The organism is Mycobacteriales bacterium, from assembly GCA_035995165.1.
Taxonomy (GTDB): domain Bacteria; phylum Actinomycetota; class Actinomycetes; order Mycobacteriales; family CADCTP01; genus CADCTP01.
On sequence record DASYKU010000098.1, the window covers coordinates 1 to 82,927 of the forward strand.

76 protein-coding genes are annotated in these 82,927 nt (G+C 73.2%); 46 read left to right on the plus strand and 30 right to left on the minus strand.

All coding sequences use genetic code 11. From position 1 onward, the window contains the following. On the minus strand, nucleotides 1-1,608 hold a 1,608-nt coding region (locus VGP36_16990), incomplete at its 3' end, for a thiamine pyrophosphate-dependent enzyme (GenBank protein ID HEV7656412.1). A 128-nt stretch (nucleotides 1,609-1,736) separates the two neighbouring features. Between VGP36_16990 and VGP36_16995 the strand changes: the two genes are divergently transcribed. Genes VGP36_16995 through VGP36_17020 form a run of 6 tightly spaced genes read left to right on the plus strand, consistent with a single transcriptional unit; the run spans nucleotide 1,737 to nucleotide 6,974 of the window. Continuing rightward, on the plus strand, nucleotides 1,737-2,237 hold the full coding sequence (locus VGP36_16995) for a VOC family protein (protein HEV7656413.1): 501 nt from the start codon (nucleotides 1,737-1,739) through the stop codon (nucleotides 2,235-2,237). Next, nucleotides 2,234-2,902 (plus strand): GntR family transcriptional regulator, encoded by a 669-nt coding sequence (locus tag VGP36_17000; GenBank protein ID HEV7656414.1) that lies wholly within the window; start codon nucleotides 2,234-2,236, stop codon nucleotides 2,900-2,902. Before VGP36_16995 ends, VGP36_17000 begins: the two co-directional genes overlap by 4 nt. Continuing rightward, a complete protein-coding gene (locus tag VGP36_17005) occupies nucleotides 2,899-3,387 on the plus strand; it encodes a (2Fe-2S)-binding protein (protein HEV7656415.1) in 489 nt (162 codons plus the stop codon). The genes VGP36_17000 and VGP36_17005 overlap by 4 nt, the downstream gene beginning before the upstream one ends. Next, nucleotides 3,380-5,470: a molybdopterin cofactor-binding domain-containing protein gene (locus tag VGP36_17010; GenBank protein HEV7656416.1), complete on the plus strand. Its 2,091-nt coding sequence runs from the start codon at nucleotides 3,380-3,382 to the stop codon at nucleotides 5,468-5,470. The genes VGP36_17005 and VGP36_17010 overlap by 8 nt, the downstream gene beginning before the upstream one ends. After that, on the plus strand, nucleotides 5,470-6,090 hold the full coding sequence (locus tag VGP36_17015; GenBank protein HEV7656417.1) for a carboxymuconolactone decarboxylase family protein: 621 nt from the start codon (nucleotides 5,470-5,472) through the stop codon (nucleotides 6,088-6,090). Before VGP36_17010 ends, VGP36_17015 begins: the two co-directional genes overlap by 1 nt. After that, on the plus strand, nucleotides 6,087-6,974 hold the full coding sequence (locus tag VGP36_17020; GenBank protein HEV7656418.1) for a hypothetical protein: 888 nt from the start codon (nucleotides 6,087-6,089) through the stop codon (nucleotides 6,972-6,974). Before VGP36_17015 ends, VGP36_17020 begins: the two co-directional genes overlap by 4 nt. 20 nt (nucleotides 6,975-6,994) lie before the next feature. Here VGP36_17020 and VGP36_17025 read toward each other — a convergent pair whose 3' ends face one another. Genes VGP36_17025 through VGP36_17035 form a run of 3 tightly spaced genes read right to left on the minus strand, consistent with a single transcriptional unit; the run spans nucleotide 6,995 to nucleotide 10,628 of the window. Then, on the minus strand, nucleotides 6,995-8,431 hold the full coding sequence (locus VGP36_17025; GenBank protein ID HEV7656419.1) for an NAD-dependent succinate-semialdehyde dehydrogenase: 1,437 nt from the start codon (nucleotides 8,429-8,431) through the stop codon (nucleotides 6,995-6,997). A gap of 8 nt (nucleotides 8,432-8,439) precedes the next feature. After that, on the minus strand, nucleotides 8,440-9,690 hold the full coding sequence (locus tag VGP36_17030; protein HEV7656420.1) for a Xaa-Pro peptidase family protein: 1,251 nt from the start codon (nucleotides 9,688-9,690) through the stop codon (nucleotides 8,440-8,442). Beyond that, nucleotides 9,687-10,628, minus strand: coding sequence for an NAD(P)-dependent oxidoreductase (locus tag VGP36_17035; GenBank protein ID HEV7656421.1), 942 nt, complete (start codon nucleotides 10,626-10,628; stop codon nucleotides 9,687-9,689). Before VGP36_17035 ends, VGP36_17030 begins: the two co-directional genes overlap by 4 nt. 172 nt (nucleotides 10,629-10,800) lie before the next feature. Between VGP36_17035 and VGP36_17040 the strand changes: the two genes are divergently transcribed. Then, entirely contained in the window at nucleotides 10,801-12,330 is a 1,530-nt protein-coding gene (locus VGP36_17040) for an NAD(P)/FAD-dependent oxidoreductase (GenBank protein HEV7656422.1), read from the plus strand. Between the two features lie 5 nt (nucleotides 12,331-12,335). Here the strand turns inward: VGP36_17040 and VGP36_17045 are convergent, their stop codons facing one another. Genes VGP36_17045 through VGP36_17060 form a run of 4 tightly spaced genes read right to left on the minus strand, consistent with a single transcriptional unit; the run spans nucleotide 12,336 to nucleotide 17,026 of the window. Next, nucleotides 12,336-13,070, minus strand: a complete 735-nt coding sequence (locus tag VGP36_17045; protein HEV7656423.1) for an ABC transporter ATP-binding protein — start codon at nucleotides 13,068-13,070, stop codon at nucleotides 12,336-12,338. Beyond that, on the minus strand, nucleotides 13,067-14,968 hold the full coding sequence (locus VGP36_17050) for a branched-chain amino acid ABC transporter ATP-binding protein/permease (protein HEV7656424.1): 1,902 nt from the start codon (nucleotides 14,966-14,968) through the stop codon (nucleotides 13,067-13,069). The genes VGP36_17045 and VGP36_17050 overlap by 4 nt, the downstream gene beginning before the upstream one ends. Continuing rightward, the gene (locus VGP36_17055) at nucleotides 14,965-15,849 is read right to left on the minus strand and encodes a branched-chain amino acid ABC transporter permease (protein ID HEV7656425.1); all 885 of its coding nucleotides are present in this window, start codon (nucleotides 15,847-15,849) and stop codon (nucleotides 14,965-14,967) included. Before VGP36_17055 ends, VGP36_17050 begins: the two co-directional genes overlap by 4 nt. Before the next feature lie 4 nt (nucleotides 15,850-15,853). Further along, nucleotides 15,854-17,026 carry an amino acid ABC transporter substrate-binding protein gene (locus tag VGP36_17060; protein HEV7656426.1) on the minus strand — a complete coding sequence of 391 codons (1,173 nt, stop codon included), beginning with the start codon at nucleotides 17,024-17,026 and terminating at the stop codon, nucleotides 15,854-15,856. A 287-nt stretch (nucleotides 17,027-17,313) separates the two neighbouring features. On the opposite strand from VGP36_17060, the gene VGP36_17065 reads away from it, so the two are divergent. Genes VGP36_17065 through VGP36_17075 form a run of 3 tightly spaced genes read left to right on the plus strand, consistent with a single transcriptional unit; the run spans nucleotide 17,314 to nucleotide 20,417 of the window. Then, the gene (locus VGP36_17065; protein HEV7656427.1) at nucleotides 17,314-18,204 is read left to right on the plus strand and encodes a hypothetical protein; all 891 of its coding nucleotides are present in this window, start codon (nucleotides 17,314-17,316) and stop codon (nucleotides 18,202-18,204) included. Further along, nucleotides 18,204-19,394 carry an MFS transporter gene (locus tag VGP36_17070; GenBank protein HEV7656428.1) on the plus strand — a complete coding sequence of 397 codons (1,191 nt, stop codon included), beginning with the start codon at nucleotides 18,204-18,206 and terminating at the stop codon, nucleotides 19,392-19,394. Before VGP36_17065 ends, VGP36_17070 begins: the two co-directional genes overlap by 1 nt. A 9-nt stretch (nucleotides 19,395-19,403) precedes the next feature. After that, nucleotides 19,404-20,417 (plus strand): LacI family DNA-binding transcriptional regulator, encoded by a 1,014-nt coding sequence (locus tag VGP36_17075; GenBank protein HEV7656429.1) that lies wholly within the window; start codon nucleotides 19,404-19,406, stop codon nucleotides 20,415-20,417. On the opposite strand, the gene VGP36_17080 is transcribed toward VGP36_17075, so the two are convergent. Beyond that, nucleotides 20,414-21,313, minus strand: coding sequence for an aldo/keto reductase (locus tag VGP36_17080; protein ID HEV7656430.1), 900 nt, complete (start codon nucleotides 21,311-21,313; stop codon nucleotides 20,414-20,416). The genes VGP36_17075 and VGP36_17080 overlap by 4 nt on opposite strands. Before the next feature lie 607 nt (nucleotides 21,314-21,920). Between VGP36_17080 and VGP36_17085 the strand changes: the two genes are divergently transcribed. Next, nucleotides 21,921-23,573 carry a phospholipase D-like domain-containing protein gene (locus VGP36_17085; protein ID HEV7656431.1) on the plus strand — a complete coding sequence of 551 codons (1,653 nt, stop codon included), beginning with the start codon at nucleotides 21,921-21,923 and terminating at the stop codon, nucleotides 23,571-23,573. A gap of 59 nt (nucleotides 23,574-23,632) precedes the next feature. Here the strand turns inward: VGP36_17085 and VGP36_17090 are convergent, their stop codons facing one another. The 3 genes from VGP36_17090 to dinB form a co-directional block, all read right to left on the minus strand. Continuing rightward, nucleotides 23,633-24,538 carry a cation diffusion facilitator family transporter gene (locus VGP36_17090; GenBank protein ID HEV7656432.1) on the minus strand — a complete coding sequence of 302 codons (906 nt, stop codon included), beginning with the start codon at nucleotides 24,536-24,538 and terminating at the stop codon, nucleotides 23,633-23,635. Between the two features lie 76 nt (nucleotides 24,539-24,614). Continuing rightward, nucleotides 24,615-25,199, minus strand: a complete 585-nt coding sequence (locus VGP36_17095; GenBank protein ID HEV7656433.1) for an XdhC family protein — start codon at nucleotides 25,197-25,199, stop codon at nucleotides 24,615-24,617. Between the two features lie 34 nt (nucleotides 25,200-25,233). Next, nucleotides 25,234-26,490 carry a DNA polymerase IV gene (gene dinB / locus VGP36_17100; protein ID HEV7656434.1) on the minus strand — a complete coding sequence of 419 codons (1,257 nt, stop codon included), beginning with the start codon at nucleotides 26,488-26,490 and terminating at the stop codon, nucleotides 25,234-25,236. A 145-nt stretch (nucleotides 26,491-26,635) separates the two neighbouring features. Here dinB and VGP36_17105 point away from each other — a divergent pair, with 145 nt between their 5' ends. The 3 genes from VGP36_17105 to VGP36_17115 all read left to right on the plus strand — a co-directional run bounded on the left by VGP36_17105 (nucleotide 26,636) and on the right by VGP36_17115 (nucleotide 29,079). Further along, nucleotides 26,636-27,322: a VOC family protein gene (locus VGP36_17105; protein ID HEV7656435.1), complete on the plus strand. Its 687-nt coding sequence runs from the start codon at nucleotides 26,636-26,638 to the stop codon at nucleotides 27,320-27,322. 201 nt (nucleotides 27,323-27,523) lie between these two features. Then, nucleotides 27,524-27,850, plus strand: a complete 327-nt coding sequence (locus VGP36_17110) for a YciI family protein (GenBank protein ID HEV7656436.1) — start codon at nucleotides 27,524-27,526, stop codon at nucleotides 27,848-27,850. After that, nucleotides 27,847-29,079 carry a DUF6596 domain-containing protein gene (locus tag VGP36_17115; protein ID HEV7656437.1) on the plus strand — a complete coding sequence of 411 codons (1,233 nt, stop codon included), beginning with the start codon at nucleotides 27,847-27,849 and terminating at the stop codon, nucleotides 29,077-29,079. Before VGP36_17110 ends, VGP36_17115 begins: the two co-directional genes overlap by 4 nt. A gap of 57 nt (nucleotides 29,080-29,136) precedes the next feature. On the opposite strand, the gene VGP36_17120 is transcribed toward VGP36_17115, so the two are convergent. Both VGP36_17120 and VGP36_17125 read right to left on the minus strand, forming a co-directional pair. Next, on the minus strand, nucleotides 29,137-29,598 hold the full coding sequence (locus VGP36_17120; GenBank protein HEV7656438.1) for an SRPBCC family protein: 462 nt from the start codon (nucleotides 29,596-29,598) through the stop codon (nucleotides 29,137-29,139). Continuing rightward, the gene (locus VGP36_17125) at nucleotides 29,595-30,620 is read right to left on the minus strand and encodes an aldo/keto reductase (GenBank protein HEV7656439.1); all 1,026 of its coding nucleotides are present in this window, start codon (nucleotides 30,618-30,620) and stop codon (nucleotides 29,595-29,597) included. Before VGP36_17125 ends, VGP36_17120 begins: the two co-directional genes overlap by 4 nt. A 125-nt stretch (nucleotides 30,621-30,745) precedes the next feature. On the opposite strand from VGP36_17125, the gene VGP36_17130 reads away from it, so the two are divergent. Beyond that, on the plus strand, nucleotides 30,746-31,501 hold the full coding sequence (locus tag VGP36_17130) for a GNAT family N-acetyltransferase (GenBank protein HEV7656440.1): 756 nt from the start codon (nucleotides 30,746-30,748) through the stop codon (nucleotides 31,499-31,501). Between the two features lie 66 nt (nucleotides 31,502-31,567). Beyond that, the gene (locus tag VGP36_17135) at nucleotides 31,568-31,750 is read left to right on the plus strand and encodes a hypothetical protein (protein ID HEV7656441.1); all 183 of its coding nucleotides are present in this window, start codon (nucleotides 31,568-31,570) and stop codon (nucleotides 31,748-31,750) included. Here the strand turns inward: VGP36_17135 and VGP36_17140 are convergent. Beyond that, entirely contained in the window at nucleotides 31,747-34,065 is a 2,319-nt protein-coding gene (locus VGP36_17140) for a pyruvate dehydrogenase (protein ID HEV7656442.1), read from the minus strand. The genes VGP36_17135 and VGP36_17140 overlap by 4 nt on opposite strands. Before the next feature lie 44 nt (nucleotides 34,066-34,109). After that, nucleotides 34,110-34,757 carry a methyltransferase domain-containing protein gene (locus VGP36_17145; protein HEV7656443.1) on the minus strand — a complete coding sequence of 216 codons (648 nt, stop codon included), beginning with the start codon at nucleotides 34,755-34,757 and terminating at the stop codon, nucleotides 34,110-34,112. A gap of 45 nt (nucleotides 34,758-34,802) precedes the next feature. Here VGP36_17145 and VGP36_17150 point away from each other — a divergent pair, with 45 nt between their 5' ends. Both VGP36_17150 and yidC read left to right on the plus strand, forming a co-directional pair. Continuing rightward, nucleotides 34,803-35,090, plus strand: coding sequence for a DUF6412 domain-containing protein (locus VGP36_17150; protein ID HEV7656444.1), 288 nt, complete (start codon nucleotides 34,803-34,805; stop codon nucleotides 35,088-35,090). A gap of 54 nt (nucleotides 35,091-35,144) precedes the next feature. Continuing rightward, complete coding sequence (gene yidC / locus VGP36_17155; GenBank protein ID HEV7656445.1) at nucleotides 35,145-35,957, plus strand: membrane protein insertase YidC; 813 nt, start codon at nucleotides 35,145-35,147, stop codon at nucleotides 35,955-35,957. On the opposite strand, the gene VGP36_17160 is transcribed toward yidC, so the two are convergent. From VGP36_17160 to VGP36_17180, 5 genes are all read right to left on the minus strand, one after another. Beyond that, nucleotides 35,954-37,627, minus strand: coding sequence for a DUF885 domain-containing protein (locus VGP36_17160; GenBank protein ID HEV7656446.1), 1,674 nt, complete (start codon nucleotides 37,625-37,627; stop codon nucleotides 35,954-35,956). The two genes, yidC and VGP36_17160, sit on opposite strands and share 4 nt — an antisense overlap. Before the next feature lie 47 nt (nucleotides 37,628-37,674). Next, nucleotides 37,675-39,096 carry an NAD(P)(+) transhydrogenase (Re/Si-specific) subunit beta gene (locus tag VGP36_17165; GenBank protein HEV7656447.1) on the minus strand — a complete coding sequence of 474 codons (1,422 nt, stop codon included), beginning with the start codon at nucleotides 39,094-39,096 and terminating at the stop codon, nucleotides 37,675-37,677. Beyond that, complete coding sequence (locus VGP36_17170; GenBank protein ID HEV7656448.1) at nucleotides 39,093-39,392, minus strand: NAD(P) transhydrogenase subunit alpha; 300 nt, start codon at nucleotides 39,390-39,392, stop codon at nucleotides 39,093-39,095. The genes VGP36_17165 and VGP36_17170 overlap by 4 nt, the downstream gene beginning before the upstream one ends. A gap of 88 nt (nucleotides 39,393-39,480) precedes the next feature. Further along, entirely contained in the window at nucleotides 39,481-40,620 is a 1,140-nt protein-coding gene (locus tag VGP36_17175; GenBank protein ID HEV7656449.1) for an NAD(P) transhydrogenase subunit alpha, read from the minus strand. Between the two features lie 142 nt (nucleotides 40,621-40,762). Further along, nucleotides 40,763-41,425, minus strand: coding sequence for a hypothetical protein (locus VGP36_17180; GenBank protein ID HEV7656450.1), 663 nt, complete (start codon nucleotides 41,423-41,425; stop codon nucleotides 40,763-40,765). Between the two features lie 160 nt (nucleotides 41,426-41,585). Between VGP36_17180 and VGP36_17185 the strand changes: the two genes are divergently transcribed. Beyond that, nucleotides 41,586-42,722, plus strand: coding sequence for a hypothetical protein (locus tag VGP36_17185; protein HEV7656451.1), 1,137 nt, complete (start codon nucleotides 41,586-41,588; stop codon nucleotides 42,720-42,722). On the opposite strand, the gene VGP36_17190 is transcribed toward VGP36_17185, so the two are convergent. Both VGP36_17190 and VGP36_17195 read right to left on the minus strand, forming a co-directional pair. Continuing rightward, nucleotides 42,667-43,512 (minus strand): alpha/beta hydrolase, encoded by an 846-nt coding sequence (locus VGP36_17190; protein ID HEV7656452.1) that lies wholly within the window; start codon nucleotides 43,510-43,512, stop codon nucleotides 42,667-42,669. The genes VGP36_17185 and VGP36_17190 overlap by 56 nt on opposite strands. Beyond that, complete coding sequence (locus VGP36_17195; GenBank protein ID HEV7656453.1) at nucleotides 43,509-43,853, minus strand: nuclear transport factor 2 family protein; 345 nt, start codon at nucleotides 43,851-43,853, stop codon at nucleotides 43,509-43,511. The genes VGP36_17190 and VGP36_17195 overlap by 4 nt, the downstream gene beginning before the upstream one ends. Before the next feature lie 342 nt (nucleotides 43,854-44,195). Here VGP36_17195 and VGP36_17200 point away from each other — a divergent pair, with 342 nt between their 5' ends. Both VGP36_17200 and VGP36_17205 read left to right on the plus strand, forming a co-directional pair. Then, nucleotides 44,196-45,560, plus strand: a complete 1,365-nt coding sequence (locus tag VGP36_17200) for a histidine kinase (protein HEV7656454.1) — start codon at nucleotides 44,196-44,198, stop codon at nucleotides 45,558-45,560. Further along, nucleotides 45,557-46,180 carry a response regulator transcription factor gene (locus VGP36_17205; GenBank protein ID HEV7656455.1) on the plus strand — a complete coding sequence of 208 codons (624 nt, stop codon included), beginning with the start codon at nucleotides 45,557-45,559 and terminating at the stop codon, nucleotides 46,178-46,180. The genes VGP36_17200 and VGP36_17205 overlap by 4 nt, the downstream gene beginning before the upstream one ends. A 587-nt stretch (nucleotides 46,181-46,767) precedes the next feature. Here VGP36_17205 and VGP36_17210 read toward each other — a convergent pair. The 3 genes from VGP36_17210 to VGP36_17220 form a co-directional block, all read right to left on the minus strand. Beyond that, nucleotides 46,768-48,525, minus strand: a complete 1,758-nt coding sequence (locus VGP36_17210) for an ABC transporter ATP-binding protein (GenBank protein ID HEV7656456.1) — start codon at nucleotides 48,523-48,525, stop codon at nucleotides 46,768-46,770. Next, nucleotides 48,522-49,613 (minus strand): hypothetical protein, encoded by a 1,092-nt coding sequence (locus VGP36_17215; GenBank protein HEV7656457.1) that lies wholly within the window; start codon nucleotides 49,611-49,613, stop codon nucleotides 48,522-48,524. Before VGP36_17215 ends, VGP36_17210 begins: the two co-directional genes overlap by 4 nt. Nucleotides 49,614-49,753: 140 nt before the next feature. Next, on the minus strand, nucleotides 49,754-50,467 hold the full coding sequence (locus VGP36_17220; protein ID HEV7656458.1) for a hypothetical protein: 714 nt from the start codon (nucleotides 50,465-50,467) through the stop codon (nucleotides 49,754-49,756). A gap of 230 nt (nucleotides 50,468-50,697) precedes the next feature. Between VGP36_17220 and VGP36_17225 the strand changes: the two genes are divergently transcribed. From VGP36_17225 to VGP36_17290, 14 genes are all read left to right on the plus strand, one after another. Then, nucleotides 50,698-51,684: an NAD-dependent epimerase/dehydratase family protein gene (locus VGP36_17225; protein HEV7656459.1), complete on the plus strand. Its 987-nt coding sequence runs from the start codon at nucleotides 50,698-50,700 to the stop codon at nucleotides 51,682-51,684. Then, nucleotides 51,681-52,982 (plus strand): nucleotide sugar dehydrogenase, encoded by a 1,302-nt coding sequence (locus VGP36_17230; GenBank protein HEV7656460.1) that lies wholly within the window; start codon nucleotides 51,681-51,683, stop codon nucleotides 52,980-52,982. Before VGP36_17225 ends, VGP36_17230 begins: the two co-directional genes overlap by 4 nt. After that, entirely contained in the window at nucleotides 52,966-54,057 is a 1,092-nt protein-coding gene (locus tag VGP36_17235) for a glycosyltransferase (protein ID HEV7656461.1), read from the plus strand. Before VGP36_17230 ends, VGP36_17235 begins: the two co-directional genes overlap by 17 nt. Further along, nucleotides 54,050-55,411, plus strand: coding sequence for a glycosyltransferase family 4 protein (locus tag VGP36_17240; protein HEV7656462.1), 1,362 nt, complete (start codon nucleotides 54,050-54,052; stop codon nucleotides 55,409-55,411). The genes VGP36_17235 and VGP36_17240 overlap by 8 nt, the downstream gene beginning before the upstream one ends. A gap of 83 nt (nucleotides 55,412-55,494) precedes the next feature. Further along, nucleotides 55,495-57,219 carry an alginate lyase family protein gene (locus tag VGP36_17245; protein HEV7656463.1) on the plus strand — a complete coding sequence of 575 codons (1,725 nt, stop codon included), beginning with the start codon at nucleotides 55,495-55,497 and terminating at the stop codon, nucleotides 57,217-57,219. Beyond that, nucleotides 57,213-58,460, plus strand: coding sequence for a phosphotransferase (locus VGP36_17250; protein HEV7656464.1), 1,248 nt, complete (start codon nucleotides 57,213-57,215; stop codon nucleotides 58,458-58,460). The genes VGP36_17245 and VGP36_17250 overlap by 7 nt, the downstream gene beginning before the upstream one ends. Continuing rightward, nucleotides 58,457-59,614: a glycosyltransferase gene (locus VGP36_17255; protein HEV7656465.1), complete on the plus strand. Its 1,158-nt coding sequence runs from the start codon at nucleotides 58,457-58,459 to the stop codon at nucleotides 59,612-59,614. The genes VGP36_17250 and VGP36_17255 overlap by 4 nt, the downstream gene beginning before the upstream one ends. Continuing rightward, nucleotides 59,611-60,339, plus strand: coding sequence for a DUF2334 domain-containing protein (locus tag VGP36_17260; protein ID HEV7656466.1), 729 nt, complete (start codon nucleotides 59,611-59,613; stop codon nucleotides 60,337-60,339). Before VGP36_17255 ends, VGP36_17260 begins: the two co-directional genes overlap by 4 nt. A 448-nt stretch (nucleotides 60,340-60,787) precedes the next feature. Next, the gene (locus tag VGP36_17265; protein HEV7656467.1) at nucleotides 60,788-61,840 is read left to right on the plus strand and encodes an extracellular solute-binding protein; all 1,053 of its coding nucleotides are present in this window, start codon (nucleotides 60,788-60,790) and stop codon (nucleotides 61,838-61,840) included. A gap of 76 nt (nucleotides 61,841-61,916) precedes the next feature. Continuing rightward, nucleotides 61,917-63,671 (plus strand): iron ABC transporter permease, encoded by a 1,755-nt coding sequence (locus tag VGP36_17270; GenBank protein ID HEV7656468.1) that lies wholly within the window; start codon nucleotides 61,917-61,919, stop codon nucleotides 63,669-63,671. A 4-nt stretch (nucleotides 63,672-63,675) separates the two neighbouring features. Continuing rightward, the gene (locus VGP36_17275; protein HEV7656469.1) at nucleotides 63,676-64,809 is read left to right on the plus strand and encodes an ABC transporter ATP-binding protein; all 1,134 of its coding nucleotides are present in this window, start codon (nucleotides 63,676-63,678) and stop codon (nucleotides 64,807-64,809) included. A gap of 23 nt (nucleotides 64,810-64,832) precedes the next feature. Next, nucleotides 64,833-66,296, plus strand: a complete 1,464-nt coding sequence (locus VGP36_17280) for a hypothetical protein (protein HEV7656470.1) — start codon at nucleotides 64,833-64,835, stop codon at nucleotides 66,294-66,296. Beyond that, complete coding sequence (locus VGP36_17285; GenBank protein HEV7656471.1) at nucleotides 66,289-67,092, plus strand: CbbQ/NirQ/NorQ/GpvN family protein; 804 nt, start codon at nucleotides 66,289-66,291, stop codon at nucleotides 67,090-67,092. Before VGP36_17280 ends, VGP36_17285 begins: the two co-directional genes overlap by 8 nt. Next, nucleotides 67,089-69,152 (plus strand): VWA domain-containing protein, encoded by a 2,064-nt coding sequence (locus VGP36_17290; protein ID HEV7656472.1) that lies wholly within the window; start codon nucleotides 67,089-67,091, stop codon nucleotides 69,150-69,152. Before VGP36_17285 ends, VGP36_17290 begins: the two co-directional genes overlap by 4 nt. Before the next feature lie 24 nt (nucleotides 69,153-69,176). Here the strand turns inward: VGP36_17290 and VGP36_17295 are convergent, their stop codons facing one another. Continuing rightward, nucleotides 69,177-70,184, minus strand: a complete 1,008-nt coding sequence (locus VGP36_17295; GenBank protein ID HEV7656473.1) for a cupin domain-containing protein — start codon at nucleotides 70,182-70,184, stop codon at nucleotides 69,177-69,179. A 121-nt stretch (nucleotides 70,185-70,305) separates the two neighbouring features. Here VGP36_17295 and VGP36_17300 point away from each other — a divergent pair, with 121 nt between their 5' ends. Next, nucleotides 70,306-71,304, plus strand: a complete 999-nt coding sequence (locus VGP36_17300; GenBank protein HEV7656474.1) for a hypothetical protein — start codon at nucleotides 70,306-70,308, stop codon at nucleotides 71,302-71,304. Nucleotides 71,305-71,326: 22 nt separating this feature from the next. On the opposite strand, the gene VGP36_17305 is transcribed toward VGP36_17300, so the two are convergent. Next, nucleotides 71,327-71,755 carry a MarR family winged helix-turn-helix transcriptional regulator gene (locus VGP36_17305; protein ID HEV7656475.1) on the minus strand — a complete coding sequence of 143 codons (429 nt, stop codon included), beginning with the start codon at nucleotides 71,753-71,755 and terminating at the stop codon, nucleotides 71,327-71,329. Nucleotides 71,756-71,848: 93 nt separating this feature from the next. On the opposite strand from VGP36_17305, the gene VGP36_17310 reads away from it, so the two are divergent. From VGP36_17310 to VGP36_17340, 7 genes are all read left to right on the plus strand, one after another. Further along, nucleotides 71,849-72,898: a substrate-binding domain-containing protein gene (locus VGP36_17310; GenBank protein HEV7656476.1), complete on the plus strand. Its 1,050-nt coding sequence runs from the start codon at nucleotides 71,849-71,851 to the stop codon at nucleotides 72,896-72,898. A gap of 72 nt (nucleotides 72,899-72,970) precedes the next feature. Continuing rightward, nucleotides 72,971-73,984, plus strand: a complete 1,014-nt coding sequence (locus VGP36_17315) for an acetamidase/formamidase family protein (GenBank protein ID HEV7656477.1) — start codon at nucleotides 72,971-72,973, stop codon at nucleotides 73,982-73,984. Between the two features lie 11 nt (nucleotides 73,985-73,995). Further along, the gene (locus tag VGP36_17320) at nucleotides 73,996-75,630 is read left to right on the plus strand and encodes an ABC transporter substrate-binding protein (GenBank protein ID HEV7656478.1); all 1,635 of its coding nucleotides are present in this window, start codon (nucleotides 73,996-73,998) and stop codon (nucleotides 75,628-75,630) included. 69 nt (nucleotides 75,631-75,699) lie between these two features. Further along, entirely contained in the window at nucleotides 75,700-76,656 is a 957-nt protein-coding gene (locus VGP36_17325; protein ID HEV7656479.1) for an ABC transporter permease, read from the plus strand. An 85-nt stretch (nucleotides 76,657-76,741) separates the two neighbouring features. Beyond that, nucleotides 76,742-77,632, plus strand: coding sequence for an ABC transporter permease (locus VGP36_17330; GenBank protein ID HEV7656480.1), 891 nt, complete (start codon nucleotides 76,742-76,744; stop codon nucleotides 77,630-77,632). Further along, nucleotides 77,629-78,660, plus strand: coding sequence for an ABC transporter ATP-binding protein (locus tag VGP36_17335; GenBank protein ID HEV7656481.1), 1,032 nt, complete (start codon nucleotides 77,629-77,631; stop codon nucleotides 78,658-78,660). Before VGP36_17330 ends, VGP36_17335 begins: the two co-directional genes overlap by 4 nt. Then, entirely contained in the window at nucleotides 78,657-79,634 is a 978-nt protein-coding gene (locus VGP36_17340; protein ID HEV7656482.1) for an ABC transporter ATP-binding protein, read from the plus strand. Before VGP36_17335 ends, VGP36_17340 begins: the two co-directional genes overlap by 4 nt. A 3-nt stretch (nucleotides 79,635-79,637) precedes the next feature. Here the strand turns inward: VGP36_17340 and VGP36_17345 are convergent, their stop codons facing one another. Together VGP36_17345 and VGP36_17350 are read right to left on the minus strand one after the other, a co-directional pair. Continuing rightward, on the minus strand, nucleotides 79,638-80,213 hold the full coding sequence (locus VGP36_17345; GenBank protein HEV7656483.1) for a cupin domain-containing protein: 576 nt from the start codon (nucleotides 80,211-80,213) through the stop codon (nucleotides 79,638-79,640). Nucleotides 80,214-80,267: 54 nt separating this feature from the next. Further along, nucleotides 80,268-80,999, minus strand: coding sequence for a class II aldolase/adducin family protein (locus VGP36_17350; protein HEV7656484.1), 732 nt, complete (start codon nucleotides 80,997-80,999; stop codon nucleotides 80,268-80,270). A 47-nt stretch (nucleotides 81,000-81,046) separates the two neighbouring features. Between VGP36_17350 and VGP36_17355 the strand changes: the two genes are divergently transcribed. The 3 genes from VGP36_17355 to VGP36_17365 form a co-directional block, all read left to right on the plus strand. Next, complete coding sequence (locus VGP36_17355) at nucleotides 81,047-82,036, plus strand: NAD(P)/FAD-dependent oxidoreductase (GenBank protein ID HEV7656485.1); 990 nt, start codon at nucleotides 81,047-81,049, stop codon at nucleotides 82,034-82,036. 22 nt (nucleotides 82,037-82,058) lie between these two features. Continuing rightward, entirely contained in the window at nucleotides 82,059-82,409 is a 351-nt protein-coding gene (gene fdxA / locus VGP36_17360) for a ferredoxin (GenBank protein HEV7656486.1), read from the plus strand. A 131-nt stretch (nucleotides 82,410-82,540) separates the two neighbouring features. Beyond that, nucleotides 82,541-82,927: GntR family transcriptional regulator (locus VGP36_17365; GenBank protein ID HEV7656487.1), on the plus strand; the 387-nt coding region annotated here is incomplete at its 3' end.

Below are 82,927 nucleotides of genomic sequence, written 5' to 3' on the forward strand. Positions count from 1 at the left end.
GAAGATCCCGGCCGGGTCCATCGAGTGCTGCGAGCCGTACCCGGTGCCGGTGGCGACCTTGCTGCGCAACACGTACGGCACCGGGCTGGTGCCGCCGAACATGTGCCGGGCCTTGCCGATCTGGTTGAACAGCTGGTCGGCCGCGACCCACATGAAGTCCGCGTACATCAACTCGACGACCGGGCGGTAGCGGCCGTCCAGCGCGATCCCGCCGGCCAGCCCGGTGAACCCGTTCTCGCTGATCGGCGTCCCCAGCACCCGGTCCGGGTAGGCGTCCTTGAGCCCGCGGGTGGCGCCGTTGGTGCCGCCGTTGAGCCGGTGCACGTCCTCGCCCAGCACGACGATCCGGTCGTCGGTCGCCATCCGCCGGTTCATCACCGCCGCGACCGCCTCGATGAACGAGGTGTCGGTGGTGGCTTTGCCGTCGTCACCGTCGTCGCCGTACCGGGCGGCGGCGAACTCGGACAGGTCGCCGCGCACGCCGACGTCCACGAAGGACGGGTCGGGCCACTCCGCCGGCCGGATCTGCTGCTGCCCCGGTTTCCCGCCCGGCAGCGGCTCCAGCAGCTCGGCGCCGACCTCGGTCAGCAGCCGCTCGGCCGCCGCGACCGCCGCGTCCACCCGCTCCCGGCTCAGCAGCCCGCGCCGGACCAGCTGGTCGCCGGTGCGCGCGACCGGGTCGCGGTCCCGCCAGGCGGCCTCCTCCTCCTTGCTGCGGTAGCGGAACGCGCTGCCGGGGAACGGCCCGTTCTGGTGGAAGAACCGGTACGTGTCCGCCTCGACGAGGGTCGGCCCGCGGCCGGCGCGCATGTGCTCGACCGCTTCCCGCATCGCCAGGTGCACGGCGAGCGGGTCCATCCCGTCCACCCGCCAGCTGGCGATGCCGAATCCGGGCCCGCGCGCCGACAGCCGCGGCTCACCGGTCGCCTCGGCCACGCTGGTGGACACCGCGTACTGGTTGTTCTCGACGAAGAAGCAGACCGGCAGGGTCCAGGCCGCGGCGAGGTTGAACGTCTCCAGCGTGGAGCCGATGTTCGCGGCGCCGTCCCCGAAGTACGTCACCGCGACCGCGTCGGTGCCGGCCTGCCGGGCCGACCACGCGTAGCCGGCGGCCTGCGGGACGCCGCCGCCCACGATGGCGTTGGTGCCCATCGCCCCGGCGTCCTTCCACTGCAGGTGCATCGAGCCGCCGCGGCCGTTGCCGTAGCCGCGGGCCAGGCCGCAGATCTCGGCCAGCGTGCGCACCAGCACCGTGCGCACCTCGTCCGGCACGCCCTCGACGAGGTCGAACCCCTTGGGCGCCACGTACGCCAGCGTCTTAGCAAGGAACTGGTGGTGGCCGCGGTGGGAGCCGTTGACCTTGTCCTCGGCGGTGAGCGCGAGCACCGAGCCGACCGCGCCGCCCTCCTGGCCGATGCTGGAGTGCGCGGGCCCGTGCACCAGGCCGGCCGCGGCCAGCGTCAGCACGTATTCCTCGAAGGCCCGGATGAGCACCAGCTGTCCGAACAGCTGCCCGAGCAGCTCGGGCTCCGCCGCGTCCCAGTCCGCGTCGGTCACGACCAGCTCGGTCCAGGGTGCGCCGGGCTCGGGTGTGCGGTGCTCCGTCATCCCGACCTCCTACCGACTCGCGCCGAGCGTCGCATGGATCGGATCCATTTTCCAGCCTGATCGGCGCTGGACATCGACTTCAGGTCTCGGGATAGTCCTCATTGGATCCATCTACCGAGGAGGACGGGGTGGGACTGCCGGGGCTGCGCCGCCTGGACCACATCGGGTTCACCGTGCCCGACCTGGAGGAGGCGACCCGGTTCCTGGTCGACGTGCTCGGCTGCGACTACCTCTACTCGCTCGGTCCGTTCGCCGACGACGGCGACTGGATGGCCGAGCACCTCAACGTGCACCCGCGCACGACGATGGTGGAGAACCGGTTCTTCCGCCTCGGCGGGCAGACGATCCTCGAGGTCTTCCACTACGACGCGCCGTCGCGGCGGGACGCGCCGCCGCGCAACAGCGACGTCGGGGGTCACCACATCGCCTTCTACGTCGACGATCTCGACGCGGCGGTCGCGCACCTGCAGGGGGCCGGGGTGACGGTCTGCGGACACCCGACCGCGAGCCGCAGCCACAACGAGGGTCAGCGCTGGGTCTACTTCCTGTCCCCGTGGGGCATGCAGTTCGAGCTGGTGTCCTACCCGAACGGCAAGGCCTACGACAACGCCCGCGCGGCGGGGACATGACCGCCGAGGCCGTCGTCGCGCCCGCCGCCAGCCGGCGGGTCGCGGACCACCTGCGGTCCGAGATCCTCGGCGGCGGCATCGGCCCGGGCGAGCGGGTCCGGCAGGAGGAGATCGCCCAGCGCCTGGGCGCCAGCCGGATCCCGGTCCGCGAGGCGCTGCGGATGCTGGAGGCCGAGGGCCTGGTCGAGCACGAGGCCAACAAGGGCGCCCGGGTGCCGCGGCTGGGGCAGCACGAGGTCGACGTGATGTACCGGATGCGCGAGCAGCTCGAGCCGCTCGCGCTGACCGAGAGCCTGCCGTACCTGGACGACGCCGAGATCGCCCGGCTGGGCCGGCTGCAGGACGAGATCGAGGCCGGTGTCGACATCGGACGGTTCCTGGAGCTGGACCGCGAGTTCCACCTCGGGACGTACGCGGGCTGCGTCATCGAGCAGCTGACCGCGACGGTGGTCCGGCTCTGGAACTCCACCCAGCACTACCGGCGCGCGTTCGTGCAGCTGTCCGGACCGGGCCGGATGTGGGTGGTCAACGCCGAGCACCGGCTGCTGCTGGACGCGGTCGAGCGCCGGGACGCCACCGACGCCGGCCGGGTCGTCGGCGGGCACATCCGCCGGACCCGGATCGAGCTCTCCCACCACCCGGCGGTCTTCGGGGGGCTGCCGTGAGCGAGCGCGAGGGCTCGCAGCGCGAGCGGACACAGTTCGCGCTGACCGTCAACGGCGAGCGGCGCGAGGTCGAGGCCGACCCGGACACCCCGCTGCTCTACGTGCTGCGCAACGACCTCGGGCTGATGGGCGCCCGGTTCGGTTGCGGGCTCGGGATCTGCGGCGCCTGCTTCGTGCACGTGGACGGCGCGGTGGTCGCCTCCTGCGACACTCCACTGTGGTCGGTCGAGGGCAGGACCGTCGTCACCGTCGAGGGTCTGGCCCCCGGCGACGCGCTGCACCCGGTGCAGCAGGCGGTGCTGGACGAGCAGGCGGCCCAGTGTGCGTACTGCGTGACCGGGGTGATCATGAGCGGGGCGGCGTTGCTGGCCCGCACGCCGAAGCCGGACGAGGCCGCGGTCGTCGGGGCGCTGGAGCGCAACCTCTGCCGCTGCGGCGCCCACGGGCGGATGGTCCGGGCGGTCCTGCGGGCCGGCGATGGCTGACCTGCCGAAGGACCTCGCGGCCAACCCGATCCTGTCCCGCTGGATCCGGGTCGGCCCGGACGGCACGGTCGACGTCCGGGTGGGCAAGGTCGAGATCGGGCAGGGCATCCTCACCGCACTGGCACAGCTGGCCGCGGACGAGCTGCGGGTCGACCTGGCCGACGTCCGGATGCGGCCGGCGGACACGGTCGAGGGACCGGACGAGGGCGTGACCGCGGGCAGCATGTCGATCTCGACCTGCGGGCCGGCGCTGCGGGTGGCCGCGGCCAACGTCCGGATGCTGTTCACGCTCGCGGCCGGCCGGGAATGGCGGGTCGACCCGAGCACGATCACCGTCGAGTCCGGACGGTTCGGCGGGTCGGAAGGACAGGAGACCTCGTACGGGAAGCTGGCCGGCGGGGTGGACCTGGACGTCGCCGCCGATCCAGCCGTGCCGCTGGGCATCGCGGGCAGGTTCACCGGCACCGACGTGGCCCGGCTGGACCTGCCGGACAAGGTCGCCGGCCGGCCCCGGTACGTGCACGACCTGCGGCTGCCGGGCCAGTGGTTCGCCCGGGTGCTGCGACCGCCCTCGCGCGGGGCGCGGCTGGTCGAGGTGGCGGAGCCGGCCGACGTGACCCTGGTCCGGGACGGCTCGTTCCTCGCGGTGGCCGGGCCGGACGAGGCGGTCGTGGTCCGCGCGGCCGAGCGGGTGTGGAGGACCACGGTCTGGTCCGAAGTGGACACCCTGCCGGACGAGGACGATCTGGACTCGTTCCTGCGGGCCGGACCGCACGAGACGATCCCGGTGGTCGAGGACGACGAGCCGGACCCGGCCGGCGGGCGGGAGATCCGGGCGAGCTACAGCCGGCCGTTCGTCGCGCACGCCTCGATGGCGCCCAGCTGCGCGGTCGCGATCTGGCACCCGGACGGTCCGGTCGAGGTCTGGTCGCACAGCCAGGGCATCGTCCCGCTGGGGCGGGCGATCGCCGCCGCGCTCGGCCTGGACCCGGGCACCGTCCACGTGCGACATGCCGAGGGCGCCGGATGCTACGGCCACAACGCGGCCGACGACGCCGCTTTCGACGCGGTGCTGGTGGCCCGGGCCGTACCGGGCACCCCGGTGCAGGTGCAGTGGACCCGGCAGGACGAGCTGGGTTGGGCGCCGTTCTCCTCGGCGATGGTCGCCGACGTCGCGGTCACCGTCGGCGCGGACGGCCGCATCGCCGCCTGGACGTACGACCTGTGGAGCCAGGGGCACAGCGCCCGCCCGGGGTACGCGGGCGTGCCGGGGCTGCTGGCCGCGACCACCCTGGCCGAACCCGCGGTGTACCCGGCCCCGACCGACCCGCCCGTGGCCCGCGGCGCCGGCAGCACCCGCAACGCGCTGCCCGGCTACGACCTGCGCCACCGCCGGATCACCGGGCACCGGCTCACCGAGACCCCCATCCGCAGCTCCGCGATGCGCTCGCTCGGCGGCTACTTCAACGTCTTCGCGATCGAGTCCGCGCTGGACGAGGCCGCGCTCGTGGCCGGCAGGGACCCGCTGGACTTCCGGCTGGCGCACCTGTCCGACGAGCGCGGCCGGCGGGTGCTGACGATGGCCGCCGAGGCCGCCGGCTGGGGCCGCCGGACGGCCGACGGCACCGCGCTCGGCCTCGGGTACGCCCGTTACAAGGGCACCGGCGCCTGGTGCGCGGTGGTGGCCGAGGTCGAGGCGGAGAACGACGTCCGGGTCCGTCGCCTGTGGACGGCCGTCGACGTCGGCCGGGTCGTCAACCCCGACGGGGTGCGGAACCAGATCGAGGGCGGGGCGGTCCAGGCCGCGAGCTGGACGCTGCGGGAGCGGGTCCGCTTCGACCGCCGCCGGGTGACCAGCACGACCTGGGAGTCGTACCCGATCCTGCCTTTCTCGCAGGTGCCCGCGGTGACGGTCGAGATCGCGCCCGCCGACGGGAACCCGTCCGTCGGCGCCGGCGAGGCCGCGCAGGGCCCGACCGCCGGCGCCATCGCCAACGCGCTGGCCGCCGCCGTCGGCGTCCGCGTCCGGGACCTGCCGCTGACCCCCGAAGCAGTCGTGAAGGCGATCGAAGGGACACCGTGATGGGCCGGATCAGCTACGTGCCGCTGGAGCAGATGGACGAGCGGATGCAGGAGGAGATGCACCGCTGCGCCCGGGAGGGGACGCCCCGGCCGGAGAGCTCGGCCGTCCGGGCCCACGCCCCCAACGCGTTCTGGGCCTTCGCCGACTCCTGGAAGGCGATCTTCCATTCCGGCGTGGTCGACCACTCGGTCAAGGAGCTCTGCCGGGTCTACGTGTCCCGGACGGTGAAGTGTGAGTTCTGCGGCAACCAGCGTTCGATCAAGGCGACCAGCGCGGGCCTGGTGGAGCAGCAGTACGACGAGCTGCTCAACTTCGAGTCCTCCGACCGGTACGACGACCGGCAGAAGGCCGCGCTGGCGTACGCGGAGGCGATCGCCTGGCGGCTGGACACCGACGACGCGTTCTGGACGCGGCTGCACGACCACTTCAGCGAGCCGGAGCTGGTCGAGCTCGGCTGCTTCATCGCGCTGACCTTCGGCCAGCAGAGCTGGATCCGCATGCTCGGCATCGACCACCACGAGTACCTGGCCGGCACCGACGCCTCGATGGCGCCGGGCTTCCGGACCGCCGAGGAGCTGGCCGAGAGCAAGGCGGGCACGGACTACTGGGCCAGGTCGTGACCCTGCTGGCCCAGCTGCCGGTGGCCGGCTCGGACCGCCCCGTGCAGTACCGGCTGGCGTCCACACTGGACGGTCTCTACACGCCGTACGCGCTGCGCAGGCCGGCCGGGGACGGCCCGTTCCCGTTCGTGTTCCTGGCCTACGGCAACGGTGGCGGCGGGCTGGAGTGGCTGCGGGAGCGGGTCGCGCACTACCCGTACGTCACCGAGCGGCTGCTCGCGGCCGGGTACGCCTGCGCCTGGGGCCGCTACCGGTCCGAGGTCGAGCTCGGCTACCACACCGGCGGGCCGCTGGTCCGCGACCGCCGGCAGGGCATGGACCTGTTCAACCGGGCGCCGCTGGAGTTCGAGGACGAGCTCGCGATCCTGGCGGACGTCCGCGGCCTGGAGGGCATCGACCCGGACCGGATCGGGCACGTCGGCGTCAGCCACGCCGGCGAGATGCTGTTCAAGCTGGCCTCGTCGTTCCCGGACGCGGTCACCGCGGGCGTCGCCTGCGAGCCGGCCAACCACGAGTTCCTGGACCTGAACACGGATGCGACCGTGACGGTCAACCCGGACACCGGGCTGCGGGACATCGAGGAGATGCAGATGCACTCGCCGGACTACGTCCGGCCGCGCATCGACGAGAAGCTCGTGGCCGAGCGGATCGCCCCGATCCGGACGCCGATTCTCGTCATGGGCCGGGACGACGACCACCTGCAGGGCATCTTCCGGGTCAGCTACGACGTGCTCGCCGAGGCCGGCAAGGACGCCGAGTGGGTGTCGTACGACCACCCGCTGCACGGCTACATCTTCCCGGTCGACGATGCCGTCGACGCGACCCAGGAGCGGGCGGTCGACGGCGTCGTCGAGTTCCTCGGGAAGAAGCTCACTGTGCTGTAACCGGCGGAACGACCAAGAACTCACCAGCTGACGGCGATGTACTTCGACTCCAGGTAGTCGAGCATCCCCTCGTGGCCGCCCTCGCGGCCGATCCCGCTCTGCTTGACCCCGCCGAACGGCGCGGCCGGGTCGCTGACCAGACCGCGGTTCAGCCCGACCATCCCGGCCTCCAGCGCCTCGCTGACCCGCAGCCCGCGGGCGAGGTCGCCGGTGTAGACGTAGGCGACCAGGCCGAACTCGGTGTCGTTGGCCATCCGGATCGCGTCGGCCTCGTCGGTGAACGTGACGATCGGCGCGACCGGGCCGAAGATCTCCTCGCGCAGGATGGCCGCGGCCGGCCGCACGCCGGTCAGCACGGTCGGCGGGTAGTACCAGCCGGTGCCGGACGGGCGGGTCCCGCCGGTCACCGCGGCGGCGCCCTCGGACACCGCCGCCGTCACCAGTTCGTCCACCTTGGACACCGAGTCCTCGTTGACGAGCGGACCGACCTGGGTCTTCTCGTCCGTGCCGGGACCGACCACGAGCGCGGCCATCCGCTCGGCCAGCCGCCGGGAGAACTCCTCGGCCACGCCGGCCTCGACGTAGAACCGGTTCGCGGCCGTGCAGGCCTCGCCCGCGTTGCGCATCTTCGCGACCATCGCGCCCTCCAGCGCGGCGTCGAGATCGGCGTCGGCGAAGACCACGAACGGCGCGTTGCCGCCGAGCTCCATCGAGGTGTTGATGACCTGGTCCGCGGCCTGGGCCAGCAGGACCCGGCCGACCTCGGTCGAGCCGGTGAAGGAGACCTTGCGGACCCGCGGGTCGTGCAGCATCGCCGACACGACCTTGCCGGAGCTGCGGGAGGGCAGCACGTTGACCACGCCGGCCGGGACGCCGGCCTCGGCCAGGATCGCGGCCATCGCCAGCGCGGTCAGCGGGGTGTCGCTGGCCGGCTTGAGGATGCAGGTGCAGCCGGCCGCGAGCGCCGGGCCGATCTTGCGGGTGGCCATCGCGGCCGGGAAGTTCCACGGCGTCACCAGCACCGCGATCCCCACCGGCTGCTGCACGACCACGATCCGGTTCGCCCCGGACGGCGCGGTCATCACCATGCCGGCGGCGCGGACGGCCTCCTCCGCGTACCAGCGGAAGAACTCGGCCGCGTACGCCACCTCGCCGCGGGCGTCGACCAGCGCCTTGCCGTTCTCCAGCGCGATCAGCCGGGCCAGGTCCTCGGCGCGGTCGGTCATCAGCTCGAACGCCCGGCGCAGGATCTCGGCCCGCTCCCGCGGCGCGGTCGCGGCCCAGCCGGCGGCCGCGGCGTCGGCGGCGTCGACCGCGGCCAGCGCGTCCTGCACCGAGCCGTCGGCGACGCTGGCGATCACGTCGCCGGTGGCCGGGTCGTACACGTCGAAACGGCCGCCGGTCGACGCCGGCACCCACTTCCCGCCGAGAAAGAGATCGGTCGGGGCGTCCGCCATGGTTCCTCCTAGAACGGGTTCGCGACCACGAGGTCCTGCGCGGGGAACAACGTGAGTATGCGCGGACCTTCCGGGGTGACCACGACTTCCTCCTCGATCCGGGCCGCGGAGAAGCCGTCACTGGCCGGACAGTACGTCTCCAGCGCGAAGACCATCCCGGTCTGCAGCTCCACCGGCTCGGTCATGCTGTTGAGCCGGGAGATGATCGGCCGCTCGTGCAGGCCGAGCCCGAGCCCGTGCCCGAACTGCAGCCCGAACGCGGCCATCTCGCTCTCGAAGCCGAACTCGGTCGCCTCCGGCCAGACCGCGGCGATCTCGTCGGTGCCGATGCCCGGTTTGACCGTCGCGATCGCCGCGTCCATCCACTCCCGCGCCTTGGTGTAGGCGTCGCGCTGGCTCGCCGTCGAACTGCCGACCGAGAACGTCCGGTAGTAGCAGGTCCGATATCCGTTGTACGAGTGGATGATGTCGAAGAACGCCTGGTCGCCCGGGCGGATCAGCCGGTCGGAGAAGTTGTGCGGGTGCGGGTTGCAGCGCTCGCCGGAGACCGCGTTGATCGCCTCGACCTGGTCCGAGCCCATCTCGTAGAGGCGCTTGTTGGCCAGCGCGACGATCTCGTTCTCCCGGATGCCGGGCTTGAGCACCTCGACGATGTCCTGGTAGACGCCGTCGACCATGGCCGCGGCCTGGGTCAGCAGCATGATCTCGTCGGCGGACTTGATCTGCCGGGCGTCGAGCAGGAACTGCTGCGCGTCCACCACGTGCAGGCCCTGCTTCTGCATCTCGAACAGGAACGGCGGCTCGACGATGTCCACGCCGATCGGCTGGTCGGCCACGCCGGCGTCGGTGAGCATGCCCTTGATCTCGCGGACCGCGCTCGCCATCAGCCCGGCGGTCGGCGCGATCGCGCCGCGCAGGCCGAGCATCCCGGCCCGGCAGTCGTCCGGGTCGAGCCAGGGCGAGTAGAGCTTGTGGTGCCGGGCGGCCGAGCCGAAGTCCCAGAGGGTCGGACCGCCGTCGCGGGTGAGCAACGCGTACCGCGTCATCTTGTCGCCGAGCGCGCCGCCGATCCACGTCTGCGTGGTGTAGCGGATGTTGTAGAAGTCGAAGAGCAGGAACGCGCCGCAGCCGCTGGCCTCCAGCGACGCCTTGGCCCGGGCCAGCCGGTGCTGGCGCAGCCGGTCGAAGTCCACCCGCGACTCGTAGTCGACGCCCATGTGCCCCGGCGCCGGCAGCGGCCGGGCGTCGGTGGTGGTCACCTCGGGCCTCCGCCGAGGCCGTCGTCGACCGGCGTCTCCTCGGCCTTCAGCTCCAGGCCGGACGCGCGGGCCTGCTGCTCCAGCAGGACCGCGAAGTCCTCGGTCACGTGGCCCTCGCTCACCAGCGCCTGCACCAGCTGCGCGGTCGCGGCCGCCACCGGCATCGGCACGTCCAGCTTCCGTGCGGCCGCGAGCCCGAGGTCGAAGTCCTTGCGCAGCAGCACCGGCGTGAACGTCGGCGTGTAGTCCAGGTGCACGTACGCCGGGGACTTGTAGCGGGTGAAGGCCGAGCCCAGCACGCTGTCGTTGAGGAATTCCAGGAACGCGGCCCGGGGCATGCCGCCCTTCTCGGCCAGCACGGTGATCTCGGCCATCGTCTGGGCCACCACGCCGAGCATGAGGTTGTGACAGATCTTCGCCAGCCGGGCGAGGTCGCCCTCCCCCACGTACGTCACGGACTTGCCGATGTGGTCCAGGAGAGGGGCGACCTTGTCGTACGTCGCCCTCGGACCGGAGACGACCAGGGTCAGGTTGCCGGAGGCGACGACCTTGGCGTTGCCGCTGACCGGGGCGGCCAGGAAGTCGACGCCGGCCGCGCTGCACGCCTCCCGGATCGCCTCGGAGGACTCGATCGAGACGGTCGAGCAGTCGACCACGGCGCCGGGCAGGTGCTGCGGATCGGTCAGCAGGCCGCCCTCGCCCAGCAGGACCTCCTCCAGGTCGGCCGGGGTCGAGACCATCGTGAAGACGACGTCGCGGTCGCGCAGGTCCGCGATGGTGTCGGCGACCCCGCAGCCCTCGGACGCGATCGCCTCGGCCTTGGACCGGGTGCGGTTCCACACCGTGGGCTTGACGCCCGCGCGGGCCAGCCGGACGGCCATCGCGGCGCCCATCCGCCCCGCGCCGATCCATCCGACCGAGAGGTCCGGATCGCTCATGTCGTCGCCCTCCTGCAATCGATTGCCAGGTCAGTGTTCGGGATCGTTCTGAAGAGTGTCAAGGATCCTGTCTTGTGATCCTGTCGGGCTGTCCGGCATCCTTCTGCAAACGAGTGCAGCCCAAGCCGCCGACCGGCGAAACGACCAGGAAACCTAAAATGTGGGAGGCATCATGGCGCCGCTGCCGGAGTCCGCCGACGTGGTCGTGATCGGGGCCGGGCACAACGGCCTCGTCTGCGCGGCGTACCTGGCCGCGGCCGGGCTCGAGGTCTGCGTGCTGGAGGCCAGGGAGATCGTCGGCGGCAACACCGTCACCGAGCAGCTGACCCTGCCGGGCTTCGCGCACGACTCCTGCTCCAGCGCGCACGTGCTCATCCAGAGCAACCCGCTGCTGGCCGACGACGAGCTCGGCCTGCTGTCGCAGTACGGGCTGCGGTACGAGACGACCGACCCGGCCGTCGTGCTGCCGCAGGAGGACGGCGACCTGCTGGTCATGTCGCGCGACCTGGCCGCCACCGCGGACGAGCTGGCCCGCTTCTCCGCCGCCGACGCGGCCGCGTTCACCGAGCTCATCACCGGGTGGAACGACGGCCTGGCCGCGGTGCACGGCCGCTGGAACTCCGGCCTGCCGCTGGGCGACCGGGGTGAGGAGTACCTGGCGATGCGGTCGGGCTCGGCCTGGGAGCTGATCCACCAGCGGTTCGCGCACCCGGTGGTGCGCTCGTTCGTGCTCTGGCTGGCGCTGGCGACGATCCAGGACCCGCGCCGGCCCGGCACCGGCGTGCTGCCGGCCTCGATCGCGGCCGGCCGGCTGCGGTTCGGCTGGGCCACCCCGATCGGCGGTTCCGGCGCGCTGCCCGCGGCGCTGGTCCGGCAGCTGGCGGCGCACGGCGGCAGCGTCGCGACCTCCGCGGCGGCGGCCGCCGTCGGCGTGCGGGACGGCCGGGCAGCCGAGGTGACCACAGTGGACGGTCGTCGCATCATCGCGCGCCGGGCCGTGGTGTCCGGCGCGCACCTGGCCACGCTGGCCGGCATGCTCGCATCGCCCAGCGAGGACCTGCTGCGGGCCCGGGACTCGTGGCGGCCGGGGCTGAGCGTGTTCGCCGTGCACGCCGCGCTGCGCGGCGACCTCCGCTACCGCGGCCGGACCGCCGTCGCGGCCGGGTACGGCAGCGTCGAGGGGATCGCCGGCCAGCTCGACGCGTTCCACCGGGGCGAACCGGACGCCCGCGACCCCTGGCTGCTGGTGGTCGACCAGACCGTGGTCGACCCGAGCCGGGCCCCGGACGGCGCCGCCACCGTCAAGCTCCTCACCATCGCCCCCTACGAGCGGGCCGACGGCCGATCCTGGGACGAGAGCAAGGACGAGTACGCGGAGGCGCTGGTGAAGCGGGTCGGGATGCACGCCGGCGGACTGTCCCCCGACGACATCCTGGCGTTGCGGGCGGAATCGCCGGTCGACGTCGCCGCGCACAACCCGGTCAACCTCGGCGGGTCCTGCCACGGCGGCGAGTTCGTCACCCCGGACGGAACCGTGATCCCCGGCTGGACCGACTACGGGACGGGCGTGCCGGGGCTGTTCCTGACCGGCGCGACCAGCCATCCCGGCGGGTCGGTGTCGGGGCGGCCGGGCCGCAACGCCGCCCGCGCCGTGCTGCGGGCACTCGACCTCGACCCGGCCGCGGTGATGGGCCCCCGCTGAGGGGCTCACGATGCGGCGGCCGCGGATCCGCCGAGGTACAGCGTCGCCATCTCCGGATGGTCCCGGACCTCGGCCGCCGTCCCGGTCAGGCGTACCTTGCCGCCCTCCATGACCACGCCGTGGGTGGCCAGACCCAGCCCCAACCGAACGTTCTGCTCGACCAGCAGCACGGTGGTGCCGGCCGCGTTGAGCTCCTGGATGAGGTCGGCCACCCCGGCCAGGCTGCGCGGGTCCAGGCCCAGCGAGGGTTCGTCGAGCAGGATCAGCCGCGGGTCGAGCATGAGGCAGCGGGCGATCTCGACCATCCGGCGCTGCCCGCCGGAGAGGTTGCCGGCGGTGTCGTGTCCGCGCTCCTTGAGGATCGGCATCCGCTCGGTCACCTGCTCCAGCCGCTCCTGCAAGACGCGCCGCTTGCGGCGCAGCAGGAACCCGCCCATGAGCACGTTCTCCCGGACGGTCATCGCGGGGAACAACGCCTGCGACTGCGGGACCTGGGTGATGCCGCGGCGGAGGATCTCGTCCGGCGCCAGCCCGTCGGTACGGTCACCGGCCATCGTGATCGTGCCCTCGCTGCACCGCAGCAGGCCGCTGATCACCCGCAGCACGGTCGACTTGCCCGCGCCGTTGGGCCCGACGATGCAGGTGACCGTGCCCTCGGCGCAGCCGAGATCCACGCCCTGCAGCACGTTTCCACCGCCGTAGCCGGCGGTCACCCCGGACAGCGACAGCAGCATGGTCATCCCCGCTCCGTCGTGGAGGTCCTGGAGGTCGTGGTCAGCTCCGGCTCCGACTCGGTGGCCGCGGGCGGCCGCCAGTCGTCGCCCAGGTAGGCGTCGAGCACGATCGGGTCGTTGCGGATCTCCTGCGGCTCGCCCTCGGCGATCGGACGGCCGCGGGAGAACACCACGACCGGGTCGCAGAGTTCCAGCACCATCGGGATGTTGTGCTCGACTACGAGGAAGGAGATGCCACGGGCGTTGAGCTCCCGGATGACCTCCGTCAGCCGGCCGAGCAGGCTCGGGTTCACGCCGCCGGCGGGCTCGTCGAGCAGGATCAGCTTCGGCTCCAGCATGAGCACCTGGGCCAGCTCGACCAGCTTCTGCTGGCCGTAGGACAGGTCTCCGGCGCGCTGGCCGGCGAGCCGGCGCAGGCCCACGACGTCGAGCAGCTCGCGGGCCCGGTCGGCCTCGTCGCCGCTGACCGCGTCGGCGAACATCGTCTTCCAGTGGCCGTCCGGCACCGGCGCGACGACGTTCTGCAGGACGGTCATCTCGTTGAACAGCCGGGTGGTCTGGAAGGTCCGGCCGAGCCCGAGATGGCCGCGCTTCCAGGGCGGCAGCCTGTCGATCCGGCGCCCCTCGAACCAGACCTCGCCCGCGTCGGCCTGCATGCCGCCGGTGACGAGGTTGAACAGCGTGGTCTTGCCGGAGCCGTTCGGCCCGATCAGCGCGGTGATCGTTCCTTTCCGGACGGTCAGGTCGGCGTTGTCCACCGCGATCAGGCCGCCGAACGCCTTGCTCACGCCCTTGAGCTCCAGCAGCGGCTCGCCCGCCACCAGCTGGTCGCCGGCCGCGGCGGTGGACAGCTCGGCCAGCGCGCGGTCGCGGGTGATGGCCCCGCCGGTGCGGCTCAGCGCCCCGGTCTGGTCGGTGAACTCGACGTCCTCGGGATGCCGCTTGCGCCAGGCCTTCTGCACGGTCGGCAGCAACCCGGCCGGCATGAACAGCACGACCGCCACCAGCACCAGGCCCATCAGCAGCACCCGGGTGCCGGAGCCGCCGCCGAAGACGGTGGCCTCCTCGTTGAGCAGCTGGACGATGAACGCGCCGACCACCGGTCCGTACAGGGTGCCGCGGCCGCCGACGAGCGCGGACAGCACGATCATCACCGAGCCGAGGATCGCGAACGCCCCGACCGGGTTGAGAAACGTGAGGAAGTACGCGTAGACGCCGCCGGCGACGCCGATGAAGAACGAGCTGGCCGCGTAGGCCACGATCTTGAAGCGGGTGGTGTCCACCCCGATCGCGGCCGCCTTGCCCTCGTCCTCGCGGATCGCGACCAGCCCGGTGCCGAACTTGGTCCGCCGGATCCAGGCGCTGAACAACACGGTGAGCACGAGCACCAGCAGGAACGCGTAGTAGAAGGGGATGTTCTGGAAGTCCTTGCCCCAGAAGGGCAGCTCCAGCGTGATCCCGTCCGAGCCCTTGGTCAGCCCGCGCAGGTTCACCGCGAGGATCTGGGCCGCGAGCAGCAGCGCGATCGTGATGATGACGAACGCGTGCCCGCGGGTCCGCAGCACCACCCAGCCGGCCACGATCGCGATCACGACCGCGGTCACCCCGCCCAGCGGGGCGATCCACAGTGGATTGACGCCGGTGTGCAACGCCACGATCGCGGTCGTGTACGAGCCCAGTCCCAGGAACATGCTGTGTCCCAGGGAGGTGTAGCCGGCGTACCCGGAGATGATGTTCCAGCTCGAGGCCTGGATGGCGAGCAGGAACATCATCAGCGCGACGCCCTGCGTGTACGGGCTCCACGGGTTGAGGACCGGGTAGAGCAGCGCGGCCAGCAGCACGATGCCGGCCGCGAGCCGGGAGCGCGGCATGCGGCCGAGGAATCCCGGCAGCCGCGGGCTCATGCCGCCACTCCGTCCTCACGCAGCCGGGCTCCGAACAGGCCCTGCGGCCGGGCCAGCAGCACCACCATGATCACCAGGTAGAAGACCAGCGTCGACCAGCGCAGCGACCCGTACGTGGCGGTGAGCGTCTCGGCCAGGCCGAGGATCAGCGCGCCCACCATCGCGCCGGGCAGGCTGCCCATCCCGCCCAGCACGACGATCCCGAGCAGCCGGGAGATCCAGTCGTAGTGCGACGCGGGGAAGAACGGGTACAGCACCGAGAGGATCGAGCCGCCGACCCCGGCGCTGGCGCTGCCGAGGGCGAACGCCAGCGCCGCCGTGCCGGCCGCGCTGACGCCGACCAGGGCCGCGGCCGAGGGGTTCTGCGAGACCGCCCGGATGGCCCGCCCGGTCCAGGTCCGGGTGAGGACGAGATAGAGCCCGGCCAGCACGACCAGCGCGGCCAGGAACCCGTACACCTGCGGCTTGGGCAGGTGGATCGAGCCGACGGTGAAGGACTCCTCGAAGTACGACGGGGTGGCCGACTTGAACTTGTTGCCGGCCACCACGTTCAGGACGCCCTCGATGACGAGGGCGATCCCGAACGTCAGCAGCACCGACATCGAGGGCGACTGGCCCTTGATGCGGGAGACCACGAGCCGGTAGAGCAGCCAACCCAGGCCGAACATCAGCGGCGTCGTGATGACCGAGGCGAGGATCGGGTCGATGCCGGTCTCCCGCCAGAGCCACCAGGTGAACGTCGCGACCAGGATGAGGAACGCGCCCTGGGCGATGTTGATGATCTGCATGACGCCGAAGATGAGGGTCAGTCCCGAGGCCATGAGGGCGTAGACGCCCCCGATGAGAAGGCCGAGGACCAGGGCCTGGATCAGCTGCGCCATGGGCTCACTTCCAGTCGGGCTTGGGGTTGACGACCGACTGGGTGGTCGCGGCCTCGCTCGGCGCCACCACCTGGACCTTGCCGGACTGCCACTGCGCCAGCAGGAACTGGCCCTGCGGCTCGCCGGTCTGGCTCCAGCTCAGCGGGCCGAGGATCGTCTGCACCGTGTTGGAGTGCAGCCAGTCCCGGATCTTGGCCTGGTCGATGGATCCGACCGCGGTGACCGCCGCCTGCAGCACCTGCGCCGCGGCGAAGGCGTCGGCGGCGTCCTCGGCCGGGTCGGCGTTCTTGTACGCGGTCTTGTAGTCCGCGACGAAGTCCGGGTTCTGCGGCGTCTTCGCGTCCTGGTTCCAGCTGACCGTGTAGAAGACGCCCTCGGTGTTGGCCGCCCCGATGCCGTCGCTGTACTGGCCGGCGTTGCTGGGGGCCGAGGTCTGGAACAGCATCTTCGGCGAGTAGTTGAGCTGCTTCAGCGACCGGACCAGGCCGACGCCGTCCTCGAACACCGCGCCCTGGGCGATGAGGTCGGGCTTCTTGCTGGCCAGCTGGCTGGCGATCGACTGGAAGTTCGTCGTGTCGGCCGGGTACGTCTGGGTGTAGAGCGTCTTGACCCCCAGCGCCTCCAGCTGCTTCTGCATCGAGGAGATCACCGGCGTCGCGAACGGGTCGTCCTGGGTCGGGTACGCCGCGGTCTTCGGCCGCTGGTCGGCCGGCAGCGTCTTGATGTAGTTGACGAACACGTCGGCCTGGTGGGGCGCCGTCGCGGGCTGGGCGAAGAACAGGTTCTTGAAGCCGCGGGCGAACATGTTCGGCGCACCGCCGGCGGGCTCGACGAAGACCATCTGGTTCTTCTCGGCCACCGCGGACGCCGGGTAGTTCAGCAGCGAGGAGAAGGTTCCCAGCAGCAGGTCCACCTTGTCCTGGGTGATGAGCTTCGTGTAGTCGGTGACCACGGTGTCCTGGTTGCTGGCGTCGTCCACGATCTTGAGCTGGATCTGCCGGCCGAGCAGGCCGCCCTTGGCGTTGACCTGCTTCTGCCAGACCTCGTAGCCGCGCCGGGCCTCGCCGCCCGGCTGGGAGAAGTCCCCGGTCAGCGGCAGCGAGATGCCGATGACCAGTGGTTCGGTCGAGGTCGTGGCCTGCTCGGACGGGCGGGAGCCGCAGGCGGACAAGCCCACGGCGGCCACCATCGCGAGCGCGACGGCGCCGAGCACGCGACGGCGCGAGCCGGGGACAGGGGACGGATGAGCGCGCATTCGGGCCCTCCACGCTGAGGCGTTATGGGGTCGCCACTTGACAGCAATCGTTTGCTGCCCCGGATCATGTGTTCGCCGCCACAGCGGTGTCAAGGGGCTGGATGCATCTAGTGAGCCACGGATATCGCATGGTCACACTCACTGCAAACGAGTGCGACAGTCGGTTACGATCGGCCGGACGGGGTCGGTCCCCGGCGGGAGGAGCGCGCGTGCCGGCCAGCATCACCCTCGGGACGTTCACGCCGTCGGTGCTGCTGCGGGTGGCCCGCCGGACCGGCCGGCTCGCCGACGCCGGGCTCGACGTCACCGAGTCCGCCGTGCCGTCCTCGCCGGGCCAGTTCGCCGCGCTGCTCGACGGCGCCCTGGACGCGGTGCTGACCAGTCCGGACAACGTGCTGGCCTACCGCTACAGCCCGACCAACGCGCTCGGCCGGACCGCGGACGCCCGGATCGTGTCCGCTGTGGACAGAGGCATGGGCCTCGGCCTGTACGGCCGCTCCGCCGACCTGCGCGGGGCGACGTTCGGCGTCGACGTACCGGGCTCGGGCTTCGCCTTCGCCCTGTACGCGCTGGCCGAGTCGATCGGCCTGACCCGCGAGGACTACGAGATCGTCGCGCTCGGCTCGACCCCGAAGCGGCTGCAGGCGCTGCTCGCGGGCGAGTGCGCCGCGACGATGCTCAACGCCGGCAACGAGCTGCACGCCGAGGCGGCCGGCTACCGTCCACTCGCGACGGTCAGCGCGACCCTCTCCCCCTACCTCGGTACGGTCCTGGCCGTGGTGGGCGACGCGACTTCCGCGGCGCACGCGCTGGCGGACGTGCTGACCGCCACCGCGGCCGAGATCGTGGCCGGCACGCTCGGCGCCGAGGTGGTGGCGGAGGCAGCCGACGCGCTCGGGCTGCCCGAGGAGCTGGGCCGGCGCTACCTGGACCGGCTGCGGGACCCGGCCGCGGGGCTGGTGCCCGACGGCGTCGTCGATCCCGGCTCGATCCGGACGCTGGTCGACCTGCGCCGGCGCTACCGGCCCGAGACCGCCGACGGGGCGGACGTGTTCGCGCCGGCGTTGCAGGCGGGATCGGGTCTGCTGGTCGCGCGCTGATGACCGGACCGGACCGGGCCTCGCTGCGGCTGCTGCAGCTGACGTCGTTCGCCAGCACGCTCGACCGGTTCGCGATGCCGCCGGTGCTGCTGGCGATCTCGCGGGACCTGGCGGTGCCGCTGCCGTCGGTGGTCACCGCGGCCGGCGTCTACTACATCGCGTACGGGGCGATGCAGCCGGTGTGGGGCATGGTCTCCGACCGGCTCGGCCGGGTCCGGACGCTGCGGATCACGCTGCTGCTGGCCGCGCTGGCGACGGCCGCGTCCACGACCGTCCAGGACGTGACCGAGCTGACGATCACCCGCGGGCTGGCCGGTGCGTTCTTCGGCGCGGCCATGCCGACCTGCCTGATCTACGTCGGCGACATGGTGCCGACCGCCCGCCGGCAGCAGGAGCTGACCCGGCTGCTGGTCGGGGTCGCGCTCGGCACGGCGCTGGCGGCCGTCGGGGCCGGGGCGCTGGCGCAGGCCGCGAGCTGGCGGATCGCGTTCGGACTGACCGGCGCCTGGGCGCTGGTGCTCTGCGTGCTGCTGCGCACGCTGCCCGAGCCGCCGCCGCGTCCCCGGCAGAGCCTGCTCGCGCCGCTTCGGCAGGTCGCCGCGACGCCGGCGGCGCTGCTGGTGCTGCTGCTGTCCTTCGTCGAGGGCGTCGTGCTGCTCGGCACGCTGACGCTGCTGCCGGCCGCGGTGGAGTCGGCCGGGACCGGGTCCGCGCTGGCCGGCGCCGTCACCGCCGCGTACGGGCTGGCCGTGCTGACGTTCGCGCCGCTGGTCGGGCGGCTCTCCCGGGGCTGGCCGGTCTGGCGGCTGATCGGGATCGGCGGGACCGCGGCCGTGCTGGGCTGCCTGACCGCCGCGCTCTCGCAGCGGGCGGCGGTCGCGGCGCTGGCGGCCGTCCTGCTGGGACTGGCCTGGGCCGCGATGCACTCGTCGCTGCAGACGTGGGCGACCCAGGTGCTGCCGGGCGGCCGGGCCACGATGGTCTCGCTGTTCGCCGGGTCGTTGTTCGCCGGCAGCGCGGTCGCCTCGGCGGTGCTGGCCGGGCCGGCCGGCGACGACCGGTACGCGCTGATCTTCGGCTCGCTCGCGCTGCTCGCGGTCCCGCTGGTGCTGGCCGGCGCGGCCGGCCGGTCCCGCTGGAAGCCACCACCGGACCCGGTTTCCGACGGCGTTCCCGTGGCCGGGATCTAGGATCCGATCGTGCCCGCGCCGACACTCCGCGACGTCGCCCAGGTGGCCGGCGTCCATCCGGCGACCGCCTCCCGGGCGCTGAACCCGCAGACCCGCCCGCTGGTCAACGCCGACACCGCCCGCAAGGTGCTGCGGGCGGCGGAGTCGCTGGGCTACCAGCCGAACCCGATCGCGCGCAGCCTGAAGACCGCGCGGACCACGACGGTCGGGATGGTCATCCCGGACCTGACCAACCCGTTGTTCCCGCCGATCGTGCGCGGGGCCGAGGACGTGCTCGCCTCGGCCGGCTACAACGCCTGGATCGCCAACACCGACAACGACCCGAAGCGGGAGGAGGCGCAGATCGAGTCGCTGCGCTCCCGCCAGGTCGAGGGGCTCATCATCGCGACGGCCCGGCGCGACCACCCGCTGCTGACCCGGCTGCACGAGCAGCGGGTGCCGATGGTGCTGGTGAACCGGCGCGTCGACAACCTCGAGCTGCCCCAGGTGAGCGCGGACGACGCGGTCGGCATCGAGCTCGCGGTCGCGCACCTGGCCGCGCTCGGGCACCGGCGGGTCGCGCACCTGGCCGGGCCGCAGGACACCTCGACCGGGGTCGCCCGGGCCCGGGCCTTCCGGCACTCGGTCCGCGACCACGGGCTCGCCGACGATCCCGCGCTGGTGGTCGAGTGCGCGTACTGGTCCGAAGAGGACGGTGCGGCCGGGGTACGCCGGCTGCTCGACGCCGGCGCCGAGTTCACCGCGATCGTCGGCGGCAACGACCTGCTCGCGCTCGGCTGCTACGACGTGTTCGCCGAGCGCGGGCTGCGCTGCCCCGAGGACGTCAGCCTGGTCGGCTTCAACGGGATGCCGTTCCTGGACAAGATGCGGCCGCCGCTGACGACCGTGAGCATCCCGCACTACGAGCTCGGCGTGGAGGCGGCCCGGCTCCTCCTCGACGCGATCGAGGAACCGGACCGCACGCCCCGCTCGGTCCTGCTGGCCCCGTCGTTGGTCGTCCGCAGCTCGACCGCGCCGCGTTAGGCCCAGGGGCGTTCGGAGCGGGTTCTCCAGTAGGCGTCGGGTTTCTCGACCAGTACGGACAGGTCGTCGCGGTCCTGGTCGTCGAGCTCGACCCGGCTCGCGTTGGCGGAGAGCTGGGCCGGGGTGACGGCACCGGAGAGGATGACGTCGCACCAGGGCTGGGCCGTCGCGGCGGACAGGGCGACCGCGTCCGGGGTGACGCCGTGCCTGGTCGCGACGGCGGCCAGCGGCGCCGGGACGTCGACGGCCAGGCGACCGTTGGCGACGCCCTCCTTGACCACGACGCGCCAGCCGGCGTCGTGCGCGGCGGCGAGCGCCGGGCCGGCCGAGACCTCCATGAGGTTCCAGGTCGACTGGACCGACGTGAACAGGCCGGGCCCGGCCACCCGCTCGATCGCCTCGGCCTGGTTCGGGCCGGAGGTGGAGACGCCGAGCTCGACGCCGCTGTCGCGCAGGGCCGTCAGCCGGTCCAGCAGCGGGCGGTCGGTCAGCAGCGGGCTGTCCGGGGTCACCGAATGGACCTGGTAGAGCCGCAGCCGGTCGCCGAGCAGGGCCCGGGTCTCGGCCAGCTGGCGCTCGAACGTGGCCAGGTCGTGGCTCTTCACCTCGTGCTGCGGGGCGTCCGTCCGCCACTCGCCCACGTACGAGTAGCCCCACTTGCTGGCCACGAACACGTCGTCCACGCCGCGGGCGTCGAGCCAGGAGCCGAGGAACTGCTCGGCGTCGCCGTAGGAGCGGGCGGCGTCGGCGTACCGGATGCCGATCGCGTACGCGTGGTCGAGCAGTTCGTGCGCGCGGGCCCGCAGTTCGTCCCGGCTGCGCGGGCCCGGCAGGTCCCGGTCCCGCCCGGACGTGATGTACGCCGGCCGCCCGATCGCCGCCAACCCCAACCCCATCTCCGCCACCCCCAGAACCTATCCACTCCCCGGCGGTGAGATGTCAGTACGCGATGGGTCCCCTTCTTCCCCACCCGCACCAGAGCGACGTCCGCGGCGGTCCGGGGCTGCGGGAATCGCGCCCGGGAGCCGGCCGGAGCCGGATGAGACCGTCGTACGGACGGGTCGACGACACTTTCGTGATCGTCGCCGTCGGCCCGGAGGCTCAGCTGGACCGGTGCGGGTCCGAGCGGGCGGTGCGGAACGCGGTACGGCGGCTGAGCGAGGTCGGCGAGTGAGGGGGTTGGTGGTGAAGGCGTCGGAGTTGACGACTCACGGTGCGGTCGTACGGGAGAACCTCGGCGATCCGGCCTTCCGTGCGGAGTGGGACCGGACCGCGCCGGCCCGGACCGTGGCCGAACGGATCGTCGCCCTCAGGGCTCGCGCCCGGGCGTGGAGTTCCACCTCGACATCACCGCCGACGGGATCGCGATCTGACCGCCCTGCCCCTTGAGGCATGATCCGGGGCCGGGCGCATCAGGGCCGGGGGTTGCCGCCTCTGACTGGGGAGGCGGGGAGTGGGGGCGGGATGAGGGCGTTCGGGAGTGCGGGTGGGGTGTCCGTGCGGGTGACCGCGGGGACGAACTCGGTGCTGCTCGGGTGGGACCAGGTCGATCCGGCCGGGTGTCTCGGGTTCGGGATCCACCGGACCGATCACACCGAGGACGAGGCGTACTGGCTGCGCGGGCTGAAGGTGTTCCCGAGCGTCGTGCCGCACCCGGGGCCCGGGATGGACTTCTCGCTGCGCACCCACCCGATCCAGGGCTACCAGTGGGGCGACTACACGGCCAAGCCCGAGCACGACTACACGTACCGGGTGGTCGCCTTCGGCGGGACGCCCGGCGCGCTGACCACGCTGGCCGACGTGAGCGTGGACGTCCGGACCGAGGCCGAGGACGACGGCGCGCACGGGGTCTGGTTCAACCGCGGGGTGGCCGGGTCGCAGGCGTTCGTGAAGCGGTTCGGGGCGTACACGCCGCCGGTCGGCGCGGCCGAGACCCACCCGGCCTTCGCCTGGCTGTCCCGCGGGCTCGGCGAGGCGTTCACCCGGTTCGTCGGGCGGGCGACCGGGCCGGAGTGGGGGCTGCGCGGCGCGTTCTACGAGTTCACCTGGGCGACCGGGCTCGACGCGCTGGCCGCGGCGAGGACGGCCGGCGCGGACGTCGCGCTGGTCGTGCACGGCCGGGACAAGGACGCGGCCGGCAAGGACGCGGACACCACCGCCGCGGACGCGCGCACCGCGGCGACCGCGGCCGGCCTCGACGACGTGATCACCTGGCGTACGGCGCCGAACAAGGGCGCGCTGCAGCACAACAAGTTCCTCGTGCTGACCCACCAGGGCGCGCCGGTCGCGGTCTGGACCGGCTCGACCAACCTGACCCAGGGCGCCGTCTTCGGCCACCTCAACGTCGGGCACCTGGTCAGCGACCCGGCGGTCGCGCAGCGCTTCCTGGACTACTGGACCCAGCTGACCGACCAGCAGCACACCACCGCGGTCATGCGGACCTGGGACGAGACCAACAACGCGACCGACACCGCCAACCCCGCGCCCGGCGGGATCACCACCGTGCTGTCGCCGCGCTCGACGCACAGCCCGCTGCTGGACTGGTACGCGTCGATCTTCGACACCGCGACCTCCAGCGCGCACATCACCGGCGCGTTCGGGCTGAACAAGGTCTTCCGGGCCAAGCTCGGGCTGGACCGGGACGTGGTCCGGACCGTGCTGCTGGACCAGAAGCCGGACCCGGGGCAGGAGATCCCGTCGACCGATCCGGACGTCCGGGTCTCCTGGGGCGACTACCTGCACAAGGTGACGTTCGAGCAGTGGGCCGCGGAGCACCTGACCGACTTCAACAGCTGGGTCAAGTTCATCCACACCAAGATCATCTTGGTCGACCCGATGACGGCCGCGCCGATCACGCTGACCGGGTCGGCCAACTACTCGGACAACTCGACGACCGACAACGAGGAGAACACGGTCATCGTCCGGTCGGACGGGACCGACGCCGGGGCGGCCGCGGCGCGACGGGTGGCGGACATCTACCTCACCGAGTACCAGCGGCTGTTCATGCACTTCGTCTTCCGCGACTGGGCGGCGAAGGACGGCGAGACCGGGACGTCCGGCGGGTTCCTCACCGAGAGCGACACCTGGACCAAGCGCTACTACGAACCGGGCAGCTGGCGAGCCCGCCAACGCACCACCTTCGCCGCGCCGGTCTGAGCCGCGGCCCGGGCGCCTCCGGCGGCGCCGGCCGAGTGGCGATCGTCGACGGCCGCGGGTCAGACGGGGTTGGAGTGTTCGGTGTGGTCGTCGGGCTCGCACTGGATGGTGGCGTGGGTGACGCCGTAGTCCTCGGCCAGCAGGCTGGTGACGCGGTCCAGTACGCCGTGGTAGTCCGCGCCCGGGTCGACCACGACGTGCCCGCTCGCGGTGTCCAACCCGGACGTGACCGTCCAGATGTGCAGGTCGTGCACGTCGGCGACCCCGTCGAGGCCGCGGATCCGGTCGCGGACGTCGTCCACGTCGACCCCGCGCGGCGCCGCCTCCATGAGGATCCGGACCGCCCGCCCCATCAGCTGCCAGGTCCGCGGCAGGATGAACAGCCCGATGCCGGCACCGACGATCGGGTCGACGTACGCCCAGCCTGTCGTCAGCAGCACCACGGCGGCCACGATCACGCCGATCGAGCCGAGCAGGTCGGCGAAGACCTCCAGATACGCGCCGCGGACGTTGAGGCTCTCCTTCGACCCGGCCATCAGCAGCCGGACGCTGACCAGGTTGACGACCAGGCCGAGCGTGGCCACGACCAGCAGCGGCGTGCCCGGGATCTCGGGCGGCCCGGTGAACCGCCGGTACGCCTCGAACAGCACGTACCCGGCCACGCCGAACAGCAGCAGCCCGTTGGCCAGCGCCGCCAGCACCTCCAGCCGGTACGCCCCCCAGGTCCGGTGCGACGGCGCCGGCCGGGACGCCAGCGTGATCGCGGCCAGCGCCATGCCCAGGCCGAGCACGTCCGTCCCCATGTGCGCGGCGTCGGACAGCAGCGCCAGCGATCCGGTCACGATGCCCGCGACCAGCTCGACGATCATGTACGCGAACGTCAGGCCGAAGGCAACGGCGAGCGGCCGGCGGTGTCGCCCGCCGGCGGATCCACGCGCGTGCGCATGCCCGTGCTCACCGCTCACACGTGCACGGTAGGTGATCCCGGCAGATCCCGGCAAAGCTGACGCCGGTATCGGTTTCCCTCTCCGACAAGGGAAATCAGCGCGGCCGGGACTCCGCCGACGGATCCGGGAAGTCGAACCCGCCGGGCCGCCCGTTGCGGTCCGCGAGCAGCCCCGCCAGCGTCGACAGCGCGATCTCCGGCGGCGTCCGGGAGCCGATGTTCAGCCCGATCGGGCGGTGCACCCGCGCGATGTCCGCAGCCGGGACGCCGAGCTCGGTCAGCATCTCCACGTGCGGGCCCCGGTGCCGGGCGTTGCCCATCACGCCGACCCAGCGGGGCGTCTCGGCCAGCACGTCGCGGAGCATCTCCCCCAGCTCGGGCCGGTGGTGGTCGGTGACGACGACGTCGGCGTCCGCGTGCAGCAGCGAGGCCTTCGCGCCGGTCACGACCTCGTCCGCGACCGTACGGTCCTGGTCGCCGACGCGGTCCGGCGACGGTTCCAGGAGCACGGTCCGGAAGCCGGTGTCACGCGCGAAGTGCAGCAGGCTGCGGGCGACCGGGCCGGCGAAGACCGCGACCAGGGTGCGGCCGTCGACCGGTGCCGGGGCGCTGCCGTGCGCGATCGCGTCGGCGTCGGTGCTGCCATGGGCGACCGCGCAGGCCGGGTCCTCGTCCTCCACGCCGCCCAGTCTGCCACCGAGCCCGCCCGCGGGCTCAGACCTCGTGCTCGGCGAGCTCCCGGAACTCGTCCGGCACCCCGCGCGAGCGGGCCCGGGCCGGCAGGTAGCCCACCGCGTCCCGCCCGAACCGGACCCGGACCGCGTCCATCGAGGTGTCCAGCGCCCACCGGGCCGACCCGATCGGCGAGCCGGGATGCCGCGGGTCGTCCGGTGGGATGTCCAGCTCCAGCTGGATCGAGTGCTGCACGGTCAGGTTCGACACCGAGATCGCCAGCAGGCTGATCTCGACCGCCTCCGCGGTCTGGTCCGAGATCGCCTGCCAGACCAGCTGCTCGGCCACCTCGGTCAGCGTGAGCGTGGCCGCGATCGGGCCGTCGAGGGTCAGCGAGCGGGTCACCGAGCGCATCCCGGCGAACCGGACCCGGACCGTCACCGTACGGCCGGCGCGGCTCTTGGCCCGCAGCCGCCCGGCGACCCGGTCGGCCAGGTGGCAGAGCACCTCCCGGACCAGCTCCCGGGTGGGCCGGCAGCGGCCGAGCGCGGACTGGGCGCCGACCGACTTGGCCCGCCCGGACGAGGCGATCCGGCGTGGGTCCTCGTTCACCGACAGCGCCGCCAGCTTGCTGCCGGCGGCCTCGCCCAGCAGCGACTCCAGCGCCCGCGACGGTGTCCGGGCCAGCTCGCCGATGGTGTAGATGCCGCGCTCGGCCAGCCGCCGCTGCGCGACCGGGCCGACGCCCCACATCAGCGTGACCGGCAGCGGGTCCAGGAACTCGCGCTCCCGGTCGGGCTCGACCACGACGAGGTTGTCCGGCTTGGCGACCTGGGAGGCGACCTTGGCCAGGTGCTTGGTCCGGGCCGCGCCGATCGAGATCGGCAGCCCGACCTCGTGCTTGACCCGGGCCCGCAGCCGGGCGCCGATCACGGCCGGCGACCCGAACAGGTGGGTCGAGCCGGAGACGTCCAGGAACGCCTCGTCGATCGAGATCCGCTCCACCACCGGCGTGACCCCGCGCAGGATGTCCATGACGTCGTCGGCCAGCCGCTGGTACTCGGTGAAGTGGCCGCGGACGAACAGCAGCCCCGGGCACAGCCCCTGGGCCTGCCGCCCGCCCATCCCGCCGTGCACCCCGAACGCCTTGGCCTCGTACGACGCGGCCAGCACCACGCCGCCGCGGGGCCCGCCGCCGACCGCGATCGGCCGCCCGCGCAGGGTCGGGTCGAGCAGTTGCTCGACCGACGCGTAGAACGCGTCCAGGTCCGCATGCAGGATGGTCGGCCCGCGCGGCATGCGCCGGACTGTATCGAACACACGTTCGAACGACCAGAGATGGCGTGCGTCAGACTTTCCGGCAGAGTCTTCGGGCTGAGCCGCGAGGTAGTTGCTCCTGACTAAGCCGGTAGCCAAGACCGCGAGGCCGTCCTAGAGTCCGGGCGTGTCGCTTCGACTGGAAGCGGTGACCTTCGACGTGGCCGACCCGGCCGCGGTCGCAGCCTTCTGGGCCGGGCTGCTCGACCGGGAGGTCGCCCCAGAGGCGCGCGGCGCTGTGGTACCGGGTGACAGGACGCAGGTCGGACTCCGCTTCGTCAGCTCCGACACCGAGCAGCTCGGCCCACGGCGGCTGCACCTGCACCTGACCAGCAGCAGCATCGAGCAGCAGCAGCGCACCGTCGAGACGGCGCTGCGCCTGGGTGGCCGTCAGATTGACGTGGGCCCTGAAGACCGCCACGTCGTACTGGCTGACCCGGGCGGCAACGAACTGTGCGTCATCGAGCCCGGCAACAAGTACCTGGCCGGCACCGGCTATCTCGGCGAGGTGACCTGTGACGGGACCCGGCCGGTCGGCCTGTTCTGGCGGGACGCGCTGGGCTGGCCGCTCGTGTGGGACCAGAACGAGCAGACGGCGGTCCAGTCGCCGCTCGGCGGCACCAAGATCTCCTGGGACGCCTGGGGCGGTCGCACGTACCAAAGGAACCGACAGCGCTTCGATCTGGTCACCGCTGATCCCACCGGCGAGGCCAACCGACTTGTCTCGCTCGGCGCGACCCGTCTTCGCGACCTGTCTGACGGCGTCGAGCTGGCCGACCCGGACAGCAACGAGTTCGGCCTTCGCGCAGGCTGAGGTCGAACTCCGGCTGCGGTTCGCCGCGCCCGATAGTGGATCCGCTTGCGACACAAGCCGACCCTGCCAATTGCTTGACGCAGGACAGGGAGAATCCTCGGAGGAAATCAGTACGCGGTGTCGGATCAGCGCAGAGGCGTTCGTGGGAGGGGTGAGCGCCGCCCACGAGGGGCGTCCCGAACCACAGGAGATGATCTTCAGATGCAGTACCTGGTTTCCGTGATACAGGACACGGCCGGCCTCGCCACCCCGGAGGAGATGGCCGCCATCGACGTGTACAACGACCGGCTCCAGGCCGAGCGCCACTGGGTCTTCGCCGGCGGCCTCGCGGCGCCCGGCTCGGCCACCGTCATCGACAACCGGGGTGGTGGCGAGGCGCTGGTCACCGACGGGCCCTTCGTGGAGTCGAAGGAGTACCTCATCGGTTTCTGGATCATCGAGGCCGCCGACCTCGACGTGGCGCTCACGCTCGCGACCGAGGGGTCGAAAGCCTGCAACCGGAAGGTCGAGGTGCGCCCGTTCCTGTGACCGGGGTCGACGTCCGAGAGGCGGTCACCCGGACCCACCGCGAGGAGTGGGCCCGGGTGGTCGCCGCCCTCGCCAGGCGCTTCGGTGACCTCGACATCGCCGAGGAGGCGGCGGCCGAGGCGTTCGCGACCGCCGTCGAGCGGTGGCCGGCCGACGGCGTACCCCCCAACCCCGGCGCCTGGCTGACCACCACCGCCAACCGCAAGGCGATCGACCGGATCCGGCGCGAGACCAGGCGCGGCGACAAGCACAAGGAGGCGCAGCGGATGTTCGACGACGACCCGCCCGAGCCCCTCGGCGCCATCGACGACGACCGGCTCCGGCTGATCTTCACCTGCTGTCACCCGGCGCTCGCGATGGAGACCCGGGTGGCGCTGACGCTGCGCCTGGTCGGCGGACTGACCCTGCCCGAGATCGCCCGGGCCTTCCTGGTGCAGGAGAGCGCCATGGGCCGGCGGATCACCCGCGCGAAGACCAAGATCAAGGAGGCGGGCATCCCCTACCGGGTGCCGTCCGCGGAGGATCTCCCGGCCCGCGTGTCCGGCGTACTCGCCGTCCTCTTCCTCGTCTTCAACGAGGGCTACCTGGCGACCGGCCCGGACACCGATCCCGTCCGGCACGACCTGACCGCCGAGGCGATCCGGCTCACCCGCCTGATCCGTGTGCTCATGCCGGCGGACGGTGAGGTGGCCGGGTTGCTGGCGTTGATGCTGCTCACCGAGGCCCGCCGCACGGCCCGGGTCTCGGCCGGCGGCGAGCTGGTCACCCTCGACGAGCAGGACCGTGCCGCCTGGGACACGGCGCTGGTCGCCGAAGGTCACCGGCTCGTACGCGAGCGCCTGGCCACCGGGGTGGCTCCGGGCCGCTACCAGATCCTGGCCGCGATCAACGCCGTGCACACCTCCGCGCCGGACATACGCGACACCGACTGGTCGCAGGTCGTCGCCCTCTACGACCAGCTCGTCCGCCTCGACCCCTCGCCGATCGTCGCCCTCAACCGGGCCATCGCGGTCGCCGAGCTGGACGGCCCGGAGGTGGCGCTGGCGGCCGTCGACCGTCTCGGGGACGGGTTGGCCGGCTATCACGCCTACCACGCGACCCGCGCCGAGCTGCTGCGGCGGCTGGCCCGCGGTGCGCAGGCGCGCGCGGCGTACGACAGAGCGATCGAGCTGGCGGGCAACACGGCCGAGACCGCCGCCCTGACCCGCCGCCGCGACCAGCTGGGGTAGCCGAAATCCGGGCGCGATCTCCGGGGCGGTGGTGTGTGATCGGGACGTGGCGATCGTCTACTCGACGGTGCGGGCGAGGATCCCGAGGGTGGCCTTGAGGGTGGAGTCGGCGATGACCGGGAAGCCGATGATCTCGCGGTACCGCGGCTCGATCCGGCTCCAGTCGTAGTACGACGTGACCGTCGTACCGGTGCCGCTCGGCGAGAGCTCGTAGCCGTAGAACTGGTTGATCGGCGGGTTGCGGGTCCCGGTCACGGTCCACTCGATCACCGCGTCCGGCTCGAACCGCGTGATGTGGATCTGCACGGTGTACTTCCCCATCGGCAGGTCGCCGAGCGCCTCCCGGTCCATGTGCACGGTGAAGGTGTCGCCGACCTTGGTCACCGGCGCGCCCTCGGCCGACTGCAGCATCCCGGAGGCGTCGATGCGGACATGCCCCTTCGGATCGCTCAGCACGGCGAAGATCTTCGCCGCCGGGGCCTCGATCAGCCGGGTCACCTCGTACCGCTCGTCCGTCATGAGCCGAGCCTACGATCGCGCTGGTCGATCCCCAGTTCCCCGTACGGGTAGTCGGCCGCGGCCAGGTCGCTGGCCCGGTCCAGGTCCGCGGTCTCCTGCGCGCTCAGGTGCAGGCCGGCGGCGCTGAGGTTGGTCCTCAGCTGCCCGGTCGTGCGGGCGCCGAGGATCGTCGCGGTCACCGCGGGCCGGTCGGTGACCCAGGCCAGCGCGACCTCGGCCATCGACACGCCGCGGGCCTCCGCCACGCCCTGGACCGCGTCGATGATCCGCCAGGTGCGGTCGGAGCCCCGCCGCTCCCAGGCCTCCATGCCGCGCTCCGGGTCGTCGCCGAGCCGGCTGTCCCCGGTCGGCCGCTGGTCCCGCCGGTACTTCCCGGACAGCCAGCCGCCGCCGAGCGGGCTCCAGGGCAGCAGTCCCAGCCCGGCGTCGAGCGCGGCCGGCACGATCTCCCACTCGACCTCGCGCACGATCAGGCTGTACTGCGGCTGCAGCGTCACCGGCCCGTGCAGGCCGAGCTGCCGGGCCAGCTGCACGGCCTTGGTCAGCTGCCAGCCGGTGTAGTTGGAGAACCCGTAGTAGCCGACCTTGCCGGCGCGGACGAAGCCGTCCAGCGTCCGCAGCGTCTCCTCCAGCGGCGTCACCGGGTCGTACGCGTGGACCTGGTAGAGGTCGACCCGGTCCAGGGCGAGCCGGCGCAGCGAGGCCTCCAGCGCCCGGGTCAGGTGCCGGGCGCTCGCGCCCTCCGCGTTGGGGTCGCCGGCCGGGCCGAAGCGGCCCTTGGTCGCCAGCACCACCCGGTCGGTCACGTCGGCCGGACGCGCGGCGAACCAGCGGCCGATGATCTCCTCCGAGACGCCGCCGGAGTAGACGTCGGCGGTGTCCACGAAGGTGCCGCCGGCGGCGGCGAAGACGTCGAGCTGCTCGTGCGAGCCGGCCTCGTCCGTCTCGGTGCCGAAGGTCATCGTGCCGAGGCAGAGGCTGGAGACGGCACAGCCGCTGTGGCCCAGGGTCCGGTAGTCCATGAGGGCGTTCTACACGCTCGACGCCCGATCCACACCTTGCGGGCATCGTCCACAGTGGACCGCGGCGGGCGCGGCGCCGTCGATCCTCCGGCAAACCGCTGGCCAGGAGGCCTAGGTTGGGGAGGATGGAGATCGTACGGGTGGTGCCGAACCGGGACTGGCACGCGCTGGAGGACGACGTCGTCGTCGGCCGGGCGTACCTGCGCCGGCGACCGGACGACCGCGCGTTCGTCGGCGCGGACGCCTGGCAGGAGGACGTGACCGCGGCGCTGCTCGACGCGGTGATCGCGGACGTGCCGGGCGAGCTCCACAGCAGTACCGACGAGAACGACGCCGGCCAGCTCACGCTGCTGGAGCGGGCCGGGTTCGGGGTGCACCGCCGGGAGGACGAGTTCGTCCTGCCGGTCGCGGCCGCGGCGGCCGCCACCGCCGGGCCGGTCCCGGACGGGATCCGGATCGTGCCGGCGGACGAGAAGGAGTCCGACCGGCTGGCCCGGCTCGACGACCGGCTGCGCCAGGACGTACCGGGGACGGACGGGTGGCTGAACGAGTCGGCCGAGTTCCGGGAGTACACGTTCGGGCCGCACTTCGACCCGGAGATCTACCTGGTCGCGATGGCCGGCGACGAGTACGCCGGGCTGGTCCGGATGTGGCGCGCGGCGCGGGTGCCGCGGCTGGGGCTGATCGCGGTGCTGCGCTGGCACCGGCGGCGTGGGATCGCCCGGGCGCTGCTCGGGCAGGCCTTCGGGGTGCTGGCCGAGCGCGGGGTCGAGCAGGTCACCACGGAGGCGGACGTCACCAACGCCGCGTCCCAGACCCTGCTCGCCGGGCTCGGCGCCGTCCGCACCGGCGGCAGCATCGAACTCCGCCGCCCCGGCTGACCGCCGGCCCACCCGCCCGGCCGGCCGCCGGGGCCGCCGATCCGGCCGGTCGGGTAGACAGGTCGCATGCTGAAGTCGCCTCGGCCGCCGTCGTTCGCGGAGCGGAACTGGTGGCTCACCGTCGCCTTCGGGGTGGTGCTGCTGGCCATCGGGGCCGGCTGGGCCGTCCGGGGCAGCGCCGTCTACGCCGTGCTGTTCGCCCTCGTCGGCGCGGCCGAGATCGTCCTCGGCCTGAAGAACAAGCGCTAGTCCACCAGGTCCAGGGTCGCGCCGAGGATCGAGTCGGTGTCGAGCCCGTGGTAGCGGTAGACGCTGGGCAGGTCGCCGCTCTGCCCGAACGCGGTCACCCCGAGGTGGGTCGCCGGCGCGGCCCAGATCCCGGCCAGGAACGACAGCGTGTGCGGGTGCCCGTCCAGCACGGTGACCAGCGGCGTCGCCCGGCCGGCCGGGAACACGCTGTCCAGCACCCAGCTCGACGCCTCGTCCAGCCCGCGCCGGGCCTGGGTCGCCCGGAACAGCAGGTCCGGGCTGGTCACGCAGACCACGTCCGCGGCCAGACCGAGGCCGGCCAGCCGGTCGGCCGCGGCCAGCACCTCCGGCACCACCGCGCCCATCGCCACCAGCGTGACCGCCGGCTCCGGCACCCGCCGCAACGGGTACGCCCCGGCCACGACCTGCTTGCGCCGCCGCTCCCGGGCCGCCGGGTCGGCCGGCACCGCGGCCAGCGTCTGGTCCACCGGCCGGGTCGAGAGCCGCAGGTACGCCGAGGAGCCGGCCGGCTTCCCGAGCTGCGCCAGCGCGGCCAGCAGGCACCACTCGGTGTCCAGCGCGAACGCCGGCTCCCAGCTCGTGCAGCCGGGTTGCTCCAGGCCGATCGAGGGGGTCTTGATCGACTGGTGGGCGCCGCCCTCGGGCGCGAGCGTGACCCCGGACGGCGTGCCGACCAGGATCGACTGCCCGCCGGCGTAGATCCCGAACGACCAGGGCTCCAGCGCCCGCTCCACGAACGGGTCGTAGAGCACGCCGATCGGCAGCAGCGGCTGCCCCCACCGGCTCCAGGTCGCGCCGAGCTCGCCGATGAGGCCGACCAGGCTGGTCTCGGCGATGCCGAGCTCGACGTGCTGGCCGCCGGCGTTCTCCCGCCAGTGCAGGATCGTCTCCGGGTCGTCGGCGAACCAGTCCCGCCGGTCGCCGTGCGACCAGACGCCGACCTTGTTGACCCAGCCGCCGAGGTTGGTCGAGGAGCTGACGTCCGGGCTGACCGTGACGACCCGCTCCCCCACGGCCGGCGCGGCCCGGTTGAGGTCGAGCAGGGTCCGGCCCAGCGCGGCCTGGGTGGTCGCGGTCCCGTGCGGGGTCCGGCCCAGGTCCGCCGGCACCGCCGGTGCGTCCACAGTGGACACCGCCGGGCGGCGCAGCCGGTCCGCGGCCGCGGCCAGCAGCTGCGCCGGCGGGCTGCCGTCACCGAACGCCGCCCAGGGGTCGGCCGGGTCGAGCCCGAGCCGCAGGGCGAGGGACTTCAGCTGGTCCTCGGTGAGCAGGGCGGAGTGGTTCTGCGGGTGCCCCTCGATGGACAGCCCGTACCCCTTCAGCGTGTACGCCAGCATGACGGTCGGACGGCTGTCGTCGATCTTCCCGTACGCCTCCCGCAGCGCGCCGAGGTCGTGCCCGCCGAGGTTGCGGACGGCCGCGGCCAGCTGGTCGTCGGGCACGTCGGCGATGAGGCCGCCGATCTCGTCCGCGTGCTCACCGTCGCCGGGCAGCACGGTCCGCAGCGCGGCCGGGTCGCGGCGCAGCGTCCGCTGGTACTCCGCGTTCGACATCTCGTCGATGCGCTGCCGCAGCGCGACGCCGCCGGGCCGGCCGAACAGCTCCTCCAGCAGCCGGCCGTACTTGACCGTGAGCACCTGCCAGCCCGCCGCCGCGAACAGGCCCTGCAGCCGGGTGCCGCCCATCGTCGGCACGACCCGGTCCAGCGACTGCCGGTTGAGGTCGACGACCCAGACGACCTCGCCCAGCTCGGCCACCATCGGGTCCAGTACGGCCTCCCAGACCGCGCCCTCGTCCAGCTCGGCGTCGCCGACCAGCGACCACTGCCGACCGGTCCCGCCCGCGCCGAAGTGGCCGCCGACGTACCGGCGGGCGAGCGCGCCCCAGATCGGCGCGGTCGCCCCGATCCCGACCGAGCCCGTCGAGTAGTCGGCCGGGACCGGGTCCTTGAGCCGGCTCGGGTAGCTCTGCAGCCCGCCGAACTCCCGCAGCGTGGTCAGGTACGCCGGGTCGAGGTCGCCGAGCAGGTACTCCAGCGCGTGCAGGACGGGCGAGGCGTGCGGCTTGACCGAGACCCGGTCCTCGGCCCGCAGCTGCTCCAGCCAGAGCGAGGTCATGATCGTCACCATCGAGGCGCTGGAGGCCTGGTGGCCGCCGACCTTCAGGCCGCCCGGGGTCTCCCGGACCCGGTTGGCGTGGTCGACGATCGCGGTCGCCAGCCAGAGCACCCGCTCCTCGACCGCCTGCAGCGCGGCGTCGGTGCCGGTGGCGGGATGCGCGTGCGCGAGGGTCATGCCCTGGATGTTGCCCGACCTCCGGCCCGGCAGGCCAGGCCCCGCTACGCGGGGCGGAGGAGGACGAGGGTGGCGGCGGCGTTCTGGACCGAGTCGACGCGGAGTCCGGCGGCCGCGGCCAGCACGTCCAGGCGGGCGTCGTCGACGTCGCGGACGCTGAACCGCTGCTGCGCGCTGAGCCCGGCGAACTCGTACCGGATCGTGGCGGTGAGGACGTCGCCGGTACGGACCAGGTCGGTCAGCACGTAGCGGACGCCGCCGGCGGTGACGTCGGAGTCCGTGGCGGTGCCGGCCCAGCCCGGCCGGTGCCGCTCGACCAGGACGAAGCCGTCGGGCCGGACGTGCCGGGCGGCGGTGGCCAGCACGGCGGCCACGAGATCCTCGTCCGCGGTGTCCACGAAGTGGCTCATCAGCAGCACGGCGGCGTACCGGTGGCCGAGCTCCGCGGTGGTCACGTCGGCCTCGACGCCGGTCGCGGCCCGCAGCGCCGCCAGCATCCCCGGCTCGTTGTCCACGCCGGTGACCGGGTGGCCGAGGCGGGCCAGCGGCTCGGCCAGCCGGCCGGTGCCCACGCCGAGGTCGAGCACGTCCCCGCCCGGGGGCAGCAGCCGGTGCACCAGGGCGGCATCGGCGCCGCGCTCGGGCAGCCGGGCGTACAGCTCCACCGGGCTGCCGTCGGGAGCGATCCGCACCCGCCGATCCTCCCCCGGTAAGCCGTACCGGGATAACGTCCGGGCATGGGCCGGCTCGCTGTCCTCGTCCGCTTCGGCGGCGTGGCCTGGCTGCTCGGCCTGCTCGCGCTGCACACCGAGCCCACGGCCGTCCTGGCCGGCGTCGCCACGGCCGTCGCCGCCGTGGTCCTCGTCCGGCTGCTCGGCGCCGCGCCGGCGTTCGCCACCCGTACGGTGGCCGGCCCGGTCCTGCGGGCCCGGTCCGCCGACACCGCGACCGACCCGCAGCGCGATCCCGACGCGGCCGGCCGGCCGCGTCCGCGAGCACCGTCCCGGGGCCCGCTGACCGCCTGATCCCAGGCGCGTCGGCACCGTCCCCTTCCCGCTCGTCCCGGACGGAGCTCCGCCGTGCTCGCACCCCTGTACGCCCTCGTCTCCTATCCCGTCTCCGCGATCCTCTGGTTCTGGTACCGGCTCGCCGGCACCGTGCTCGACCCGGGCGGCGGCGCCTCCTGGGCGCTGGCCGTGGTCTTGCTCGTGCTCACCCTGCGGGTCCTGCTCGTCCCGCTGGCCCGGGCCCAGCTGCGCTCCGGCCGGGCCATGGCCGCCCTGCAACCGCAGATCAGCGCGCTGCGGACGCGGCACGCCGGCGACCGGCAGGCGTTCGCGGTCGCGCTGCAGCAGCTCCAGCGCGAGCAGGGGGTCAGCCCGCTCGGCGGCTGTCTGCCCGCGCTGGCCCAGATCCCGGTCTTCCTCGGCCTGCTGCACGTGCTGCACGGCTTCACCGCCGGCGGCACCGACTACGTCTTCGGCGCCGCCGACGTCGACTCGTTCCGGCACGCCCGGTTGTCCGCCGCACCGCTGGCCGCGTACGTCCGGATGCCGGCGGCGCAGCTGGCCGCGTACGGCGTGGACCGCTGGCAGGTCGCCGCGGTCGCGATCCCGCTGGCGGCGCTGGCCGCGCTGGCCACCTACCTGACCGGCCGGCACGCGCTGCGCCGCACGCCGCCGGCGGACTCCCGGTCCGCCCTGGTCGGCCGCCTCACCCTGTACGTGCTCCCGGCGAGCGCCCTGATCGGCGGCGTCCTCTTCGCGTTCCCGGTCGTGATCCTGCTCTACTGGCTGGCCAACAACGCCTGCACCGCGGTGCAGCAGGCCCTCCTGCACCGCCACCTCGACCGGGCCGACCCCGACGGGGCCGACCCTGACCGGGCCGATTAGGCGGTGACGACCTCGCGGAGGGCGCCGAGCGGGAGGGAGCCGGCGCCGAGGACGGCGTCGTGGAAGCGGCGGATGCCGAAGTCCGGGCCGAGGCGGGACCGCGCCTCCGCCCGCAGCCGCAGCAGCTCCAGCTGCCCGAGCTTGTAGGACAGCGCCTGCCCGGGCCAGGCCAGGTACCGGTCGATCTCGCTCGCGGCCCGCTCCGCCGGGAACGCGCTGTGCTCGACCACGAAGTCGATGGCCCGCTGCCGGGTCCAGCCGAGGGCGTGCAGGCCGGTGTCCACGACCAGCCGGCAGCAGCGCAGGGCGTCGTTGGAACGGGCGCCGAGCCGGTCCAGGTCGCTGCGGTAGAGGCCCATCTCCTCGCCCAGGGTCTCGGCGTAGAGACCCCAGCCCTCCGCGTACGCCGGGACCGGGACCAGCCGGCGGAAGGCCGGCAGCCCCTGCAGCCGCTGCGCCACCGAGAGCTGCAGGTGGTGGCCGGGCACGGCCTCGTGGCAGGCGGTCGGCACCGACTCGTACGTGGCCCGGCTCTCGGGACGGTAGGTGTTGACGTAGTAGATCCCGGGCCGGCTGCCGTCGGCCGCGGGCCACTGGTAGTAGGCGAACGGCGCGTTCTGCTCCTCGTGCGGAGGCACCGCCCGGACGTCGCAGGGGCCGCAGTGGCGCAGCCCGAACCAGTCCGGGACGACCTCCTCGGCCCGGTCCACCGCAGCCCGGGCCACGGCCAGGATCTCGGCCTTGCCGGTGTAGCGCAGGCCGTCGCCGGTCCGCAGCCGCCGCAGGGTGGCGGCGAGGTCGGGGGTGCCGAGCACCTGCCGGCCGAGCTCGGTCAGCTCCCGGTCGCTGTCCCGCACGGCGGCCAGCCCGGTCTCGTGCACCTCCTCCGGGCTCAGGTCGAGGGTGACGAAGCCGCGGATCGCCTGCCGGTAGAGCTCGTCGCCGCCGGGCAGGTGGCAGAGGCCGGCCCGGTCGTCCGGCCGGGCCACCGGCAGGATCTCCTCGGCCAGCACGGTCCGCAGTCGCGCGTAGGCCGGCCGGATCGCACCGGTCAGCAGCTCTTCCAGCTCGGCGGCGAACTCCGGGGCGCCGGGACCCTCGGCCGCGCGGGCCGGCTCCGCCAGCGGGCCGTGCTCGACCGGCTGGGCCAGCAGGTCGTCGAGCTGACCGAGCACCCTCCGGACCAGCACGGCCGCGGCGACCTGGCCGCCGGTCCGCGCCGAGCGCAGGCCGGCCGTGTACCGGTCGAGGTAGCCGCTCATCTCCCGCCAGCGCCGCAGCGCGCGCTCCCGCTGCTCGGCCGTGCCGACCGGCTGGAGCTCGCTCGCGTTCGGCAGCGACACGGCCGGGCCGGCCATCGGGTCGACGCTCCAGGGCGCGTACTCCGGGATCTGCAGGGCCAGCTCGGTCTCGACGAACCCGAGCAGGGCGGCCCGGGTCGTCCGGTCGGTGTCGTCCAGCTCGTCCGCGGGCAGGGCGTGGGCCCGGCGGCCGATCTCCCGGAAGTCGCGGACCACCGCGGCCCGCCCTTCCGGGCTGTTGTCGGCCAGCCGGCCGTCGCAGTGCGAGTCGCCGAGGACCGTGCCGTTCAGCGGCTCGGCCGCCATCGACGCGGTCCAGGCGCGCTCCGCGAGCTCGGCCACCTCGGTTCGCCCAGACGACACACTCATGCACCGAACCGTCGCACACCGGACCCTTGCCGGCGCGACCGGGGTCCTCAGCCGACGTACGCGGTCAGAGCGGTGGACAGGCCGGCCAGGACGGACTTGGCGTCGCCGAAGAGCATCGCGCAGCGCGGGTTCGTGTAGAGCTCGTTGTCCATGCCGGCGTACCCGCTGGCCAGCGAGCGCTTGATCACGATGACCGAGCGGGCCAGGTCGACGTCGAGGATCGGCATGCCCGAGACGGCGTTGCCGGGCCGGCGGGCGGCCGGGTTGGTGACGTCGTTCGCGCCGACGACCAGCACCACGTCGGTGGTCGGGAAGACCCGGTTGATCTCGTCCAGGTCCTTGAGCTGGGTGTACGGCGCGTTCGCCTCGGACAGCAGCACGTTCATGTGCCCCGGCATCCGGCCGGCGACCGGGTGGATGCCGTAGCTGACGTCGACCCCGTGCTCGTCCAGGGTGTGCGCCAGCGCGACCAGCTCGTGCTGGGCCTGGGCCGCGGCCAGGCCGTACCCGGGGACGATCACGACCTTCTGCGCGTACGCCAGTTGCAGCGCGGCGTCGTCCGGGGTCACCTCGCGCACGCTGCCGCCACTGGGCGCCGCGATCGGGGCGGCGTCGTCGCCGGTGCCGAACCCGCCGGCCACGATGCTCACCAGGGAGCGGTTCATCGCGTCGGCCATCAGCTTGGTCAGGATGCCGCCGGCCGCGCCGACCAGCGCACCCGCGATGATCAGCGGGGCGCTGTCGAGCACGAAGCCGGCCATCGCCACCGCCGTGCCGGTGCAGGCGTTGAGCAGCGAGATGACGACCGGCATGTCGGCGCCGCCGATCGGCAGCGTCCCGAGGACGCCCAGCGCCAGCGCCGCCAGCACGACCACGACCAGCACCGGCACGCCGCCGTGCCCGGCCGTGTAGATGCCCCCGCCGACCAGCGCGATCACGAACAGGGCCAGGTTCATCCAGTGGCCGCCGCGCAGCACGATCGGGCGGCCCGGGATCCGGCCGGCCAGCTTGCCCGCGGCGACGACCGAGCCGGAGAACGTCACCCCGCCGATGAGCAGGTCCAGCGCGGTGGTCAGCGTGGTCGAGACCGGCAGCTGGGCCAGCGGCACCGAGCCGTCGTGCCTGATCGCGTCGGCCAGCGCGATCAGCGCGGCCGCGCCGCCGCCGACCGCGTTGAGCACGCTGACCAGCTGCGGCATCGAGGTCATCGCGACCCGGCGGGCGGTCACCGCGCCGGCGACCCCACCGACCGCGATGCCGAGGATCAGCACCAGCACCGCGACCGCGGTCGAGGACCGGTCGTGCCCGAGCACGACGACCGTCGTCACGATCGCCAGCGTCATGCCGGCGGCGGAGACCTGGTTGCCGCGCCGGGCCGAGGCCGGCGAGTTCATCAGGTGCAGACCCAGCACGAAGCAGACCGCGGACAGCAGGTAGAGCAGGTGGGTGGTGGTGTCCAGGCCGCTCACCTGCCACCCACCCGGGGCCGCGCCTTGAACATCTCCAGCATCCGGTCGGTGACCAGGTAGCCGCCGGTCACGTTCATCGCCGCGAACGCCGCGGCGACGAACAGCAGCAGGTAGCCCAGCGGCGAGTCCGCGGTCGCGGCCAGCAGCATCACGCCGACCAGGACGACGCCGTGGATCGCGTTGGCCCCGGACATCAGCGGCGTGTGCAGGGTCGCCGGCACCTTGCTGATCACCTCGAAGCCGACCAGCAGGCTGAGCACGAACACGGTGATGTCGGCGAACAACAGCGGACTCATACCCACTCCTCGGACAGATCGACAGGCGTAAGCGCCGGTCGACCGGCCCTCGTCGCTCCCCGCTCGCGCTGCCAGCCCTCGCGCTCGCTCATGCGGTGGCTCCGTTCAGCAGCTCGCGGACGGCCGGGTGCACGACCTCGCCGTCGTGGGTGATCAGGACGCCCGCGGTGATCTCGTCCGCCGGGTCGAGCACCGGCCGGCCGTCCTTGACCAGGTGGGCGAGCAGGGCGACGACGTTCCGCGCGTACGCCGTGGAGGCCGCCCGGGGGACCGCGGCGGCCAGGTTGCCGGCCCCGACCACGGTCACGCCCGCGTCGGTGACCAGCGTGGTCTCCGGCAGCGAGCCGAGCACGTTGCCGCCGAGGTCGCTCGCGGCCAGGTCGACCACGACCGAGCCCGGGTGCATCGCGGCCAGCGCCTCGGCCGTGACCAGCACCGGCGGGGTCCGGCCCGGGACCTGGGCGGTGGTGATGACGACGTCGAAGCGGGCCACCGCGGCGGCCATCGCGTCCTGCTGCCGGGCCGCCTCCTCGGCGGTGAGCGAGCGCGCGTATCCCCCGGCGCCGGTGGCCTCGGTCTCCAGCTTCAGCACCGTCGCACCGGTGGAGGCGATGTCGGCCCGGGCCGCCTCGCGGACGTCGTAGCCGGTGACGACCGCGCCGAGCCGGCGGGCGGTGCCGATCGCCTGCAGCCCGGCCACGCCGGCGCCGAGCACGAGCACGGTCGCCGGCCGGACCGTGCCGGCCGCGGTCATGAGCATCGGGAAGTAACCGCCGTAGAGGTCGGCGGCGAGCACCGCGGCCTTGTAGCCGGCCACGTTGGCCTGTGAGGACAGCGCGTCCATCGACTGGGCCCGGCTCAGCGTCCGGGGCAGGCCGTCGAGGCTGATCGCGGTGACCTTGGCCTCCGCCAGCTGCCGGGCCCGGTCGGGATCGAGCAGCGGCTGGAGCAAGCCCACCAGCAGCTGCCCCTCGCGGAGCCAGGACGGATCGGGCGGGCGGAGGCAGACGACGACGTCGGACTGCTCGTACAGGGCCGGGGCGGCGACGATCGTCCCGCCGGCCGCCGTGTACTCCGCGTCCGGGAACCAGGCGGCCGCGCCCGCGCCGGTCTCGACCACCGTGCCCAGCCCGAGGGCGGCCAGCCGGGCCGCGCTCTCGGGCACGAGGCCGACCCGCCGTTCACCGACCTCGCCCTGCCGGACGACCCCCACCGCCAGCCCGCTCATCGGCCGCGCCTCTCCGCAATGTCGTTCCCCGGTCGGCGCCGTTGCCGGCCGGGCGGTCGGTCCCGTGCGCGACGGTCCCGGCGCTATGACCGTACGCGACGGAACGCAGCGGCTCTGCCCGGTTCACGTCTGTGGACAACGGTCAGAGGACCTGGGCCGCGCTCTGCGGCCGGGTGGCCGCGGCCCTGCCGTGGAGCTGGGCCGAGCGCCAGCAGTACCAGGCCAGCACGCTGCGGTACGGCCGGAACGGCGCGCCCAGCGGGATCAGCTGCTTCTCCGTCGGCTCCGGGATCTCCCAGGCCAGCCCGAACCCGCGCCGGATCGCCAGGTCCCCGGTCGGCCAGACGTCCATCCGGCGCAGCCGGAACATCAGGAAGATGTCGGCCGACCACTTGCCGATGCCCTTGACCGTGGACAGCCGGGCGGTGATCTCCTCGTCCGAGAGCCGGGCCAGCCGGCGCGGCTCCAGCACCACGGTGCCGTCCAGGACCCTGGTCGCCAGGTCGTGCAGCGACTCGACCTTCCGGCCGGACAGCCCGGCCGCGCGCAGCGTCTCCGGCGGCGTCGCCAGCACCCGCTCGGCGCTGACGTCCTCGCCCAGCGCGGCGATCAGCCGGCCGTGGATGGCCCGGGCCGCCGCGGTCGCCAGCTGCTGGTACACGATCGAGCGGACCAGCGTCGCGAACAGTGGTTCCTTGGCGACCGGGATCTTCGGCGGGCCGGCCGCGGCCACCAGCCGGGCCAGCACCGGGTCGCGCTCGGCCAGGATCAGCGCGGCCTCGCGGTAACCGACCCGGCGGGCCATCGCACACCTCCGCGCGCCTGGGAACGGAACGTACCTCACGGAGCGCGAGCCCGAGCGTCACCGAAACGGTCACTGGCGCAGTCGCGCGTCTTCCATCACAGTGTGTAAGAGATATGGATCAGACCGTGACTAGTCAGCCGGACGGCTGGGAGGGGACCTGATGACCCACCACGCCGATCCGGCGTCGGTCGAGCCTTCCCCGAGGTCCCCGCACGAGATCCCGCCACCCGCGCCGGCGCATCCGACGCGGCTTCCGGTCTGGCGGCACAGCGCCACCCTGGAGGACGGGGTACGGGCCGTGCTGGCCGAGGTCGACCGGCTGCGGGAGGACACCCGGCAGGCCGAGGAACAGGACCGCCGGGAACCGGACGAGGACCGGCTGCGGGACCGGCTGGAGCAGTCGGTCGACGCCGCCCGCGGGGTCGTCGGCGACGTCATCGAGCAGGTCGACCAGCTGGAGCAGTACGCGCTCTCGCAGCGTCGCTGGGACCTCGCGGTCCGGCTGCGGGCGGTCGCCGGCGCCCGGACGGTCGACGTGATGGCGACGCTGCGGGCCCGCGGCCGCGAGCCCAGCCAGGCCCAGGTCGAGGCGGCGGCGCGGGTCGAGCGCGCGCTGGCCGGCCTGAACGCCGACGCCGACGACCTCGAGCACGGCTTCGAGGACCTCAAGACCGGGCTGCGCCGGCTGCACCGGGCGCTGCGGGACGTGCTCGGCCACCGCGCCGACCGGCCGCTGTCGCTGCAGCACCTGCGGCTGCTGCTGGGCGGGACGTACCGGTCGTTGGGGACGGTCGCGGTCGGGTTGCTGGCCACGCTCGGGCTGGCGACCGAGGACGGGGCCGCGAGCGGGGACGCCGCGGTCGCCGCTGCCACCGCGGTGGCCGCCTCGGGCGAGCGGGTCGTCGAGCTGGTCCGGCTCCGGATGCGCGCGCCGAGCCCGGAGCAGCGCACCCAGGCCGCCCACGACGACCTCACCTACCTCGTCGGCGACTTCGCCCGGGAGGCCGCCTCCGGTCACGCCGACCGGGACCGCCTGGAGGACCTGTACGCGGCCGCGCTGCCACAGAGCTCGCACGCGGCCCGGCTCGCGCTGCGGCTGGCCTGGACGGCCAAGCAGGACTACACGGTCACGGCCCGGCAGGTCCCGGTCGTGCTCGGCGAGGCGATGGCGGCCGCCCGGGCCGACGACCCGGCCGCGCTGACCGAGGCGGCCGAGAAGGTCCGCGAGGTGTCCGGGTCCCTCACCCGCTACCGGATCCCGGAACAGGTCCGTCGAGGAACCCCCGGACCGCGCTGAGCCACCGCTCGGGCTGGTCGACGTGCGCCATGTGCCCGGCGTCCTCCAGCACCCAGGCCGTCATCGTCGCGGCGCCGGCCGCGGCCGCCTCGGTCACGGACACCGGGAAGGTCATGTCCTGCCGCCCGTGCAGCAGCAGGACCGGGATGCCGGTCGCCGCCAGCCGGGCCTGCGCGTCGTGCGGCCGGGCCGGACCGAGCAGGCCGGCCTCGTACGGCGCCAGCCACTCCCCCGACCACCGGATCGCGTCCAGCCGCCGCCGGTAGTCCGGCAGCAGCTCCGGCCGCCAGACGTCCAGCGCCGCCGACGACCGGGCCCAGGCCTCGACCAGGGCCGGGCCGGTCAGCCCGGCCTCGATCGGCGGGGCCGCGGCCAGCCGCCGGTCCCGCTCGGCCCAGCCCGCGTACGCGTCCGCCGCCGGTCCGATCGAGGCCGAGGCCAGCACCAGCCGGCGGACCCGGTCCGGCGCGGCCGCCGCGAGCCGCTGGGCCAGCGCGCCGCCGACGGAGAACCCGAGCACGTCCACCCGCGCCAGGCCGTACCCGTCCAGCAGCGCCAGCAGGTCCGCCGCCGCGGCCGGCCAGGAGTACGCCCCGACCGGCAGGCCGCGGGTCGAGCGCCCGCAGCCGCGCAGGTCCGGCAGCAGCACCCGGCGCTCGCCGGCGAGGCGCGCGAGCGGGTCCAGCAGATAGGTGTGGTCCCAGTCCGGGCCGCCGTGCACGACCAGCAGGGCCGGCTCCGGGCCGGCCAGGTCCTCGACGTACAGGTCGACGCCGGGGGCGACCCTCACGAGGTCAGTTCGACCGTGTACGAGGTGATCGCGGCGAGGCGGCCGGCGGCGAAGTCGTACAGGTCGCAGGAGGCGACCCGGGCGGCGCCGTCGGCGCCCGCGTACGTCGCCTCGCTGTCCACGACCACGGTGTCCGCGCCGACGACGGCCCGGAACCGGCTGAACGTGGTCGTCGCCGTGGCCAGGTACTCGGCCGAGTGCCGGCAGGCGGCGATGACCGCGTCCCGGCCGGCCAGCTGCGGGCCGTTGAGGTTGTCCCAGCGCACGTCCTCGGCCAGGAACTCGTACGTCTCCTCGAAGCGGTGCCGGGAGAAGGCCTCGGCGATCTGCTCGGGTTCCACGCGTCCTCCGATCGGTGCGGGACCCGGAGGGTACGCGGCCGGTTCCGCGGGCCGGCCTCGACCGTCCGGCCGCAGCCAAGATCAGCCGGTTGCGTCCGCTCACCTTACGTGATCGGCTGGAGCCCTCGTGTGACTATTGCAGGGCGCAAAAGGGTTCTTCGCAGGCCTGAGCGAATGTGGATAAGTCTCGGCTAAGACCCCCCTAAAGCGAGGGGGATTCTGGGTCCGACGGGCCCGGAGCAGGCACAGTAATGGTGGGATCCGCGATGAACCGGCCGAGAACACGAGCCGTGATCGCTGGAAACGACCGCAGGGCACGAGCAGACGGGCAGCGTTGTCGCGATGGTGTTGAGATGGTCCGGACACAAGGGCAGGTCGGTGGGCCGGCTGCGGCTTCCCGGCGGAGCCGTGTTCGACCAGCCGATCGTGCTCTCCCGATTGATGCTGCGGTATTTCCTCACCGCGCTCATCGCGCTGGTCGTCATCGCGGTGTTCACCGCCTGGGCCAGTCGCGGACTCGGCGTCCGGACCGCGATCGACAATGCCAACCGGCGCGCCACGCTCACCGCGCACGCGGCGGTCGAGCCCATGCTCGACGACGGCCTCATCCACAACGACCCGGTCGCCCGGCAGAAGGTCGACGACATCGTCCGGAGCCAGGTGCTGCGCGGCTCGCTCACCCGGGTCAAGATCTGGGACCCGGACGGCACCATCCTCTACTCCGACGAGAACCGGCTCATCGGGAACAAGTTCAACATGCAGGAGTCCGAGCGGACGGCGCTGCGGACCGGGGAGAGCCAGGCCGAGCTGTCGGACCTGTCCGAGCCGGAGAACCGGTTCGAGGAACCGGCCACCCAGCTGCTCGAGGTCTACCTGCCGGTGAAGACCAAGCAGGGCAGCACGCTGCTGTTCGAGGCGTACTTCCGGTACTCCGGGATCACCGAGGCCGGTCGCCAGCTCTGGCTCCGGTTCGCGCCGTTCAGCCTGGGCGCGCTGCTGCTGCTGGAACTGCTGCAGGTGCCGCTGGTGCTCTCGCTGGCCCGGCGGCTCCGGCGTACGCAATATCAACGTGAGGACCTGCTGCGCAACGCGCTGGAGGCGACCCAGGAGGAACGCCGGCGCATCGCCGGCGACCTGCACGACGGCGTGGTCCAGGACCTGGCCGGGGTCGCGTTCTCGCTCGGCGCTGCCGCCCGGCAACCGGGGCGACCACCCGCCGACGCCGCGAGCGTCCGCGAGGCCGCCGACCGGGTCCGGGACGGGGTCCGCTCGCTGCGCTCGCTGCTGGTCGAGATCTACCCGCCGAACCTCTACGACGAGGGTCTGGAGGCGGCGCTGTCCGACCTGCTGGCCCGGCTGGAGCCGCGCGGCATCGAGACGTCGCTGCGGGTGGACGCGCGGGTCGACGACCTCGACCTCGACGCCGTCCAGCTGATCTACCGGGCCGCGCAGGAGGGCGTCCGCAACGTCGTCGCGCACGCCGACGCCGCGCGGGTCAGCATCTCCGTGTACGCCGTGAAGGAGACCGTCTTCCTCGAGGTCTCCGACGACGGCCGCGGCCTGCCCGGACCGGACCTGCCGCAACGGCCCGGCCACCTCGGACTCCGCGCGCTCGGCGGCCTGGCCGCCACCATGGGCGCGTCCCTGACCCTGTCCTCTACCCCTGGAAAGGGCACCGTGCTCGCACTCGAGATGCCGACGCCATGATCCGGCTGCTGATCGTCGACGACCACGCGATCGTCCGGCAGGGGCTGGAGCAGCTGTTCGCCACGGTCTCCGACATCGAGGTGATCGGGACCGCCGCGGACGGCGAGCTGGCGGTGAAGTTCGCCAAGGACCAGCAGCCGGACGTGATCCTCATGGATCTCGGCATGCCGACCCTGGACGGCGTCGCGGCCACCCGGCAGATCGTGGACCAGCTGCCGCTGGTCCGGATCGTCGTGCTCACCTCGTACGGGGACGAGAACAAGATCCTGGACGCGCTGAACGCGGGCGCGCACGGCTACCTGCTCAAGCACAGCGATCCCGACGACGTCATCGAGGGCGTCCGGGTCGCGTACGCCGGGGACGCGCCGCTGGACCCGCGGGCCGGGCGGGTGCTCATCGAGCAGCGCCGCCGGGGCCGCAAGGAGGTCGAGCTGACGCCGCGGGAGCGGGAGGTGCTCGGGCTGGTCGGCCAGGGCCTGGCGAACAAGCAGATCGCCCGCCGGCTGGAGATCACCGAGCGGACCGTCAAGGCGCACCTCACCTCGGTCTTCCAGCGCATCGGCGTCACCGACCGGGTCCAGGCCGCGCTCTGGGCGCGCCAGCACCTCCCCCAGCAGTAACCCCCCTCCTCCCACCGCCCCGCCCAGGCCCCAGCCCGAGCGGGGCGTTCTCTTTGTACGACCCGTCCGCCCGACCGTCCCGGCCTGCGACGCCCTGATCGTGAGGTCCGCCCGGCCGCCCTACGGGCGCGGCCCTCGGCGCGGCGCGCGCGTGGCACGGGCCTGAGGTCCGGGAACGAGGCGCCGGCCACCAGGGCCAGGCACGAGACCTCGGCCCGCAGGCCTTGGCGACCTGATACCCGGGGCGCGGGCCTGGCGGGCGGGCTTGTCGCCGTTCTTGGCCGGCGGGCGGGGCCGCCCGGGCCGGGGCGGCGGGGACGCCGCACGGGGCGGCAGAGGGAAGAGCCGACCCGACCGGCCCCTCAACCGGTCGGGTCGGCTTGCCGAGGTGCTCCCGCTCCATCGGCCACGCCGGGCGTTACGGCGCCCCGGGGCGGACAACCCTGGTGGAACGGGCCGGACCGCCCCCACGAGCGGCCCGGCGCCGAGCACTCCACGCACCCGCCGGGATCCGCGAGAGCCGCCGCGAACGCCCCGGAGGGGTCTTCCTCCCCGCCCGGGCAACCCCCGGGCGAAGTTCTTCAGGGTCAGCCGGCCGAGGTGGCCAGCCGCTGGTCCCCGGCCTGGAACCGGGTGAGCTTGGCGTAGAGCCCGCCGTACGAGGCGAGCTGCGCGTGCGTACCCGCCTCCACGATCCGGCCCTGCTCCAGCACGAAGATCCGGTCGGCGTCCCGCACCGTGGACAGCCGGTGCGCGATGACGATCTTGGTACGCCCGGCCGGCAGGTTGTCCAGCGCGGCCACCAGGAGCTCCTCGGAGCCGGCGTCCAGGGCCGAGGTCGGCTCGTCCAGGATGATGACCTGCGCGTCGCGCAGGATCGCCCGGGCGATCGCGACCCGCTGGCGCTGACCGCCGGAGAGGTTCGCGCCGCGCTCGCCGATGTGGGTGTCGAGCCCGTCCGGCAGCCGCGAGGCGAACTCGTCGACCAGCGCGAGCCGCGCGGCCCGGCGGACGTCCCGGTCCCGGGCGCCGGGGTGGCCGCAGATGATGTTCTCCCGCAGCGTCCCGTCCAGCAGCACGGTGTCCTGCAGGACCGTCGCGATCTGGCCGCGCAGCGCCGCCAGCTGGTGCCGCCGCACGTCGATGCCGTCGACCAGCACCTGGCCGGCGTTGACGTCGGCCAGCCGCGGGATCAGCGCCGCGATGGTGCTCTTGCCGGCGCCGGTCGGCCCGACCAGGGCCACGTTCTGGCCGGCCTCGATGGTCAGCGAGAGGTCGCGCAGGACCGGCTCCCGGCCGTAGGAGAACGTCACGTTGCGGAACTCGACCTGGCCCCGGATCGGCATCGCGACGGCGCCGGGCGCGTCGACGATGTCGATCGGCGCCTCCATCACCTCGCCGATCCGCTCCAGCGCCGCGGACCCCTTGCTGACCACCTGGGACAGCTTGGTCAGCGACTTGACCGGCTTGTAGAGCGAGCCGAGGTAGGTGATGAAGACCAGCAGCACGCCGAGGCTGAGGTGCCCGGTGAGTACCCGCTCGGCCCCGAACCAGAGCACCGCCGCGGTCGAGACCACGCCGGCGACCTCGACCAGCGGGCCGAACCGGGACTGCACCCGCACCGACTCGACGCCGGCGGTCAGGCTGGTCTCGGACAGCCCGGCGAAGTGCCGCAGCCGGTGGTGCTCCAGCCCGAACGCCTGCACCAGGTGGATCGCGGACAGGTCCTCGGTCGCCGCGGAGGCGAGCGCGCCGTCGGCCTTGCGGACCCGGCGGGCGGCCTGCCGCAGCTGCTTGCGGGAGCGCTGGGTGGCCCAGATCAGCGGGGGCGTGGACAGCAGCGCCAGCACCGTGAAGACCGGGTCCAGGCTCAGCATCACCACGAACATGCCGACGACCAGCACGCTCGACGGGATCAGCGTGGCCAGGATCTGCACCAGCATGTCCTGCGTGTACGCGACGTCGCTGGTCACCCGGGCGGTCAGGTCGCCGACCCGGTGCGTGCCGTGGAAGCGCAGCGACTGCCGCTGCAGCCGGGCCAGCACGGCCAGCCGCAGGTCGTTGGCCACGTGCAGCCCGGACGCGGACAGCAGCCGGGTGGCCCAGTAGTCGGCGAAGCCGGCCAGCAGCACCAGCCCGACCAGCGCCAGCGCGGCCCCGGCCAGGATCAGCTGCGGGTGGGCCGCCGGGTGCTTGGGCTGCAGCACGCCGTCCACGACCCAGCGCAGCGGCCAGGGCTGGGCCAGGCTCAGCACGACCTCGGCCAGCGTCAGGATGCCGCCGACGACGAGCGCCCGCCGGTACGGCCCCGCGTACGGCCGGAGCCGGCGAATGGTGGTCATCATGGCGCTGCCACCGCCGCCAGCGCGGACACCGCCGCGGCGGCCCGCTCGGCCCCGTCCAGCCGGATCCCGGCCGTGTCCAGCGCGCCGGGGGGCAGCAGCCGGGACCGGCCGAGCAGCCAGTCGACCTCTTCGGCCGGTACGCCCTCGTCGACCGTGTCGGCCACGCCGAGCGCGGTCAGCCGGGAGGCCCGGATCGCCTGCTCCCGGCGCGGGTTGCGGCGCGGCACCAGCACCGGGCGCAGCCCGGCCGCGAGCGCCTCGAACGTCGTGTTGTACCCCGCCATCTGCACCACGCCGATCGCCCGGGAGAAGAGTTCCGCGCAGCCGGGAGCGTCCCGCAGCACGGTCAGGTTGCCGTTCGCCTCGACGTCGCGGGTCGCGTACGGACCGGCGACGACGACGAAGCGGCCGTCGGGCATCCGCCGGGCCAGCTCGCCACCGAGCGTGAAGACCGCCGCGCCGTCGCCACCGCCGCCGGCGCTGACCACGACCAGGCCGGGCTCGCGCTCGCGCGGACCGGCCTGGTCGACGACCCAGCCGGTGTAGCGGGGCGCGACCGGCAGGCCGTACTCGCGCTCGTGGTCGCAGAGGATCCGCTCGCCGTAGACGAGGACCTCGTCGAAGAGCTCGGGGACGCCGTCCCAGCCGGCCCCGGCCAGCTCGGCCGTGACGGCCGAGGACTGGTCCAGGATGTCGCGCAGGCCCAGCACCAGGCCGGCGCCGTTGCGGCGGGCGGCGTGCAGGCCGGCCTTCAGCTCGCCGGCCGTGCCGTACGGATGCCGGTCCACGACGACCACGTGCGGGCGGACGGACTCGACGGCGTCGGCGAACGCGGCGGAGCGGGCGGCCAGCGCCTGCTGCACGGACATGCCGGGGTTGCGGTACGACCCCGCGGAGTCCTTCAGCAGCGCCGGCACCGGGACCACCCGGACGCCCTCGCCCAGCCAGGACGGGCGCATCGGCAGTCCGGTGACGACCACGATCTCCGCGTCGGGCTCCCGGGCGAGGATGGCCCGGGCCACGAGTGTGTTCCGTCGCACGTGTCCCAGGCCGAAGCCGTCGTGGGAGGCGAACAAGTACCGGGCCATGACTCAAACACTGACACGGGGCCGAGACGAGTCCCCAGTGCACGATGGTCGTAGCACCGGCCCCACCGGCCCGGACAGACCCCGGACACAGCTGTCCCCCCGCACCGGATCGGTACGGGGGGACGTGGTGCTGGGAGGGATCAGCCGTCGGCGCCGTGCCCGCCGCCGCTGGACCCACCGCCGGAGCCGCTGCCGCCGCCACCGCTCGAGCCGGAGCCGCGGCCGGATCCACCGCCGCCGGTCGCGGGCACCGTCGGAGCCGTGTTCCGCGCGCCACCGGCGTCGTCCCCGGGCGGGTCGTCGGCGCCGTTGCGCCCGGACCCGCTGCCGGAGGTGGCCGAGGTCCGGCCCTTGCCCGAGGTCGGGCTGGGCACGGTCTTCGCCGCCGGCGCGCTGGTCTTCGCGGCCGGCGTGGTCGGCGCGACCGTCGATGCCGGCGGGGTCACGCCGTTCTCCTGGACCGAGACCGTGTTGCCGTCGTGCCGCGGCAACGGGTTGCCGTCGAGGACGTCGCCGCCGGAGATCGTGCTGAACAGCAGCACCCAGAGGGTGAACAGCCCGGTGCCGACGACCGCGGTCCCGGCCAGCCAGCCGCCGACCCGGACGGTCCGGCGGGCGCGGACCAGCCACCGGCCGTCGCTGGCGCGGGCGCCGACGATGTGCCGCAGGGGCACCGCGCCCAGGCGCTGCCCGCCCGGCGGCGGAGCGGCCGCGGCGGCACCGGACAGGTCGATGGTCGTGGTACGGGCCTCGGACGGCGCGCCCGGCGGGCGCCCGGCGAACGCGTCGGTGCTCGGCTCGCGCTCGGGCGGTCCGTCCGGAGGTGCCGAAGCACCGGGGGCCACCGCAACCACGGTCAACCTCCTTCATCCGGGGACGCAGCTGTGGGAGCAGTCTCCCATCCCGCCGCTACCCCGTCAGGTGTCCGAAGGTCCTACGACCAGAGGACCCCGGCCGTACCGGAGTACTAGGACGCAGGTGCAATGGAGATCCGTGCCCCTCTGCCAGGACAGTTTGAACCGTCAAACAGCAGATGTCCCGGCGGTGACTGACCGCCGGGAACGGTCGGGGGCGAGGAGCCACCATGAGAGCAGTCATCACGGGAAGCGCCGGTTTCATCGGCAGCCACCTGGCCGAGCGACTCGTGGCCGAGGGGTGGTGGGTGACCGGGGTCGACTCGTTCAGCCCCTTCTACGCGACCGCCGACAAGGAGGCGAACCTCGCCGGCCTGGTCGGCGAGCGCCGGTTCGACCTGGTCCGTGCGGACGTTGCGACCACCCCCCTGCACAAGTTGCTTGCTGACCGCCCGTTGATCGTTCACCTTGCAGCGCAGCCTGGTGTGTTGGGCAGTTTCGGAACCGGCTTCAACCAGTACCTGCAGGACAACCTGCTGGCGACGCAGCGCCTGTTCGAGGCCGCCGCGAGCGCCGGGTGCCCGCGGGTCGTCTATGCCTCCTCCTCGTCCGTGTACGGCGACGCCGAGGCGTACCCCTGCTTCGAGGACTACACCCCCACCCGTCCTCGCTCCCCGTACGGCGTGACCAAGCAGGCCTGCGAGAAGCTCGCCGAGGTCTACGCCGGGATGGGCCTGCCCACGGTCGGCATGCGGTTCTTCACCGTGTACGGCCCGCGCCAGCGCCCGGACATGGCGATCCGCCGGCTCTGCGAGGCCGCGACCGGCGGCCCGCACTTCACGCTGCGCGGCGACGGCTCCCAGATCCGCGACTTCACCCACGTCCACGACGCGGTCGACGCGGTCGTCAAGGCGCTGACCGCCGACCACATCGACCCGGTGCTCAACATCGGCGGCGGCGAGGAGGCCTCGATGCTGGAGGTCATCCGGCTGCTCGGCCAGATGACCGGCCGGGCCGTCCCGGTCGAGCGCCAGGCCACCCAGATCGGCGACGTCCGCCGGACCGCCGGCGACACCGGCAAGGCCCGCCGCGGCCTGGGCTGGCGGCCGCGGGTCGCGCTGCGCGACGGGCTGCGGACCGAGCTGGACTGGGTGCGCGAGCGCCGCGAGGCCGACGTCACCGCCGACATCTCGCTGATCGCCGGGAGGGCGTCGTGACCGCCACGCTGGAGACCGCCGTCCACCGCCCCGTGAAGCCGCTGCGGGTCGCCGTCCTCGGCCAGGGCTACGTCGGCCTGCCGCTGTCGATGAGGGCGGTCGCCGCCGGGCACGACGTGATCGGCGTCGAGCTGTCCACCGCGCGGGTCAAGCGGCTCGCGGACGGCGACTCGTTCGTCGAGGACGTGCCGCGGGTGGTCCTGGAGGCCGCGCTGCGCTCCGGCCGGTATGCGATCACCGACGACGCGGCCGCCTGCGAGGGCTTCGACGTCGCCGTGGTCACCGTGCCGACCCCGCTGCACGAGGGCGCGCCCGACCTCAGCTTCATCGAGTCCGCCGCGCACATGCTGGCCCCGTACGTGCGGCCGGGCTGCCTGGTCGTGCTGGAGTCCACCACCTACCCGGGCACCACCGAGCAGCTGTTCGCGCCGATCCTGGAGAACGGCTCCGGGCTCATCGCCGGCACCGACTTCTCCGTCGGCTACAGCCCCGAGCGGATCGACCCGGGCAACCAGACCTGGGACCTGGAGACCACCCCGAAGCTGGTCTCCGGCCTGGGCGAGCGGTCGCTGGACCGGACCGACGAGTTCTACTCGACCTTCGTCCAGCGGACCGTGCGGGTCTCGGACTGCAAGGCCGCGGAGATGGCCAAGCTGCTGGAGAACACCTTCCGGCACGTCAACGTCGCCCTGGTCAACGAGCTGGCGATGTTCGCCAGCGACCTCGGCATCGACGTGTGGGAGGCGATCGACGCGGCGGCGACCAAGCCGTTCGGGTTCATGAAGTTCACCCCGGGGCCGGGCGTGGGCGGGCACTGCCTGCCGATCGACCCCAGCTACCTGTCCTGGACCGTACGGCAGCGGCTGGGCCGGTCCTTCCGGTTCGTCGAGCTGGCCAACGACATCAACGACCACATGCCCGACTACGTCGCCTCCCGGCTGATGCGGGCGCTGAACCGGCACGGCATCGCGATGTCGCGGGCCCAGGTGCTGGTGCTGGGCCTGGCGTACAAGCGCAACGCCGGCGACGCCCGGGAGTCCCCGTCGGTGGCGCTGATCCACCGGCTGGTCGCGGACGGGGCCGAGGTCGCGGTGGCCGACCCGCATGTCGTCGAGGACATGCCGGTGGACGCGATCACCCGCCGGGTGGAGCTGAGCCGGGAGGAGATCGAGCGGGCCGACGCGGTCGTGCTCGTCACCGACCACGACGCCTTCGACTACGACCTGGTCCAGCGGCACGCGAAGCTCGTCCTGGACACCCGGCACCGCCTGGACGGCCCCGATGTCGAGCAGCTCTAACGGCCGGCCGCGGGTCGCGGTCATCCTCTCCGGCTGGCCGCGGGTCTCCGAGTCCTTCGCGCTGAACGAGGTGCTGGCGCTGAAGCGGGCCGGGATGCTCGCCGCGGTGCTGGCGCTGAAGACCGGCGACGGCGGGCCGCCGCACCCGGCCGCGGCCGAGCTCGAGCCGCTGGTCGAGGTGCTGCCGCCCGGCGACGTCGACGCGCAGGCCGAGGCGGCCGTGCAGCGGCTGGACGGGATCGGCATCTCGGCCGTGCACGGCTACTTCGCGCACGCGCCGGCCGCGGTGGCCGCCGCGGTCGCGAGCAAGTTCGGCGTCCCGTACGGGTTCAGCGTGCACGCGCTGGACGCGCGCAAGGTGCCGCGCGACGAGCTCGGCGAGCGTGCCCGCGGCGCGGCCCTCGTGGTCGCCTGCAACGACGACGCCGCGGCCGAGGTCGAGGCCGCCGGCACCACCCCGACGGTGGTCCGGCACGGCGTGGACCTGGTCGCCTTCCCGGCGACCCGGCCGGCCGAGCACGACCCGGTGCAGCTGCTCGCGGTCGGCCGGCTGGTGGAGAAGAAGGGCTTCGAGGTCCTGCTGGAGGCGCTGTCCCGGCTGGACCGGCCGTACCGGCTGCGGCTGGTCGGCGACGGCCCGCTGCGCCCGGCGCTGACCGCGCTGATCGACGCGCACCGGCTGGCCGACCGGGTCGAGCTGGTCGGCCGCTGCACGCACGCGACGCTGCCGGAGTACTACGCCTCGGCCGACGTGGTCGTGGTCCCCTCCGTGGTCGACTCGGCCGGCGACCGCGACGGCCTGCCGAACGTGGTGCTGGAGAGCATGGCCAGCCAGCGCCCGGTGGTGGCCAGCGAGGTCGCGGCGATCCCGTCCGCGGTCCGCGACGGCGTCACCGGCACCCTGGTCCCGCCCCGGGACCCGGACGCGCTGGCCGCGGCGATCGCGGCGCTGATCGACTCGCCGGCGAGGCGGGCCGAGCTCGGCCGCGGCGCCCGCGCGGTCGCCGAGACCGAGTTCGGGCTGACCAGCCGGACCGAGGAGTTCTGCCGGGTGCTGGAGCGGGCGTATGGCTGAGTTCGAGGAACACCGGGACACCATCGGGTACGTCCTGAAGGGCTACCCGCGCATCTCCGAGCTGTTCATCGCCAGCGAGATCTGGCGGCTGGAGCAGCTCGGACTGCCGCTGCGGCTGTTCGTGCTCAAGCCGGCCGAGGAGAGCGACCACCACCCGGTCGTCGACAAGATCGAGGCGACCCCGTCGTACCTGCCGGACGCGACCTCGCTGTCGAACACCACCGTGCCGCGCTGGCTGCGGGAGAACTTCGGCTCGTTCCGGGCGCCGCTGGGCCGCTACGCCCGCAAGCACCCGGTCAAGGTCGCCCGGACCGCGGCGACCGCGCTCCGGCAGGCGATCCGGGCCCGCAAGGGGCTGCGGCCGCGCTCGATCTACCTCAAGGAGTTCCTGCAGGCCGTCGACCTGGCCGACCGGCTGGACCAGGCCGGGGACGTACGGCACCTGCACGCGCACTTCGCGCACGGCACCACGACCGTGACCTGGCTGGCCTCGATGCTGACCGGGCTGCCGTTCTCCTTCACCGGGCACGCCAAGGACATCTACCGGGAGTCGCTGAACCCGGCCGGGCTGCTGCCGCGCAAGATGCGGGCGGCCTCGTTCGTGGTCACCTGCACCGGCGCGAACAAGGCGCACCTGCAGCGGCTGGAGCCGACCGCGGACGTGCACCTCATCTACCACGGGCTGAACGCGGACTTCGCCGCGCTGCTGCCGGCGTTCACCGGCATGCGGGCGGAAGCGCGGCGCATCGAGGGTGACGACGACGAGGAACCTGAGCCTGCCCGGTCCGGAACCGGCCTGAAGGTCGTCGCGGTCGGCCGGATGGTGCCGAAGAAGGGTTTCGACGTGCTGGTCGAGGCCGTCGCCGACCTCCGCGACCGCGGCGTCGACCTGGAGCTGGTCATCGCCGGCGAGGACGGCCCGGACGCCGGGCGGATCCGCGCGCTGGTGGCCGAGCGCTGCCCGGAGCTGGTCCGCTTCACCGGCCCGCTGACCCAGTGCGAGCTGCTGGAGCTCTACCGCAGCGCGAACGTCTTCGCGCTGGCGTGCCGGGTCGACGGCGACGGCGACCGGGACGGCATCCCCAACGTCATGGTCGAGGCGATGGCGGCCGGGCTGCCGGTCGTCTCGACCGCGGTGTCCGGCATCCCGGAGCTCGTCCGGGACGGCGAGAACGGGCTGCTGGTGCCGCCCGAGGACCCGGCCGCGCTGGCCGGGGCACTGCTCAAGCTGGCTGCCGACGCGCCGCTGCGGGACCGACTGGCCGCGGCCGGCCGGGCGACCGTGGCGGAACGGTTCGACGGCGACGTGCTCGCCCGCAGGATGGCGGGGTTGTTTCACGGCGGCCGGCCGTGACAGCCCCGTTGGTCGCGGGCGGGCCGGCGGTGGAACGGCCGGTGGTGGGGCGACTGCCGGCCGTTCCCCGTTCGGTGTTCTGCGTGATCGACGACCTCGGGCGTGACCTCGCGGTGGCGCGGGCGGCGAAGGCCGGCCGGTTCAGCCACTGCGGGGTGGCGCTCGACCTGGGCCGCCGCCCCGACTGGATCGGCGGCGGTCTCGGCGATCCCGAGTGGCGCATCGAGTGGGTGAAGCTCTACGAGGGTCTCGACCTGGCGTACGCGTGCGTGGCCACCGGGGACGGCGGGTTCCTGACCGCCTGGGAGGACCTGGTCGAGTCCTTCTGCTACCAGGTCCCGGTCGGGCACGACACGTCCGACGTCTCGGCCCGCCGGATCCAGAACTGGCTGTACGCCTGGCAGCGGTTCGCCGCCGACCCGGACTTCGCCGGGCTGCGCCCGGGCCTGGCCGAGCTGCTGGTCTCCCGGCTGCGGGCCGACGTCGCGCACCTGGAGGCGCACCTCACCCCGGAGCGCAACCACCGCACCCTGGAGCTGTACGCGCTGCTGCTGGCCGGCCTCGCCCTCGACGAGGACATGGTGGCCCGCCGCGCGCTGAACCGGCTGGCCGCGAACGCCGACACCGACATCTGGGCCGACGGCGTGCACCGTGAGTGCAGCACCGACTATCACCTGATCGTGCTGCGCTCGCTGCTCGGCGCGATCGCCAACGCCCGCCGCTTCGACCTCGAGGTGCCGCCGGAGCTGCTGGCCGCGGCCGGCCGGGCCTGCGACTTCGCACTGCACGTGCAGCGCCCCGACGGGCTGACCCCGGCGCTGTCCGACGGCGACCAGGGCGACTTCCGCGCCGTCCTGCTGCTGGGCGCCGACCTGCTGGAGCGCGCGGACCTGCGCTGGGCCGCGACCGCCGGCACCGCCGGCAGCGTCCCGGCCGACACCGGCGCCGACTTCCCGGTCGGCGGCTACTTCATCCAGCGCAGCGGCTGGGGCGACGGCGACCGGGCGTACGCCGACGAGCGCTGGCTGATCCTCGACGCCGGCCCGCTCGGTGACGGCGGCCACGGGCACTACGACCAGCTCTCGGTGGAGATCGCGGCCGGCGGCCGGCTGCTGGTGGCCGACCCGGGCCGCTACACCTACGACGCCGAGTACGGCACGCTCGACGGCGCCCCCGGCTGGCGGCACTGGTTCAAGGGCACCGCGGCCCACAACACGGTCTGCGTGGACGGCCTGGACCAGACGCCGTACCGGCCGGGCAAGCCGGCCAAGGGCAAGCCGACCTCGACCGCGCGGCTGCTGGACCGGTGGACCACCGCCGGGCTGGACCTGCTGCGGGCCGAGGTCACCAGCCCCTGCTACGACGCCGTGCACACCCGGACCGTCGCGTTCGTCGACGACGACTACTGGATCGTCCACGACCGGCTGCGGGCCGCGACCCCGCACACGTACGAGGCCCGCTGGCACCTGGCCCCGACCGCGGCCGGCGCGGTCGAGCTGGAGCCGGACCGGCTGGCCGCGCCCGGGCTGCAGCTGCTGACCCCGCTGGGCGAGCTGAGCGTGACCGACGGCTGGATCTCGGCCTCGTACGGGCGCAAGCAGCCGGCTCCCGTCGCCGTGCTGGCCGCCGCCGGCGCCGACGTCGACCTGGTCACGGTCATCGTGCCCGGCGGCGACGGGCCGGCCCGGGCGGAGGCCGAGGTGACCGGCGACCGGGTCGAGGTCCGGGTGCACCGGCCCGGACTCGGCACCGACACCGTGCACTGGTCCCTGGCCGGGTCCGACCACGGATGGGAGCGGACATGCTGACCGCGGCCGGGACGATCGGCGTCCGGCACGGCTTCGCGCCGGACCCGGCGCTGCCGGCCCGGGACCTGCTGCTGGACCAGGACGCGGCCCGCGACCAGCTGACCGCACTGGACGGCCGGGTCGTCGAGGACTGCGAGCTGGTCCGGGTGAAGTACCGGATCGGCGAGAGCCTGCGCGTCACCTACCGGGTCGGCGTGGACGGGACCTGCGGGCTGCGGACGGTCCGGGTGTTCCGGGGCGGCGACAGCGCGTCGGCGTACCGGAAGGCGGCCGGGCCGGGGGTCGTGCACGACCCGGCCCTGGACGCGGTCTGGTGGTCCTTCCCGGCCGACCGCCGGCTGCAGCGGCTGGACGAGATCCTCCGCCCGGCGCCGGACCTGGCCGCGCTCGCCTCCGGCTGGGCGACGAGCGAGCTGGTCGAGTACTCCCCCGAGCGGGCCGCGACGTTCCGCGCGCTCGACCGGGCCGGGACGCCGGTCGGGTACGCCAAGGCGTACGCGCCGGGGACCGTGGACGTGGGCGAGCGGGCCGACCGGTACGGCCGGATCGCCGGCGTACTGGCCGGCGCCGGGCTGAGCTCGCCGCTGCCGCTGGGCCGCTCCCCCGAGCGTGGCGTGCTGGTCATGCAGCCGATGCCGGGTGTGCAGTGGGGCGAGCTGGACGGGCCGGCGCTGACCGCCGCGATCCGCCGGCTCGGCGTCGCCATCGCCACCCTGCACGACTCGGGCGACCGCGCCGCGGCCGGGCTGCCCCGCTTCGCCCGCCTGGACGTACGCCGGGTCGTGCACAGCGCGCACCTCGTCGCGCTGGCCCGCCCGGACGTGTCCCGGCAGGCGCTGCGGCTGGCCGACCGGCTCGCCGACGGGCCGCCCCCCGGCGGCTCCCCGGTGCCGCTGCACGGCGACTGCCACCCCAAGAACGCGCTCGTCGACGGTGACGCGATCGCGCTGATCGACCTCGACCAGGCCGGCACCGGCCCGGCCGCGGCCGACATCGGCAGCCTCATCGCCCGGCTGCACCAGGACGGCGACACCGGCGCGATGCGGGCGGCCTTCCTGGCCGGCTACCGGACCGTACGGGCCCTGCCGGCGGAACGGTCCCTGCGCTGGCACACCGCGGCGGCGCTGGTCGCCGAACGGGCCGTCCGCGCGGTGAACCGGGTGCACCTGCCCACGCTCGACCGGCTCGGGGACCTGCTCCGGACCGCGGACGACGTGTTGTTGAACGGAGTTGGACTGTGACCCGCGACCGATTGCTCTTCTACTGTCAGCACTCCCTGGGCCTCGGCCACCTGGCCCGCTCCCTCCGGCTTGCGGAGGGTCTGACCGACCGGTTCGAGGTGACGCTGCTCAACGGCGGCCGCTTCCCGGCCGGCACCCGGGTCCCGGCCGGGATCGACGTGGTGAACCTCCCGCCGCTCGGCCACGACGACGGCGTCGAGCTGGTCAGCCACGACCCGGCGTTCACGGTCGCCGCGGCCAAGGCGGCCCGGACCCGGCTGATCCTGGCCGCGCTGGCGGAGACCACGCCCTCGGTGGTGCTCATCGAGATGTACCCGTTCGGCCGGCGCAAGTTCGAGTTCGAGCTGGTGCCGCTGCTGGACGCGGTCGCCGCGCTCGGCGACGACCGGCCCCGGGTGGTCTGCAGCCTGCGCGACATCCTGGTGCAGCGGCCGGTCGGGCAGGAGAAGCACGACGAGCGCGCGGTCACCCGGCTCAACGCGTCCTTCGACGCGATCGTCCTGCACGCCGACCCGGCGTTCGCGACGCTGGAGGAGTCCTTCCGCCCGGCGACCCCGCTGCGGGTGCCGGTGCTCTACACCGGCTTCGTCGCGCCGCCGGCCCCGGCCCCGGCCGACCGCCGGCTCGACCGGCTCGTCGTCTCCTCCGGCGGCGGCATGGTCGGCGAGCCGCTGGTGCGGGCCGCGGTCGAGGTGCACCGGGACCTGTTCATCCGGACCGGGCTGCGGACCACGGTCGTGGCCGGGCCGTTCCTGCCGGCGCCGGTCTGGGACTGGTTGCGGGACCAGGCCCGGCACAGCCCGGTGCTGGAGGCGGTCCGGCGGGTGGACGACCTGGCCCTGGAGATCGGCCGCTCCGCGCTGTCGCTGAGTCAAGGTGGGTACAACACCACCATGGACCTGCTGCGGGCGGGCACCCCCGCCGTCGTCGTCCCGTACGCGGAGGGAGCCGAGGACGAGCAGACCCGCCGGACCTCCCGGCTGGCCGAGCTCGGCGTGCTGCGGATGGTGCCGGCCACCGACCTCGCGGTCCCGGACCGGCTGCTGGCGGCGCTGGTCGACGCGGCCGGGTCCACCCCGGCGCCGGTGCCGCTGGACCTCACCGGCGCGGAGACGACCGCCCGGATCCTCGCGCCCGAGCTGGCCGTCCGATGAGCTGGCTGGAGCCCGTCCGGGCCGCCCTGGACGAGGGGCCCTGCCGGGTCTTCTTCCGCGACGACGACGCCGGCTGGGGCGACGAGCGGCTCTGGGCGCTGCTGGACCTGTTCCGGCGCCGGTCGCTGCCGATCGACGTGGCGGTCATCCCGGGGTCGCTCACCCCCTCGCTGATCGCCGGGCTGGCCGCCCGGGCCCGGGCCGGCGGGGTGCGGCTGCACCAGCACGGCTTCGCCCACGTCGACCACGAGCCGGCCGGGCGCAAGTACGAGTTCGGGCCGTCGCGGTCCTACGACCAGCAGGCCGTGGACATCACCCGCGGCCAGGCGCTGCTGCGGGACGCGTTCGGCGACCTGATCGAGCCGGTCTTCACCCCGCCCTGGAACCGGTGCACCTCCGACACCGCCGCGGTGCTCGCCGACACCGGCTTCCGGATCCTGTCCCGGGACAGCACGGCCGCGCCCCTGCGGGACGTCCGGGTGGCGGAGGTCCCGGTCACGGTCGACTGGTTCGGCTCCCGCAAGGGCGTCCGATGGACCCCGTTCCAGCTCGCCGAGAAGCTCGCCGACGCCGTCCGGTCCGGAGAACCGGTCGGGATCATGCTCCACCACGCCGTCACCGACCCGGGTGAGTTCGCCGCCATCGGCGCGCTGCTGGCGGTCCTCGGTGCCCACCCGAACACCAGAGCCACTCCCCTCGCCGCTCTCGCCGCGGTCCCTGGCTGAACCCCGACCAGCCAAGGACCCGGTAGGGCTCGTCCTCATCCGGTTCGCTGCCTCCAGCAGGAACCGGTGCGGGGCGGGGAGGTCCGTCGCCCGGCTCCCCCGGGCGACGGACCCGGTGAGATCCTGGCCCCGCCCCCGGCATCTCCCTCCGGGGGCGGGGCCAGTACTCGTCTCTCCCCCGCCCGCCCACCCCGTTCCGCCGGCTCCGCGCGCACCCGGGCGCCGACCGGATTCCTTCCGGCCGGCGCTTCTGCGTTGCGACGGTGGATCCGTGGGGTCACGTATAAGAAACGACCGTAGGTGGAGTAGTTGACATATGGTCCTACCTTATTGCCATACTGGCCGCCCGGGCGTGATCCAGCACACGCCCCGCCAGGAGTGACCCCAATGGAGGGATCAGGCGATGGGACGACGGCGGCGACTTCATTCAGTGCTTCTCCCGGCGAGTATGGCCGGCCTGTTGCTCGGCGCCGCTGCCTGCGGCGGCTCGTCCGGCGGCGGCGGCGCGGCGGCGGCCGCACCGGACACGAGCCTGGACTCCAAGACCACCCAGGAGCTCGCGACCCAGGCCGCGCAGGAGGGCTCCCTCACCTGGTACACGACCTTCGCCGACGACGACGTGCAGCCGATCGTCGCCGCGTTCAACAAGACGTACCCGAACGTGAAGGTGAACTCGCTGCGCTTGTCCGCGGACAAGATCCCGCAGCGGGTGCTCACCGAGCAGAAGGGCGGCAAGCACAACGCCGACATCGTCTCCGGTGACTCGCCCCAGGTGGCCCAGCTGCTGCAGGCGGGCTCGCTGCAGCCGTACACGCCCAAGGACATCTCCGCGCTGCCGTCCGGGCTGGACCTGCCCAAGGGCTACGAGGGCGTGGTCTACGCGGTGACCACGACCGTCGCGTACAACCCGAAGCTGGTGGCGCAGAAAGGGCTCCCGGTGCCGAAGTCCTGGGAGGACCTGACCCAGCCGGCCTGGAAGGGTCAGTTCTCCATCGACCCCAGCGCGGTCAACTGGTACGACAGCCTGGTCCAGTCGATGGGCCACGACAAGGCGATCGACCTGCTCAAGCGGCTCGGCGACAACAGCCCGGTGTTCGTGGAGAGCCACACCCAGGCGCTGACCCAGGTGCAGGCGGGCGAGCCGATCGGCGCCGCCACCGCGTACGGCTACAAGGCCTCCAGCCTGAAGGAGAAGACCCCGGACTCGGTCGAGTTCGTCAACTCCGACCCGCTGCCGGCCTCGCTCACCCTGGTCGACGTGGTCAAGGACGCGCCGCACCCGGCCGCGGCCCGGCTGTTCGAGGACTGGATCGTGTCCAAGGAGGGCCAGCAGGCCGTCGTGGACATCACCAACCACACCTCGATCCGGCCGGACGTGAAGAACGACGCCAGCGTCTGGGACGAGACGAAGTGGCCGGCCGCGTGGGGCAAGCCGAACCTGCCGGCGGCCGAGTACAACACCGAGCTCGCGGAGATGAAGTCGGCGCTGCACGCGCCGTGACAGACGCGGTGGCCGGCGCCGTCATCCGGCGCCGGCCACCCGCACCTCCCTCCGTCGTCGGCGATTGGAGCCCGTGATGGCCCTGCTGGTGGACGACACCTCCACCCCCGAGGTCGAGGCACCGAAGCAGCGCCGGGACTGGCGGTCCCTGCTCGACCCGCGGTACGTGACGCTCGCGGTGGCCGGGCTGGTCGTCGCGTACCTGGCGCTGGTGCCGATCGGCACGATGGTCTACAGCAGCCTGCGGACGAACTTCCTCGGCATCGCGCCGGGCGCGTGGACCTTCCAGAACTACGTCGACACCTTCACCAGCGACGGCTTCGGCACGCTGGTGCTCAACTCGTTCGTGTACGCCGGCGCCACCGCGATCGTCTGCACGGTGCTCGGCTTCCTGCTGGCCTGGCTGGTCGCCCGCACCAACACCCCGGGCAAGGCGTTCGCCCGGATCGCGGCGCTGGTCCCGCTGATCGTGCCGGGCATCCTCAACACGGTGGCCTGGAGCCTGCTGCTGTCACCCCAGCGCGGCACCGGGAACGTCGCCCTGCGCGGCGCCGGGCTGCCCGCGTTCAACGTGTTCTCCCTGCACGGCATGATCTTCGTTCAGTCGATGCACGTGGTGCCGGTGGCGTACCTGATGGGCACGGCCGCGTTCGCCTCGATGGACTCGTCGCTGGAGGAGGCCTCGCTGGCCTCGGGGGCCTCGCCCTGGAAGACCTTCCGGGTGATCACGCTGCGGATGGCCCGCCCGGCGATGCTCTCGGCCGGGCTGCTGATGTTCATCCAGACGATCTCGACGTTCGAGGTGCCGCAGCTGATCGGCGTGCCAGGGCGGCGGTTCGTGTTCGTCAGCCGGATCTACTCGGCGTTGCAGAACTTCCCGCCGGACTACGGGACCGTCGGCGCCATCGGTATCTTCGTGCTGGTGATCGCGTCGCTCGGGCTCTGGCTGTCGCGCCGGCTGTCCGCGGCCTCGACCGTGCAGACCATCACCGGCAAGGGTTTCCGGGCCACCGGGCAGGACATCGGCCGCTGGCGCTGGGCCGGGTTCGCGTTCTTCGTGCTGTTCTTCCTCATCGCGGTCGCGCTGCCGATCCTCATGCTGGTCTGGTCCTCGCTGCTGCCTGGCTTCGAGCAGCCGTCCTGGGGCGCCCTGCACCGGCTGACGTTCTCCAACTACACGCAGATCTTCGTCCGGCCCGGGCTGGTGAACTCGGTCAAGAACAGCCTCATCACCGCGGTCGCGTCCGGGCTGATCGTCACCGTGCTGAGCGCGCTGGTCGCGTACATCACGGTGAAGACCAAGCTGCGCGGGCGCGGGTTGCTGGACGGGCTCGCGACCGTGCCGATCGCGGTGCCCAGCGTGGTCATGGGCGTCGGCATCCTCTACTGGTACCTGGCCGCGCCGCTGCCGTTCCACCTCTACGGCACGCTCGCGATCCTCATCGTCGCGTTCGTGACGATCACCCTGCCGTACGGGATGCGCTACATCGTCCCGGGCATGGCAGCGATCAAGGACGAGCTGGAGGAGGCCGCGACCGCCAGCGGGGCCGGCTGGTGGCAGGCGTTCCGGCGGATCTTCGTGCCGCTGCTGATGCCCTCGCTGCTGGCCGCGTTCCTCTACACGATGATCGTCTCGTTCCGGGAGGTGTCCGCGGCGATCTTCCTGTACTCGTCGGGCACCGAGGTCGTCTCGGTCCAGGTCTTCGACCTCTACTCCAACGGGTCCTACCCGGTGGTGGCGGCGCTCGGCGTCGTGCTCGTGCTCTTTCTCAGCATCCTCGCCGGTGGCGTGCGCCTGCTCACCCGCCGGTTCGGCATCAGGAACGGGTGAGTCGATGATCAAGCTGACCGGGGTCGTCAAGCGGTACCGCGGGCGCGCGGTGTCCGCCAACGCCGTCGACGGCATCGACCTCGACATCCCCGAGGGCAAGCTGGTCACCCTGCTCGGCCCCAGCGGCTGCGGCAAGACGACCACGCTGCGGCTGATCGCCGGGCTGGAACGGGCCGACGCCGGCGTCATCGAGATCGGCGGCCAGGTCGTCTCCGACCCCGGCCGCCGGGTCTACATCGGACCGCACCGGCGCCCGATCGGGATCGTCTTCCAGTCGTACGCGATCTGGCCGCACATGACCGTGCTGCAGAACGTGATGTTCCCGCTGGTGGTGAGCAAGCCCCGGCCGCCGCGGGAGCAGGCCCGGCAGCAGGCGATGACCGCGCTGGACGCGGTGGGGCTGAGCGAGTTCGCCGACCGGCCGGCGCCGGCGCTGTCCGGCGGCCAGCAGCAGCGGGTCGCGCTGGCCCGGGCGCTGGTCCGCGAGCCCAAGGTGCTGCTGCTGGACGAGCCACTGTCCAACCTGGACAAGGGCCTGCGCGGCCGGATGCGGGACGAGATCCGCGAGGTCCAGCAGCGCCTGGGCATCACCACCGTGTTCGTCACCCACGACCAGGACGAGGCGCTGGCGATCTCCGACGACGTGGTCGTGATGAACAGCGGCAACGTGGTCGAGCGCGGGCTGCCGCAGGCGATCTACACCAGCCCGCAGGACGAGTTCACCGCCCGCTTCCTCGGCCTGTCCAACAACCTGCGCGGCGTGGTCGAGTCGGCCGGCCGCAACGGCGCGCTGGTCAACTGCGGCCGCCGGACGCTGCTCTGCCGCGGCGGGGTCACCGCCTCCCCCGGCGACGAGGTCAGCGTGTTCATGCGGCCGGAGAGCTTCCGGCTCTCCCGCCGGCAGCACTCGGACGAGGCCTGGCCCGGCACGATCGTGTTCTCGATCTACCACGGCGACTGCTGGGACTACCACGTCCGGGTCGACGACGAGGTGCTCAAGGTCCGCGTGTACCAGGAGAAGATCGGCCTCTCCCACGGCGACGCGGTCTTCCTCGAACCCGACCCGGACAGCGCGATCGTCATCTCCGGCCGCCGGGCCGTCGTCGCCGAGCCGGTCCCGGACCCGGCCGAGGTCTGATTTCCTACTGGACAGGAGAGTTCATGCCGCGACCGCCGCTGGCCGCCCCCGGAGTGCCCGCGCCGCTGGCCGGGTTCGAGTACCCGGCCCCGCGCTTCCCGCGCTACCTGCTGCAGGAGCGCACCGACGACATCGAGGACCTGATGCCGTTGGCCCGGGCCCACGTCCGGCGGCGGTACGGCCGGTCCGCGCTCGGCGACATCCAGCCCGGCGACGAGCTGCTCATCGTCACCTTCCCGCACCAGAACGAGGTCGTGTTCGCGGCCCTGCGCCGGGCCCTGCTGGAGATCGGGGTCGGCAAGGTCGACCGGATCGACGTGACCGACCTCGGCATGGAGACCCGCGAGTACAGCGCGGCGGACGGCTGGCGCGAGATCACCGACCGGCTGCCGCCGATGATCGAGGAGGGCGTCGAGTTCAACGTCGCCGCGGCCGCGCTCAAGCGGTTCCTCGACGACCGTCCCGGCTACACCGGCGTCTACGCCGGCGAGGCCGGCCGCTCGCACTGGAAGCGGGCCGCGGGCAAGCGGATCCGCAACAACTGGGTCTACTCGACGTACGAGGACTTCATCGGGCGGGCGAACGGGGTGCCGGACGAGATCTGGCGGACCGTCGACCTGATGGTCGTCGACGCCTTCCGCAAGGCCGCCGCGGTCCGCATCACCAGCCCCGAAGGGACGGACATCGGCTGGGAGGTGACCGAGCAGCAGGCCGAGCTCTGGCCCCAGGGCGCGTACATCTCCGGGCACATCCTCGGGTCCACGATCCAGGGCATCCGCTTCGGGCACCCGGTGGAGACGTTCCTGCGCGAGGCGAAGACCCTCATGCCCACGCTCAACGGCGTGATCGGCGGGACCTCCAACCACACCGGCTACTACCCGCACATCCAGGTCACGGTCGAGAGCGGCATGATCGCCGGCATCGAGGGCGGCGGCCGGTACGGCGACCTCTGGCGCGAGGTGGTCGAGCGCTACCGCGACACCCAGTACCCGGGCTTCCCGTACCGGGGCTGGCACTACTTCAACGACTGCTCGATCGGCACGAACCCCAAGAGCTACCGGCAGATCGAGACGCTCTGGAAGTACAACGACTCCTGGACCAACCTGCCCGAGCGGGCCCAGGCCGGTGTCATCCACTTCGGCTTCGGCGCCGAGCACTGGGACAAGACCTTCCTGGACTACGCGAAGTCCAACAAGCTGCCGACGATGCACTTCCCGCACGTGCACAACCTCTTCGCCACGTACGAGGTCAAGCAGCGTGACACCGGCGAGTGGGTCAAGCTCATCGACAAGGGCCGCATCGTCGCGCTCGACCACCCGCGGGTGGTCCGGCTGGCCAGCAGCCTCGGCGGCACCCACCACCTGGAGTACGACTGGATCCCGGCGCTGCCCGGCGTCAACCATCCCGGCGACTACCGGCGCGACTACGCGCCCGACCCGGTGTCCTGGATCCGGCGCGAACAGACCGGGGAGTTCGACCGTGGCTGAGGCTCCGTTCTATCTGTCCACAGGCGACGAGGTCGAGCTGTTCCTGGCCGCGTACGAGCAGCGGATCCCGGTGCTGCTCAAGGGCCCGACCGGCTGCGGCAAGACCCGCTTCGTGGAGCACATGGCCTGGCGGATCGCGCGCGAGCGGGAGCAGCCGGTGGACGAGCCGCTGGTCACCGTCACCTGCCACGACGACATGACCTCGGCCGACCTGGTCGGCCGCTACCTGCTGTCCGCCGACGGGACGAGCTGGCTGGACGGTCCGCTGACCCGGGCCGTCCGGACCGGGGCGCTGTGCTACCTGGACGAGGTGGTCGAGGCGCGCAAGGACACCACCGTGATCCTGCACGCGCTGACCGACCACCGCCGGATGCTGCCGATCGAACGGCTGGGCGAGACCGTCGCCGCGCACCCGGACTTCCTGCTCGTCGTCTCCTACAACCCCGGCTACCAGGCGACCGCGAAGGATCTCAAACCCTCGACCCGGCAGCGGTTCCTGGCCCTCCAGTTCGGCTATCCGGCGCCGTCGCTCGAGGCGGAGATCATCGCGCACGAGTCCGGTGTGGACGGTGCCACCGCTTCCCAGCTCGGCTTCCTGGCCAGCAAACTGCGCAACCTGGACGAGGCGGACATCATCGAGGGGCCGAGCACCCGGCTGCTGATCCACGTCGGCGCGCTGATCCGCAAGGGCGTGCCGGCCCAGCGGGCCTGCGACGTCGCGCTGGTGCAGGCGGTCAGCGACGACGCCGACGTGCAGGCCGCGGTCCGGGACGTCACCCGGGCCGTGCTCGCGTGAGGCCGGACTTCGAGTCCTCCCAGCAGGCCCTCGGGCTCTACTACCGGGCGCTGGCCGGCCGGGCCGGCGAGCTCGTCCCGTACGACGACGACGCCGACCTCTGGCAGCACCCGGACACCGCGACCACGATCCGGCTGCCCGCGCGCGCCCCGATCGCGGAGCAGCGCGAGTGGTACCAGGTCGCGGTCACGCACCGGTCGCTGCACCACACGCTGGGCACGTTCGCGCTCGACCTGGACGCGCCGGAGCCGCTGTTCGCCCGCCGCCGGCCGGTGCTGCCGCCCTCCGACGCTCCCCCGCTGGAGCGGTTCGCCCGGCTGTTCGGCCGGACCGCGCTCGCGGTCGAGGTGTTCGCGGTGCTGGAGGACCTGCGGGTGGACGCGGCCGCGCTGCGGCTGTTCGCCGGCCTGGCCCCGGCGTACGAGCGGGTGCGGCAGCAGGCCCTGGCCGACCGGCCCGAGCTGGCCCTGCTGCCGCCGCGGGCCGCGGTCGCGGAGGCGCTGGTCCGCCTCAGCCTCGGCGCCCGCTCGGTGCCGGCGCCGGACGCCCTGCTCGGTCCACTGTCGACGGTGGTCTCGGTGGCCCGGCTGCTGGCCGACCCGCGGGCGAGCGCGGAGTCCTCGGCCGAAGCCGCGATCCGGGTCTACGCGGTGCTGGCCGGGCTGCCCAACGTGGGCCCGATCCGGACCGCCCGGCCGGTGTCCTTCGACAGCCTCCAGTCCGATGTGGACGACCCGCGACTGACCGCGGCCACCGAGGAGCTTCGGCTGGAGGGCGACGAGGTCCTCGACGTCCGGCTGCCGCCGGTCCGCTACCGCGACGTCCCCGGCCCGCGGTACGCCGGCCAGGCCGCCTCCGGGATGCCGCTGCAGGAGGCGATCCTGCGGCTGACCCCGGACCTGTCCGAGTCCGAGGACGCCGACACCGACGGCTTCACCGAGCGCTCGCTGCAGGCCGAGCGCGGCGGCGTCGACGTCACGGCGACCGAGCGGCCGCCGGAACCGCTGCCCCACGACCACGGTCCCGACCTCGACGACCACCACCACGCCGCGCACGGCCGGCTGCACGCCGCCGGCCGGGACGAGTACGTCTACCCGGAATGGGATCAGCCCGCGGGCCACTACCTGCCGGACTGGTGCCTGGTCCGGGTCCGCCGGCCCCGGCCGGTGCGCTCCGACCGCCGGCACCGGCGGGCGCTGGCCCGGCACGGGCACCTGCTGCCGGGGCTGGTCTCGCAGCTGGAGCGGGTCCGGCCGGCCGGGCGGGAGCTCGTCCCGCGCCAGCCGTACGGGGACGACCTGGACCTCGACGCCTGCATCGACGCGCTGATCGACCTGCGCACCGGCGTCCAGCCGTCGCCCAACGTCTACGCGGCCCTGCGGGAACAGCGCCGGGACGTCGCGGTCGCGCTCGCGGTGGACCTCAGCTCGTCCACGGCCGAGCGGCTGCCGCCGGACCCGGCCCGGCCCAGGCAGGTCGAGCGCATCCTGGACCTGCAGCGGGACGCGGTCAGCCTGCTGGCCGAGGCGCTGGAGCGGGTCGGCGACGGCTACGGCATCTACGGCTTCTCCGGCGGCGGCCGCGAGGACGTCCGGCTCTCGGTGGTCAAGGACCTCGACGAGCGGCGGTCACCGGCGATCCGGCACCGGCTGGAGGGGCTCGTCCCCGACCACACCACCCGGATGGGGCCGGCGATCCGGCACCTCACGGCCCGGCTGGCCCGCAGCGAGGCCGCGACCAAGGTGCTGCTGGTCGTCTCCGACGGCCGCCCGTACGACCTGGACTACGGCCAGCAGTACGGCGACGCCGGCGTGCTCGACTACGCCGTCGCGGACACCGCGAGGGCACTGGCCGAGGCCCGCGAGCGCGGCGTCCGGCCGTACCTGGTCACCGTGGACCCGGCGGGTGGGGACTACCTGAGCGAGATGTGCGACCCGCGCGAGTACCACGTCATCACCGACGCCCGGGACCTGCCGAAGGCGCTGGCCCAGCTGTACGTGGTCGCCCGGAGCTCCCGGGCGACCACGCCGCGGTCAGCCCCGAGCCACGGTCAGCCCTGAGCCACGGTCAGCCCCGAGCCGCGGTCAGCCCCGAGCCGCGCCGGCCAGCTCCGACTCGAACTCCGGGGCGTTCTCGAAGTAGTGGACGTTGTCGTAGCCCAGGGTCTTGAAGACCCGGTTCTGGGAGGAGAGCAGGTGCAGCGGGCTGCCGTCGGCCGCGAAGTGCTGGGCGATCGTGTTCTGCGGGACGTAGAGCGTGTCGCCAGGGCGGATCTCGTGCCGGGTCGGCTCCTTGGCGATGCGCGCGTAGTACTTCTCCGCGATCTCGGCCTGGACCTCCCAGTGCAGCGAGTAGCCCTCGCCGTCGAGCACGTAGAGGATCTCGTCGGCCATCTTCCAGTGCTTGCCCGACCGGCTGCCGGCCGGGATCGTCAGCTCGAAGACGTCGACGCCGAACTGCCGGTTCTGCGTCATCCCGGCCGCGTTCATCACCCGCATCCGGCCCATCGGCGTGGTCTCCCAGACCCCGTCCTCGGACGTGACGACCTTCTGCCGGTCCAGCACGCCCGGGGTCCAGATGTGACCCCACTCCGAGCGCTCCTCGAACTCGTCCGGGCGCTCGATCGGGCCGCTGCGGCCCTGCTGGATCAGGCCCAGGAACATCCAGGTGCACTTGGCCTTCATGACCAGCGCGACGGCCTTCTCGTCGTACGGGTTGTAGTGCCGGTGCACCGAGTCGGTGTGGACGAAGACGAGATCGCCCTGCTTCCAGTCGTAGCGCTGGTCGTCGTGGATCTCGTACCCGCGGCCCTCCAGGATGTAGAAGGCGGCTTCGTTCTGGTGGCCGTGCCCGTTGTTCGCGCTGTCCGGGGGCAGCTCGACGAAGTGGACCTGGATGGTCTGGGTCAGGAAGGGGTCGTCCCCCGGGCCGACCCGCCACCAGGTACGGGACTTCGCCGAGTCGCCGGAGTGCGCGGCGTTGTCGCCGGTGTCGACCACGACATCGTTGTCGCGGACCCGGGGCGCCTCGAGCTGCCGGTTGCGGAACTCGTTGAGGCCGTACGTCTCCGAGGTGAGTCCGCGGACGAACACGCGTCCCTTCTTGCCCATGCTGGCTCGCTTCCCCGGCGCTGCACCGCGCCGTGCTCTGTCCGATCCCGGACCCGGCCGCTACCCTGCCCACTATAGGGCTGATGGACAGACCAATCTAGAGATGACGAGGTCGCCCGTGCTCCGCCTGAGCATCGCCACCACCGACTACGACCACTTCCGGGACTTCCGGCTGGGCGACGTCCGGGCCCAGGGCATCGAGCACACCTGGTCGGTGCTGAGCCACCACGAGGTCTTCGCCCGGTTCACCGCGCACCGCGAGTGGGACGTCGCCGAGCTGTCGATCGCGAAGTTCTCGACCCAGGTCACCCGGGAGGACCCCGACATCGTCGGGCTGCCGGTGATCTGCTCCCGGCTGTTCCGGTTCGGCTCGTTCTACGTCAACCGGAACAGCGGCATCCGGACGGCGGAGGACCTGCGGGGCAAGCGGATCGGCTCGCCGGAGTGGGCCCACTCCGCCGCCGTCTACATGCGAGGGTGGCTGCACAACGAGGTCGGCGTGACGCTGGACGAGGTCCGGTGGTACCAGGCCGGCGCCAACTCCCCCGGCCGGGAGGAGAAGGTCGAGCTGTCGCTGCCGGACGGCGTGACCATCACCCGGGTCGCGGACCGGTCGCTCTCGGACCTGCTCGCCGCCGGCGACATCGACTGCGCCATCATCGCGCGGCCGCCGACCTGCTTCCTGCAGGGGCATCCCGACGTCGTCCGGCTCTACCCCGACTTCGAGACCCGCGAGCTCGAGCAGTACCGGACCACCGGGGTGTGGCCGATCATGCACATCATCGCGATGCAGCGGCACATCCTGGACGAGAACCCGTGGGTGGCGCGCAACCTCTACAACGCGTTCCTGGAGTCGAAGAACCGCAGCGTCGAGCGGCTGCTAGACCCGGCGGTCTCCCGCTACCCACTGCCCTGGCTGCCCACGTACGGCCGGCGGATGGCCGACCAGTTCGGCGGCGACCCCTTCCCGTACGGGATCGAGCCGAACCGGGCGACGCTGACCCAGCTGCTGACGTACGCGCACCAGCAGGGCATCGCGCACCGGCTGGCGACCCCGGACGAGGTCTTCCCGGCCGGCATCATGACGAAGGTCGTCGTCTGAGCCGGTCGTCCACAGTGGAGTCTCAGCCCAGGCTCTCGACCAGGCGGCCGAGCTCGCGCATGAGCCGCTCGGTCCGCTGCGCGCCGTACGCGGCCTCGATGCGGCGGTGGTGCTCCTCGGCCTGGTGGTCCAGCCGCAGCAGCACCTCCTGGCCGCGGTCGGCCAGGAACACCGCGACCCGGCGCCGGTCCACGTCGTCCTGCCGGCGGTAGACCAGCGCGTCGTCGATGAGCCGGTCGACCGCCTTGGTCAGCGTCGGGTGCGGCATCAGCACGGCCAGGGCGAGGTCGCCCATCGAGTGGCCGTAGCCGTCGGAGAGGGCCCGCAGGATCCGCCACTGCTCCACGGTCATGCCCTCGGCCGCCAGCGCCTCGGACAGCCCGCGGTTCACCGCCTGCTCCGCCTCGGCCAGCAGGTATGCCACGTGCGACCGCAGCGTCGTCTCCGGCACCGTTGCCCCCTCCCCCCGACGTGTACTCAGCGTCAGGTTACGACCGTGTCACCAGGGTCGCTAATCCCCCGGTCCGGGGTGATACTCGGCCGCATGGCGGGCATCGTCCGGGTTGCCCTGGTGGCACCGGTGTCCGGGACGCTCGGCCTCATCGGACCGGGCGCGGTCAACTGCGCCGCCCTCGCCGCCCGGGAGATCAACGAGGCCGGCGGGATCCTCGGCCGGACGGTCGAGCTCACCTTGGTCGACGGCGGCCGCCCGCCCGCGGAGGTCGCGGCCGAGGTGGCCGCGCTGATCCGCCGGGGCGAGGTGCGCGCGGTCGTCGGCGTGCACTCCAGCGACGTCCGGATGGCGCTGGTCACCGCGATCGGGGCCGCGGTCCCCTACGTCTACACCGCGCCGTACGAGGGCGGCGAGCGCGCGCCCGGGGTCTACCTGGCCGGCGAGACCCCGGACCGGCAGCTGCGCCCGGTGCTGCGCTGGCTGGCCGAGCGCAACCGCGGCCGGCGCTGGTTCCTGCTCGGCAACGACTACGTCTGGCCCCGGCGGGTCGGCGCCGCGGCCCGGGACTACCTGCGCGCGGTCGACGCCCGGGTGGTGGCCGAGCGGTACGTGCCCCGCGGCCGGCTGGACCCGGAGCCGCTGCTGGACGCGATCGCGGCCAGCCGGGCCGACGCCGTGCTGGTCACGCTGATCGGGCACGACCTGGTCGACTTCAACCGGGCCTTCGCCGCGAGCGCGCTGGCCCAGCGGGTGCTGCGGCTGTGCCCGGCACTGGAGGAGAACGGCCTGCTCGGCGTCGGCGGCGACGCCACCGGCGAGCTGTACGCGACGATGGGCTACTTCGCCTCGGTCGCCACCGACGCCGGGCTCGGCTTCGTCGGCCGCTACACCGCCGGCTTCGGCCCGCTGGCGCCGGTGCCGGGCGGGCACGGCGAGAGCTGCTACGAGGGCATGTGGCTGCTGGCCGCGCTGGCCTCGCGGGCCGGCTGCCTGGCCACCCGGGCGCTGGACGCGGTCTGCGACGGGACGGTCATCGACCGCGGCCGCGGCCCGGCCGTCATGCGGGGCCGGCATCTGCAGGCCCCGGTCTACCTGGCCCGGGCCGAGGCCCTCGACCTCGACGTCGTCGCCGGGTTCTAATCTTTCCAGAGTCAACCTTTTCTGATTCAAAGATCAGGTCTACGCTGCCGGGTGAGGCACCCGGGAGGGCACATGACGCAGGTGCACCGCTTCGACCCCACGCCCGGACAGCTCTCGTACACCTTCGGGGGCCGGGAGCCGGTGCTGCGGGTCGAGCCGGGCGACGTCCTCGTACTGTCCACTGAGGACTGTTTCGGCGGGAAGGTGCAGGGGCCGGACGACCTGCCGTCCGCGGTCTGCGAGCTGCCGTACCTGAACCCGGTCACCGGACCGTTCTTCGTCGCGGGCGCCGAGCCCGGCGACACCCTGGCGCTGCACTTCGCCGAGATCGCCCCGGCCCGGGACTGGGCCGTCTCCTCGACGTTCCCGCACTTCGGCGCGCTCACCTCCACCCACAGCACGGCGACGCTGCAGCCGCCGCTGGAGGAGCGGGTCTGGCGCTACGACGTCGACGCGGCGGCCGGGGTGGTCCGCTACCACGCCCGCCGCTCGGACCGTACGGTCGAGCTGCCGCTGGACCCGATGCACGGCACGGTCGGCGTCGCGCCGGCCGCCGCCGAGACGCGGGTGACGCTGGTGCCGGACGTGCACGGCGGCAACATGGACACCCCCGAGCTGCGCTCCGGCGTGACCGTCTACTTCGGAGTGAACGTACCGGGCGCGCTGTTCGCGATCGGCGACGGGCACGCCCGGCAGGGCCACGGCGAGGTCACCGGCGTCGCGGTCGAGGCGGCCATGCACACCACCGTCGTGGTCGAGCTGGTCAAGGCGGCGGCGACCCCGTGGCCGCGGCTGGAGTCCGACGACCTGCTCATGTCGACCGGCTCGGTCCGGCCGCTGGAGGACGCGTTCCGGGTCAGCCAGCACGACCTCGTCACCTGGTCGGCCGGCCTGACCGGACTGGACGAGCTCGACGCGTACCAGCTGATCGGGCAGGCCGGGGAGGCCGCGGTCGGCAACGTCTGCGATCCCAACTACACGATGGTCGCGAAGGTCGCCAAGGCGTACCTCGGTGCGGTGGTCCCGTACGAGGGCGTGCACGGCCGGCTGCGAACCATCGCCGCGGAGTATCTGGCCCACCGGTAGGGAGTACGCGCATGCGACCCTCAATCCCCCGTCCCGCGCTGCGGCGGCCCGCCGTCGCGGTCGCCGTACTCAGCCTGGCGCTGGCCGCCTGCAGCTCGATCGACACCCCGGCGGGCCAGTCGGCCGCCACCACCGCCGGCAACCAGACCGCCAAGAACGGCGGCACGCTGGTGGTCGCGCTCTCCGACGAGCCGGACGCGCTGGACCCGACCACCGCCCGCACCCTGGTCGGCCGGGCGGTGTTCACCTCGATCTGCGAGAAGCTCTACGACATCAACGCCAAGCTGGACATCATCCCGCAGCTGGCCGCGTCCATGCCGGAGACCTCGGCCGACGGGAAGACCGTCACGATCAAGCTCAAGACCGGGGTGAAGTTCGCCGACGGCACGGCGATGGACGGGGCCGCGGTGAAGACCAGCCTGGACCGCGACCTGACGCTGGCGACCTCGGCCCGCAAGAGCGACCTGGCCAGCGTGCAGGAGGTCACGGTCACCGATCCCGGCACGGTGGTGCTGCACCTCAAGTCGCCGTTCGCGCCGCTGGTCGCGCAGCTGGCCGACCGGGCCGGGATGGTCATGTCGCCGGCCGCGCTGAAGTCGGAGGGCGAGGACTTCGGGGCCAAGCCGGTCTGCGTCGGGCCGTTCAAGTTCCAGAGCCGGGTCGCGCAGGACCACATCGACGTGGTCAAGGACCCGAACTACTACGACGCCGCGAACGTCAAGCTGGACAAGGTCTCGTACAAGATCATCGCGGACTCGACGACCCGGTTCAACAATCTGCGCTCCGGCGACGTCCAGGTGCTGGACGCGGTGGCGCCGACCGACGTGGACTCGCTGCAGGCCGACTCCACCCTCTCCCTGCTCACCTCCGACTCGCTCGGCTACCAGGGCATCACGGTCAACATCGGCAACGTCAACGGCGTCGGCAAGCCGGCCGCGACGCTGCCGGCCAAGCTGGCCAGCACGATGGCCACCGACCCGCGGGTCCGGCAGGCCTTCGAGCTCAGCCTGGACCGGGACGCGATCAACAAGGTCGTGTTCCAGGGCAAGTTCGCCCCGGCCTGCGGGCCGATCAGCCCGGACAGCCCGTTCAGCTCGGACGCGGCGCAGGTCTGCACGAAGCACGACCCGGCCGCGGCCAAGGCGCTGCTGCAGCAGGCCGGCGTGCAGACCCCGCTGCGGATCAGCATGATCGTGGCCAACACCCCGGACGCGACCCGGCTCGGCCAGGCGATCCAGGCCCAGGTCAAGGACGGCGGCTTCGACCTCCGGCTGGTGCCGACGGAGTTCGCGTCCTCGCTCGACCAGACCGACGCCGGCGACTATCAGATGTTCCAGATCGGCTGGTCCGGCCGGGTCGACCCGGACGGCAACATCTCCAACTTCGTGTCCAGCGAGGGCAGCCAGAACAACAACGGCTACTCCAACTCCACTGTGGACACGCTGATCGGCCAGAGCCAGGCGAAGTCCGATCCTGCCGAGCGGGCCCAGCTGTTCGGCCAGGTCGTGACCCAGCTGCACAAGGACCTGCCGATCATCTACCTCTACCGGCTGAAGAACTTCACCGGCGTGTCCAAGACCGTGGTCGGCGTGCAGATGTACGGCGACGGCCTGATGCGGTTCGCGCACGCCGGTTTCGCCGGCTGAGCCCCACAGCCGCCTGAGCACAGCACCAGCGCCGGTGGGCACGGGGGCCCGCCGGCCGGGAGGAGCGCGATGGGCCGGTACCTGATCCCGCGGCTGGTCGAGTCGGTGGTCACGTTCGTGCTCGTGACGATCGTCGTGTTCATCGGCGTCCGGGCGCTGCCCGGCGACCCGGCCCGGGCGCTGGCGGGCGAGGAGAGCGACCCCCAGCAGCTGGCCGCGATCCGGCACTCCTTCGGCCTGGACCAGCCGGTGCCCCTGCAGTACCTGCACTACGTCGGCAACGCGCTGCACGGTGACCTCGGCCGGTCGTCCCGGACCGGGCTGCCGGTGGCCAGCAGCATCGGGCACGCGCTGCCGGTCACCCTCCAGCTGTCGGTCTTCGCGATCGCGATCGCCACGCTGATCGGGGTCGGCGCGGGCGTGGTCGCGGCGGTCCGGCGGCGCGGACCGGCCGAGTGGGCCGCGAACAGCGTCGCGCTGCTGGGCCTGTCCGTGCCGAGCTTCTGGCTCGGGCTGATGGGCGTGCTGGTCTTCGCCATCGCGTACCCGATCCTGCCGGCGTCCGGGTTCGTCTCGGTCTTCGCGAATCCGGTGGAGAGCTTCCGGCACCTGCTGATGCCGGCGATCGTGCTCGGCTCGGGGCTGGCCGCGGTCGTCATGCGGCAGACCCGCTCGGCCATGATCGAGGCGCTCGGCACCGACTACGTCCGCACGGCCAAGGCCAAAGGGCTGGGAGGGGTCCAGGTCGTGGTCGGGCACGCGCTGCGCAACAGCCTGATCGTGGTCACCACGATCGTCGGCCTCCAGCTCGGCGGGCTGATCTCCGGAGCCGTGATCACCGAGCAGATCTTCGTGCTGCCCGGCTTCGGCAAGCTCATCATCGACGCGGTGTTCACCCGGGACTACCCGATGATCCAGGGCGTCGTGCTGGTGACGGCGACCGCGTACATCGGCATCAACCTGCTGGTCGACCTGCTCTACAGCGTCATCGACCCGCGGGTGCGGGTGGGCGGGGCCGTGCTGTGAGCGGGCGCGAGGGCTCGCAGCGCGAGCGGGGAGCGACGAGGGCCGGTCGACCGGCGCCTGCCGACCTGTCCGAGGAGCGGGCACGGTGACCACCCTCGAGCTGACCACTGTGGACAGTGGTGCCGGCGAGCCGGTCGCGCTCGGCCGCCGCCGGGTGCTGCGCCGGCTGCTGCACAACCCGCTGGCGCTGACCGGTCTGGTCGTGGTCGTGCTGGCGGTGCTGGCCGCGCTGCTGGCCAACCTGATCGCGCCGTTCGCGCCCGACCACACCGACTTCGGCGCGGCCCTGCAGCCGCCGTCGGGAGCGCACTGGTTCGGCACCGACGAGCTCGGCCGGGACCAGTTCTCCCGGGTCCTGTTCGGGCTGCGCGTCTCGCTGCTGGTGGCCGTGCTCGCCATCGCGATCTCGCTGCTGGTCGGCGTCCCGCTGGGGCTGGCCGCGGGCTTCTACCGGCTCGTCGACCGGGTCGTGTCCCGGTTCGCCGACACCCTGCTGGCGTTCCCGTTCCTGGTCTTCGCGGTCGGGCTGGCCGCGATCCTCGGGCCGTCGCTGTTCACCGCGACCACCGCGATCGGCGTCGCCGGGATCCCCGCGATCATCCGGGTGATGCGCGGCGAGACGCTGCGGCTGCGCGGGCTGGACTTCGTCTCCGGCGCGGTCGCGGACGGCGCGAGCGACCTGGTCCTGCTGCGCCGGCACATCCTGCCCAACGCGGTGAGCACGCTGATCGTGCAGGCGACCGTGGCCGCGCCGGCCGCGATCATCGGCGAGGCCGTGCTCTCGTTCCTCGGGCTGGGCATCCGGCCGCCGGCGCCCTCGCTCGGCGTGATGTTGTCCGCGGCCCAGCCGCTGTTCCGGGAGGGGCCCTGGCTGGCGGTCATCCCGGGCGTCTGCATCCTGGTCGTCACGCTCTCGCTCAACCTGCTCGGCGACGGCCTGCGCGACGCCCTCGACCCGCGGGAGAACGTCCGGTGACCGGCCCGCTGGCCCGCTGGGCCCCGTCCGCGGACCCCGTCGGCGGCCGGCTGCTGGACGTGGACGACCTCAGCGTCCGGTTCCGGACCGAGGACGGCGCGGTGCTCGCCGTCGACGCCGTCGGCTTCACGATGGCCGAGGGCGAGGTGCTCGCGCTGGTCGGCGAGTCCGGCTGCGGCAAGAGCGTGACCGCGATGGCGCTGACCCGGCTCCTCCCCCCGAACGCGCTCATCACCGGGTCGGTCCGGCTCGGCGAGCTGTCGCTGCTGGAGCTGCCCGAGTCCGGCCTGCGCGACGTCCGCGGCCGCGAGGTCGCGTACGTGTTCCAGGAGCCGATGACCTCGCTCAACCCGGTGCTGACCGTGGGCCGGCAGCTGCGCGAGGTGCTGCGCCGGCACCAGCGCCTGCGCGGGGCGGCCGCGGGCCGGCGGGCGGCCGAGCTGCTCGACCTGGTCGGGATCCCGCTGCCGGTCCGGCGGCTCAAGGAGTACCCGCACCAGCTCTCCGGCGGCATGCGGCAGCGGGTGATGATCGCGATGGCGGTGGCCTGCCGGCCCAAGCTCATCGTCGCGGACGAGCCGACCACCGCGCTGGACGTGACCGTGCAGGCCGGGATCCTGGACGTACTGCGGGACCTGCGGGCCGAGATCGGCACCGCGGTGCTGCTCATCACCCACGACCTCGGCGTGGTCGCCGACCTCGCCGACCGGGTCGTGGTCATGTACGCCGGCCGCACCATCGAGCAGGCCGGCACCGAGGCGTTGTTCGCCCGGCACAGCCATCCCTACACACGCGGGCTGCTGGAGGCCGTACCGGACCCGGAGCGGCGGTCGGCCGGGATCCGGGAGATCCCGGGGCGGGTGCCGACGCTGCGCAGCTCCCCCGACGCCTGCACGTTCGCCGACCGGTGCGGGCGGGCCGACGCGCAGTGCCGCGCGGGCCGGCCGGAGCTGCGGCCCGGTCCGGCCGGGCACCCGGTCCGCTGCGTCCACCCGCTGCCGCTGCCCGGGACGGAGGTGGCCCGGTGACCGCCGCGCTGGACGTGGTCGGCCTGGTCAAGCACTTCGGCCCGATCCGGGCCGTGGACGGGGTGAGCCTCAGCGTCGGGACCGGCGAGGTCCTCGGCCTGGTCGGCGAGTCCGGCAGCGGCAAGAGCACGCTCGGCCGCTGCGTGACCCGGCTGGTGCCGCTCACCGACGGCACCGTGACCATCGACGGCACCGACATCTCCCGGCTCGGCCGACGCCGGCTGCGCCCGCTGCGGCGCGGCTTCAACATCGTCTTCCAGGACCCGGCCTCGTCGCTGAACCCGCGGATGGCAGTGGCCGACATCATCGGCGAGCCGCTGCGGCTGCACCGGATCGGCTCCCGGGCCGAGCGGGCGGACCGGGTGAACACGCTGCTGGACCAGGTCGGGCTGCGGGCCGAGGTCGGCCGCCGCTACCCGCACGAGCTCTCCGGCGGCCAGCGGCAGCGGGTCAGCCTGGCCCGGGCGCTGTCGGCGGGGCCGTCGCTGCTGGTGGCCGACGAGCCGACCTCGGCCCTGGACGTGTCCGTCCAGGCGGCGGTGCTCAACCTGATCGGGCGGCTGCAGGCCGAGCTGGGCTTCGCCTGCCTGTTCATCACCCACGACCTGGCCGCGGTGGAGTTCCTGGCCCAGCGGGTCGCGGTGATGTACCTCGGCCAGTTGGTCGAGGTGGCCGACCGGGCCTCGCTGTTCAGCGCGCCGCGGCACCCGTACACGCAGGCGCTGCTGTCGGCGGCGCCGGTGCCGGACCCGGTCCGGCAGCGGTCCCGGCGGCGGATCGTGCTGTCCGGGGAGGTGCCGAGCCCGGTGGCGCCGCCCTCGGGCTGCCGGTTCCACCCGCGGTGTCCGGTCGCGAAGGAGATCTGCGCGACGGAGGTACCGGCGTTGCGACCGGTCGGGCGCAACGGCGAGCTGGTCGCCTGTCACCTCGTGGACGACGACGGTGCCGGGCCTCGACTGGCCGGCACCGTCTGACGCTCAGTGGTGCTGCCCGTGCAGGGTGCCCTTCTCGATTGCGTCCTGGAGCAGCTTGGCGCCGTCCTCCGGTGTCAGCTGGACCGCGTGCCGCTCGATGTTGTGCAGCCGCATCGTCCGCAGCAGCCCGGTGTCCTGGATGGCCAGGTAGCGCGAGGTGTCGTCCTGGTCCAGGTTGAAGTGCTGGTGCCAGGCCCAGCGCGGGGGCGCGAACAGGGTGCCCTCCGACCACTCGACCACCTCGACCGGGTCCTCGTCGTAGTTGACCAGCGAGTAGCCGTGGCCCTTGACGACGTAGAGGTACGCCTCGGTGGTGTGCCGGTGCCGGACGGACTGGCGGCCGGGCATCAGCTCGGAGATGTGCGCCCCGAGGACCTCGTAGTCGGCGAGGTCGAAGTAGTGGCCGCGGTTGTTCCGCCAGGGGCGGGCCGGCAGCTCCATCTTGCGCAGGTCGTCGGCGACCACGAGACCGGTGTTCGGCGGATGGGCCTTGGTGAACTTGTCCCGCTCCGCGATCTCCGAGGAGTTCAGGTTCTTCTTCTCCGACGCCAGCACGCCGCGCTGATAGTCGTCCCGCATCTGCCCTCCTCAGTTGGTCTTACCATTCTCCAGCCAGTCAAGCCGTCCGGGCCGTCAGGTGTCAAGACCACCGGTCCGGCGCAGCAGGTGCCGCCAGAGCGTGTCGACGGTGAAGCCGGCCCCCAGATCGGGCAGCTCGGCCAGGTCCTCGGCCGGGATCGGGCGCGGGGTGCCGCCGGCCTGCAGCACCCGCAGCGAGGTCCGGGCCAGCGTGTCCACCGCCACCGCCTGCAGCACCGCCCGGGCGACCGCGGTCTCCGGCGCCCCCTCGGCCACGCTCACCAGCCCGTGCCCGCGCAGCACCACCACCGGCCGGTCCCCCAGCGCCGCGGCCATGTCGCCGGCGAGCGCGTCGGTCCGGATCAGCGCGGCCCGGGGCCAGACCGGGATGCCGCCGGCCGCCAGCGCGGCGCCCGGGATGTCGTACGCGCCGTACAGCGGGACCAGGGGCTGGTCCAGCAGCGAATGGGTCACGACCGCGGGCGGGTGTGCGTGCACGACCGCGGTCACCTCCGGCCGGCGCCGCATCAGCTCGCGGTGGATCGGCAGCTCGTTCGGCACCGACCAGGGCGTCACGTCCGGGACGCCGTCCAGCGGCACCTCGTGCACGTCGTTGTCCCGGGTGTACGCCAGACCGCTCTCCCGCGGACCCCGGCACCGGACGACCAGCCGGTCCGGGCCGGTGCGGGCGCTGACGTGCCCGAGCACGTGCTCGACCAGACCGGTGGCGGCCAGCACCCGGCAGGCCGCCGCGACCACGCCCGTGATCGGTTCCACTCTCGTCATCTTGTCTCCGCCATGGTATTAAGGTAGGACCTTAAGCGTTGTAGCCCATGCCGGAGGACGCAGTGGACGTCGACATGACCGTCATCGGCGCCGGCCCGGTGGGGCTGTACGCGGCCTACTATGCCGGGTTCCGCGGCATGCGGACCGCCATCGTCGACTCACTCCCCGAGCCCGGCGGCCAGATCTCCGCGCTGTACCCGGAGAAGCTCATCTACGACATCGCCGGCTTCCCCGAGGTCCGCGGCCGGGACCTGGTCGCCGGGCTCGTCGGGCAGGCCGCGCGGTTCGCGCCGGAGTGGCTGCTGGGCCACTCGGCCGACGAGCTGTCGCGGCTGGAGGACGGCCGGCTGCGCATCACCACCAAGGCCGGCGGGACGGTGACCACGTCCGCGATCGTCATCGCCGGCGGGATCGGCACGTTCACGCCCCGCCCGCTGCCGGCCGGGACCGCGCTGCTCGGCCGCGGCCTGGACTACTTCGTCACCGAGCCGGACGCGTACGCCGGACACGACGTGCTCGTGGTCGGCGGCGGCGACAGCGCGCTGGACTGGGCCCTGACGCTGGAGCCGATCGCGAGGTCGGTGACGCTGGTGCACCGGCGGCCGCAGTTCACCGCGCACGCCGCCTCGGTCACGGCGCTGCGGGCCTCGTCGGTCTCGGTGCTCACCCCGCACGTCGTGCACGCACTGTCCGGTTCGGACGGTGTGGCCGGCGCGGTGCTCAAGGACACCGCGAGCGGCGCGCTGACCGAGCTGGACTGCTCGCGGGTGGTGGCCGCGCTCGGTTTCACCGCCAACCTCGGCCCGCTCACCCGCTGGGGCCTGCGCATCGTCGACCGGCACATCGCCGTCGACTCGACCATGTGGACCGGCGTCGACCGGGTGTACGCGGCCGGCGACATCACCGACTACGCCGGCAAGGTCCGGCTCATCTCGGTCGGGTTCGGCGAGGCCGCACTCGCGGTGAACAACGCGGCCGTGGCCGGCGACCCGGCCGCCGCCCTCTTCCCCGGCCACTCCACGGAGACGGCCGCCTAGAGCTCCCGGAAAGGACCGACCCGTGGCCTACTTCGTCGCCGCCGACTGCCTGGACGTGCTCGACCGGTCGTGCATCGAGGAGTGTCCGGTGGACTGCCTCTACGAGGGCAGCCGGAAGATGTACATCAACCCGCGCGAGTGCATCGACTGCGGGGCCTGCGAAGCGGTGTGCCCGGTCAGCGCGATCTCCTCGGACCTGCGCATCGCGGCGGACAAGATTCCCTGGCGGGACGACAACGCCGCGTTCTTCGACGGGGTGCTGCCCGGCCGGGACGAGCCGCTCGGGTCGCCCGGTGGCGCCGCCGACGTCGGCAAGATCGAGGCGGACGCCCCGTTGGCCGCGGTGACTCCGGCCACTGTGGACGCCGGATGACCGGCACCGGCCGTCGGTCGGGGTATGGAAGATTGGTCTGACCGACTACCCTATAACTGTTCGTACTCAGCGATGCCGCTGCCACCGTGCGGTGACGCGGGGAGGCGGGCGCAGACGGAGGGTGGTGCCCGGTGGCCGTGCGGGAGTCGACCGCGGACGCGAGCCGGGACGGCATGTTCACCGCCGTCTCCCCCAACCGCATGTCCGAGGCCATCGTCGAACAGATCCGATCGCTGATCCGTTCCAACCGGCTGCGCCCGGGCGACCGGCTGCCCAGCGAACGCGAGCTCTGCGAGCGGATGGGTGTCAGCCGGGTGACCGTCCGGGAGGGCCTGCGGATCCTCGAGGCCGGTGGCCTGGTGGAGATCCGGGTCGGGGCCCGCGGCGGCGCGTTCGTCACGACGCCGTCCTCGGAACGGCTCGGCGCGGGTCTGGCCGACCTCATCAACCTGGCCCCGGTGACCGCGGTCGAGGTGACCGAGGCCCGGCTGGTGTTCGAGCTCGGGATCATCCCGATG

Bases quoted from the DNA above. Each gene is read 5' to 3' on its own strand.
- VGP36_17345 (HEV7656483.1), bottom strand. From the start codon at position 80,213: ATGCGGGACGACTATCAGCGCGGCGTGCTGGCGTCGGAGAAGAAGAAC.
- VGP36_17240 (HEV7656462.1), top strand. From the start codon at position 54,050: ATGGCTGAGTTCGAGGAACACCGGGACACCATCGGGTACGTCCTGAAG.
- dinB (HEV7656434.1), bottom strand. From the start codon at position 26,490: ATGCCGCGCGGGCCGACCATCCTGCATGCGGACCTGGACGCGTTCTAC.
- VGP36_17040 (HEV7656422.1), top strand. From the start codon at position 10,801: ATGGCGCCGCTGCCGGAGTCCGCCGACGTGGTCGTGATCGGGGCCGGG.
- VGP36_17135 (HEV7656441.1), top strand. From the start codon at position 31,568: ATGCTGAAGTCGCCTCGGCCGCCGTCGTTCGCGGAGCGGAACTGGTGG.
- VGP36_17300 (HEV7656474.1), top strand. From the start codon at position 70,306: ATGACGAGGTCGCCCGTGCTCCGCCTGAGCATCGCCACCACCGACTAC.
- VGP36_17170 (HEV7656448.1), bottom strand. From the start codon at position 39,392: ATGAGTCCGCTGTTGTTCGCCGACATCACCGTGTTCGTGCTCAGCCTG.
- VGP36_17175 (HEV7656449.1), bottom strand. From the start codon at position 40,620: ATGAGCGGGCTGGCGGTGGGGGTCGTCCGGCAGGGCGAGGTCGGTGAA.
- VGP36_17120 (HEV7656438.1), bottom strand. From the start codon at position 29,598: ATGACGGACGAGCGGTACGAGGTGACCCGGCTGATCGAGGCCCCGGCG.
- VGP36_17350 (HEV7656484.1), bottom strand. From the start codon at position 80,999: ATGACGAGAGTGGAACCGATCACGGGCGTGGTCGCGGCGGCCTGCCGG.
- VGP36_17180 (HEV7656450.1), bottom strand. From the start codon at position 41,425: ATGGCCCGCCGGGTCGGTTACCGCGAGGCCGCGCTGATCCTGGCCGAG.
- VGP36_17130 (HEV7656440.1), top strand. From the start codon at position 30,746: ATGGAGATCGTACGGGTGGTGCCGAACCGGGACTGGCACGCGCTGGAG.
- VGP36_17235 (HEV7656461.1), top strand. From the start codon at position 52,966: ATGTCGAGCAGCTCTAACGGCCGGCCGCGGGTCGCGGTCATCCTCTCC.
- VGP36_17015 (HEV7656417.1), top strand. From the start codon at position 5,470: ATGGGCCGGATCAGCTACGTGCCGCTGGAGCAGATGGACGAGCGGATG.
- VGP36_17205 (HEV7656455.1), top strand. From the start codon at position 45,557: ATGATCCGGCTGCTGATCGTCGACGACCACGCGATCGTCCGGCAGGGG.
- VGP36_17140 (HEV7656442.1), bottom strand. From the start codon at position 34,065: ATGACCCTCGCGCACGCGCATCCCGCCACCGGCACCGACGCCGCGCTG.
- VGP36_17280 (HEV7656470.1), top strand. From the start codon at position 64,833: ATGCCGCGACCGCCGCTGGCCGCCCCCGGAGTGCCCGCGCCGCTGGCC.
- VGP36_17265 (HEV7656467.1), top strand. From the start codon at position 60,788: ATGGCCGGCCTGTTGCTCGGCGCCGCTGCCTGCGGCGGCTCGTCCGGC.
- VGP36_17070 (HEV7656428.1), top strand. From the start codon at position 18,204: ATGACCGGACCGGACCGGGCCTCGCTGCGGCTGCTGCAGCTGACGTCG.
- VGP36_17185 (HEV7656451.1), top strand. From the start codon at position 41,586: ATGACCCACCACGCCGATCCGGCGTCGGTCGAGCCTTCCCCGAGGTCC.
- VGP36_17355 (HEV7656485.1), top strand. From the start codon at position 81,047: ATGCCGGAGGACGCAGTGGACGTCGACATGACCGTCATCGGCGCCGGC.
- VGP36_17315 (HEV7656477.1), top strand. From the start codon at position 72,971: ATGACGCAGGTGCACCGCTTCGACCCCACGCCCGGACAGCTCTCGTAC.
- VGP36_17080 (HEV7656430.1), bottom strand. From the start codon at position 21,313: ATGGGGTTGGGGTTGGCGGCGATCGGGCGGCCGGCGTACATCACGTCC.
- VGP36_17110 (HEV7656436.1), top strand. From the start codon at position 27,524: ATGCAGTACCTGGTTTCCGTGATACAGGACACGGCCGGCCTCGCCACC.
- VGP36_17010 (HEV7656416.1), top strand. From the start codon at position 3,380: ATGGCTGACCTGCCGAAGGACCTCGCGGCCAACCCGATCCTGTCCCGC.
- VGP36_17320 (HEV7656478.1), top strand. From the start codon at position 73,996: ATGCGACCCTCAATCCCCCGTCCCGCGCTGCGGCGGCCCGCCGTCGCG.
- VGP36_17055 (HEV7656425.1), bottom strand. From the start codon at position 15,849: ATGGCGCAGCTGATCCAGGCCCTGGTCCTCGGCCTTCTCATCGGGGGC.
- VGP36_17325 (HEV7656479.1), top strand. From the start codon at position 75,700: ATGGGCCGGTACCTGATCCCGCGGCTGGTCGAGTCGGTGGTCACGTTC.
- VGP36_17045 (HEV7656423.1), bottom strand. From the start codon at position 13,070: ATGACCATGCTGCTGTCGCTGTCCGGGGTGACCGCCGGCTACGGCGGT.
- VGP36_17035 (HEV7656421.1), bottom strand. From the start codon at position 10,628: ATGAGCGATCCGGACCTCTCGGTCGGATGGATCGGCGCGGGGCGGATG.
- VGP36_17025 (HEV7656419.1), bottom strand. From the start codon at position 8,431: ATGGCGGACGCCCCGACCGATCTCTTTCTCGGCGGGAAGTGGGTGCCG.
- VGP36_17275 (HEV7656469.1), top strand. From the start codon at position 63,676: ATGATCAAGCTGACCGGGGTCGTCAAGCGGTACCGCGGGCGCGCGGTG.
- VGP36_17125 (HEV7656439.1), bottom strand. From the start codon at position 30,620: ATGGACTACCGGACCCTGGGCCACAGCGGCTGTGCCGTCTCCAGCCTC.
- VGP36_17210 (HEV7656456.1), bottom strand. From the start codon at position 48,525: ATGATGACCACCATTCGCCGGCTCCGGCCGTACGCGGGGCCGTACCGG.
- VGP36_17200 (HEV7656454.1), top strand. From the start codon at position 44,196: ATGGTGTTGAGATGGTCCGGACACAAGGGCAGGTCGGTGGGCCGGCTG.
- VGP36_17150 (HEV7656444.1), top strand. From the start codon at position 34,803: ATGGGCCGGCTCGCTGTCCTCGTCCGCTTCGGCGGCGTGGCCTGGCTG.
- VGP36_17160 (HEV7656446.1), bottom strand. From the start codon at position 37,627: ATGAGTGTGTCGTCTGGGCGAACCGAGGTGGCCGAGCTCGCGGAGCGC.
- VGP36_17215 (HEV7656457.1), bottom strand. From the start codon at position 49,613: ATGGCCCGGTACTTGTTCGCCTCCCACGACGGCTTCGGCCTGGGACAC.
- VGP36_17310 (HEV7656476.1), top strand. From the start codon at position 71,849: ATGGCGGGCATCGTCCGGGTTGCCCTGGTGGCACCGGTGTCCGGGACG.
- VGP36_17260 (HEV7656466.1), top strand. From the start codon at position 59,611: ATGAGCTGGCTGGAGCCCGTCCGGGCCGCCCTGGACGAGGGGCCCTGC.
- VGP36_17250 (HEV7656464.1), top strand. From the start codon at position 57,213: ATGCTGACCGCGGCCGGGACGATCGGCGTCCGGCACGGCTTCGCGCCG.
- VGP36_17270 (HEV7656468.1), top strand. From the start codon at position 61,917: ATGGCCCTGCTGGTGGACGACACCTCCACCCCCGAGGTCGAGGCACCG.
- VGP36_17000 (HEV7656414.1), top strand. From the start codon at position 2,234: ATGACCGCCGAGGCCGTCGTCGCGCCCGCCGCCAGCCGGCGGGTCGCG.
- VGP36_17225 (HEV7656459.1), top strand. From the start codon at position 50,698: ATGAGAGCAGTCATCACGGGAAGCGCCGGTTTCATCGGCAGCCACCTG.
- VGP36_17050 (HEV7656424.1), bottom strand. From the start codon at position 14,968: ATGAGCCCGCGGCTGCCGGGATTCCTCGGCCGCATGCCGCGCTCCCGG.